This window comes from Streptomyces spiralis (genome assembly GCF_014654675.1).
Lineage (GTDB): Bacteria > Actinomycetota > Actinomycetes > Streptomycetales > Streptomycetaceae > Streptomyces > Streptomyces spiralis.
Window position 1 is genome coordinate 1 of sequence record NZ_BNBC01000014.1, and the last position, 113,536, is coordinate 113,536.

The 113,536-nt window shown below is 72.0% G+C and carries 107 protein-coding genes and 1 pseudogene (1 of these 108 cut by a window edge); 58 read left to right on the forward strand and 50 right to left on the reverse strand.

The window, feature by feature from the left end:
- The first annotated feature begins 229 nt into the window (after positions 1–229).
- The 5 genes from IE318_RS16285 to IE318_RS16305 all read left to right on the forward strand — a co-directional run bounded on the left by IE318_RS16285 (position 230) and on the right by IE318_RS16305 (position 4,323).
- Complete coding sequence (locus IE318_RS16285) at positions 230–565, forward strand: hypothetical protein (protein WP_189900973.1); 336 nt, start codon at positions 230–232, stop codon at positions 563–565.
- A 333-nt stretch (positions 566–898) separates the two neighbouring features.
- Positions 899–1,330, forward strand: coding sequence for a DUF6924 domain-containing protein (locus IE318_RS16290; protein ID WP_189900975.1), 432 nt, complete (start codon positions 899–901; stop codon positions 1,328–1,330).
- A gap of 563 nt (positions 1,331–1,893) precedes the next feature.
- Complete coding sequence (locus IE318_RS16295; protein WP_189900978.1) at positions 1,894–2,469, forward strand: DUF3291 domain-containing protein; 576 nt, start codon at positions 1,894–1,896, stop codon at positions 2,467–2,469.
- Positions 2,470–2,974: 505 nt separating this feature from the next.
- Positions 2,975–3,724, forward strand: a complete 750-nt coding sequence (locus IE318_RS16300) for a hypothetical protein (protein WP_229903545.1) — start codon at positions 2,975–2,977, stop codon at positions 3,722–3,724.
- Positions 3,725–4,149: 425 nt separating this feature from the next.
- Positions 4,150–4,323, forward strand: coding sequence for a hypothetical protein (locus IE318_RS16305; protein ID WP_189900982.1), 174 nt, complete (start codon positions 4,150–4,152; stop codon positions 4,321–4,323).
- A 584-nt stretch (positions 4,324–4,907) separates the two neighbouring features.
- Here IE318_RS16305 and IE318_RS16310 read toward each other — a convergent pair.
- From IE318_RS16310 to IE318_RS16330, 5 genes are all read right to left on the reverse strand, one after another.
- Positions 4,908–5,507: a YcxB family protein gene (locus tag IE318_RS16310; RefSeq protein WP_189900984.1), complete on the reverse strand. Its 600-nt coding sequence runs from the start codon at positions 5,505–5,507 to the stop codon at positions 4,908–4,910.
- Positions 5,508–6,216: 709 nt separating this feature from the next.
- A complete protein-coding gene (locus tag IE318_RS16315; RefSeq protein ID WP_189900986.1) occupies positions 6,217–7,476 on the reverse strand; it encodes a chitinase in 1,260 nt (419 codons plus the stop codon).
- Between the two features lie 85 nt (positions 7,477–7,561).
- A complete protein-coding gene (locus tag IE318_RS16320; protein ID WP_229903546.1) occupies positions 7,562–9,202 on the reverse strand; it encodes a carbohydrate binding domain-containing protein in 1,641 nt (546 codons plus the stop codon).
- A gap of 312 nt (positions 9,203–9,514) precedes the next feature.
- A complete protein-coding gene (locus IE318_RS16325; protein WP_229903547.1) occupies positions 9,515–10,360 on the reverse strand; it encodes a DUF1963 domain-containing protein in 846 nt (281 codons plus the stop codon).
- A 148-nt stretch (positions 10,361–10,508) separates the two neighbouring features.
- Entirely contained in the window at positions 10,509–11,612 is a 1,104-nt protein-coding gene (locus IE318_RS16330) for a LuxR C-terminal-related transcriptional regulator (RefSeq protein WP_189900988.1), read from the reverse strand.
- Positions 11,613–11,846: 234 nt separating this feature from the next.
- Between IE318_RS16330 and IE318_RS16335 the strand changes: the two genes are divergently transcribed.
- The 3 genes from IE318_RS16335 to IE318_RS16345 all read left to right on the forward strand — a co-directional run bounded on the left by IE318_RS16335 (position 11,847) and on the right by IE318_RS16345 (position 13,680).
- The gene (locus IE318_RS16335) at positions 11,847–12,467 is read left to right on the forward strand and encodes a DUF697 domain-containing protein (RefSeq protein WP_189900990.1); all 621 of its coding nucleotides are present in this window, start codon (positions 11,847–11,849) and stop codon (positions 12,465–12,467) included.
- Positions 12,468–12,534: 67 nt separating this feature from the next.
- Positions 12,535–12,951, forward strand: a complete 417-nt coding sequence (locus tag IE318_RS16340; RefSeq protein ID WP_189900992.1) for a hypothetical protein — start codon at positions 12,535–12,537, stop codon at positions 12,949–12,951.
- Between the two features lie 75 nt (positions 12,952–13,026).
- Positions 13,027–13,680 (forward strand): hypothetical protein, encoded by a 654-nt coding sequence (locus IE318_RS16345; RefSeq protein WP_189900995.1) that lies wholly within the window; start codon positions 13,027–13,029, stop codon positions 13,678–13,680.
- A gap of 61 nt (positions 13,681–13,741) precedes the next feature.
- Here the strand turns inward: IE318_RS16345 and IE318_RS16350 are convergent, their stop codons facing one another.
- The 4 genes from IE318_RS16350 to IE318_RS16365 all read right to left on the reverse strand — a co-directional run bounded on the left by IE318_RS16350 (position 13,742) and on the right by IE318_RS16365 (position 16,828).
- Positions 13,742–14,362 carry a LysE family translocator gene (locus IE318_RS16350; protein ID WP_189900997.1) on the reverse strand — a complete coding sequence of 207 codons (621 nt, stop codon included), beginning with the start codon at positions 14,360–14,362 and terminating at the stop codon, positions 13,742–13,744.
- 84 nt (positions 14,363–14,446) lie between these two features.
- Positions 14,447–15,097 (reverse strand): CatB-related O-acetyltransferase, encoded by a 651-nt coding sequence (locus IE318_RS16355; protein WP_189900999.1) that lies wholly within the window; start codon positions 15,095–15,097, stop codon positions 14,447–14,449.
- A 121-nt stretch (positions 15,098–15,218) separates the two neighbouring features.
- The gene (locus IE318_RS16360; RefSeq protein WP_189901001.1) at positions 15,219–15,833 is read right to left on the reverse strand and encodes a 3'-5' exonuclease; all 615 of its coding nucleotides are present in this window, start codon (positions 15,831–15,833) and stop codon (positions 15,219–15,221) included.
- A 197-nt stretch (positions 15,834–16,030) separates the two neighbouring features.
- Positions 16,031–16,828: an AraC family transcriptional regulator gene (locus IE318_RS16365; RefSeq protein ID WP_189901003.1), complete on the reverse strand. Its 798-nt coding sequence runs from the start codon at positions 16,826–16,828 to the stop codon at positions 16,031–16,033.
- Between the two features lie 96 nt (positions 16,829–16,924).
- Here IE318_RS16365 and IE318_RS16370 point away from each other — a divergent pair, with 96 nt between their 5' ends.
- The 3 genes from IE318_RS16370 (at position 16,925) to IE318_RS16380 (ending at position 19,378) form a co-directional block, all read left to right on the forward strand.
- Positions 16,925–17,779, forward strand: a complete 855-nt coding sequence (locus IE318_RS16370; RefSeq protein ID WP_373311192.1) for an NAD(P)H-binding protein — start codon at positions 16,925–16,927, stop codon at positions 17,777–17,779.
- Positions 17,780–17,867: 88 nt separating this feature from the next.
- Complete coding sequence (locus tag IE318_RS16375) at positions 17,868–18,188, forward strand: GatB/YqeY domain-containing protein (protein WP_189901259.1); 321 nt, start codon at positions 17,868–17,870, stop codon at positions 18,186–18,188.
- A 386-nt stretch (positions 18,189–18,574) separates the two neighbouring features.
- A complete protein-coding gene (locus tag IE318_RS16380) occupies positions 18,575–19,378 on the forward strand; it encodes a transglycosylase SLT domain-containing protein (RefSeq protein WP_189901008.1) in 804 nt (267 codons plus the stop codon).
- On the opposite strand, the gene IE318_RS16385 is transcribed toward IE318_RS16380, so the two are convergent.
- The 6 genes from IE318_RS16385 to IE318_RS16410 form a co-directional block, all read right to left on the reverse strand.
- A complete protein-coding gene (locus IE318_RS16385) occupies positions 19,372–19,896 on the reverse strand; it encodes a hypothetical protein (protein ID WP_189901010.1) in 525 nt (174 codons plus the stop codon). The two genes, IE318_RS16380 and IE318_RS16385, sit on opposite strands and share 7 nt — an antisense overlap.
- A gap of 309 nt (positions 19,897–20,205) precedes the next feature.
- Positions 20,206–21,969, reverse strand: coding sequence for an RICIN domain-containing protein (locus tag IE318_RS16390; protein ID WP_189901012.1), 1,764 nt, complete (start codon positions 21,967–21,969; stop codon positions 20,206–20,208).
- A gap of 43 nt (positions 21,970–22,012) precedes the next feature.
- Positions 22,013–22,774, reverse strand: coding sequence for a carbohydrate ABC transporter permease (locus IE318_RS16395; protein ID WP_189901261.1), 762 nt, complete (start codon positions 22,772–22,774; stop codon positions 22,013–22,015).
- A 56-nt stretch (positions 22,775–22,830) separates the two neighbouring features.
- Complete coding sequence (locus IE318_RS16400) at positions 22,831–23,799, reverse strand: carbohydrate ABC transporter permease (protein WP_189901014.1); 969 nt, start codon at positions 23,797–23,799, stop codon at positions 22,831–22,833.
- 9 nt (positions 23,800–23,808) lie between these two features.
- A complete protein-coding gene (locus tag IE318_RS16405; RefSeq protein WP_189901017.1) occupies positions 23,809–25,053 on the reverse strand; it encodes a sugar ABC transporter substrate-binding protein in 1,245 nt (414 codons plus the stop codon).
- 32 nt (positions 25,054–25,085) lie between these two features.
- The gene (locus IE318_RS16410) at positions 25,086–27,062 is read right to left on the reverse strand and encodes a glycoside hydrolase family 127 protein (protein WP_189901019.1); all 1,977 of its coding nucleotides are present in this window, start codon (positions 27,060–27,062) and stop codon (positions 25,086–25,088) included.
- Between the two features lie 220 nt (positions 27,063–27,282).
- Between IE318_RS16410 and IE318_RS16415 the strand changes: the two genes are divergently transcribed.
- Positions 27,283–28,323 carry a LacI family DNA-binding transcriptional regulator gene (locus tag IE318_RS16415; RefSeq protein ID WP_229903548.1) on the forward strand — a complete coding sequence of 347 codons (1,041 nt, stop codon included), beginning with the start codon at positions 27,283–27,285 and terminating at the stop codon, positions 28,321–28,323.
- A 124-nt stretch (positions 28,324–28,447) separates the two neighbouring features.
- On the opposite strand, the gene IE318_RS16420 is transcribed toward IE318_RS16415, so the two are convergent.
- Both IE318_RS16420 and IE318_RS16425 read right to left on the reverse strand, forming a co-directional pair.
- The gene (locus tag IE318_RS16420) at positions 28,448–30,124 is read right to left on the reverse strand and encodes an acyl-CoA dehydrogenase family protein (protein WP_189901023.1); all 1,677 of its coding nucleotides are present in this window, start codon (positions 30,122–30,124) and stop codon (positions 28,448–28,450) included.
- Positions 30,125–30,198: 74 nt separating this feature from the next.
- Positions 30,199–30,831, reverse strand: coding sequence for a TetR/AcrR family transcriptional regulator (locus tag IE318_RS16425; protein ID WP_189901025.1), 633 nt, complete (start codon positions 30,829–30,831; stop codon positions 30,199–30,201).
- A gap of 163 nt (positions 30,832–30,994) precedes the next feature.
- Between IE318_RS16425 and IE318_RS16430 the strand changes: the two are divergent.
- Positions 30,995–31,314: pseudogene (locus IE318_RS16430) on the forward strand (cation:proton antiporter domain-containing protein); the annotation flags it as partial.
- 230 nt (positions 31,315–31,544) lie between these two features.
- Positions 31,545–32,186, forward strand: a complete 642-nt coding sequence (locus tag IE318_RS16435; RefSeq protein WP_189901028.1) for a methyltransferase family protein — start codon at positions 31,545–31,547, stop codon at positions 32,184–32,186.
- A gap of 61 nt (positions 32,187–32,247) precedes the next feature.
- On the opposite strand, the gene IE318_RS16440 is transcribed toward IE318_RS16435, so the two are convergent.
- Complete coding sequence (locus IE318_RS16440; RefSeq protein WP_189901030.1) at positions 32,248–32,871, reverse strand: TetR/AcrR family transcriptional regulator; 624 nt, start codon at positions 32,869–32,871, stop codon at positions 32,248–32,250.
- A 141-nt stretch (positions 32,872–33,012) separates the two neighbouring features.
- On the opposite strand from IE318_RS16440, the gene IE318_RS16445 reads away from it, so the two are divergent.
- The gene (locus tag IE318_RS16445) at positions 33,013–33,645 is read left to right on the forward strand and encodes a class I SAM-dependent methyltransferase (RefSeq protein ID WP_189901032.1); all 633 of its coding nucleotides are present in this window, start codon (positions 33,013–33,015) and stop codon (positions 33,643–33,645) included.
- 162 nt (positions 33,646–33,807) lie between these two features.
- On the forward strand, positions 33,808–34,566 hold the full coding sequence (locus IE318_RS16450) for an FAD binding domain-containing protein (protein ID WP_189901035.1): 759 nt from the start codon (positions 33,808–33,810) through the stop codon (positions 34,564–34,566).
- A 4-nt stretch (positions 34,567–34,570) separates the two neighbouring features.
- Here the strand turns inward: IE318_RS16450 and IE318_RS16455 are convergent, their stop codons facing one another.
- From IE318_RS16455 to IE318_RS16475, 5 genes are all read right to left on the reverse strand, one after another.
- Entirely contained in the window at positions 34,571–35,086 is a 516-nt protein-coding gene (locus tag IE318_RS16455; RefSeq protein WP_189901037.1) for a hypothetical protein, read from the reverse strand.
- Positions 35,083–36,558 (reverse strand): sensor histidine kinase, encoded by a 1,476-nt coding sequence (locus tag IE318_RS16460; protein ID WP_189901039.1) that lies wholly within the window; start codon positions 36,556–36,558, stop codon positions 35,083–35,085. The genes IE318_RS16455 and IE318_RS16460 overlap by 4 nt, the downstream gene beginning before the upstream one ends.
- Positions 36,559–36,564: 6 nt before the next feature.
- A complete protein-coding gene (locus tag IE318_RS16465; protein WP_189901041.1) occupies positions 36,565–37,245 on the reverse strand; it encodes a response regulator in 681 nt (226 codons plus the stop codon).
- A 158-nt stretch (positions 37,246–37,403) separates the two neighbouring features.
- Positions 37,404–39,062 carry a murein biosynthesis integral membrane protein MurJ gene (gene murJ, locus IE318_RS16470; protein WP_189901044.1) on the reverse strand — a complete coding sequence of 553 codons (1,659 nt, stop codon included), beginning with the start codon at positions 39,060–39,062 and terminating at the stop codon, positions 37,404–37,406.
- Positions 39,059–40,243 carry a lipid II:glycine glycyltransferase FemX gene (locus tag IE318_RS16475; protein WP_373311193.1) on the reverse strand — a complete coding sequence of 395 codons (1,185 nt, stop codon included), beginning with the start codon at positions 40,241–40,243 and terminating at the stop codon, positions 39,059–39,061. The genes murJ and IE318_RS16475 overlap by 4 nt, the downstream gene beginning before the upstream one ends.
- Before the next feature lie 268 nt (positions 40,244–40,511).
- On the opposite strand from IE318_RS16475, the gene IE318_RS16480 reads away from it, so the two are divergent.
- Positions 40,512–41,750 (forward strand): L,D-transpeptidase, encoded by a 1,239-nt coding sequence (locus tag IE318_RS16480; RefSeq protein WP_373311203.1) that lies wholly within the window; start codon positions 40,512–40,514, stop codon positions 41,748–41,750.
- Positions 41,751–41,801: 51 nt separating this feature from the next.
- Here the strand turns inward: IE318_RS16480 and IE318_RS16485 are convergent, their stop codons facing one another.
- Positions 41,802–43,523 carry an MFS transporter gene (locus IE318_RS16485; RefSeq protein WP_189901046.1) on the reverse strand — a complete coding sequence of 574 codons (1,722 nt, stop codon included), beginning with the start codon at positions 43,521–43,523 and terminating at the stop codon, positions 41,802–41,804.
- A 96-nt stretch (positions 43,524–43,619) separates the two neighbouring features.
- Complete coding sequence (locus tag IE318_RS16490; protein ID WP_229903549.1) at positions 43,620–44,084, reverse strand: MarR family winged helix-turn-helix transcriptional regulator; 465 nt, start codon at positions 44,082–44,084, stop codon at positions 43,620–43,622.
- A gap of 173 nt (positions 44,085–44,257) precedes the next feature.
- On the opposite strand from IE318_RS16490, the gene IE318_RS46320 reads away from it, so the two are divergent.
- The 10 genes from IE318_RS46320 to IE318_RS16535 all read left to right on the forward strand — a co-directional run bounded on the left by IE318_RS46320 (position 44,258) and on the right by IE318_RS16535 (position 57,960).
- Entirely contained in the window at positions 44,258–44,797 is a 540-nt protein-coding gene (locus IE318_RS46320) for a PAS domain-containing protein (protein ID WP_308438576.1), read from the forward strand.
- 11 nt (positions 44,798–44,808) lie between these two features.
- Positions 44,809–46,620, forward strand: a complete 1,812-nt coding sequence (locus IE318_RS16495; RefSeq protein WP_308438577.1) for an ATP-binding SpoIIE family protein phosphatase — start codon at positions 44,809–44,811, stop codon at positions 46,618–46,620.
- A gap of 97 nt (positions 46,621–46,717) precedes the next feature.
- Positions 46,718–47,410, forward strand: a complete 693-nt coding sequence (locus IE318_RS16500) for a TetR/AcrR family transcriptional regulator (protein ID WP_189901050.1) — start codon at positions 46,718–46,720, stop codon at positions 47,408–47,410.
- 172 nt (positions 47,411–47,582) lie between these two features.
- On the forward strand, positions 47,583–48,641 hold the full coding sequence (locus IE318_RS16505; RefSeq protein ID WP_189901052.1) for a cytochrome c oxidase assembly protein: 1,059 nt from the start codon (positions 47,583–47,585) through the stop codon (positions 48,639–48,641).
- 367 nt (positions 48,642–49,008) lie between these two features.
- Positions 49,009–52,107, forward strand: coding sequence for an FAD-binding and (Fe-S)-binding domain-containing protein (locus IE318_RS16510; RefSeq protein ID WP_189901054.1), 3,099 nt, complete (start codon positions 49,009–49,011; stop codon positions 52,105–52,107).
- Between the two features lie 49 nt (positions 52,108–52,156).
- The gene (locus tag IE318_RS16515) at positions 52,157–53,983 is read left to right on the forward strand and encodes a thiamine pyrophosphate-requiring protein (protein ID WP_189901056.1); all 1,827 of its coding nucleotides are present in this window, start codon (positions 52,157–52,159) and stop codon (positions 53,981–53,983) included.
- A gap of 121 nt (positions 53,984–54,104) precedes the next feature.
- Complete coding sequence (locus tag IE318_RS16520; RefSeq protein ID WP_189901058.1) at positions 54,105–55,871, forward strand: glycoside hydrolase family 15 protein; 1,767 nt, start codon at positions 54,105–54,107, stop codon at positions 55,869–55,871.
- Positions 55,872–55,882: 11 nt separating this feature from the next.
- A complete protein-coding gene (locus IE318_RS16525; protein WP_189901060.1) occupies positions 55,883–56,905 on the forward strand; it encodes an SDR family oxidoreductase in 1,023 nt (340 codons plus the stop codon).
- 10 nt (positions 56,906–56,915) lie between these two features.
- A complete protein-coding gene (locus IE318_RS16530; protein WP_037868421.1) occupies positions 56,916–57,176 on the forward strand; it encodes a hypothetical protein in 261 nt (86 codons plus the stop codon).
- Positions 57,177–57,345: 169 nt separating this feature from the next.
- Positions 57,346–57,960 (forward strand): MarR family winged helix-turn-helix transcriptional regulator, encoded by a 615-nt coding sequence (locus IE318_RS16535; RefSeq protein WP_189901062.1) that lies wholly within the window; start codon positions 57,346–57,348, stop codon positions 57,958–57,960.
- Here IE318_RS16535 and IE318_RS16540 read toward each other — a convergent pair.
- A complete protein-coding gene (locus tag IE318_RS16540) occupies positions 57,957–58,835 on the reverse strand; it encodes an SDR family NAD(P)-dependent oxidoreductase (protein ID WP_189901065.1) in 879 nt (292 codons plus the stop codon). The genes IE318_RS16535 and IE318_RS16540 overlap by 4 nt on opposite strands.
- 70 nt (positions 58,836–58,905) lie before the next feature.
- On the opposite strand from IE318_RS16540, the gene IE318_RS16545 reads away from it, so the two are divergent.
- On the forward strand, positions 58,906–59,583 hold the full coding sequence (locus IE318_RS16545; RefSeq protein WP_189901067.1) for a TetR/AcrR family transcriptional regulator: 678 nt from the start codon (positions 58,906–58,908) through the stop codon (positions 59,581–59,583).
- 84 nt (positions 59,584–59,667) lie between these two features.
- Here IE318_RS16545 and IE318_RS16550 read toward each other — a convergent pair whose 3' ends face one another.
- The gene (locus tag IE318_RS16550) at positions 59,668–60,588 is read right to left on the reverse strand and encodes an aminoglycoside phosphotransferase family protein (protein ID WP_189901069.1); all 921 of its coding nucleotides are present in this window, start codon (positions 60,586–60,588) and stop codon (positions 59,668–59,670) included.
- Positions 60,589–60,788: 200 nt separating this feature from the next.
- On the opposite strand from IE318_RS16550, the gene IE318_RS16555 reads away from it, so the two are divergent.
- Positions 60,789–61,172, forward strand: a complete 384-nt coding sequence (locus tag IE318_RS16555; RefSeq protein ID WP_189901072.1) for a cupin domain-containing protein — start codon at positions 60,789–60,791, stop codon at positions 61,170–61,172.
- 79 nt (positions 61,173–61,251) lie between these two features.
- Here IE318_RS16555 and IE318_RS16560 read toward each other — a convergent pair whose 3' ends face one another.
- The gene (locus IE318_RS16560; protein ID WP_189901074.1) at positions 61,252–62,622 is read right to left on the reverse strand and encodes a vWA domain-containing protein; all 1,371 of its coding nucleotides are present in this window, start codon (positions 62,620–62,622) and stop codon (positions 61,252–61,254) included.
- Complete coding sequence (locus IE318_RS16565) at positions 62,619–63,476, reverse strand: AAA family ATPase (protein ID WP_030172299.1); 858 nt, start codon at positions 63,474–63,476, stop codon at positions 62,619–62,621. The genes IE318_RS16560 and IE318_RS16565 overlap by 4 nt, the downstream gene beginning before the upstream one ends.
- 219 nt (positions 63,477–63,695) lie before the next feature.
- Here IE318_RS16565 and IE318_RS16570 point away from each other — a divergent pair, with 219 nt between their 5' ends.
- Genes IE318_RS16570 through IE318_RS16580 form a run of 3 tightly spaced genes read left to right on the forward strand, consistent with a single transcriptional unit; the run spans position 63,696 to position 65,982 of the window.
- Positions 63,696–64,376, forward strand: coding sequence for an ABC transporter permease (locus tag IE318_RS16570; RefSeq protein WP_030172302.1), 681 nt, complete (start codon positions 63,696–63,698; stop codon positions 64,374–64,376).
- Entirely contained in the window at positions 64,373–65,044 is a 672-nt protein-coding gene (locus IE318_RS16575) for an ABC transporter permease (RefSeq protein WP_030172305.1), read from the forward strand. The genes IE318_RS16570 and IE318_RS16575 overlap by 4 nt, the downstream gene beginning before the upstream one ends.
- Positions 65,041–65,982 carry an ABC transporter substrate-binding protein gene (locus IE318_RS16580; protein WP_189901076.1) on the forward strand — a complete coding sequence of 314 codons (942 nt, stop codon included), beginning with the start codon at positions 65,041–65,043 and terminating at the stop codon, positions 65,980–65,982. Before IE318_RS16575 ends, IE318_RS16580 begins: the two co-directional genes overlap by 4 nt.
- Positions 65,983–66,006: 24 nt before the next feature.
- Here IE318_RS16580 and IE318_RS16585 read toward each other — a convergent pair whose 3' ends face one another.
- From IE318_RS16585 to rhaI, 7 genes are all read right to left on the reverse strand, one after another.
- The gene (locus tag IE318_RS16585) at positions 66,007–67,161 is read right to left on the reverse strand and encodes an ATP-binding cassette domain-containing protein (protein WP_189901078.1); all 1,155 of its coding nucleotides are present in this window, start codon (positions 67,159–67,161) and stop codon (positions 66,007–66,009) included.
- A 22-nt stretch (positions 67,162–67,183) separates the two neighbouring features.
- The gene (locus tag IE318_RS16590) at positions 67,184–67,831 is read right to left on the reverse strand and encodes a LutC/YkgG family protein (RefSeq protein ID WP_189901080.1); all 648 of its coding nucleotides are present in this window, start codon (positions 67,829–67,831) and stop codon (positions 67,184–67,186) included.
- The gene (locus IE318_RS16595) at positions 67,828–69,324 is read right to left on the reverse strand and encodes a LutB/LldF family L-lactate oxidation iron-sulfur protein (protein WP_189901082.1); all 1,497 of its coding nucleotides are present in this window, start codon (positions 69,322–69,324) and stop codon (positions 67,828–67,830) included. Before IE318_RS16595 ends, IE318_RS16590 begins: the two co-directional genes overlap by 4 nt.
- The gene (locus IE318_RS16600) at positions 69,321–70,076 is read right to left on the reverse strand and encodes a (Fe-S)-binding protein (protein ID WP_189901085.1); all 756 of its coding nucleotides are present in this window, start codon (positions 70,074–70,076) and stop codon (positions 69,321–69,323) included. Before IE318_RS16600 ends, IE318_RS16595 begins: the two co-directional genes overlap by 4 nt.
- Positions 70,077–70,245: 169 nt before the next feature.
- The gene (locus IE318_RS16605; RefSeq protein ID WP_189901269.1) at positions 70,246–71,688 is read right to left on the reverse strand and encodes a rhamnulokinase; all 1,443 of its coding nucleotides are present in this window, start codon (positions 71,686–71,688) and stop codon (positions 70,246–70,248) included.
- Between the two features lie 8 nt (positions 71,689–71,696).
- Positions 71,697–73,736 carry a bifunctional aldolase/short-chain dehydrogenase gene (locus IE318_RS16610; protein ID WP_189901087.1) on the reverse strand — a complete coding sequence of 680 codons (2,040 nt, stop codon included), beginning with the start codon at positions 73,734–73,736 and terminating at the stop codon, positions 71,697–71,699.
- Between the two features lie 109 nt (positions 73,737–73,845).
- Positions 73,846–75,006, reverse strand: a complete 1,161-nt coding sequence (gene rhaI / locus IE318_RS16615) for an L-rhamnose isomerase (protein ID WP_189901089.1) — start codon at positions 75,004–75,006, stop codon at positions 73,846–73,848.
- 281 nt (positions 75,007–75,287) lie between these two features.
- Between rhaI and IE318_RS16620 the strand changes: the two genes are divergently transcribed.
- The 11 genes from IE318_RS16620 to IE318_RS16670 all read left to right on the forward strand — a co-directional run bounded on the left by IE318_RS16620 (position 75,288) and on the right by IE318_RS16670 (position 87,072).
- The gene (locus tag IE318_RS16620) at positions 75,288–76,802 is read left to right on the forward strand and encodes a sugar ABC transporter ATP-binding protein (protein WP_030172333.1); all 1,515 of its coding nucleotides are present in this window, start codon (positions 75,288–75,290) and stop codon (positions 76,800–76,802) included.
- Complete coding sequence (locus IE318_RS16625; RefSeq protein WP_030172334.1) at positions 76,799–77,839, forward strand: ABC transporter permease; 1,041 nt, start codon at positions 76,799–76,801, stop codon at positions 77,837–77,839. Before IE318_RS16620 ends, IE318_RS16625 begins: the two co-directional genes overlap by 4 nt.
- Positions 77,832–78,842 carry an ABC transporter permease gene (locus tag IE318_RS16630; RefSeq protein WP_189901091.1) on the forward strand — a complete coding sequence of 337 codons (1,011 nt, stop codon included), beginning with the start codon at positions 77,832–77,834 and terminating at the stop codon, positions 78,840–78,842. The genes IE318_RS16625 and IE318_RS16630 overlap by 8 nt, the downstream gene beginning before the upstream one ends.
- Positions 78,843–78,900: 58 nt before the next feature.
- On the forward strand, positions 78,901–79,986 hold the full coding sequence (gene rhaS, locus IE318_RS16635) for a rhamnose ABC transporter substrate-binding protein (RefSeq protein ID WP_189901093.1): 1,086 nt from the start codon (positions 78,901–78,903) through the stop codon (positions 79,984–79,986).
- Between the two features lie 45 nt (positions 79,987–80,031).
- A complete protein-coding gene (locus IE318_RS16640; RefSeq protein ID WP_189901096.1) occupies positions 80,032–80,352 on the forward strand; it encodes an L-rhamnose mutarotase in 321 nt (106 codons plus the stop codon).
- 13 nt (positions 80,353–80,365) lie between these two features.
- Complete coding sequence (locus IE318_RS16645) at positions 80,366–81,751, forward strand: BNR repeat-containing protein (protein WP_189901098.1); 1,386 nt, start codon at positions 80,366–80,368, stop codon at positions 81,749–81,751.
- A 79-nt stretch (positions 81,752–81,830) separates the two neighbouring features.
- The gene (locus IE318_RS16650) at positions 81,831–82,859 is read left to right on the forward strand and encodes a LacI family DNA-binding transcriptional regulator (protein ID WP_189901100.1); all 1,029 of its coding nucleotides are present in this window, start codon (positions 81,831–81,833) and stop codon (positions 82,857–82,859) included.
- Between the two features lie 122 nt (positions 82,860–82,981).
- Positions 82,982–84,292 (forward strand): alpha/beta fold hydrolase, encoded by a 1,311-nt coding sequence (locus IE318_RS16655; protein ID WP_189901102.1) that lies wholly within the window; start codon positions 82,982–82,984, stop codon positions 84,290–84,292.
- 72 nt (positions 84,293–84,364) lie between these two features.
- Positions 84,365–85,108, forward strand: a complete 744-nt coding sequence (locus tag IE318_RS16660; protein WP_189901104.1) for a PIG-L deacetylase family protein — start codon at positions 84,365–84,367, stop codon at positions 85,106–85,108.
- A gap of 71 nt (positions 85,109–85,179) precedes the next feature.
- Positions 85,180–86,076, forward strand: a complete 897-nt coding sequence (locus IE318_RS16665) for a sigma-70 family RNA polymerase sigma factor (RefSeq protein WP_373311195.1) — start codon at positions 85,180–85,182, stop codon at positions 86,074–86,076.
- Between the two features lie 129 nt (positions 86,077–86,205).
- A complete protein-coding gene (locus IE318_RS16670) occupies positions 86,206–87,072 on the forward strand; it encodes a pentapeptide repeat-containing protein (protein WP_189901106.1) in 867 nt (288 codons plus the stop codon).
- Here the strand turns inward: IE318_RS16670 and IE318_RS16675 are convergent.
- Positions 87,034–88,644: a cytochrome P450 gene (locus tag IE318_RS16675; protein WP_189901271.1), complete on the reverse strand. Its 1,611-nt coding sequence runs from the start codon at positions 88,642–88,644 to the stop codon at positions 87,034–87,036. The two genes, IE318_RS16670 and IE318_RS16675, sit on opposite strands and share 39 nt — an antisense overlap.
- A gap of 173 nt (positions 88,645–88,817) precedes the next feature.
- Between IE318_RS16675 and IE318_RS16680 the strand changes: the two genes are divergently transcribed.
- Positions 88,818–89,429, forward strand: a complete 612-nt coding sequence (locus IE318_RS16680) for a TetR/AcrR family transcriptional regulator (RefSeq protein WP_189901108.1) — start codon at positions 88,818–88,820, stop codon at positions 89,427–89,429.
- A 170-nt stretch (positions 89,430–89,599) separates the two neighbouring features.
- Positions 89,600–90,325, forward strand: a complete 726-nt coding sequence (locus IE318_RS16685; protein WP_189901110.1) for a DUF2470 domain-containing protein — start codon at positions 89,600–89,602, stop codon at positions 90,323–90,325.
- On the opposite strand, the gene IE318_RS16690 is transcribed toward IE318_RS16685, so the two are convergent.
- From IE318_RS16690 to IE318_RS16705, 4 genes are all read right to left on the reverse strand, one after another.
- Positions 90,293–91,537, reverse strand: coding sequence for a lactonase family protein (locus IE318_RS16690; RefSeq protein ID WP_189901274.1), 1,245 nt, complete (start codon positions 91,535–91,537; stop codon positions 90,293–90,295). The two genes, IE318_RS16685 and IE318_RS16690, sit on opposite strands and share 33 nt — an antisense overlap.
- 126 nt (positions 91,538–91,663) lie before the next feature.
- Positions 91,664–92,671, reverse strand: a complete 1,008-nt coding sequence (locus tag IE318_RS16695) for a hypothetical protein (RefSeq protein ID WP_189901112.1) — start codon at positions 92,669–92,671, stop codon at positions 91,664–91,666.
- 25 nt (positions 92,672–92,696) lie between these two features.
- Entirely contained in the window at positions 92,697–93,950 is a 1,254-nt protein-coding gene (locus IE318_RS16700; protein ID WP_189901114.1) for an FUSC family protein, read from the reverse strand.
- Positions 93,951–94,049: 99 nt separating this feature from the next.
- A complete protein-coding gene (locus IE318_RS16705) occupies positions 94,050–94,544 on the reverse strand; it encodes an FBP domain-containing protein (protein ID WP_189901116.1) in 495 nt (164 codons plus the stop codon).
- Between the two features lie 99 nt (positions 94,545–94,643).
- On the opposite strand from IE318_RS16705, the gene IE318_RS16710 reads away from it, so the two are divergent.
- The gene (locus IE318_RS16710) at positions 94,644–95,534 is read left to right on the forward strand and encodes a DUF3626 domain-containing protein (protein ID WP_189901119.1); all 891 of its coding nucleotides are present in this window, start codon (positions 94,644–94,646) and stop codon (positions 95,532–95,534) included.
- A 119-nt stretch (positions 95,535–95,653) separates the two neighbouring features.
- A complete protein-coding gene (locus IE318_RS16715) occupies positions 95,654–96,940 on the forward strand; it encodes an ROK family transcriptional regulator (RefSeq protein WP_189901121.1) in 1,287 nt (428 codons plus the stop codon).
- 66 nt (positions 96,941–97,006) lie between these two features.
- Here IE318_RS16715 and IE318_RS16720 read toward each other — a convergent pair whose 3' ends face one another.
- The 3 genes from IE318_RS16720 to IE318_RS16730 all read right to left on the reverse strand — a co-directional run bounded on the left by IE318_RS16720 (position 97,007) and on the right by IE318_RS16730 (position 99,190).
- Positions 97,007–97,816, reverse strand: coding sequence for an SAM-dependent methyltransferase (locus IE318_RS16720; protein WP_189901123.1), 810 nt, complete (start codon positions 97,814–97,816; stop codon positions 97,007–97,009).
- Between the two features lie 249 nt (positions 97,817–98,065).
- On the reverse strand, positions 98,066–98,320 hold the full coding sequence (locus tag IE318_RS16725) for a DUF397 domain-containing protein (RefSeq protein WP_030172391.1): 255 nt from the start codon (positions 98,318–98,320) through the stop codon (positions 98,066–98,068).
- Between the two features lie 3 nt (positions 98,321–98,323).
- A complete protein-coding gene (locus IE318_RS16730) occupies positions 98,324–99,190 on the reverse strand; it encodes a Sco1979 family transcriptional regulator (protein WP_229903551.1) in 867 nt (288 codons plus the stop codon).
- 256 nt (positions 99,191–99,446) lie between these two features.
- Here IE318_RS16730 and IE318_RS16735 point away from each other — a divergent pair, with 256 nt between their 5' ends.
- The 3 genes from IE318_RS16735 (at position 99,447) to IE318_RS16745 (ending at position 101,590) form a co-directional block, all read left to right on the forward strand.
- Positions 99,447–100,019: an ATP-binding protein gene (locus tag IE318_RS16735; RefSeq protein ID WP_189901125.1), complete on the forward strand. Its 573-nt coding sequence runs from the start codon at positions 99,447–99,449 to the stop codon at positions 100,017–100,019.
- Between the two features lie 374 nt (positions 100,020–100,393).
- Positions 100,394–101,263, forward strand: a complete 870-nt coding sequence (locus tag IE318_RS44915; RefSeq protein WP_229903552.1) for a DUF6624 domain-containing protein — start codon at positions 100,394–100,396, stop codon at positions 101,261–101,263.
- 81 nt (positions 101,264–101,344) lie between these two features.
- The gene (locus tag IE318_RS16745) at positions 101,345–101,590 is read left to right on the forward strand and encodes a hypothetical protein (RefSeq protein WP_030172399.1); all 246 of its coding nucleotides are present in this window, start codon (positions 101,345–101,347) and stop codon (positions 101,588–101,590) included.
- A 93-nt stretch (positions 101,591–101,683) separates the two neighbouring features.
- Here IE318_RS16745 and IE318_RS16750 read toward each other — a convergent pair whose 3' ends face one another.
- From IE318_RS16750 to IE318_RS16765, 4 genes are all read right to left on the reverse strand, one after another.
- Positions 101,684–102,712, reverse strand: a complete 1,029-nt coding sequence (locus IE318_RS16750; RefSeq protein WP_189901127.1) for an SDR family oxidoreductase — start codon at positions 102,710–102,712, stop codon at positions 101,684–101,686.
- A 175-nt stretch (positions 102,713–102,887) separates the two neighbouring features.
- A complete protein-coding gene (locus IE318_RS16755) occupies positions 102,888–103,865 on the reverse strand; it encodes an SDR family NAD(P)-dependent oxidoreductase (protein WP_189901129.1) in 978 nt (325 codons plus the stop codon).
- 429 nt (positions 103,866–104,294) lie between these two features.
- Positions 104,295–104,960 carry an HAD family hydrolase gene (locus IE318_RS16760; RefSeq protein ID WP_189901280.1) on the reverse strand — a complete coding sequence of 222 codons (666 nt, stop codon included), beginning with the start codon at positions 104,958–104,960 and terminating at the stop codon, positions 104,295–104,297.
- A gap of 53 nt (positions 104,961–105,013) precedes the next feature.
- Positions 105,014–106,051, reverse strand: coding sequence for a PHP domain-containing protein (locus tag IE318_RS16765; RefSeq protein ID WP_189901282.1), 1,038 nt, complete (start codon positions 106,049–106,051; stop codon positions 105,014–105,016).
- Between the two features lie 107 nt (positions 106,052–106,158).
- Between IE318_RS16765 and IE318_RS16770 the strand changes: the two genes are divergently transcribed.
- Entirely contained in the window at positions 106,159–106,977 is an 819-nt protein-coding gene (locus IE318_RS16770) for an SDR family oxidoreductase (RefSeq protein ID WP_189901131.1), read from the forward strand.
- Between the two features lie 158 nt (positions 106,978–107,135).
- A complete protein-coding gene (locus tag IE318_RS16775) occupies positions 107,136–107,372 on the forward strand; it encodes a hypothetical protein (protein WP_189901133.1) in 237 nt (78 codons plus the stop codon).
- A gap of 75 nt (positions 107,373–107,447) precedes the next feature.
- Here the strand turns inward: IE318_RS16775 and IE318_RS16780 are convergent, their stop codons facing one another.
- Positions 107,448–108,698, reverse strand: a complete 1,251-nt coding sequence (locus IE318_RS16780) for a lectin (RefSeq protein WP_189901135.1) — start codon at positions 108,696–108,698, stop codon at positions 107,448–107,450.
- 130 nt (positions 108,699–108,828) lie between these two features.
- The gene (locus tag IE318_RS16785) at positions 108,829–109,527 is read right to left on the reverse strand and encodes a VanZ family protein (protein WP_189901137.1); all 699 of its coding nucleotides are present in this window, start codon (positions 109,525–109,527) and stop codon (positions 108,829–108,831) included.
- Positions 109,528–109,788: 261 nt separating this feature from the next.
- On the opposite strand from IE318_RS16785, the gene IE318_RS16790 reads away from it, so the two are divergent.
- The 6 genes in view from IE318_RS16790 to IE318_RS16815 are tightly spaced (at most 58 nt apart) and all read left to right on the forward strand, a layout consistent with a single transcriptional unit that may run on beyond the window.
- Positions 109,789–109,974 carry a hypothetical protein gene (locus IE318_RS16790; protein ID WP_030172426.1) on the forward strand — a complete coding sequence of 62 codons (186 nt, stop codon included), beginning with the start codon at positions 109,789–109,791 and terminating at the stop codon, positions 109,972–109,974.
- Entirely contained in the window at positions 109,971–110,423 is a 453-nt protein-coding gene (locus IE318_RS16795; protein WP_189901139.1) for an MrpF/PhaF family protein, read from the forward strand. Before IE318_RS16790 ends, IE318_RS16795 begins: the two co-directional genes overlap by 4 nt.
- Positions 110,416–110,679, forward strand: a complete 264-nt coding sequence (locus IE318_RS16800) for a Na(+)/H(+) antiporter subunit B (RefSeq protein WP_030172432.1) — start codon at positions 110,416–110,418, stop codon at positions 110,677–110,679. The genes IE318_RS16795 and IE318_RS16800 overlap by 8 nt, the downstream gene beginning before the upstream one ends.
- Positions 110,676–111,416 carry an MnhB domain-containing protein gene (locus tag IE318_RS16805; protein ID WP_189901141.1) on the forward strand — a complete coding sequence of 247 codons (741 nt, stop codon included), beginning with the start codon at positions 110,676–110,678 and terminating at the stop codon, positions 111,414–111,416. Before IE318_RS16800 ends, IE318_RS16805 begins: the two co-directional genes overlap by 4 nt.
- Before the next feature lie 58 nt (positions 111,417–111,474).
- Positions 111,475–111,825, forward strand: coding sequence for a sodium:proton antiporter (locus tag IE318_RS16810; protein ID WP_037868441.1), 351 nt, complete (start codon positions 111,475–111,477; stop codon positions 111,823–111,825).
- Positions 111,825–113,536: the 5' portion of a complex I subunit 5 family protein gene (locus IE318_RS16815; RefSeq protein WP_189901143.1), read on the forward strand. Its footprint extends 70 nt past the window's final position; the window shows 1,712 of its 1,782 coding nt (coding positions 1–1,712); its start codon is at positions 111,825–111,827; the stop codon falls past the right edge of the window. Before IE318_RS16810 ends, IE318_RS16815 begins: the two co-directional genes overlap by 1 nt.

The window sequence follows — 113,536 nt, forward strand, 5'->3', positions numbered from 1 at the left end:
CTCATCCCCACGACCACATCAACGAGCGGACAAGCCGACAGTCACATGATCAACAGCCTTTTGTTAGAGCCAGTTAGTGCCAGCCCACTTGGGCGTAAAGCAGCCGATGCTAGGGTCCTGTCGATCGAGTTACGGGGGATAGCAGGTGTTCACAGTTTTCACGGCTGCAGTGTTCATCCTGCTGGCGCCGCACGCGCCTTGGTACATCAACCTTCCTATCCTCCTCGTCGTGGCCGTCTCCTTCCTCGCGGACACCGCATCGAAGAAGAGGCACGTCCGGTACCTGGCCTTCGGCTACCTCCTCCTCATCGACGTCGCCGCGCCCTACGAGACGAGCCGGAAGGACGGCTGGAACTGGGTCGCATGGGTCGACCTGGTCCTCCTGCTGGCGGCGACCCTCGTGGCGGCGCTCTTCGTCCTGTCCGGTCAAGAGAACGCCGGCAGCACCCGCCCGGCACCCTTGCCGGCGGTACGCAACCGGCCGGTTCCGGCACCGCGCCGACGCCCGGCGCGAGTCGCTGCCCTGCGTCGGCAGGCGGAGCGGGCCGCGTCCCGCCGCCGCTGACCGGGGAGGTCGAACAGGCGGATCTTTTGCTCAGGGAGGACTGGGATCATCCGTGGATACTCCGGGTTCCTCGTTTTCTCCGGCGCCTCTTGACCGAGGCGCCGGCGGTGGTAACGACACCGGCGTCGGACCAGACGACGTGGCTGGAGAAACACGGTGTCGTGACGGACGAGATCACTCCCTGATCTGCTCCGTCTCTGATCTGTGCCCGTGCAGTCGATCAACGCTGCGACCTGCGACTTAGCTGGCGGTGTTTGTCAGCGTTGGTCGTCGTCGAGCGCCCTCGTACGGCCCACGGGCGGCCCGGCTCCAACGGCTCTTGCAGGTGACAGGATGGCCGGCATGCCCCTGCCTGCACCAAAGGATCTGACCTCGACGGTCCTGCGAACCGACTTCAGCGATGACGCGGCCTGGTCCGCAGTACAAGCAGCGATCGACGCGGCAGACGGCTATCCACACGCCACGTACGTCAGTGATTCCCGCTTCACCGACGTGAGCATCCAGGCGCTGATCGACGAGGAGGCCGCCACCGAGGAAGACGACAGGCTCACCTACGTGTTCCTCGCGGATGCGACCACGATGACCGACCCTTCGTCTCCGCTCCTGGCCGTCGACCTCTACGACGAACCTGGACGGACATTCCGGGTCCCGGCCCGGTGGTACCCCGAGATTTCCGCCAATCTGAGCATCGCCAACATGGACTTTGCCGACTTCGCCGATGCAGCTGACGGTACAGGGACGTTCCGCGGTTGGGGCGACGACTGAACCGGTCCGTTCCCTCATGGGGTGCCCTCTGCCTGTGAGGACGGCGCCTCGGGGATCGTCTGTGCCTCACCCGACGACAGTCAGCCACGCTGGCGGCTGAGCCGACCGATCAGGCGCGCGTGGGCCTTGCTGCGCGTGCTGCCCGGCCGCTTCAGCGGGAAGCTCGCGACCGTAGTTCCGCGAGCACGGGGGTTAGCCGCGAGAGTTGCGCCGCTGGCGTCGCCCCGGCGCACCGGCTCGAGCGGGGCCGTCGATGCTGTTTCTCGGCATTTGATGGGCCGATGCGGACTTCCACGGAGCACGGAGGCAGGCAGTGCTATCGCCGCAGTTCCCGCAAGGACCTGTGCAAGAGGCCACTTGGACAGGGAAATTGCAACTTCGACATGGCTCGCAGGGGCAGCTACCTTCATCTGGTCTTCGGTGGTCGCCACGGTCGCACAGGGGTTCCTTGAGGCCGGGCCGGCCGCGACGGGATGAGTCGGTCATGCCCCACGAACCATCGCCCCCATGCGCAAGCAACCGAACCGGGTCCACGCCAGGCAGCCCCAACCAGGGAGAGACGCATGCCCCATCTTGCTCTGTACACATTCGGCGTCCTGAAGTCACCTCTCGCCGATCCCGCACCTCTCACGCGCGAGTTCTACGACATTGGTGAAGCCGTCTACCGGAAGATGAGTCAGCACCCCGGGTACCTCGCTCGTGCTGAAGCGGTAGACGGTGACCGGGGCATGCTCTTCGAGGCGGACTGGGGTGCATGGGGAGAGTTCGCCGTACCGCCTTGGTACGGCAAGGGCCGTACAGTGGAAACGACCGCCCTGGCCGCGACTCTCTCACTCTGGACCGACCTGGGCTCGGCCTTCGACGCCGTCTACACCGGTCTGCACCGTGAGGCGCTGAACAGGCGTTACGACTGGTTCGAGAGGACAGGGCACCCAAATCACGTGTTCTGGTGGGTCTCCGACGGCGTGATACCCACCTGGCGGGACGGGGTTTCCAGGCTGGAGCACCTCCACGACCACGGCACCGCGCCGCACGCCTTCACCTTTCACGACTCGTTCGCCCCGGACGGAACTCCGACCAGGATCAAAGGCATCCATCGGGCCGAAGAGCGACCAGGTTCGCTGAACAAGGAAGCCTGAACGACTGGATTCGCTGTCAAACGCCTCGATTGACTGACGGCGAACAGCAATGGAAGGGCCTGGCTTTGTTCACGAAAACCCGGTTGTCGTGAACAAAGCCAAACGCTCCGACTCCCCGTCACGGACATGTGGCCTATGAGTCGTCGCGTTCAGAGCCGGTTCACGAGCTTCTGCAAGCGCGACCGGCAACGAGCGCTGCCTCTGTCACCTGTGGTGCCACTACACTCCGCCTGGCACCACAGGACGTACACCAACTGGCCGAAAGCGAACGGGGAGTGGCATGGCTACGGGGGGATGGGGGCCGGGAAACGGCCCGGGCCAGCCGGGCGGCAACGGACCGGGAGGCCAGGGCGGCTGGGGCGCTCCCTACGGACCACCGCAGGGAGGCCCGTACGGTCCGCCACCACCGAATCCGGGCCCGTACCCGTACCCGAACCAACCTGCGTACCCCTACGTCCCCCAGCCCACGAGGCCCGCCGCCCGGCGCCGCCGCGGCTGCCTGTCGTTGGGCTCTCCCTTCGGGCTCGTCGGCGCGATCCTGCGCTCCGCGCACCGCGTTGCCACCAGGCTCTTCGCGCAGGAGGGCGACGGCCGGATCGAGGACCGCACCGTGGACCGCGTCCAGTTGGCCCGTACGGTGCTCGGTGCCGCCGCCACCATCGCCCTGATCCTCGCCTACAACGTGGAACCGAACCGCTGGGAGGACGCGGCGTACGGCGGTGCCGCCCAACTCATCGTCGCCCCGTTCGTGCTGATCATCGCCGCGCCCCTGGTCATCATCGGATTCATCTACTACGCGCCCCCGCACCTGCGGCCGCATCTGCGCTCCCGGCTGCGCGCTCCGCTCAAGGCGGTCGGCTGGTACGTGCTGACGTTGGTCGTGATCGGCGGGATCCTCGTCCCGACGGCCCTGACCGTCAACGCCGACGACGGGAAGAGCTGGTGGGAGTACGTACTGGCCGTCGCCTCGCTGATCGTGATCGTGTGGGGCCTTCCCTTCTTCTTCATGGCGTCGCTGTACTCGGCCCGCAGTGCCTTCAACAGCGCCCAGGTCCACCCGATGCTGCCGCCCGTGCTCACCATGACCCTGGTGTGGGTGTTCGCGGCCTTCAGCCTGATCGGCGACGGCATGCCGGCGGGCCCGCCCGTCGTCCAGTTCTGCTCCGCGCTGGGCGGGCCGCTGTCGCTGACCGCCGTCTCGCTGTGGGAACTGCGGCGGATGAGGACACGTTTCGGCGTCACCCTGCGCGCCTGATCCGCCTTCGCCGGGCCCCGCTCCCAGGAAAAGCGCGGACCTTCGGTGAGGGGTCCGCCTCCGCTCGTTCGATGTCGGCAATCCTCGGCTCCCGCATCCGCAGTTGGGCCGGCGTCACCTCGGCTCTTCCTACGACTGTCGTTAGTAGGCGTCAGTGGTCGCCACTGAGCGACGTCGGACGGCCATCCGGCTGTGAGCTACCACTGTCACCGTTCCGAGCCCCTCACTCCGAGCAGACCGTCCATGGCGATACGTGCCGCCGCCACGACGGCATCGAGGCGATCACCCAGGTGGGAGCGGACCTGAAACCCCTCTCCGTCGGTTCCGTGGGGACATCGATCGCCCCTTACCAACGCGTCCGACAAGGGTGGCTTCATCCCTGCCTCAAGGGGCACACGACCAGTGAGACCTACGGAGGTACGGAGATGAGCGCCGGAGAACGGGCCAAGGCAAAGGCCGAACAGATCGTCGGAAAGACCGTGCGGACGGCGGCCCACGCGGTGCACAAGGAAACCCTCGCGGCGAAAGGCGCCGCTCTCGAAGCACGAGGCAAGATGCGGGGCGCGAAGGAACAGACCAAGGGCTCCTTCAAGCGCTGAGCGCGCTGCCGCAGGCTTGAACCTGTACCAGGAACGGCTGAAGGCCCAGGGAGAGGGAAACAACCTCTTGCCCGGGCCTTCGGCGTTCTGAGCGGGCGTCAGGAATCGAACCCCGCGTAGCCGGTGCGGAAGAGTGCGTATGCGGATGACCGCTGAGCTGGCGAGACGCTGACCTGGACATTCCTGGGGGGCTTGCCAACGTTCCCCGTTATTCCCCGCCGTTCGCCATCTGACCGGACACGCAGGGGACACGACGTCGTTCGTCCGACTTTTCCCGTTCGGTACCCTCGCGCCCGGCACGGGTGTGGCACGCCTGTCCCGTTCACGGAATCCTGTGGAGTCTGGCCGGTGCCGTCCGTAGTCTGAGCGCATGGGCCATGCAAAGACCTCGTAGGGTTGGGCGATCACGTGCGTGACCAGTGGATTCCCTACTATCGGTAGGGCGGGTCGAACTCACCCCTGTGGACCACGGTTCCCCCGTGAGTCCCTGTCCGTTCTGGCACGAGAGTGGCACGGTTCGGTACCGCGACTTGGGCCGCTCGATAGGAACTAGGGGTAGCGGCCCCTGAGTTCTGTCCTGCTGGTCAGTCGGTCGACAGGGACTGCCGGCGGTCGGCTGGGGTCTCCATGGTTGCTGTGTTTCGCTGGTGTCCCGCACCCTCAAGGCAGTTGCTGAGAACGCGGCGGCACACTGGAATGAGTGACGGGTCCGACAGCCCACGCTTGGGCAGAGCGACAGAGGGTTTGCCTGAGTGGTCCATCAGTACGAACTGGCGGTCGTACTCCACCAACTCACTGAACGTCGACCAGGCGTAAGTATGCGTAACGCCTTCTGTGCTCACGGTCAGAGCTTCCTCGGTGATCACCTCCTCGTGAAGCCGCCGCAAGGTAGAAGAACGGTTCCAGACCCTGCGTGCGCTGCGGCGGAGGCCCCAACGCGAGGAGAGCGCGATTACCCGGTAGCTGTAGCCCACGAACATCACCGCGCAGACCAACGTGATGAGCGAGGTGTCAGGCGGATAGCCGGAGCTTGTCCAGGGCGCGCCGAAGATCACCGTCAGCGCCAGGCTCACCCCTGAATTGACCAACGCTCTGTTGCGTGAGCGGCGCCATGTGGGGGAGTTGGCAGCCAATTCCGCGATGTCGTCGCTCTCCGGCACGTAGCTCAGCGTCAGCGCTTGCATGCCCTCGCCTCAGTGATCCCGATGGTGTGAATTACGGATCATAGTGACGTCAGGTGAACACAGCTTTTGCCAAAGCAAGGAACTCAGGCCAGATGTATCCCTGGTATCCCTCGAACGCTGACGGGTCGCACTCCTTCAGTCGGCGGCCGGCTCTTCCAACTCTGCCAGGACAGCGTCTTCCTCGTGGTCGTCCGCGTTGAGGAGCAGATCGCAGGTATCGACACGCAACCCTTAGTGGTGGAGGCACTGACTCCAGAGGACGACAGAGGAGCTGGCGAACCACGGCTCGCCGTCCGGCTGAATGTGGTGGACGGCTCCCGTATCCGGCTGCATGGCCCAAGCGGACGTCAGGACTGCGTTCGGCCGGTCCGAGATCTGGTCCTCAGCCATGAGGTAGAGCAGCCGCCCATCAGCGGTTGGCAGTTTTGGCTCCGTGCCCCGCTGAAGGCACACCCGCGTGAGAGCCGTTGTACTGGCGCTGCACGCCGACAGTGGGGGGTGCCCTTCTTAGTCGCTCACCGACTTCCAGGCCACGAACACCCGAGACCGTCCGCCAGGCCCGGCCGGGGCCGTGCCGCGCGCAGGGCGCGGAGCGAGCCGCCCAGGGCACGGCCCGCTTCTGCCTCGTCGGCCGGCGTCGTGCGCGGACGAGGCCGGCCCGGCCCCGGAAGCGGGGCCAGGCCGGCTCGGCGTGCAGAGCGCGCGGGGTTCAGCAGGAGCCGAGGTCCTGCCAGACGCCCCACTCTCCGGTGGTTCCGGGCTCCTCGCCCTGCGTCCACCACTTGGCCTTCCAGTTGTGGCCGTTCCACGAGACCGTGTTGCCGCCGGTGTAGACCTGCGAGGAGTTCCACGCGGCGATGGTGCAGGTCGAGCCGCCACTGGTCCCGCCGCTCGTCGTGCCACCCGTTGTGGTCCCGCCGCTCGTCGTGCCGCCGGACGTCGTTCCCCCTGTCGTCGTACCGCCCGACGTCGTACCACCCGACGTTCCCGAGCCCCCCGCGTACGCCATGAACGCGTCGGTGAACGCCAGGCTGCTCTGGCTGATCTCGCTGCATGTCGACAGCGAGTTGGCGCTTCCGCTGCACGGCTGGTCGCGGTTGATCGACCAGAACGCCAGCCGTCCGACGCCGTGTTGTTCGGCGAAGTTCTCCACGGTCGCCGCGTCCGCCAGCGTGAACGTCGAGCCGTCGTCGTTCTTGCCGATCATCGGGGTGATCCCGAGGTTCGCGTACGTGTAGCTCGAGTCGACCGACTGCATCTGGGCCAGCGTCGCCTGCGCGGCGGCGATCGAGCCCTGGCCCATCTCGGTCCCGGTGCCCGAGTAGTAGTCCATGGTCATGATGTTGACCACGTCGATCTTGATGCCCGCGTTCTTCGCGGCCTTGAGGATGTTGACGCCGTCGTTGGTCAGCCCGCTCGCCAGGACCGGCAGGGTCATGGAGAACTGCAGGCTCGGGTTGGACGCCTTGAGGTCCTTCATCGCCTGCATCTGGCGTGCTGCGGCGGCGGTGTCCGCCACCGCGGCGCCCTCGACGTCGAAGTCCAGCTGCGTGACGCCGTAGTCGTTGATCAGGGCCTGGTACCCGGCGTCGATCGAGCTCTGGGTCGTACACGTCCAGGCCAGCGGCAGGCCGCTCGCGCCGCCCGAGGAGATGATCACGGACGCGCCCTCGGACTTCGCCTTGGCGATCAGCGGGTCGGTGTAGGAGTCGTTGCCGATCGGGAGGGTGTCGCCCCAGATCTGGTTGCAGCCTGAGCCGAGTACGAAGGCCGCCGTGTACGCCTTGAGGTTGTGGCCCGTGATGGCCTTGTCGAGCATGCCTTCCTGGCTGTTCGACATGTCGACGTAGGGGGCGACGGAGTAGACGCCGGCCGACGCGGCCTCGCCGTCGGGGGCCAGGGCGAGGACCGCACCGGCGGTCACGAGGGCGAGCGCGGAGGCCGAAGCCGCCATTTTGGCAAAGTGCATGGGAGTCCCTCGGGCATGGAGTGGTGGGGTGGGGGAGTGCAGGCGATGTGGGAGAGGAAGGGGGAGGGAGGAAGTGGGGGCAGCGTCAACGGCCTTGGAGGGACCTGACGTTGTCGCCGAACGTCCAGCCCTTCGAGCCGTCCCAGTTCAGCGACCACGTCATGAGGCCCTTGAGCCCGCCGCTGAAGGCGTTCCACGACTGGCTCACCAGGCTCGGCGCCATGTAGCCACCGCCCGCGCCGGGTTGGGCCGGCAGGCCCGGGACCTGCTTGTCGTACGGCACCTTGATCGTGGTGCCCTGGACGACCAGTCCGTTGTTCAGGCACGTGGTCTGCGCGGTGAAGCCCGCGACCGTGCCGGCCTCGTACGAATCGCCGGAGCAGCCGTACATGCTGCCGTTGTAGTACTGCATGTTGAGCCACCACAGGCGGCCGTTGTCCACGTACTTCTTCACGATCGGCAGGTACGCGCCCCAGATCGAGCCGTAGGTGACGCTGCCGCCGGTGACGTACGCGGTCTCGGGCGCCATCGTCAGGCCGAATCCGGCCGGCATCTGCGACAGCACGCCGTCGATGATGCGCTCGAGGTTGGCCTGGGAGGCGGAGAGGGTGTTGATGTTGCCGCTTCCGGACAGGCCGGTCTCGATGTCGATGTCGATCCCGTCGAAGTTGTACTGCTTGAGGATCGGCACGATCGTCGCCACGAACCGGTCCGCGACCGCCTGCGAGCTGAGGTCGATGCCGGCCGCCGCGCCGCCGATCGACATCAGGATCGTGGCACCCGCGGCCTTGGCCTGGCACATCTCGGCGGGCGTCGGCACCTTGACCCCCGTGTCCATGCCGTCCTGCCACTGGACGGTGCCGTCGGAGAGGATCACCGGGAAGGCGGCGTTGATGACGTTGTAGCCGTGCGCGGCGATACGGCTGTCGGTGATGGGGATCCAACCCATGCCTGGGTGGACGCCGTTGGCGGCGCCGTCCCAGTTCTCCCAGTAGCCCTGCAGGACCTTGCCCGACGGCCTGGGCTTCGTCGGGCAGGTGCTGCCCGGCGGGGTCGTAGTGGGCGGCGGAGTCGTGGTGGGGGGAGGAGTCGTGGTGGGCGGTGTCGTCGGCGGAGTTGTGGACGGGGTGGTGGGGGGTGTGGTCGGGGTTCCGCCGGGTCCGGTGAGCACCACGTCGTCGGCGTAGTAGGCGGGTTGGCCGTACCAGCCGTGCAGGTAGATCGTCACCGAGGTGGTGTTGGCGCCGGTGGTGAAGTTGACGCTGAGCCGGCCGTACGAGGAGTTGCCCGGCGTCCACGTCGACGGGTCGCTGCCCGCGCCGGTCCCGGTGGCGCCGAGGTAGACGTAGGAACCCTGGACGTAAGCGCTCAGCGTGTACTGGGAGTTGGGCTGCACGCTGATGGTCTGGGAGCAGTGCGCGTCGTCCTGGCCGGACGGCGTGGCCTTGAGGGCGCCGGAACCCGAGTGCACCGGGCTCGTCACGGCCGCCGCGCCGGACCCGGCCGAGCACGTCCAGCTCGAAAGGCCGCTCTCGAAACCGGAGTTGGCCACCAGATTGGTGGTGGCGGCGCCTGCCGAGCCGGAGTTCACCAGGGTGAGGCCGGTGCCGATCACGGCGACCGCGCCGGCGCCCGCGAGGACGCGCTGCGCGACGGTTGAGCGTGGGGCGGTGCAAGGGTGACCGGTGCCGGCCGGCCCTAGAGGACGCAACCTCCGACGGAACATGCTGTGCTCCCTTCTCGCCACGTGCCATGGGCATGGGCAAGCTGTGGAGGGGCGTGACGCCCGGCTCTGGGTGAAGTGGAGACATGCGGCCGTGTGACCGTCGGGATCGTAGGGTCGGCGGCAGGGCGCGTCAATAGGTCTGGACCAAAGGCGCGGTGAGCCGTGTCCTGCGGTGCCCCGCGATGCCATGACCTGACCGGTTTCCGTACTCTCCCTGGGAGTACGGGACCTGCCGCCGTTGCCCGACGCGATCGCGGCAGGCGCCATCGTTTTCCGGCGGGCCGCTGAGCCCTGTGCCTGCGGCGGCGGTGGTCACCAGATGTCCGGAGTCGGGATCGCCCGGCTGAAGTCGCCCGCCCGCAGCGCATCCGTCGGGATGGACCAGTGCATCCAGCCGCCGTCGCCGCCGATCCACCACTCGTCCTGTCCGGAGAGCTGGAGCAGATGGTGGTAGACGTTCGGGTCCTCACCGCCGGGCATCCATGGCCCGCTTCCGGTGGGGTACACCGGCCGGCCGAAGGCGATGTCCTCGGAGTCGAGCGCGCCCGGCCGTTGCCCCCACTCGGGGAACAGGTCCGCTATGTACATACCGGGCATGGCCCTGGCCTTGTCGTCAGCCTCGGGGCCCAGGTCGAGGTGGTCCCAGGCCGGGTCCCAGGTGTCGGGAAAGGCGAACCCGGCCGACGCCGCCCACTGCACCGGCGCGAAGACGCTCGAGCCGGAGGGCGGGTCCGTCTCGACGGCGTGAGCGGAGCGGGCCGCGATCACCCTGACCACCTGCGGATCGTTGCCGATGAACTTGCCCATCAGTGCGTCGGCGACTGGGTCGCGCTGCTCGGATTCGAAGTCGAGGCAGAAGAAGTTGAGCAGGCCCGTCCCGGGCGGGAGGAGACCACCGAGCCAGGGGGCCAGGGCGTCGGTGTCGAGGACGGCGAGCAGGCTCAGCGGGAAGCCCTCGCAGGTCGGCCAGGGCGTGCCCGGTTCGAGCATGGCCCGGCCGCCGAACCGGCTGTGGCCCGCGGCCTCGCCGGGTCCGGCTGCGGTGAGCGCGAAGCCGGGGCGGGCAAGGCCGACGAGGCGGGTGGCGAGTTCCACGCCGACACGCTCGGCGCAGAAGTCACGCAAGGCGCTGAGCGTGGTCTCCGGATTCATGTCCATCCAGGCATCCAAGCACCCGCCTGTGACAGGGCCACCTCCGCCGAAGTCGGCATAGGTCGCGAAGTCGACGGCTCCACCACTGGCCGGCGCCATCGAACTCCCGGCGTTAGCGTTAGGGACTCCTTGAATCGATGTCGGCACGCGAGACTCAACGTCGCGCTCGCGTGGTCATGAGCCGTCCGTCGGTCGAGAGCGGTGGGTTCGTGATGACGGGCAGGTGGTGTCGGGTGAACAGCTCCGTGCAGAGTTCGACACGATTGCCGACACCGGTCTTCGCGAACACCTTGCGCATGTGGTCATTGACCGTCTGCTCCCGAATGTGCAGGGAGTTCGCGATCTCGGCGTATGTGCGGCCCAGGACGACCAGTTGGGCGATCTGGCGTTCCCGGGGTGTCAGCCCGTAGCCGTTGAGGACGAGAGCGGTCAGGGACGCGGGCCGGCTCGGCGTCAGGGATGCGATGATCGCCTCTTCGCCTGCCGGAGCATCAGGCCAGGCGCTGATGGTGAGCCAACGTCCGGTGCTGAGGTGGACGCGGGCGGACACCGGCTGCCCGGAAAGGCTGTGCCGCGCGCGGCTGAGTACCGCTGTCAGGGTGTGGTTGGTCGACGCACCGGGAACGCGGTGCCGTTCGGAGATCTGCGAGAGCCAGTAGTCCGCGATCCGGCTGACGTAGGTGATCCGTCCCTCCGGACTGGCTATGACCAGGCCGGGGGCGTCCGGGACCTCGGTGTCGTCGATGCCTTTCAGGAGCAGGGCTCTGCGCAGGTCGGTGGCGACCGGGGAACTGATCGCCTGGGCACGCTCCACGTCTTTCGCGGTGAAAGGTGTCGAGCGCTTCGCTCGGCACAGGACCAGAAGGCCCCACGTGTGGCCGTCCGCTTTGAGGGCGACGCGCAGTTCGTCGGCCAGCCCCGCAGGCGAGAGAACGTCCTGGAAGTAGACGCTCTGCGCCAGGTCGCCGCGTGTCGAGGCGCTGAGCAGGCTACTGGATGTCGGGCGTCTCGCGAGGACGCGGATGTTGTCCACGCCGATCTGCTCGCCGTGCTCGATCTCGAACAGGCGAGGCATCACCTCGGCGGGGAAGCCGTGCTCGTGCAGGCCGCCGGTGTCCAGGAGGGTCGCCGGATCGAGCATCACGGCGCACCACACGTCAGCCGGCACCTGACGCAGCAGGGAGTGGGCGGCGGTGTTCAGGACGTCCAGCGGCTCCGCTTCCGCTGCGGCGGCCGGTACGTGCTCGTCGGTGGGCAATGCGACTGAACTTCCCCGTGTGGATCCGGAGTTGCGTACGCGGCGCGGGAGCATGCCCGGAAGTGTACGGCCGTATCCCAGATGCATGGGATGTCGCGATGATGTGTTGTGGCCGTATCGTGAACAAGCTGGTCGGTCCGCTTCTGAACCTCGACGACGTCCGCCGGCAGCCCGACGCGGCCGGGGCGAACCACGCACCACACGCGCCGCTGAGGTCTTCGGCCGTGAGCGCTCTTGGAGAACACCAGTCAGGGGGTGGTTGCTGTGCTCGAGCAATTCCACGACGCGAAGAAGAGCGCGAAGTCCGCGGTCAAGAGCGCCACGAGAGCAGCCGGCGTCGTCGGCGGTGCGGCGGGCGCACTGCCCGTTCCGATGGTGGATGTCGCAGTGATCGCTCCGATCCAGATCCACATGATCCGGTCGATCGCCGATGCCTACGGCCTCCCCGAGTGCGAGCGCGCGGCCGTAGGGCCGATCTCCCTCCTGCTGGGAGCCGGTACGGCGAAGCTCAGCCGAGCCGCTGCGGAGCGAGCCACGCACATGGTTCTGCGTCAGTTCGCGAAGGTCTTGGCCGAACGGGCCGTCCGGTTCGTGCCCGTGGTCGGCGCGGCCGTCGGCGCGACCATGTCCGCGACCGTGGCAGTTGCCGCGACCAAGGCCCTCGGCGAAGCGTGGATCAAGGTCTGCGAGTACGCCTTGAGCAATGAGCTCAAGAAGCTCGACGCCTTTCTCGAGTCGGACATGGGGAAGCTCCTGATCGATGTTCTGAACAAACTGGGATACAAGGCGCTTCTCGACACCCTGATCACGGACGCGAGGCTCCGGCAGAAGATCGCCGATCTGAGCGGCAACTGAAACGGCCTCCATCAAGCACGTCACTCACGCGGGGAGTTCACAGATGCCCTGGTCGATCGTTCCCAGCATGGCAGCCGGCCGCATGGCGGGAGCGGCGGGCCGTCGTCTCGGCAGGCACATCTCCACTGCCCTGAAGCTGTCGCAGGAGGGGGAGAACTTCACCGTCAGGCTCTGCGGTGCCGTCCTCGGCGGTGCGGCGTCCGCGATCGTGTCCGCCATCCTGGTCGACCCGGTCGGCCTGGCCGGAGCCGCCGCGGCGAATCCCGACACGTTCGGCGCCGACGCGGCGCCCACCGCGCATCCGACGTCTCCCTCGAACGGCGACACCCCCCATGGCGGCACCACCCCCCACTTCGGGTACGAGGGCCGCTATCCGCAAGGCGTCGACCACAACGGCAACAACGTCATCCAAAGCAGCACTGGTGGCCCGGTCCTCAAAGACACCGGACAGCCGGTGGACCCCGGAGACGTCACCTGGAGCTGACTCGACAGCAGTACTGCCCGTTCATGCGCAGACGGACACGGACACGGGTGACAAGAGCGCGAGGGGAGCAGCACCATGCAACTGCCGGAGAAGCTGATCTTCAAGGCCATCGCAGCCGCTCTCGGGGACGCGGACGAGGTCCTCCAGGACACGAAGCGGTGGAAGTCCGTGGGCCGATGGAAGTGGTGGCAGAGCAGCCAGGCCGTCGGGTTGGCCGCGGCCGGCACCCTCATCCCGGGAACATGGCTGGTGGCGGCACCCGCCTCCCTGGTCTTCACCTACCGCAAGATGGCTCACATCGCGTGGGCGATCGGTCAGGACATGAACGCCGAGGTCGAGCCGGTCAACGACATCCTGCTGATCACCGGTCTGTGGACCGGCGCGATTTCGACGGACACCCTGGCAGCGGCCGGTGCCGCATGCAAGGAACTCGACCTGGAAGCCCTGAAAGCGAGTGGCACCGTCGAGGAGTTGGCGGTCACACGCTCGCTGCTCGAGCAGGCCGTCCCGGGCTTCTTCAGCATGCTGGGGGTGAAGCTGGGCGTGTACGTCGCCGGCGAGGTCGGCGCGGGCTTCGCGCCGGTCGTCGGGGCCACGATCATCGGGGGCGTCACAGCCGCGACCGTGGACGCCTTCGCCGATCACGCCAGACAGTTCTACACCCACAAGCGCGCCGCCGGCCGAGCACAGCGCGTCCGCGGCGCCGTCCCGGCCGACAAAACAACCTGACGGAAAGGTCCGGGTCCACGACGAAGCCATGTTCCGGACCCGGGAACGACCTCGGCCCGCGTCAGCCCTCGAGTGCCATCCGAAGGCCGAGGAGGAGCAGCACACCGCCGGAGACCTGCTCGAGGCGCCTGCGCACCCCGGCTCGGGAGAAGACCTTCTTCAACCGGCCGACGAACCACACGTACAGCCCGTAGTAGCCGACCTCGAAGATCGCCCAGATCGCCGCCAGGGCGATCATGGTGGGCAGGTGAGGGGCGCTCGCGGGCACGAACTGCGGGAGGAAGGACATCGCGAAAACCGCGGCCTTGGGGTTGGCCAGGTTCAGCAGCAGGCCCGAACGGTACGAGGTCCATCCCGAGCGCACTGCCGTTGCCTCCTGGTCGTCCTCCTCCCCATGCCCTCGGCGGGCGTCCAGCAGCGCCTTGACGCCGAACACGACCAGCGTCACGGCGCCGGCGATCCGCATGACGTCGTACGCCAACCGGGAGGCCATGAGCAGCGCGGTGAGCCCCAGTGCGGCGACGACGCCCCAGATGAACACGCCGGTCTCGTTGCCCAGCACAGTGAGAAAACCGGCGCGCCTGCTCCGCAGGGACTGCCGGATGATCAGCATGGTGCTCGGGCCCGGCGAGGCCGCGATCAGCGTGCAGGCGCCGAGGAAGGCGAGAAGGGTGCTCAGCATGCGCCCCATCGTGGGTGCCGCCCACCCATCGTGTCCATAGCATTTGCCGCCTGTGGCCTCACACGGGAGCTCCTGCCTCGCGCCTCACGCGTGCGGGGCGTCGGGGGCGGCGGCCTCCAGATCGGCGATGGTGCCCGACATGATCGTCCGCACGTGCTCGGTGATGTGCTCCGCGGGCCAGTCCCACCAGGCCACGGCCAGGAGCCGGGCGATCTCCTGGGCGTTGTAGCGGGTGCGGATGAGGCGGGCCGGGTTGCCGCCGACGATGCCGTAGTCGGGTACGTCGCCGGTGACCACGGCGCCGGTGCCGACGATCGCGCCGTGCCCGATCCGTACGCCCGGCATGACGGTCGTGCCGTGGCCGAACCACACGTCGTTGCCGACGACGGTGTCCCCTCGGTCGGGCAGCCCGGTGAGCAGGTCGAAGTGTTCCGACCAGGAGCCGCCCATGGTGGGGAAGGGGAAGGTCGAGGGGCCGTCCATACGGTGGTTTGCGCCGTTCATGATGAACCGCACGCCGGTGCCCAGCGCACAGAACTTGCCGATGATCAGCTTCTCCGGACCGTAGTGGTAGAGCACGTTGCGGGTCTCGAACGCGGTCGCGTCGTCCGGGTCGTCGTAGTAGGAGTACTCACCGACCTCGATCAGCGGGGACTTCACCAGCGGCTTGAGCAGCACCACCCGCGGCTGCTCGGGCATCGGATGGAGGACTGTCGGGTCGGCGGGGACAGGCATGGCGGGTGATTCCTCAGCGATTGCGGATCGGTGAACCGGTCCATGATCCCCCACTGAGCCGTCTGCGACACCGCTTCGGCCATGGCCCGCCGGTTCCGGGCGGCGGAGCTCCACCATGGCCTCAGTCGGGTGCGGGTGCCGCTCCGCCGGGACCCGGCCACGCCAGGAGGTTCGCCAGCAGTTCCGCCTGCTCGATGGCGTCGTCCAGGGCGTGGTGGGTGTGCCGGCGCCGGGACAGCAGATGCCGCGGCATCGTGCCCTTGGCCACCGCCCGCAACGGCAGCCCGGCTTTGGTGGCGTACAGCGTCTTCATGTCCAGGCAGCCGGAGTGCCCGAAGGGGCTCTCGCCGGTGAAACGGATCAGGTACCAGTAGAGGAACGTCCAGTCGTACGACGCCGGATAGCCGCACATCACCGGTTGGGCGCCGACGCTCACCGCACGCACCCACGCGCTGAACTCGGCGAGCGCGACCGCCGGTTCGGTGCCCTCGGCGGCCAGCCGGTCCCGGTCCAGGCCGCTCACCGCCAGCGCCTCCGGGACGAAGTCCGCGGAGATCGGCCGTAGTTCGCGGTAGAAGGTGTGCTCCTCCGGGTCCGCCGGTGTGAAGCCGTCGGCGTCCTGGGTGCCGGCCACCGCCGCGCCGAGGCTCAGCATCGAGTACGGCCCCGGGATCGGCCCGTCGGCCTCGATGTCGACGGAGATGCAACGGCTGGGCTTGACGCGTCGTGCGGGCATGGGACCGGAGCATGGCAGCCACCGGCGGTGTCACGCATCCGAATTCGGGTGCCGACCCGGAGACCAAGGCCGCCGAGCCGAATTGCAAGGCGCCGAGCCGAACTCAGGCGCCGACCCGAGTTCAGGGCGCCAGCCGTATCGAGGGCGCCAGCCGTATTGAGGGCGCCGGGCCGGATTCTGGTGGCACCTGGCCGAAATCAGGTGCGCGGCCCCGCCTGGCAGGGGCTGAGTGCCGGCAGTAGGCCCGCGAAGTACGAGCGGGGCGGGACCCCCATCAGGGACCGGAAGTCGGACGTCATGTGCGACTGGTCGAAGTAGCCGGTCGAGGCGGCGAGTTCGGACCAGCGGGCGTCCGCCGCGCGGGTGACGACCGTGCGGACGCGGTCGATACGGGCGTAGTGCTTGGGAGAGACCCCGACGCCCTCGGCGAACAGGTTCCGCAGCTGCCGCTCGCTGACGGCCAGTTCCCGGGCGACGTTCCTGACCTGCACCGGTACCCGGTCCAGCCGTACCGACAACGCGTCCACGCCCGCCCGCAGCAGCGCTGTCCGGGACGGGTCCACCGCGTCGGCCAACAGGCCGGGCAGCACCTCGGCCAGGTGCGGCAGCGCCTCCCGCGGATCCAGCCACCGCATCTCGGCCGCCAGCCGCCGCGCCGCCTCGCCCGGCAGCCCGTCCAGCGCCACCACCCGGCCGACCAGCGCGGCGGCCGGAACGCCCAGCAGGGGCCGGGCCGTACCCGGCGCGAGGCACAGCTCCACACAGGAGACGCGGGTCTTGCCCTCGTGGTACGAGGCCCGCACCCGCGGCCCGACGGCCAGTACGTCTCGCTGCCCGTCCGCCGTGACCCGCAGCACCACCTTGGTCACCGCTTCGGGCAGCCGGACGAACGTCTCCTCGGGCGGCCTGGTGAAGGACAGGGCCCGCACTCCGGTGACCCAGGGGCGCAGCACCTCGGGCGCGGTCGGCAGTTGCTCGGCGATGGTGTACGGCACCCTTCCACGGTAGGCGCCCCGCACCGCCTTTCCGGCGGGCCGGCCGTGCCGGAATTTCCAAGAGCCGGGCGCGGCGGGCGGGCCACCGTGGACGTCATGATTCTGGTGACGGGTGCCACGGGCACCATCGGGAGTGACGTCGTACGACAGCTGGCCGCGCGCGGTGAGAAGGTTCGGGCCCTCACCCGCGACCCGGCGAAGGCGCGCGTGCCCGCCGGGGTGGAGGTGGTGCGCGGGGACTACCACGACCCGGCCTCCCTGGAAGCAGCGCTGACGGGGGTGACGGCCGCCTTTCTGCTCCGGCCGCCGGGCCCCGACGAGGGCCAGGACGCGGCGCTGGTCGCGGCGGCCGGGGCCACGGGTGTGGGCCGGCTGGTGAAGCTGTCCGCGATCGGCACCGGCGAGGGCGCTTCCGGTCCCTCCTCGCTCTGGCACCTGGAGGGCGAGCGGGCCGTGCGGGAGAGCGGGGCCGAATGGACGGTGCTGAGGCCGTCGTCGTTCGCGTCCAACACGCTGAGCTGGGTCCCGGCGCTCCGGGCCGGCGAGCCGGTGCCCAACATGACCGGGGACGGGGCCTCGGGTGTGATCGACCCCCGTGACGTGGCCGCCGTCGCCGTCCGGGCCCTGGTCGGGAGCGGGCACGCGGGGCGGACGTACACCCTGACGGGGCCGGAGGCGATCAGCATGCCGGACCAGGCCGCCGTGCTCGCCGCGGTTCTGGGCCGCCCCGTGCCCATCCGGGACCTGTCGGCGGACGAGACCCGCGCATTCCTCCGCACCGCCTGGGGCATGGAGGAGGACCGGGCGGACGGCGTGCTGGCCGGTGTGGCGTTCGTCCGCGACGGCGGCAACGCGGTGGTCACCGACGACGTGCCGGAGGTGCTGGGCCGTCCGGCGCGCACCTTCCGTGCCTGGGTGGAGGACAACAGGGGCGTCTTCGGGGGCAGTTGAGGGATATTCCGTTGTGGGACGCGGGGCACCACCGTAGGGTCCCCGCATGTCCCTGCGCGTTCGTATGCGTCAAGCCCTCCCGGAAGCGATGCGCGCCCGCGACAAGGCCGCGGTGAGCGCCCTGCGGGCAACGCTCGCCGCACTGGACAACGCGGAGGCGGTGCCGGTGGGCGAGGCCGAGACGCGCGGACCGGCCCTCGAACAGTCACCGGTCGGAGTCGGTGCCACCGAGGCGGTGCGGCGTGAGCTGAGCGAGCACGGTGTGGTGGAGATCGTGCGGGCCGAGGCCGACGAACGACTGGAGGCCGCAGCACGGTTGACGGCACCCGCGCACGCCGACCGGGTCGCGCGGCTCCGCGCGGAAGCGGCTGTGCTGCTGGGCTTCCTCGACGGCCACGGTGCCCCGTAGAGAATTCAGTGCCCGACATGCGGGAGTGGAATATAAGTCCGTATTTCACCAAGTGACCGACTTGCCCGAAATGCAGGCAAAGATGCAGCAAGGGTAAATTTGTCGTCCGACGCCGGTCGGAAATCCGCTCCGCCCGGCGTGATGCAATTCACTTACGAAGCGGCCTAGTGACGGAATAACGCCTTAACTGGCGCAATTTGCGGCGCAAATCCCCGGTCGGCACACTCTCGCAACTATCCCGCTTAGTAAAGAGAGTGATTGTCGACTTATTGATCTGCGGCTAACAATGTCCCCGCCGCAGCACACCGCAAACGAAATGCGGTGTGAATTGTCGAGGGGGATCGGCAACTGCGGGCCATGCAATCCATGGACCCAAGGACCGCACCATGCCCAGACATGCCGCCCACCGCCCGCGCCGAGCACGCCGCTTCTCCGCCGGCAGCGCCGTCGTCGCCGGATCCTTCGCCCTCGCGTGCACGGCCACCCTCGGCTCGGCCCAGGCCGCCCAGGCCGCCGAGGCCACTCCGGCCGTCGCGTCCACCGGCACGACCACCTATGTCGTCCAGCCCGGCGACCACCTGGCCGCGATCGCCCGATCCCTCGACGTGCCGGGCGGCTGGGAGGCCATCGCAGCGGCCAACCACCTCGCCAGCCCCTACGTCATTTACCCGGGCCAGGTTCTGACCCTGCCCGACGGATCTTCCACGGCCACGAAAACCGGGTCCGCCACGGCCACGAAAACCGGGTCCGCCACGGCCGCGAAGTCCGGATCTTCCACGTCTGCGAAGACCGCGTCCGCCACGGCCGCGAAGACCGGATCTTCCACGGTCGCAAAGACCGCGACCGCCTCCACCAGCAAGGCGACCTACCCCGACAACCTGGACGGCTGGATCAGGCACTCGCTGGCCGTCATGGCGACCAACGGGATCCCGGGCACGTACAACGGCATCTACCGCAACGTCATGCGCGAGTCCTCCGGGAACCCGAAGGCCATCAACCTCTGGGACTCCAACGCCGCGAAGGGCACCCCGTCGAAGGGCCTCCTCCAGGTCATCGACCCGACCTTCACCGCGTACCACGTGCCGGGCACCTCGTGGGACATCTACGATCCGGTCGCCAACATCACGGCCGCGTGCAACTACGCCTACCACCGCTACGGTTCGATCGACAACGTCAACGGCCCTTACTGACGTGACGGGAAACCGGGGGGCACGGGCACGTCAGGGCCCCGCTCCGTACGGTCGCGCAGGTCGGTCAGCAGCCGCCGCATCAGCTTCCCGTGCACCCCGGACCCGATCACCAGCTGCCGGTAGACGAAGCCGAGCGGCCCCGGGAACGCCGCGTACGTAGCGGCGCGCAGCACCGTTCCCGAGCCGCCCGGCGCGGGCTCCAGCCCCAGCTCCAGCGTGTACCGGGAATAGAAGTGGCGACCGGCCAGGACCGCCCGGCACCCGGGCACGGACTCCACCACCCGCATGCCCGGCAGCGTCGATCCCGTCTCCAGCGCCGGCCCCGACGCGGCGGCGGGCTTCGCCCCCACGAGCCGTGCGTACGCCTCGCGCAGCCCACCCCCCTGCCGCCCGGCCAACCCGGTCAGCGTCCGCCACACCTCGGCGGCGTCCGCCGCCACCACCACGTGGTGCTCGTCCACGAAGGGCAGCCCGTACGAGGGGTCCCTCGGCCGGCCGCCGTCCCCGGCGTCCCGCATGCTCACAGTGTCACCCCGCGGAGTCTCGGTGGAACGGCGCACGAACCCCTCGACGGTAACTGCCCCCGTTTTCACGGACAACAGACGGGCGATAGACGGGCGACAGACGGGCGCCAGGAGGCAGGCGCCCACGGCCTTGGTCGACTCCTAGGGGGTGTCTGGTCGATCATGCCGGGCTCGCGGTGGCCGGCGCCGTACTTCGCCGCGTTGTCGTCGGTCGCCGATGCTCCGCATCGACTCCCTCCTCCGCCTTGCGATGCACGGCACCAGTCACCGCTCCCTGATCCGCCCTGATCGACGAGACACCCCCTAGCGGGGCGTCAGCTTCCACAGGTGGTCGGCGGTTCCGTTGTCCGTCCACTGCAACACCTGCGCGCCCGGCGATGTGCTCATCCGGTCGACGCCCAGCAGCAGTCCGCTGTTGTAATTGGCGATCTTGTAGTAGCCGTCGCGGGCGGGGACGAGCTGCCAGAGGTGGTCGGCGGTGCCGTTGTCGCCCCAGACCAGCGCCGTGCCGCCGTCGCTGGTGCTCATGTCGGTGATGCCCAGCAGGAGGCCGCTCCTGCCGTTGACGATCTTGTAGAGGCCCTGTCCGGCCGCCACCAGGGTCCAGTTCTGGCCGGTTGCCGTGGTGGAGGCCGCCTGGACCACCGAAGTGCCCTGGGCGGTGCCCGCGTTCGCGGTGTCGAGCGCGAGGCCGCTGTTCCTGTTGGTGATCTGGTAACGCCCGGCCAACGTCGTGGAGGTGCCAGTGGGCGTGATCACCACGTGGTAGCCGTCGGTGGCGTTCATCGTCACCGGCACGGTGATCGAACCCCCGGAGACGGTGTGGTCGGTGTCGGAGATCGTGATCGGGCCGGGCGAGGCGGTGGTACGGCCGGTGTGCGGGGAGTACTCCACCTTCACATGCACCGTGCCGCCGAAGGCCGGCAGCGCCGACAGGCCGTCGACCCGCACGGCGCAGGAGCCGGTGCAGCCGCCCGCGACGACCTCGATACGGTTCCCCGCGCCGGTGCGGGAGGCCAGGCCGTCGATGCCGGTCTGCGCGGGCGGCGTGGTGACCAGCATGCTCCCGGACATCTCGCCGTACCACTTGTACGTCCAGTACGCGCCGTTGGGCGCGCCACCGGTGCCGGTCAGGGTGTCGCCGAGGGTTCCGTACTGGTTCCAGAAGGCCAGCTCGGCGTCGTGGACCCCCGCGCGCTCGAACTTGGCGGCGTACCCGATGAGGGCCCCGGAGTCGCCCATCTCGGACGGCGTGCCGTACTCCTCGATGGCGATCGGGCGCGGGCTGATGCCGAGGCTGCTCTCCAGGGCGCGGTAGGCCGCGACGTGGGCGGCGATGTCCTTGCTGCCCTGGAGCTCGTGCCAGGCGATGACGTCGGGGACGGTGCCGCCGGCCTTCGCGTCGGTGAGGAAGGTGCTCATCCAGGACTGGTTCCAGGCCGAGTGGCTCGGTCCCTGGATGGGGGTGGTGGCGTCCTTGGCCCGCACCTCTTTGTACGTGCGCGCCCATCCCGTGGTGAACGCCCCGGCGTCGGCGGTGTCCCAGGTCCAGTCGGGCTCGTTCCACAGCTCGTAGGCGACGATGTTGCCGGCGCCGGAGGACCGCACGGCGGCGACCTGCTTGTCGACCGCCGACAGCCAGTCGCCCCAGCTGACCCATTTGTAGGGAAAGTTGGGGTACCAGTCCGGCATCCTTACGACCACCTTCGCGCCGGCCCGGGCCGCCTTCGGCGCGACGACCAGGGCGTCACCCGCCGGTTTCGGCTCGCCGTTGGGGAGCTGGGAGCCGCCCGGGGCCATCTGGACGAAGGTGTTCGGCTTGAGGGCGGTGACGAGGCCGTCGGCGGGCGTGCTGTCGTCGGCGAGGCCGTAGAGGCTGCCGGTGGCGACATGTGTGACCGGGCGGAGAACCTGCCCGGCGTTGACGACCAGGGTGGTCGCCGAGGTGGGGACCGCCTCGGCCGGGGACCCGGCGGACAGGGCGGTCGTGACGGCGAGGGCGCACACGGCCGCGGTGACGGTCAGGCGGCGCGTACGGGCGGGAACGGGGGGTCTTGTGCGGCTCATGGGAGGGGGACTCCTCACGGAGGACGGGGGGAATCGGGTGAGTTCAGTCCTTCACGGCGCCCGCGGTCACCCCTGCGGCGACGTAGCGCTGGGCGAGGACCAGAAGGGCCGCCGCGGGAACGGACGCGACGACGGCGGTGGCCATGATCGCGTTCCACTCCTGGTTGTTGTTGCCGATGTACTTGTAGATGCCGAGGGTGATCGGCCTCAGACCGCCGCCGCCGTCGAGGGTGTTGGCGAAGACGAAGTCGGACCAGGCCCACAGGAAGCCGAAGAGCGAGACGGTGACGAGTGCGTTGCGGCTGACCGGCAGCACGACCGACCAGAAGGTGCGCAGGGTGCTCGCGCCGTCGATGCGGGCGGCGGCGATCAGCTCGCCGGGGATGCCCGACATGAACGCGGTGAAGATCATCACGCCGAAGGGAACGGCGATGGTGGAGTCGGCGACGATCAGGCCCCACCAGGAGTTGAGCAGACCGAGGTCGAGGAAGATGCCGTAGAAGCCCATCGCCATGACGATGCCGGGGATCATCTGGGCGATCAGCAGGGCGAGGCCGAGGGCCCCGCCGCCGCGCGGGCGCAGTCTCGCCAGGGCGTAGCCCGCGGGAGCGGCGATGAGCAGGGTGAGGGCGACGGTGCCGAGGCCGATGAGCAGGCTGGTGCCGAGATACGGCAACTGGTCGTGCAGGACCGCCCGGTAGCCCTCGAAGGTCGGGTGCAGGGGGAGCAGGTCGGGCGGGTTCTTGCGCATGTGCTGCTGCGGGGTGAGGGACACGTTGACCATCCAGTACACCGGGAACAGCATCAGCGCGGTGAGCACCAGCCCGAGGATCGTGTGCCGGCGGGAACCGTTCAGTGATGTCACGCTTCCTGCCTCCTCTGGACGCGGATGTACAGCAGGCCGAAGACGAGGGCGATGAGGATGAGGAGATTGCCGACCGCGGCGCCGGGACCGAACTTGGGCAGCAGCGTGCCGAAGCCCAGCTGGTACGACCAGGTCGCCAGGGTGGAGGAGGAGTCGCCGGGGCCGCCCTTGGTCATGATCCAGATCAGGTCGAACACCTTCAGGGTGTAGACGAGCCCGAGGAGCACGGTGATCGCCGACACCGGCCGCAGCAGCGGGAAGGTGATCCGCCGGAACACCTGCCAGGCGCTCGCCCCGTCCAGGGCCGCCGCCTCGTACACCTCGGCGGGGACGTTCTGCAGTCCGCTGTAGAGGATGACCAGGTTGAACGGGATGCCGATCCAGATGTTGGCGATGATCACGGAGGGCAGCGCCCAGTCGGGCGAGGTCAGCCAGCCGACCGGGTCGACACCGAAGAAGCTCAGGAAGTAGTTCACCACCCCGGACTCGCTGTTGAACATCCACGACCAGGTCGAGGCCGACACGATCAGCGGCAGCAGCCAGGGGATCAGAAAGAGCGCCCGCAGCACCGTGGAGAGCCGGAAGTGCCGGTTGAAGAAGACGGCCAGCGCCAGACCGATGGCGTACTGGAAGGCGATGGACACAAAGGTGAAGACCATGGTGTGCCGCAGCGCCGGGGCGAACGTCGGATCGTCCAGGACCTTCCGGAAGTTGTCCCAGCCGGAGAAGGGCGCGTCCCCGGCCACGAAGGAGCGGACGGTGTAGTCGCGCAGGCTCAGGTCGAGGTTGCGGTACAAGGGGTAGAGGTAGAAGGCGGCGAGGTAGGCGATCAGCGGCGCGACGAAGGCGAACGCGGTCAGCCGGCTCCGGCGCCGCAGCCTGCGCTGCGCCGGCAACAGGCCGGACGCGCCCACCTCCGCCGGCGCGGCCTTGTGCGGCGGCCGGTCCACGCGGGTGACGGTCATGGCTCGGCCTCAGTTCTTCTGCGCGCTCGCCTGCGCCGCGTCCAGGGCGGCCTTCGGGCTCTTGCCGCCGGACAGGGCCGCCTGGACGGCGGTCCACAGCGGCTGGGAGATGGTGGGGTACTTGGTGCCCAGGCCGCCGCTGGTGCGGCCGCGCGCCGCGGCCACCGCGTCCACCCACGGCTTGAGCCTCGGGTTCTTCGCGACCTGCTGGGACTGGACCGCCGCCGTCGGGGCGACGTACATCAGCGTGGTGTCCGTCGACAGCAGGTTGGCGTCGCTGGTGAGACACTCGACGATCTTCTTGCTGACGTCGTAGCGCGCGGTGTCCTTCTGCACCGGGACGGTGGCGAACTCGCCGCCGGTCGGCACGGGCGCCGAACCGCCGCTGCGCGCCGGGAGGCTGAGGACGCCGTAGTCGAATCCGGCCTTGTCCGCGTTGCCGAGCTGCCAGGTGCCGTTCTCGCCGAACGCGTAGGAGCCGGTGGCGAACTCCTGCCAGCTGGTGGTCTGGGTGTTCTGCAGGACGTCCTTGGGCGCGTACCCCTCGTCCACCCACTGCTTCCACAGGGACAGGGCCGCCACGCCCTGCGCCGAGTTCAACCGGGTGAGGTCGCCGCCCGCGCCCCAGAACCAGGGCAGGAACTGGAAGCTGCCCTCCTCGGTGTTGATCGCGGAGAAGGTGATGCCCTTCTTGCCCGAGGCCTTCACCTTCTTCAGCGCGGCGGTGAGCGAGTCCCAGTCCTTGACCGAGGCGGGGTCGACGCCCGCGGCGGACAGGACCTTCTTGTTGTAGTAGAGGGCGAGCGTGTTGGCGCCGATGGGCACGCCGTACGCGGAGCCGTCGATGGTGCCCGCGCCGATGATGTTCTTCTGGATCGGCTTCGTGTCCAGGCCGAGGTCGCTGGTCTTCGTGAGGATCCCCGCCTCCACCAGAGTGGAGACGACCGGGTTGTCGACGAGCATCACGTCCGGCGCGTTGCCCTGCTGGGCGGCCAGCAGGGCCTTGTTGCCCAGGTCGGTGGTGTCGTACGCGGTGCGCTTGACCTTCACCCCGGCCTTCGTCCCGCACCCGGCGACGAGCCTGCCCCACGGGGAGGAGGCGTCCAGCTGCGGATACGGATCCCAGAAGATGTACGTCCCTGAGGACGCCCCGGCGGAGCCGGACGAGCCGGAGCCGCCCCCGCAGGCGGTGAGCGAGGCGAGCGTGCCGGCTGCGGTGAGTGCGGCGAGGAGGACGCGGCGGGTGGATATCACGGGATGACCTCGATGCTGGTAGGGCGGGACGTTCAGGAGGTGGGCAGCCAGACGCGCATGCTGCCGTCTTCGCGGTTGGCCCAGGCGTAATAGGGGACGGCCGTCAGCTCGACGGGCTCCTCCTGGGTCTGCTCCGGTGTGTGCGGCGCCTGCCGCGTGTGCTGACTGTGCTGCGTGTGCTGCGTGTGCTGCGTGTGCTGCGTGTATGGCGTGTACGGCCACCAGCCCGGCCGCGGGGCGGCGCGCCGGCGTCCGGCGGCCACCACCGTGGTGACGCCGCCGAGCAGGTCCGGGCGGTGCTTCACGGCGAGGGGGCGGGTGGTGTCGACGACGATGTCGTCCAGGCCGCCCCCGGGGTGGTCGGCCTGCTCCAGGCAGTACACGAGCGGGCCGCGTTCGATCGCCACGCAGCCGCGTACGGCGTCGACCCGGGGGTCGGCGACGGTGAGACGGGGCTCCAGCGTCAGCTCCAGCACCACCCGGTCACCGGCGGCCCAGCTCCGCCGCAGCCGCAGCCAGCCGTCGGTCACGGGGCCGTCGTAGGCCTCCTCGCCGCACCGGACACGGACGTCCTGGCACCACCGCGGCACACGGAGGGACAGCGTCCAGGGCCGGTCGGCCGGGCTCTCCTCGACGGTGAAGGCGAGCGTGCCGTGCCAGGGGTAGTCGGTCGCGCAGCGGACGGTGACGCCGTCGCCGGAGTAGCGGCCGGTGACGTACTGGTGGATCTGGAGGCCGTCGTCGTCCGTGGTGGCGAGGTAGTGCGGCAGGGAGGCCAGGAGCCGCATGACGTTGGGCGGGCAGCAGGCGCAGCGGAACCACCGGGTGCGCCGGGCGGACTGGTCGCCGCCGGGGTCGGTGTGGCCGTCGCGGACCTGGAGCGGGTTGACGTACAGCCAGCGCTCGCCGTCCAGCGACACTCCGGCCAGGAAGCCGTTGTACAGGGTGCGTTCGATCAGGTCGCTGTAGCAGGCCTCGCCGGTGAGCAGAACCATGCGCCAGCTCCACTGGACGGAGGCGATGGCGGCGCAGGTCTCGCAGTAGGCGCGCTCGTTGGGCAGTTCGTAGGGGTCGCCGAAGTCCTCCTGGTCGTGGTGGGCGCCGAGGCCGCCGGTGAGATGGGTCTTGGTGGCGGTCATGGCGTGCCACAACCGCTCGGCGGTGGCGCGCAGTTCGCCGTCACCGGCTTCGGTGGCGAGATCGGTGACGGCGGCCAGCAGGTACAGCTGCCGCACCGCGTGACCCTCGACGTTCGTCGCCTCGCGCACGGGGACGCGGTCCTGGCAGTAGGCCTCGCCGCCGAGCAGGCCGTGGCCGTAGCGGTCGACGAAGTAGGCGGCGAGGTCCAGGTAGCGGCGCTCGCCGGTCTCCCGGTAGAGCTCGACCAGGGCGGTCTCGACCTCCGGGTGGCCGTCGATGCCGTCGATGGGCCTGCCGCTGCCGGGCGGTCCGAAGACGGAGTCGATGTGGTCGGCGAACCGGCGTGCCACGTCCAGGAGTTCGGGCCGTCCCGTGCTCCGGTGGTGGGCGACGGCGGCCTGGATGAGGTGACCGGCGCAGTACAGCTCGTGGCCCCAGCGCAGGTCCTTGTACCGCTCGCCGCCCTTGACCAGCTGGAACCAGGTGTTCAGATAGCCGTCGGGCTGCTGGGCGGCGGCGACGAGCCCGGTGATGTGGTCCACGTGGGCCGCGAGGTCACCCTCCGCCTCGTCGGCGAGCTGCCAGGACGCGGCCTCCAGCCACTTGTAGACGTCGGTGTCCACGAACGGGTACGAGCCGCGGAACTCCCCCTCGGCCGTGCCGGCCGCGAGCCGCAGGTTGTGCAGATTGCCCGCGGACTCCAGCAGGCCAGGGCCCTGCGGGAGTGAGGTCTGGGCGTTGACTTCGCGCCGGTCGTGCCAGAAGCCCGCGTCGATGCCGGCGACGGCGGGACGCAGAGCGGCCCGGGCGTGAGGACCGAGCCGGACCGGACCGGAGCAGGTGGGCGGGGTGGAGCTGGTGCGGTGCATGGTTCTCCGAGGGGAGGTGGGAGGAAGAGCTGACGCGAGCCGTCGAGCAGAATGTGAGCAACCGTTTTCCTGAGCCGACAGTAGAGGTGCAGAGCGCCGGGGCGGTCAAGGGTCTGAGCAAGATTTCTTGGACCGTGCGAGGGCTGGAACTCTCTCCCGTGGCCTGACAGGATGGCCGTATCGACGTCTCTGAGGAATGGCTCCAGGAAAAGGTTTGCTCGTGACCTCTGCCGCAGGTGTTCCAGGCTCTCCCCCCGCCGGCCGGGCCAAGCTCGCCGATGTCGCCGCGCTCGCGGGCGTCAGCGTGGGCACGGCCTCGAAGGCGCTCAGCGGTGCCGGCCGGATGCGCCCGGAAACCCGGCAGCGGGTGCTGGACGCGGTGGAGGCCCTGGGGTTCCGGCCCAACCAGCACGCCCAGAGCCTGCACACCGGCCGCAGCTGGACCGTCGGCCTGATGACCACGGACGGGATCGGCCGGTTCAGCACGCCGGTCCTGCTCGGTGCCGAGGACGCGCTCGGGGCCGGGAAGATCTCGGTGCTGCTGTGCGACACGCGCGGCGACGCCATCCGGGAGCAGCACCACCTGCGCAACCTGATGGACCGCCGGGTCGACGGCATCATCGTCACCGGCCGCCGTACGGACCCGCGTCCGCCGCTGACCGGCATCACGGGTCTGGAGTCGGTCCCCGTGGTCTACGCCCTCTCGCCCTCGACCGACGCCGCGGACACATCGGTCGTCACGGACGACCGGGGCGGCGCCCAGCTCGCCGTGGAGCACCTGCTGTCCACCGGGCGCACCCGCGTCGCGCACGTCACCGGCCCGGAACACCACGCGGCGGCCCGCGACCGCGCCCGCCACGCGGTGGGTCACCTGTGCGCCGCCGGACTGTCGCCGTCCACCGGCCGGGTCCACTTCGGCGAGTGGAGCGAGGCATGGGGCCGGCGCGCCGCCGACGCGGTCCTGCGCACCGCGCCCGACACCGACGCCTTCTTCTGCGGCAACGACCAGATCGCCCGGGGGGTCACCGACGCGCTGCGGGAACGCGGCGTGAGCGTGCCCGAGGACATCGCCGTCATCGGCTACGACAACTGGGACACGATGGCCCTGGCCAGCCGGCCGCCGCTCACCACGATCGACATGAACCTCGCGGAGATCGGCCGGGTGGCGGCCCTGCAACTGCTGCGGGCCATCGACGACGCCGACGCGACCCCCGGAGTGCACACCGTGCCCTGCCGGCTGGTGGTCCGGGAGTCGACGTGAGGGACGGAGTGCGTACGGGACCTGTGAGGTGCGGCATACTCACGAACGACGCGTGAGAGGCGGTGCCCTCGGGAACGGCGAGGGGCCCGCTCCGGAAGGAAGCGGGCCCGCTCGGCCGGGGCGGTCAGTGGGGCAGACGTGCGAGCAGTCCCGCGAAGTCCGTCCCGGACGGCAGCGTCCCGAAGGCGAGCCCCCGGTCCCCGGCGAGACGGGAGGCGCAGAACGCGTCGGCGACGGCGGCGGGTGCATGGCGCACGAGGAGCGAGCCCTGCAGGACGAGGGCCGCGCGTTCGATGACCCGGCGGGCGCGCAGAGCCGCGTCCTCGGTGGGTGCGAGTTCGTCACGCAGTTCGCGCCAGGCCGCATCCAGACGGCGGTCGGCTCCGGCGGCGGCCTCGACCTCGGTGCGGAAGGCGTCCAGGGACTCCGGCTCACGGGTGAGCGCGCGCAGCATGTCCAGCGCGTTGACGTTGCCCGAGCCCTCCCAGATGCCGTTGAGCGGGGCCTCGCGGTAGAGGCGGGGCATGCCGGAGGCTTCGTCGTATCCGTTGCCGCCCAGGCACTCCAGTGCTTCGGCGACGGCGGCGGGCTGCCGTTTGCACACCCAGTACTTGGCGACGGCGGTGGCCAGGCGGAGGAAGGCGCGTTCCTGCGCGTCGCCGCGCTGGGCCCGGTCGGCGGCGCCGGCCAGCCGCAGCGCGAGGCCGGTGGCGGCCTCGGACTCCAGTGCGAGATCGCCGATGACGTTGCGCATCAGGGGCTGGTCGATCAGCTTGGCGCCGAAGACGGCGCGGTGGCGCACGTGGTGGGCGGCCTGGGCGAGGGCCGCGCGGGTTCCTGCGGCGGAGCCGAGCACACAGTCCAGGCGGGTCATGGTGACCATCTCGATGATGGTGCGTACGCCCTTGCCCTCGGGTCCGACGAGCCAGGCCACCGTGTCGTCGAACTCGGGTTCGCTGCTGGCGTTGGAGCGGTTGCCGAGCTTGTCCTTCAGCCGCTGGATGCGGAAGGTGTTGCGGCTGCCGTCGGGCAGCACCCGCGGGACGAGGAAGCAGGACAGCCCGCCCGGCGCCTGGGCCAGCACCAGGAACAGGTCGTTCATGGGCGCGCTGGTGAACCACTTGTGTCCGCGCAACCGCCAGGTTCCGTCGGGCTGTTCGACGGCGGTGGTGGTGTTGGCGCGCACGTCGGTGCCGCCCTGCTTCTCCGTCATGCCCATTCCGGCGAGCAGGCCGCGCTTGTCGGCGGGCGTGCGCAGGCCGGGGTCGTAGACGCGGCTGGTGAGCAGGGGCTCGTACGTAGCGGCGAGCTCGGGGGAGTGGCGCAGGGCCGGGACGACGGCGTAGGTCATGGAGATCGGGCACAGGTGTCCCGGCTCCAGCATCGTCGTCAGCATGAAGCTCGCGGCACGGGCCACGTGGGCACCAGGGCGCTCGTCGGCCCAGGCCGCACCGGCGAGGCCGGCGCCGACCGAGGAGTTCATCAGGTGGTGGTAGGCGGGGTGGAACTCGACCTCGTCGACGCGGTGGCCGTAGCGGTCGTGGGTGTGCAGCACGGGTTCGTGGCGGTTGGCCTGGTCGGCCCACAGCTGCGCCTCCTCGCTGCCCGCGAAGCGGCCGAGGCGGTGCAACTCGTCCAGATGCCACTCGGCGCCCTCCCGGCGCACCGCCTCGATGAGCACCGCGTCGTCGGCGAGGTCGTGGCCGGTCAGCGGCGGGGGCTGGTTGGTGACGTCGTGCGTCACGGCGGTGGGGTTGCTGCGGGGCACGGTTGTCTCGGCGGTCTCGGCGGTCGTGGTCATCGTGGGTCCTCCGGGATGCACGGTCAGGGCGTCATGTCGGGGGCATGGCCGGGTCATGTCGAGGCATGACGGGGTCACGTCGGGGTCGTGGGGCCGGGCTCCGCGGGCGGGGCGCCGGCGCAGCGCAGGGCGGTGGCGGTGAGGTCGGTGAGGAGTGCCTCGGTGCTGTGGTCGTCGGAGGCGCCGAGAGGATCGACGAGGATCTCGCCGATCGCCCCGGTGAGCGCGGCCGCGGTGATGCCGGCGTTCTGCGCGGGCAGCAGGCCCTGCGCCATGCCCTCGTCGACCACCTCGGCGAACAGCGCCCGGTAGCGGCGGCGGAAGTCCAGGCGCTCGGCGCCGACGGCCGGTTCGGCGGGGGCGGCGAGCAGCGCGTAGGCCAGTCCACGGTTCTCCAGCGCGCGGCGGGCGAAGACCCGCACGCCGCGGCTGAGGCGTTCCACGGGGCTGCCGGGGCCGCGCAGCACCTCGCCGAGCACATCGACCTCGTGTCCGGCGGCCCGCCGGAACACCTCCACGGCGAGTGCGGCCTTGGAGGGGAAGTGCTGGTAGACCGAGCCGGCCGCGATGCCGGCCGCGTCGGCGACGGCGGTCACGGACGCCTGTGACCAGCCCACTTCCGCGACCACCTGGGTGGCACACACGACGAGGTGTTCGCGGGCGGCCTGAAGGCGGCGGATTTCCGCCGGGGTCTTGCGGTACGCCATGGAAGAAGTGAACCATCATTCAGACTTTCCTGCCACGGCCGGTCGCGCCGGCTCGGCTCGTCAGGAGAACGTGACGCACCTCAGTGCCCTGCTGGACAGTGCCGTTCGCTCGGCCGGTGACAAGGAGGCCGTCGTCTACCGCGATCGCCGGTGGACCCACTGGCGCGCCCTCGTCCTGGTACCGGTGTTCCTGTTGCTGTTCCTGCTGGTGAGGGGCGGCCCGGTGTACCTCCTCGCGCCGCGCGACCTCGGGGCCCGCGACCGTGCGGCACTCACTCTGTTCGCCTCGACCTGCCTGCCGCTGGTCGTGGCGATCACGGCCATCGGGTCGACCGGAAGGTCCTCGGCAGGGACCAGGCCGCCGCACTGGTCGGCGCCGCGATGATCTCCGTACTGGTCCTGCCGCTGCCGGCGATGCGGCTGCGCGCGGGTGGCGGGCGGAAGCCGGTGTCACGGTCCTCGGCGGAGTCGGAGGCCTGGTGACGGGCGGTCTGGTGACGGGAGGCACGGTGACGGGGCGGGGGCTCTCTGGCCGCCAGTCCGCCCCGACGTCGGCGCCGGCCCTGGACGACGAACTGGCCCGTGCCGGACGGTGACGTGCCCGTGACGCCGTCCGCTGCCGGCTCTCCATCCGTGGGTGGAGAGCAGCGGCGGCCACTCCATCGACCCGTGGGTGGTGGTGATCCACTGCGTGTGCGGAGCAGTCTTGAGGCATGGGTTCTCTGCACTCGGCACTTGTCGTGGTCATCGGCGTCTGCGTCGTCGTCTTCGGCGCGGCCTGGATCCTGGGCGCCGTCTACTTCGGCGTGAAGAGCCAGGCCGGTCCGCGCGGTTGGCTGCGCGGGCTGCGGGGCTCCATGCCGCGCCGGCTGCTGCTGATCGCGGGCGCCCTTGCCTTCTACGCCCTGGTGGGGTGGTCCCGGCACTTCTGGCGCCATCTGCGGTACTGGCAGCCCGAGCTGGCGCTTCTGGGTGGCCTGCTCGCCGTCGCCTCCACCGCCTGGCTGCTGTGGGCCCGCTGGGTGCTGGGCACGATGTGGGCCAGCGTCCCGTTGGTGAAGGAGCGGCATGAGCTACGGACGGACGGGCCGTACCGGCTGGTCCGCCATCCCATCTACACCGGGCTGCTCGGCCTGATCGCCGATGCCATGCTGGCCTGCGGCTTCGGCATCTGGACGGCCTTCCTGGTGGTCGCCGTCCCCTGGCTGCTCTGGCGGGTCCGGGTCGAGGACGGCCTGATGGCCCGGCAGTTCGGCGCCTCCTACGACGCCTACCGCGCCGGCGTCCCGGCACTGATCCCCCGAAGACGTCCCATCCGGTTCGGCGCGCGCCAAGTCGGCAGCGAGCACCGATAGGCCGGTCCGCGCGCGGGACGCCGGTCCGTGCGCGGGAGGGCTGCCGCGGGATCTGCCGTGCTCAGGGCAGCAGTGACCGGAGCGCCAGGTCGGTCACCTCCGCCTCGACTCTGTCCCGCTCGGGAACGACGGCTGCGCGGAAGGACCGGCTCGCCAGCAGGGAGACCAGCCACCAGGCCGCGGTGTGCGGGTCGACGTCGTCCCGGACGTCCCCGGCGGCCTGACCGCGGCGCAGCAGCAGCGCGAGCCCTTCGACGAGCTGCTGGTGCACCTCGCGGAGGGCGGTCCCGAGTTCCGGGTCGTGGGCCAGCCCGCCGGCGTCCGCGAAGAGGAAGCCGTGCGAGCCGGGCTGGTGGAAGCGGTCCATGTGGGCCGGATCGAGGAAGGCAGCCAGCACGTCGGGCACCGGGCGCCCGGCGTCGGCGGACTGGTTCAGCAGTGCGGACACCGTCTGTGTGACGTGGTCGAGGACCGCGCGGTACAGGGCGGACTTGGAGCCGAAGTTCTGGAAGACGACCGGTTCCGAGACCCCCACCCGTCGGGCGATCTCGGAGACCTTGCCTCGCTGGTAGCCGGTCTCGGAGAAGACCTCCGTGGCGGCGGCGAGGATCGTTGCTCGGCGTTCGGCCGCGGGCAGGCGCTTGCGCGTACGGGGAAGGGAGGTGCGGGGACGGGAGTCGGTCACGCCTGACATCGTATGCGGCCCCTTGCCAGCTTTCTTAGTCGGGACTAAGTTGGAATCTGCTTAGTCGTCACTAAGTTATGGAGGAGGGCCATGCCCCTCGGACATCTCATGCAGGGCAAGCCACGCTCGGACACACCGGGCGTGACGATCGCAACCCCGCGCGCGTACGAGCTCTTCGGCGGTCTCTGCTTCGCCGGCCGCCGCCGCGCGGCCTTCGCCCGCCTCGCCGGGATCAGCGGGGCCGAGACCGGCGACCGCGTCCTGGACGTGGGCTGCGGAACCGGTTACCTGACCCGTCACATGGCCGCCCGGGTCGGCCCGGACGGCGCGGTGACCGGCGTCGATCCGTCGCCGCCGGTCCTGGCCTACGCCCGGCGCAGGAGGCAGCGGCCGGGCAGCGCCCCCTGCACCTACCGGGAAGGGATCGCCGAGTCCCTCGACCTGCCGGACGCCTCGTTCGACACGGTCGTCACCAGCCTGATGCTTCACCACCTCCCGGAAGACCTCCGGCCGGCGGCCCTGCGGGAGATGCACCGCGTGCTGCGGCCCGGCGGGAGGCTGCTGGTCGTCGAATTCCGGCCGCCGAAGAGCCGGCTCGGTCGCCACCTGGTGCACGGCGCGACGAGCCCCGCCATGTCCCACAACCGGGTCGACCTCCTCGACGGACTGATCGCGGACGCCGGCTTCGACATCCGCGGAAGCGGCGACGTCCGGCCGTGGCTGTGCTACGTGCAGGCGGTACGCCCGGGAGCGGCTGATCCGGGCCGGCGGTGACGGCAGGTGGGGTGCGCGGCGGGGCGGTGCACGGCCTGCTCGTGTGAGCCCTGTACGCGCCCCCGCCGGGGCGGCGAAGATGCGCCGTGTCGGCGGGCACGAGGACCAGTCGGTGCCCGTCCGCCCACCGTCCAACTCCCCGAGGAAGGCAGGTCGGTCGAGGTGCTGTTGCGGTTGCCCACGTCCGTGACCGAAGCGCAGGAATGCCTGGCCGAGGGCGCCCTCCCGATCGGCGGGGCGACACTCGTGTGGGCCACCTGGCAGCGCGACGGCTTCCCCGAGCGGGCCATGTCACTGCGCGAGCTGCCGGAGGCCAACGTCATCGGGCCGGAGGCGCTGGGCGCCGCGGTGGTGCTGAACCGGATCGACGACCGAATACCGGAGGTGCTGCGCCGGGCGGCCGGCTCGGTGGGGACCGGGGCCGTGCGCCGCACCGCGACGGTCGGCGGCAACATCGTCGGCAGCTCGCTGCGCTGTCTGCTGCCCGCGGCCCTGGTCCTCGACGCCCGTGCGACCGTGCTGGAGTCCGACGGGCTCCACGAGACCGATCTGGCCGAGGTGCTGTCCAAACGTCCGCTCCTGCTCAGCCTGCACTGGCGCCGGCCGATCGCCAGTGCCTACCGCAAACTGCCGGGTGAGGCGGGCGGACCGCCCCCGCTCGTCGTCGCCGCCGCGCTGCACGACGACGGCAGCGGACAGCACCGACTCAGTGTCGCCGTCCGCGACGGCTACGACGTGATCAGCGACGGCACCCCGTGCGACACAGGGACAGGCACAGGGACAGGCACAGGCACAGGCACCGACGCCGAGCAGGTGCTTGGCGCTCTGCGTGGCACGGCCCTCGGCGAACTTCCGGACGCCTCGTGGGAGGTCGTCGGTCGGCTGGTTGGCGACCTCCTGAGCCGCCCCGGGAGCCACTGAGGACTCAGCAGCGGGCGGGCGGCAGCGCGCCGTCCTCTCCCTGGAGGGTCACTTCCGCGGTGCCGTCGCCGTCCTGCGCGAACGCGGCCGTACACACCAGCTGACGCACCGCCGGCTTGCCGAGCGGCCGCACCGCGAGCGGGAGGACGATCTGCACCTTGCCGGGGCTGGTCGACACCCCCACCGGGCCGTTCAACTTCGGCAGCTCCGTGCGGAGCCCGGCCGCGCGCTCGTCCGCCAGCGGACCGGCGAACAGCGCCGTGATGTCCGTCGGGGCGTCCACCGGTTCGGTATGGCCAGGAAGACCGTAGTCCTCCTGGAACCGGACCACCGGCGTCAAGCGCTCTTCGGTCGAGAGGAAGAAGAGGAGGTACTGCCCCTTGGGGTCGGCGGCCATGACAGTGGCGGGCCCACCGACCTCGATGACACCGGTCTTCTGCACTCCGCAGCCGGTGAGCAGGGTGGCCGCCGTCGCGCAGGCCGCGACGGCCCGGCCCACGGCAGTGCACGGATACTTCACTCCGTCGCCTCCTCGCCCGTCAGGGGTATGGTCACGGTGAACACGGCGCCGCCCGCCGGGCCGTTCGCGGCCCGGACCGTGCCGCCGTGCAGCCGCACGTTCTCCAAGGTGATGGCGAGGCCGAGACCGCTGCCCGCCGAGCGGGTACGGGCTGCGTCCGCCTTGTAGAAGCGCTCGAAGATGTGCGGCAGCGCATCCGCGGGGATCCCCGGGCCGCTGTCTTCGACCTCCGTGACGACCCGGACCGCACCATGGTCCCCGGTCGGCCCGTTCCCGCATGTCTCGGTGCGCAGCCGCACCGTGACGGGCGCGCTGCCATGCCGGAGCGCGTTGCCGACGAGGTTGGCGACGACGACGTCGAAGCGCCTGGGGTCTAGCCGTGCCCGGATGCCTTCGGGCAGGTCGGTGACGACCTGAGCGGGATCGGTCCAGTGACGGCTCGTCAGGGTCTTGCGGATGGCCTGGGCGACGTCCACCTCGTCGGCGTTCAGCTCGGCGGCCCGGGCGTCGAAGCGCGAGATCTCCATCAGGTCCTCGACGAGGACGGCCAGCTTGCCTGTCTCGGCGCTGATCAGCCGTACGGCCGCTGCGGTGTCGGGGGCGAGACGCGCGGCGTCCTCGTCCAGGACCTCGGTGACGGCGAGCATCCCGGCGAGCGGGGTGCGCAGTTCGTGGGAGACGTCGGAGGCGAAGCGCCGGGCGCGCGCCTCGGCCGCGCGCAGTTCGCCGACGGTCCGCTCCAGCTCGACCGCCGACTCGTTGAAGGTGCGGGCCAGGTCCGCGAGTTCGTCGCTGCCCTTGACCGGGATCCTGGTGTCGAGCCGGCCGCTGCCCATGTTCCGTGCGGCCTTGCGCAGGTCGCGGACCGGGCGCAGCACGCTGCGGGCGGCCAGCAGCGCCGGGACGAGTGCCGCCGCGAGCCCCGGGAACGCCCCGTCGCGGGCCGCGGTGACCATGGCCCGGACCTGGATCTCCTCCTCGTTCAGCGGCATCACGGCGTACACCACCAGCCCGGTGGGCCGCGCCGTCTTCCCGGCCCGGAAGACGGTCGGCATGGCGACGGTCAGATACGGGGTGCCGCCCTTGTCGACCCGCTGGAAGGCGCCGTGGGGGTTGGCGAGCGCGGCCTCGCGCAGTGCGGGGGTGATCACGGTGGAGACGGGGCTCGTGCCGGAGGAGACCCGGACCGATCCGTACTCGGCGAACACCACCCAGGTCCGGGGCTTGCCCTGCCGGGCGATCGCAAGCAACTGCTCCCGGAGGCTCTGGGTTTCGACGGGCAGGGACGTGCCCAGCCTCTGGACCCGGTCGCGGAGGGAGGAGACGGCGGTGTCCTGGGCCTGCTTAAGGATCGCCGTGCGCGCCGCACGGTAGGCCAGGGTCGCGGTGGTCGCGGCGCTGATGGCGGCCACCAGCAGAAACGCGAGCACCAGTCGGGTACGCAGCCCGATACGGGCTTTCCGGCGGCTCATCTCGCGTCACAGGGGTCCGAAGCGGTAGCCGAAGCCCCGCACCGTCTGGATGTACCGAGGGCTGCCGGGCTGGTCCTCGATCTTGTTGCGCAGCCGCCGCACGCACGCGTCGACCAGGCGCGCGTCGCCGTGGTAGCTGTGCTCCCAGACCTGTTCGAGCAACTGCTGGCGGCTGAAGACCTGCTCGGGCGCGGCCGAGAGGTACAGCAGCAGCTTGAGCTCGCTGGGCGCCAGCGCCATGCGTTCCCCGGCCTTGGCGACGTTCAGCCCGGCACGGTCGATCGCGAGGTCGCCCTGGAACTCCACGGCGGCGCGTCCGGCCGGCTCCTCGATGCGGCGCAGCACGGCCCGGATGCGGGCCTCGATGACCTCCGTGCGGGCGGGCTTGACGATGTAGTCGTCGGCGCCGGCCTCCAGGCCGATCACGACGTCGAAGTCGTCGCCGCGTGCGGTGAGCATGATGATCGGCAGCTGACCGGCCTCGCGCACCTGCCGGCAGACCTGCACCCCGTTCATGCCGGGGAGCATGAGGTCGAGGAGCAGCAGGTCCGGCCGGAACTCCCCGATGGCCGCGAGCCCGGCCTCCCCGGTGGGGGTGGTGCGCACCTCGTGCCCGCGGCGGCGCAGGCCGAGACCGATCCCCTCCCGGACGGAGGGATCGTCTTCGATCAGCAGGACACGAGGCATGGGCAGATTATTCCATTCGGTCGACTGACGAATTCCCTCGGTCAGAAGGCGAAGGAATGCGGCGGAATAGGGCAAAAAATCGCAGAAAAGGGCAGGGGAAGACGGACGGAAGGAGGCGCACACAGAAGGTGGCGTGAGGCGGTCGCCAGGACGTGGCGTCACCTTCGGCGGCGCAGTCTGCGCAGCACCGCCCCGAGACCCGCCTCCAGCTCGGCCAGCCGCAGGGGGCGGGCCAGCAGTGCGAAGACCGTCAGGATCACCGCGGTGCCGGCGGCCACCGCCGCGAGCGGGCCGAAGGCGGCCGCCCGTCCGGCCACGAGGTGACCGAGCAGGACGGCCGGGACCGCGGCCACCGACAGCCGCACCTGTGCGGTCACGGCGCGCGAGCGCCACAGCGAGCGCCGCGCCTCCGCCGGTGCCGCGAGCCTTCGGTCGAGTACGTACCCGGTGACCGCCCACCCCGCGAACAGCGCCACCGAGTACGCCCCCGCCATGCCGGTGACCGCCCAGCGCGCCGGCAGCACCATGCAGGCGACCGTGGACAGCCCCGCGTTGAGTCCCGCGATGACCAGGTTCAGCAGGAAGGGCGTACGGGTGTCGGAGAGGGCGTAGAAGGCGCGCGCGAGGACGTACTGCCCGGAGAAGGCGACGAGTCCCGGCGCGAACGCCGTCAAGGCGCCGGCCATGACCGCGATGTCGTCCGCGCCGGTCCTGCCGTACTGGAAGGCGACCGCCATGACCGGCCCGGCGACCGCGGCGAGCACGCACGCGGCGGGCACGACGGCGGCGGCGCTGTGGCGCAGGGCGGAGGAGACGTCCCGCCGCAGGGCCGCCGTGTCGCCACCCGCCGCCGACCGGCTCATCCGCGGCATCAGCGCGGTGACCAGGGAGACGGTCACGATGCCGTGCGGCACGGCCCACAGCAGGTACGCGTTGCCGTACGCGCTGAATCCCGCCCCGCCGTCGATCCCCTCGGCCGCGGCGCGCTCTCCCGCGGTGGTCGCCAGACGGGTCACCACCCAGTAGGCGACCTGGTTGGTGAACACCAGCAGCATCAGCCAGCCGGCCGAGCGCAGCGGCCGGGACAGGCCGCTGCCCCGCCAGTCGAACCTCGGCCGCCAGCGCAGGCGCGCCGCGCGCAGGGACGGCAGCAGCGCCAGCGTCTGGGCGACGATGCCGGCCGTGGTGCCCCAGCCGAGCAGCTCCGTCTCACCGGAGGTGAGCGTCCCGCCGGTGCCGGCCGTCACCAGGTAGAGGCCGAAGGCGGCGATGACGACGACGTTGTTGAGCACCGGCGCCCACATCATGGCGCCGAACCGGCTCCGGGCGTTCAGCACCTGCCCCAGCAGGGTGAACAGGCCGAGGAAGAAGATCTGCGGCAGGCAGCAGCGGGCGAAGACGACCGTCGTCGCGGCCTGCGCCCCGCCGTAGTCGGTGTACGCCGCCACGATCGCGGGCGCGGCCCACACCGCCGCGGCCGTGAGGAGCAGCAGCACGGCCGTGCAGAGCGTGAGCAGACGGTCGGTGTACGCGGCCCCGCCGTCCTCGTGCTCGCCCGCGGCCTTGACGAGTTCGGGGACGAACACGGCGTTGAGCGCGCCGCCGAGGAGCAGCGTGTAGACGATGGTGGGAACGGTGTTGCCGACCGCGTAGCCGTCGGCGGCCGGACCCACGCCCAGCGCGGCGGCGACCACCGCGGAGCGTACGAAGCCGGTGGCGCGGGAGACGAGGGATCCCGAGGCCATGAGCGCACCGCTGCGCAGCGTCGAGTCGGGGCGGCGGTGCGTGCGCCGCCCGGGCGCCGTGACGGTGCTCATCGGCGGGCCAGGTACATCTGGAAGGCGCGGTACAGCGTGTGGTTGGCGGTGCCGTCGAGCGGCGTCTCCCACTCGCCCAGCGTCTCCACGACCTGGCCACCGGTGCCGAGCTTCCAGCGCAGCAGCCCGAACGGGCGGTCGCCGGGGTCGAGCGAGGCGGGCACGCCCCGCATGTCGTAGACCTCCGCACCCCGGGCGTGGGCGTCGAGCATCATGCGCCACTGCAGGGCGTTGGAGGGCCGTACCTCCCGCCGGTGGTCGGCGGAGGCCCCGGTCTGGTACCAGACGCGGCGCCCCACCGTGATCATGGTGTGCGCGGCCAGGATCTCGCCCTGGTGGCGGGCCAGGTAGAGCCGCATACGGCCCGGCTCCTCGGCGTTGAGTGCCGCGTACTGGCGCTCGTAGTACGCCAGGGAGCGGCCGAGACGGAATCCGTCGCGTGCCTCCGTGACACACAACAGCCGGTAGAAGTCGGGCAGTTCGGCGGCGCCGCCCTCCGTCACCTCCACGCCCGACCGCTGTGCCCGGCGTATGTTGCGCCGCCACTCCTGGTTGAGCCCGGACCACAGGTCGTCGGTGTCGCGGCCGGCCAGCGGCACCTGGAAGACGTAGCGGGGCTGCGCGTCGCCGTCGCCCTCGTCGCCGCCGCAGCGCCGCCAGCCGCGGGCCCGCAGCCGTTCGGCCACGGCGGCGCCCAGCGGATCGACCTCGCTGGCGAGCACGTCGGTCACCCGCCGCCCGGGTCCGGTCGCCGTCTTGAGCGTGGCCGCGTCCCACCGGCGGTAGGCGGGCGAGGGCCCGATGCGCACGGCGAACGCGCCCGCACCGCGCAGATGGCGCAGCAGCGGCCCGAGCCAGCCGTCGAGGTCCGGGTCGCTCCAGTCGGCGACCGGGCCCTCGGGCAGATACGCGAAGTACTTGCGGGTGCCGGGGAACTGACGCAGCAGCACCAGCGCCACACCGCTCAGCTCCCCGGCCCCGGGTCCGGTCCGCGGCCCCCAGCCGAGCAGCCGGGCGTGCCAGCCGCCCTTGACCTCGGCCCAGGACGGGCACTGGAGAAAGCCGGGGTTCAGGGCGGAGCCGGTGCGCGAGGCGAGGAAGGCCCGGTACGCCTCGGCGGAGACGGGCTCCAGCCGCATGTCCTTCCGGTCACAGCCTGCCGTCGTGAGCAGCGCGGACACTGCGCCTCCTCGAATGCCGTCGTGGTGGTGGGGATACGGGAACCGGCCTGTGCGGCACGGGGTGTCCCGAAGATTCACAGGCGTCCGTGACCGCGCCGCGCGCCGAATGTGACCGGACGATGACCGTTCCTCTGCAACGGCCGTCACACAGCCGAGGCAGCCCCATCCAGCGGGTTTTCGCCGCCTAGAGTCACCGGCGTCCCGCCGTGGACTTCCTCTTCCTTCACCCCTCTTCCACTCCCTTTCACGGAGGCATTCGTTGAGCGAGATACGTGTCCGAGGCATACGTCCCGGCTCCGCGCGGATACGCAGCACCACCGGCGCGGCGGCCGTGGCGCTGCTGAACACCGCGCTGCTGACCGCGGCGCTCTCCGCCTGCTCCGGCGGGCACCCGTCCACGGCCGGGGCGGTCGCGAAAGAGGGCGGCGGACACGCCGACGGCCGCCCGGTCACGGTCACCGTGACACCCCACGGCACGCGGGCGAAGCCCGGTGAGCCGGTCACCGTCACCGCGCAGGACGGCACCCTCACCTCGGTCACCGTCACCGACGCACGGGGCGGCCACCTCGCCGGCGGCCTGTCGCGCGACGGCCGGACCTGGACCTCCGACCGCAACGCCGCGCCCGGCACCGCCTACACGGTGAAGGCGCAGACGCGCACGGAGGAGGGGACGACGGGCGACGCGGACGCGTCGTTCACGACGGAAGCGGCCGGCCTCGTCAACAAGGTCGACTGGCGGCCGGGCGACGCCACCACGGTGGGAGTGGCCCAGCCGATCTCCCTGGTCTTCGACCGCCCCGTCCACGACAAGGCGGCGGTGGAGCGGCAGCTCAAGGTCACCACCTCGAACCACACCGAGGGCTCGTGGGGCTGGATGAAGGACTGGTCGGGCAAGGACCGGGTGGACTGGCGGCCCAGGGAATACTGGCGGCCCGGCACCCGGGTGACCCTGGACGCCCAGCTCAACGGCACCGACTCCGGCACGGACGGCGGCTGGTTCGTCCGCGACTACCACCTGCGCTTCACCATCGGCTCACAGCAGATCTTCAAGGTCGACCTCGACCGCAAGCGGCTCACCGTGCAACGCGACGGCCGGGCGGTACGGACCGTCCCGGTCTCCGGCGGCACCCCCGGCCCCGAGACGGGCTCCTGGCGCGGCACGGAGGTGGTGATGGCGAAGGAGGGCACGATCCGGATGAACTCAGAGACCGTGGGCCTGGGCAAGGCCTACGACCAGGACGTCGACTACGCGATGCGCCTGACCTGGTCCGGTACGTACGCCCACGCCGCACCTTGGAACGCCGCCTACTTCGGCCGGGCCAACAGGAGCCACGGCTGCATCGGCATGAGCGACGCCGACGCCCGGTGGCTCTACGAAAACGCCCACATCGGCGACCCGTTCGAGGTCACCGGGGCGGAGACCAAGGGCACCGTGGCCGTGAACAACGGCCTGGGCGACTGGAACGTCGGCTGGGACGACTGGCGCGCCCGCAGCGCCCTGCGCTGAGGCCCGGCGCCGGACGGGCGCGCGTCGTCGAGACGGCCGAAGGCGGATGGTTCAGGCGGCGCTGCCGCGCAGCTCCGCCAGGGCGGCCGGGGTCAGCTGCCGGGGCAGGTGGTCGGCGTCGACGAGGACGACGGTGCAGTGGGCGGAGTGGGTCAGGGCGGTGGTGAGGCTGCCGTCGGCGAACTGGGCGAGAGGGCCGCGCGGTGAGCGTCCGACCGCGATGGCGCGGGCACCCAGCTGATCGGCGTGCCGGGCAAGGGCCCGGCCGGCGGCGGCATGGTCGCCGACGCTGGTGAGGATCTGGCCGGTCGCTGCGACGCCGTGGGCGGCGAGCCGGTCCAGATGGGCGGTGACGGCGGCCAGGGCCTGGTCGGCGGTCTCGGTGTCGGCGGCCTGCTCCTCGACCACGGCCGTCTGCTGGACGTGGACGACCTCCAGCGGGCTGCCGGTCTCACGGGCCAGGCGGGCTGCCGCGTCGACGATGGCAGCGGCCTTGTGGTGGGCGCCGACGGCGACGACGACCGGAGGCACGCCACCGGCGACCGGTGTGCCGATCGCGGTGAACGACGGCGTCACCGGCTCGCTCTCCTCGGGCTGCGCCTCGGCCTGGCGCAGCAGCCGGTGGCCGCTGGCGAGGACCGGGATGGCGAGGAGGAAGGTGGCCGCACCCAGGTAGAAGGGGACGCTGAGGTCGGTGGCGTCGGCGAGCTTGCCGGCGACGTAGGGGGCCAGGCCGCCGCCGATGAAGCGCAGGAAGCCGTAGGCGGAGGAGGCCACCGGGCGCTCGACGGGGGAGACGAGCATGACGGCCTGGGTGGTGAGCGTGTTGTTGATGCCGATGAAGGCGCCGCTGACGATGACCGCGACGATGACGGTCGTGGGGGTGGCGACACCGGCGGCGATGACCGCCATCACGATGCCGAGGCCGAGGAGGTTGGCGTACAGGACCGGGGCGGTGCCGTACCGGGCCTGCAGCCGAGGGGCGAAGAAGACGCTGAAGGCGGCCACCAGCAGGCCCCAGCCGGTGAAGACGAGCCCGAGTTCATGGGCGCTCAGCTTCATGGGGTAGGGGGCGTAGCCGAGCATGGTGAAGAAGCCCCAGTTGTAGAGCAGGGCCATGATGCCCATGGTCAGCAGGCCGCGGTGGCGCAGCGCCTTGAGCGGGGCGATGGGGGAGGTGGGGCGCTTCGGCTTGGGCAGGGAGGGCACGAAGGCGAGGGTCGCGACCAGGGCGACGGCCATGAGCACGGCGACACCGAAGAACGGGCCGCGCCAGCTGATGGCGCCCAGTTCGCCGCCGAGCAGCGGGCCGACGGCGATCCCCAGGCCGAGGGCGGTCTCGTAGAGGATGATCGCGCCGCCGAAGCCGCCGCTGGCGGAGGCGACGATCACGGCCAGGGAGGTGGCGATGAACAGGGCGTTGCCCAGGCCCCAGCCGGCGCGGAAGCCGACGATGCCGTTGATGGAGTCGGTGGAGCCCGCCAGGGCGGCGAAGACGACGATGACGGCCAGGCCTATGACAAGGGTGCGCTTGGCGCCGAACCGGCTGGAGAACCAGCCGACGAACAGCATCGCGACCGCGGTGACGATCAGGTAGCTGCTGAACAGCAGGGAGACCTGGCTGGGAGAGGCGTGCAGGCTCTCCGCGAGGGCGGGCAGGATCGGGTCGACCAGACCGATGCCCATGAACGAGATCACGCAGGCGAACGCCACGGCCCAGACGGCCTTCGGTTGCCTGAACGGGCCGGCGGTCTTTCCGTGCGGTGCACTCATTGCCGCTTCTACTCCAGTCATGTGACGACGAGGACAGTGGTGTGGGGGGGGGGCAGTGGGTGAGGGGCCGGTGGGTGAGCGGGTGCGCGGGTGCGCTCAGGAACGCGACCGGTGGTCCTGGACCGCGCGGGCCAGCGCGGGGAGCGCGGTCATCACCGCCTGCTGCTCGGGTTCGGACAGCTCCTCGACGAGCTGTTGCAGGGCATGGGCGCGCTCGGCCCGCCGCTGCCGGAACACCTCCAGGCCGGTGTCGGTGGCCTCCACCAGCACCCCCCGGCCGTCGGTGCGGTCGGCGGTGCGCCGTACCAGCCCGGCACGCTCCAAGCGGGTGACGAGCTGGGTCATGTTGGGCTGTGAGACGTTCTCCGCCCGGGCCAGCTCGGTCAGCCGCTGCGGCCCTTCGCGGCCCAGCCGGCCCAGCGCGGACGAGGCCGCGGTGCTCAGCCCGCCGGCCGTCGCGCTGTGGCGCACGTACCGGACCAGCTGCTCCACGGCGATCATCAGGTCCTCGGCGGACGCGTCCGGAGGAACAGGACCGGGATCCATAACCCGCTTATGCATAAGCTCATTATGCATAAGCGTGTACGATGCAGCAAACACTTTCCCCGGCTTCCGGTCCCCACCGCGAGGAGGCGCGCGGACGGGCTGGACGGCCGTGCATGACACTCCGTCAGCGAGTGGCGCGGGCCTGTCGTGGACAGCGCGCAGGGCCGTTGTCGACGTACCGTAAGCAGGTGTTCTCCTTCGCCGGCATCGCGACGGCCGTGCTCGACGGGCACGGCACCGTGCTGCGCTGGTCCCAGGAGGCGTGCGACCTGCTGGGGTGGACCGCGGAAGACGCCTGCGGACGGCCGTTTCGGGCCCTGTTCGCCGAGGCGCGCCCGGGCGCGGACGACGAGGGCCTTCCGGCGCGGGGCCGGGCGCGGCTGCGGCATCGCGCCGGCGGTCCGGTCGACGTCACGTTCCGGGTGCTCGACCTCCACCCTGCGGGCCCGTCCGTGGTGCTCCTGGCGCCCACCCGGTCGACGGACGACTGGGGTCAGGGCGCGAGCACCCTGCGCGCCCTGCTCGCCCAGGAGCACCTCGGGATGGCCCTGCACGACCGGGACCTGACCCTCGTTCGGAGCAACCTCACCCCCGGCCTGCTGGGCGGCGCCACCCTTCCTCCGGGCGGCCGGCTGCGGGACGTGCTCTCGCCGGAGGACGCGGAAACCGGCGAGGCCGTGCTGCGCCGCGTCCTGCGGACGGGCTCGCCCTTGACCGGGGGGCCCTGAGCCTGCGATCGGTGCACGGCGGCCCGGCGCAGCGGGTGTCGCTCTGGGCCTTTCGTCTGGAGGACGCCGCGGGCGTCCCGGAAGGCGTCCTCGTGCTGTACGTGGACACCCTCATGCAGCAACGCGCCCGCCGCGAACTCGATCTGCTGCAACGGGCGGCCGCCCGGATCGGCGGCTCCCTCGACCCCAGACGTGCCGCGCAGGACCTGGCGGACGTCCTCGTTCCCGCCCTCGGGGACCTGTCGGCCGTCTCGCTCGCCGAGGCCGTGCTGCACGGCGACGAGCCCCCGAGGATCCACGGCGGAGGAGACCTGCACCTGCGGCGGGCCGCCGTGGCCTCCGCCGCCGGCCCCTATCCCGACGTCCTGCTCCAGCCGGGCCAGGCGCTTCCCTCGCTGCTGGCGACGGCCGAACTGCGGGAGCTCCAGCACGGCCGGGCCGCCGTCTTCGACCCGGCGACCGTGGCCACGCTGTTCGACGACCCCGCGCAGCTCAGGCACTTCGTGCCGGACGGCGGGCACTCGGCCCTGTGGGCTCCGCTGTTCGCGCGCGGCCTGGTCCTCGGCACCGTCGCGGTGTGGCGCACCGAGCAGCCGGACGCGTTCGACGAGCAGGACGTGGACATGCTCACCGAGATCGCCTCCCGCTCCGCGCTGAACGTCGACAACGCCCGCCGCTACCTGCGCGAGCGCCGGTCCGTGCTCGCCCTGCAGCAGCGCCTGCTTCCCCGGCCCACGACCGACAGCCCGGCGGTGGAGACGGCCGGCCTGTACCGGCCGGCCGGTGGCGGATCCGGCATCAGCGGCGACTGGTACGACGTGATCCCCCTGCCCTCCTTCCGGGTCGCCCTCGCCGTCGGCGACGTCTCCGGCCACGGCCTGTACGCCACCGCCACCATGGGCCGGCTGCGCACCGCGGTCCGCACGCTCGCCGACCTCGAACTCGATCCCACCGAACTCCTCACCCACCTCGACGACGGCGTGCGGCAACTGGCCGGTGAGTCGGACGCGCAGAGCCACGTCGACTCCACCTGTCTGTACGCCGTCTACGACCCGATCAGCTGCCTGTGCCAACTGGCGAGCGCCGGTCACCCGTCCCCGGTGGTGGTCCGGCCCGACGGCACCGTCAAGGTGGTCGACGTCTCGCCGGGGCCGCCGCTGGGCGTGGGCGGCATGCCGTTCGAGACGGCCACCGTCGACCTGGAGCCCGGCAGCGTGCTCGCCCTGTACAGCAAGGGCCTGATCGAGCGGGACGCCGCCGACGTCGAGAGCGGACTGCGGTGGCTGACCGAGAGCCTCGCGGCCTCGTACGGGTCCGACCGGTCCCTGGCCGACGTGGGCCGCGCGTTGCTGGCCGGCCTCGGAGACGGCCGGCAGTGCGACGACATCGCCCTGCTGCTGGCCCGTACCCGTGCGCTGCCGGAGGAGTCCACGGCGAGCTGGGAGTTCACCGCGACCCCGGCCGTCGTGTCCGCGGCCCGTGAGGCCGTCGCCCGGCAGCTCACCGACTGGGGGCTGGACGAGCTGGTCTTCACCACCGAGCTGATCGTCAGCGAACTGGTCACCAACGCGGTCCGTCACGCGGGGGGCCCGATCGGCCTGTGGCTCATCCGCGGCGACGTACTGGTCTGCGAGGTCACCGACCCCAGCAGCACCCAGCCCCGGCTGCGCCGGGCCCGCTGGACCGACGAGGGGGGACGCGGGCTGTTCCTCGTCGCCCAGCTCAGCCTCCGCTGGGGCAGCCGCTACGGTCGCGCCGGCAAGACCATCTGGTCCGAGCAGGCCCTGGCGCCGCCCGCGGTCGACTTCGAGGCGCTCATGTGACCGGCATGTCCGGTACTGAATATCCGGGCCACGGTATTCAGTACCATACGCGGGGCGAGTGATCGCCAAGGGCCGGGACAGGGAAGGATGACCGCCCATGAGCAAGCCACCCGCGCGGATCCGACTCGCCGACGCCGCCTTCGCCCTCTTCGACGAGCGCGGATACGAGCAGACCACCGTCGACGACATCGCCGACCGGGCCGGCGTGGGACGTACGACGTTCTTCCGGCACTACCGGTCCAAGGAAGCGGTCATCTTCCCCGACCACGACCGGCTCCTCGAACTGATCCGGGACCGGCTCGCGACCTCCAGTCACAGCACCGCCCTGGTCGCCGTGTCGGACGCGGTCCGCCTGGTGCTGCTCCACTACGTCGACGAGGGCGAACTCGCACGCCGGCGATACGCCCTGACCAGCAAGGTCTCCGCCCTGCGCGACCGCGAGATCGCCAGCGTGGCCCGCTACCAGCGGCTGTTCCGCGAGTTCATCGCGGACTGGATGGGCGACCCCACGGAGTCGGCGTCCCTGCGGGCCGAGATCATGGCGGCGGCCGTGGTCGCCGCCCACAACCATGTGCTGCGCCGGTGGCTGCGGGGCGAGTCCCCGGACCCGGTGAGGGAGGTGGACGAGGCGATGAGCGAGGTGCTCGCCCTCTTCCCGGCACCCTCCGGACACGAGGACGGCGGTGCCGGCGGCACCACGGTCGTCGCCTTCCGGACCGGACAGGACCTCGACGCGCTGCTGCCGTCGCTGCGACGGCTCGTGGAGGGCGGGACCGGCGCCGGGCACTGAGAACCCGACCAGGCGCGCCGGAGGAACGAGCCGGCTGCTCGCTGATCGGCGGAACCGCACCCCCGGGCGCGGCGCCTCGGCGGCCACCCCCGACGCGGGCCGTGCGCCCGCGGGGGATACCGTCCCGCTGAGGAACTGTGCCGACTCGTCCCCTCTGGGGCGAAGGAGAACGATGCGCATGATCGCCGACGCGGTGACCGATCTGTCCGTTGCGGCCGTCCGGGGCGTGCAGACGGCCGGGGGCCCGGCGGAGCCGACCGTAGGCCGTGTGCTGTCCTCGTGGCAGCCGGACGTGCCGGCGCTGGTCCTGGTGATCGTGCTGGGCGGGCTGTACGGCTGGGGTGTGCTGCGGGTGCGCCGGCAGGGCGGCACCTGGCCGGCCGCCCGTGTCGCGGCCTTCGTGCTGCTCGGTCTCGGTGCGCTGGTGGTGGCCACGATGTCGGCGCTGGCCGTGTACGACCACGTCCTGTTCTGGCCGGCCGCGGTGCAGAACATCCTGCTCGATCTCCTCGCGCCGCTCGGTCTGGCCCTGGGCGATCCCCTGCGGCTGGCCGTCGAGGCGCTGCCCGACGCCCGGGCGGCACGCGTCCGGCGCGCGGTCACCGGCCGGGTGGTGCGCGTACTCACCTTTCCGCTGGTCAGTACCGCTCTGGTGCTCACCACCGAGCTGGTCGTCTACTTCACGCCGTACTTCGCCACCGCACTGCGCGTCGGCTGGCTGCACGAGCTGATGTACCTGCACCTGCTCGCGGCCGGCTGCCTCTTCGTCGTCCCCGTGCTCACCCACGAGCAGGCGCTGCCCTCCTGGTGCACGCATCCGGTGCGGGCCGCGCTGGTGTTCCTGGACGGGATCGTCGACGCGGTGCCGGGTGTCGTCGTGATGACCCATGGCACCCTCATCGCGGGCGCGTGGTACCTGCACCACGCGCCCGCCTGGTCGCCCGACGTCCGTCACGACCAGCAGATCGGCGGCGGCGCCATGCTGAGCATCGCCGAACTGGTCGCGCTGCCCTTCCTGCTGTCGATCCTGGCCCAGTGGGCCCGCGCCGAGCGGGTCCAGAACGCCGCCCTCGACCGCCGTCTCGACAGGGAACTCCTCCGTGCCGCCCCGCCGGCCGACGACCAGGCCGAGGACCGCGGTTCCGCTGCCACGGCCACTCCCGAGCGCGTACGCCCCTGGTGGGAGACCGAGCAGAACGACGTCGCCGCCAGGATCCGCCGCCAGCACTGAGACGCCCGACCTGAGACGCCCGACCTGATCCGCCCGACCTGATCCGCCCGCACTGATCCGCCCCGCCCGACAGGGCGGCGCTCACTCGATCGGGTGAGCCCTCGCGGACGAACAGGAGAACCGGACCCGGCCGGAGAGGCGAGCAGTCCGACCGCCCGGCGCAGCCGCGTTCCGCCGCGTTCAGCCCTCGCAGGGCCACCGCCTCTTCCCTCTCGTCCGGCCACGACCGACCCCTTGCCCGGCCGCGCCCCATCGGCCCGGCCCACACGAACGCCCTACGACGCGCGCGGCGAAAACCGCCCTTGCACACTGCAAGGGCGGGTACCCGGACAGGGTCCCGCACGCTCCAGGAAGGCGGTCGCCCCTGATGAGTCGCACATCTCCCCTCGACGCCCCGTCGGCGGACACGGTGGACGTGGCCGGGCTGGAGGCCGCGCTGCGCGCGGCGGCGGTGGACGCCGAGGTCCGGTTCGACGCCGGGAGCAGAGGCGCGTACGTCACGGACGGCTCCAACTACCGTCAGGTGCCCCTCGGCGTGGTCGTGCCGCGCAGCGTGGAGGCGGGCGCAGAGGTGGTCGAGGTGTGCGCCCGGTTCGGGGCCCCGGTGCTGTCGCGCGGCGGCGGCACCAGCCTGGCCGGCCAGTCCACCAACACCGCCGTGGTGATCGACTGGACCAAGTACTGCCACGGCCTGATCTCCGTCGACCCCGACACCCGCACCTGCGTCGTGGAGCCCGGCATCGTCCTCGACGAGCTCAACAACCGGCTCTCCGACCACCGCCTGCAGTTCGGGCCGAAGCCCTCCACCCACCGGCAGTGCACGCTGGGCGGAATGATCGGCAACAACTCCTGCGGCGCCTCCGCACAGGCCTACGGCAAGACGGTCGACAACGTCCGCCGGCTCGAGGTCCTCACCTACGACGGGCTGCGCATGTGGGTCGGGCCGACCTCCGAGGCCGAGCGGGCCACGATCGCCGCCGAGGGCGGGCGCAGGGCCGAGATCTACGCCGGTCTCGACCGCATCGCCACCGAGTACCTGGCCGACATCCGGCGCGGCTACCCGAAGATCCCGCGCCGGGTCTCCGGTTACAACCTCGACTCGCTGCTCCCGGAGAACGGCTTCGACGTCGCCCGCGCCCTGGTCGGCAGCGAGGGCACCCTGGTGACCGTCCTGCGGGCCGAACTCGATCTGGTGCCGGTGCCGCCGTACCAGTCGCTGCTGGTACTCGGCTACGACGACATCTGCCGGGCCGCCGACGACGTCTCCCGGCTGCTGGATCACTGCTCGCCCAGCCAACTGGAGGCGCTGGACGGGCGGATGGCGCAACTGATGCGCGAGGAGGGCGCCCACCTGGACTCCCTCGACGTCCTGCCCGAGGGCGACAGCTGGCTGCTCGTGCAGTACAGCGGCGACAGCCAGGAGGACGTCGACGAGCAGGCCCGCGCACTGCTGCGCGCCATCGGCCGCGGCGAGAACGACCCCACCGTGGCCTTCTCCGACAACCCCGCCCGCGAGGACAAGATGCTCAAGGCCCGCGAGGCCGGCCTCGGGGTGACCGCGCGGCCACCGGACGACCGGGAGACCTGGGAGGGCTGGGAGGACTCCGCCGTCCCGCCCGAACGGCTCGGCGACTATCTGCGCGACCTGAAGAAGCTGTTCGGGGAGTTCGGCTACGACGAGCCCTCGCTGTACGGGCACTTCGGGCAGGGCTGCGTCCACACCCGTATCCCCTTCGGACTGAAGACCGCCGAGGGCGTCGCCGACTTCCGGCGCTTCGTCGAGCGCGCAGCCGACCTGGTGTCCTCCTACGGCGGCTCCCTGTCCGGCGAGCACGGCGACGGCCAGTCCCGGGGCGAGCTGCTGACCCGGATGTTCGGCGAGCGGCTGGTGACCGCGTTCGGCGAGCTGAAGAGGCTGTTCGACCCGGACAACCGGATGAACCCCGGCAAGGTCGTCGACCCGAACCCGGTCGACGGGCAGCTGCGCCTGGGCGCCTCCTGGCGGCCGGCCACACCCGAGACGCACTTCGGCTACCCGGAGGACGAGCACTCCTTTACCCGCGCGGTGATGCGCTGCGTCGGCATCGGCAACTGCCGCGGCCACGAGGGCGGCGTGATGTGCCCCTCCTACCGGGCCACGCTGGAGGAGGAGCACTCCACCCGGGGCCGGGCCCGGCTGCTGTTCGAGATGCTCGGCGGCCACGCGGACTCCACGATCACCGACGGCTGGCGCTCCAGCGCGGTGAAGGACGCCCTCGACCTCTGCCTGGCCTGCAAGGGCTGCAAGTCGGACTGCCCGGTGAACGTCGACATGGCCACGTACAAGGCCGAGTTCCTCTCCCACCACTACGCGGGCCGGCTGCGCCCGGCCGCCCACTACTCCCTGGGCTGGCTGCCGGTGTGGGCCCGGCTCTCCCGGCTCTCCCCGTCCCTGGTCAACACGCTGCTCCAGGCGCCGGTGCTGGCCCGGGCGGGCAAGGCGCTGGCGGGCGTGACCGGTCAGCGGCCGGCACCGGTGTTCGCCCGGCAGTCGTTCCTCCAGTGGTGGCGGGAGCGCGGGACGCCGGAGCCCGACCCGGCCGGGCCGCGGACCGTGGTGCTGTGGCCGGACACCTTCAGCACCTACTTCCACCCGTCGATCGCGATCTCGGCCGTCCGGGTGCTCGAGGACGCGGGCTTCGACGTCGCCGTACCCACCGAGCCGGTGTGCTGCGGCCTGACGTGGATCTCCACCGGGCAGCTGACCACCGCCGAGAAGGTCCTGCGGCGCACGCTCGACGTGCTGCGCCCCTACCTGGACGCGGGCACCCCGGTCATCGGCCTGGAACCGTCCTGCACCGCCGTGTTCCGCGCCGACGCGCCCGAGTTGATGCCCGCCGACCAGGACGTCAAGCGCCTGGCCGGGCAGATGCGCACGTTCGCCGAGCAGCTGGTGCACCACGCGCCCGACGGCTGGCGGCCGCCGCGGCTCGCCCGGCAGGCGACCGTGCAGACGCACTGCCACCAGCACGCGATCATGAAGTTCGACGCCGACCGGGAACTGATGCGCCGCGCCCATCTCGACGCCGACGTCCTGGACGAGGGCTGCTGCGGTTTGGCCGGCAACTTCGGCTTCGAACGCGGCCACCACGAGGTCTCCATGGCCGTCGCGGAACAGGGCGTGCTGCCCGCCGTCCGCGGCGCGGCCCCCGACAGCCTGGTCCTCGCCGACGGATTCAGCTGCCGCACCCAGATCGAACAGGGCCGCACCGGCCGCCGGGCCCTGCACCTGGCCGAGGTGCTTGCGCTCGGCCTCGACGGGAACCTGCCCAGTGAGCAGCCCGAGCGCCTGGCCGTCCGGCCCGCCACGCCCTCCGGCGCGGCCCGGTGGGCGGTCACCGTGGGCGCGGCAGGCGCCGCCGCGCTCACGGCGGCGGCCACGACCGCCACGGGACGACGAGCCCTGCGGCGCCTGCTCCCGCCGTGACGGCGGCCTGCCGAAAGCAACCCCCGAACCCCCCGAAAGGTTTTCGAACATGTCGATGAAGGTCTCCGACCACGTCCTCGAGCGCCTGCGCGACTGGGGTGTGGAGTACGTCTTCGCCTACCCCGGCGACGGCATCAACGGGCTGCTCGCGGCCTGGGGCCGGGCCGACGACAACCCGCGCTTCATCCAGTCCCGGCACGAGGAGATGTCCGCCTTCGAGGCCGTCGGCTACGCCAAGTTCTCCGGCAAGGTCGGGGTGTGCGCGGCCACCTCCGGACCCGGCGCCATCCACCTCCTGAACGGCCTGTACGACGCCAAGCTCGACCACGTCCCGGTCGTCGCGATCGTCGGGCAGACCAACCGCAGTGCCATGGGCGGCTCTTACCAGCAGGAGGTCGACCTGCTCAACCTGTACAAGGACGTCGCGTCCGACTTCTGCGAGATGGTCACCGTCCCCGAGCAGCTGCCCAACGTGCTGGACCGGGCGATGCGCACCGCCATGGCCCGCCGCTCGGTGACGGCCGTCATCCTCCCCGCCGACGTGCAGGAACTGGACTACTCGCCGCCAGAGCACGCGTTCAAGATGGTCCCCTCCAGCCTGGGCATGCCGCAGTACGCGCCGGTGCCCTCCGACGACGACCTCGCGCGCGCCGCCGAGGTGCTCAACGCCGGCGAGAAGGTCGCCATCCTCATCGGGCAGGGTGCCCGCGGGGCCCGGCAGGAGGTCATGGCGGTCGCCGACCGGCTCGGCGCCGGCGTCGCCAAGGCACTGCTCGGCAAGGACGCCCTCGACGACGACCTGCCCTACGTCACCGGCGCCATCGGCCTGCTCGGCACCCGGCCGTCGTACGAGCTGATGGAGAACTGCGACACCCTCCTCGTCATCGGCTCGTCCTTCCCCTACACCCAGTTCCTGCCCGAGTTCGGGAAGGCGCGGGCCGTGCAGATCGACATCGACCCGCACATGGTCGGCCTGCGCTACCCGTTCGAGGTCAACCTCGTCGGCGACGCCCGCGAGACGCTGACCCGACTGCTGCCGCTGCTCAAGGCGCACAAGAACAAGAGCTGGCGCAAGAAGATAGAGAAGGACACCGCCCGCTGGTGGCAGGTCATGGAGCGGCGCGCCGCCGTCGACGCCGAACCGATCAACCCCGAGTACGTCGCCCACTCCCTCGACGCCCTGCTGCCCGACGACGTCATCCTCGCCGCCGACTCCGGCTCCGCCGCCAACTGGTACGCCCGTCATCTGAGGATGCGCGGCGCCATGCGCGGATCGCTGTCCGGCACGCTCGCCACCATGGGGCCCGGAGTGCCGTACGTCATCGGCGCCAAGTTCGCGCACGGCGACCGCCCGGCGATCGCCCTGGTCGGCGACGGCGCCATGCAGATGAACGGCATGGCCGAACTGATCACGATCGCCAAGTACTGGAAGGAGTGGGAGGACCCGCGCCTGATCGTGGCCGTGCTGAACAACCAGGACCTCAACCAGGTCACCTGGGAGATGCGCGCCATGTCCGGCGCCCCGCAGTTCCTGCCCTCCCAGTCGATCCCCGACGTCGCCTACGCCGACTTCGCCCGTTCCGTCGGCCTGAACGGCCTGCGGATCGAGGAGCCGGGCGAGGTGAAGGGCGCCTGGGAGGCCGCGCTGAGCAGCGACAGGCCGTGCGTGCTCGACTTCGTCACCGACCCCGCCGTACCGCCCATCCCGCCGCACGCCACCCTCGACCAGATCGAGGCCGCCGCGGCGTCCGTCCTCAAGGGCGACAGCGACCGCGCCGCCATGGTCCGCCAGGGCTTCAAGGCCAAGATGCAGGAGCTCCTGCCCGTGGGCCGGCACCACCGCACGGAGCGGCCGCACGCCAGGCACACGCCATGAGCGGTGGCACGGTCGTGGAGGGGGTGGGCACCGCGGTGTCCGCCCCCTCCACGGTCGGCGGCGACGCACCGCAGAACGAGCCACCGCAGACCGAGCCACCGCGGACAGAGGCATCGCAGACATGAGCACCACCACCTTCCCGCCGCACGCCCTGCACGACTACGCGCTGCTGGCCGACGGGGACCGCGGCGCACTGATCGGACCGGACGGCGCCGTCACCTGGATGTGCGCTCCCACCTGGCACGACGACGCCGTCTTCGCCTCCCTCATCGGCGGCCGCGGCGTCTACGCCGTCACCCCGCGCGGCCGCTACGTCCCCGGCGGCTACTACGAGGAGGGAACCCTGATCTGGCGCAGCCGATGGATCACCACCGACGGCGTCATCGAGTGCCGCGAGGCCCTCGCCTTCCCCGGTGAGGAGGACCACCTGGTCCTGCTGCGGCACCTGATGGCCGTCGACGGAACCGCCCATGTGCGGCTCGTCCTCGACCCGCACGCCGACTACGGGCGGGCACCGACGACCTCCCCGCACCGCGACGACGACGGCGTCTGGCACCTCAACTCCGGCCGCCACCGCCTGCGCTGGCAGGGCGCACCGACGGCGACCGTCCGCGCCGAGGGACTGACCGCCGACCTCGTGCTGCGGCCCGGCGAGAGCCACGACCTGGTCCTCGACTGCTCCGACGCCCCGCTGTCGCGCACACCGCCCCGGGCCGAGCAGTGCTGGGCCGCCACCGAGCAGGCCTGGCGCCGCGGCATGCCCGCTCTGGGACGGACCATCGCCCCCGGCGACGCCCGTCGCGCCTACGTGCTGCTGCGCGGCCTGACCTCGCACGGCGGCGGCATGGTCGCCGCGGCCACCACCAGCCTGCCCGAACGCGCCGAGGCGGGCCGCAACTACGACTACCGGTACGTGTGGATCCGCGACCAGAGCTACGCCGGACAGGCCGCGGCCGCCGTGGACGCCACGGAACTCCTCGACGCCGCCGTCCGTTTCGTGGGCGAGCGGCTGCTGGCGGACGGCCCGCGGCTCGCCCCCGCCTACACCGTCCACGGCACGCCCGTCCCCGATCAGCGGGAACTGGACCTGCCCGGCTACCCCGGCGGATTCAGCCGGATCGGCAACAAGGTCTCCGGACAGTTCCAGCTGGACTGCTTCGGCGAGGCACTGCTGCTGTTCGCCACGGCCGCGCGCGCCGGCCGGCTGGACGGCGAGGGCTGGAAGGCTGCCGAACTCGCGGTCCGGGCCGTAGCCGAGCGCCGGCGGGAACCGGACTCGGGCATCTGGGAGCTCCACCCGGAAGCATGGACCCACAGCAGGCTCATCTGCGTGGCCGGACTGCGCGCCCTGGCCGGTGTGGCACCGGACCACCCGCTCGCCGGCACCTGCGCCGAACTCGCCGACACCCTGCTGGCCGAGACCACCGCCACCAGCGTGCACGCCGACGGCCACTGGCAGCGGGCCCCGGACGACCCGAAGGTCGACGCCGCGCTGCTGCTGCCCGCCGTGCGCGGCGCGGTGCCCGCCGACGACCGGCGCACCCGCGCCACCCTCGCCGCCTGCCGCGAACAGCTGACCGAGGACCACTTCGTCTACCGCTTCCGGCACGACGACCGGCCGCTGGAACAGGCCGAGGGCGCGTTCCTGCTGTGCGGGTTCGTCATGGCGCTGGCCCAGCACCAGCAGGGACAGGACATCGACGCCCACCGCTGGTTCGAACGCAACCGCGGCGCCTGCGGCTCGTCCGGGCTGTACGCGGAGGAGTTCGACATCGCCCAGCGCCAGTTGCGCGGCAACCTCCCGCAGGCCTTCGTGCACGCCCTGTTCCTGGAGACCGCCGCCCGCCTCGCCCAGGACCCCCAGCCGTCGGCGCGTACCGCCGAGTGAGGAGCCGACCCATGCCCCAGACCGTCGTCATCACCGGAGCGAGCGCCGGCATCGGCCGCGCCACCGCGCGCGAGTTCGGCAAACGCGGCGCCGACGTCGTCCTGATCGCCCGCGGCCGGGCAGGCCTGGACGCCGCCGCCAAGGAGGTCGAGTCGCTCGGCGGGCGGCCCCTCGTGCAGGTCGCCGACACCTGCGACGCCCGGCAGGTCGAAGCGGCCGCCGACGCCGCCGAGCAGGCGTTCGGCCCCATCGACGTCTGGATCAACTGCGCGTTCACCAGCGTCTTCGCGCCCTTCGACGAGATCACCGCCGAAGAGTTCCGGCGGGTCACCGAGGTGACCTACCTCGGCTTCGTCAACGGCACCCGCAGCGCTCTGCTCCGCATGCTGCCGCGCGACCGCGGCACCATCGTGCAGGTCGGCTCGGCGCTGGGGGAGCGGGCCATCCCGCTTCAGTCGGCCTACTGCGGCGCCAAACACGCCATCAACGGCTTCACCTCCTCCCTGCGCACCGAACTGCTGCACCGCGGCAGCAACGTACGGGTGACGATCGCCCAGATGCCGGCCGTCAACACCCCGCAGTTCTCATGGGTGCGCTCCCGGCTGCCCCGCCATCCGCAGCCCGTTCCGCCGATCTACCAGCCCGAGGTCGCCGCCCGGGGCGTCGTGCACGCCGCCGACCATCCGGGCCGCAAGCAGTACTACATCGGCGCCAGCACCCTGGCGACCGTCTGGGCCAACCGTCTGGCCCCGGCCCTGCTCGACCGCTACCTGGCCCGCACCGGCTTCGACTCCCAGCAGACCGACCTGCGGCCCCCGAGCGGCGAGAGCAACCTGTTCGAACCCGTGGACCGGCCCGGCGGCGGCGACCACGGGGCCCACGGCATCTTCGACGACTCGGCGCACAGCCACTCCTTCGAGGCCGTCCTGGCCCGCCACCCCGCCGCCGTCGCCTCCGTGCTCGCCCTCGGCGCGGGCGTCGCCGCCACCGCGAAGGCCGCACTGAGCAGGCGCGTCCACGCCAACGCCGCATGAGGAGACTTCCATGACCGCAGCCGACCGCCCGCGCCGCCTCCTCGACGAGGCGACCGACATCGTGGCCATCGTGGGCGGGGTGACCCACGACCGGGCCCGCGCCGTACTGCGCGCGATGTCCGCGCACACGCACATCAAGGAACCGCACGTCGCCGAACTCGTCGTCGAGTGGGCGGTGTCGGGGCGGCTCCCGGCCGACCTGCGCCGGGAGCTCAGACTCCAGCTCGACACCGGCCGGGGCGCTCCGGCCGCCGAACCCGTCGCCCCTTGAGGAGGGGGTGGACGGCGACCGCCGCGGCCCCGGCGGTACGGTCCCCGGCGAGCGGAGGCCCGGCCGCGGGGCCCGCCGGACACACCCTGCCGAGCGCCGTCGTCCTCTGCGATGATTCTCCGCGCCTGATCGTCCGCCCCGCCGGGTGGAGCGGCGGAAGGGGGACACCATGGCACCGCACGACACCGGCCGAGGCCACGCCCGCCCCGGCCGGCCCGGGCAGCACCCCCTCGACCGCGAGGCCGAGGAGCTCGGCGTGGCCGTGATGGCCGCCTCCCGGCTGTTCGTGGCGATCTCCGCCCGCGCGCTCGCCTCCACCGACGACTCGCTCACCCTGCCCCAACTGCGGGCGCTGGTCGTGCTGGACACCTGCGGACCGGTCAAGCTCGTCGTCCTGGCCGCCACGCTCGGCGTCAACCCCTCCACCGCGCTGCGCATGGTGGGACGGCTGGAAGCGCTCGACCTGGTCGACCGCAGGACCAACCCGGCCAACCGGCGCGAGGTCGTGCTCAGCCTGACCGCCGACGGCCGCGATCTCGTCACGCGGGTGCTCGCCCATCGGCGCGCGGAGATCCGCAAGCTCGTGCAGCGGCTGCCCGCCGAGGAACGCGCGGTGCTCGTCCCCGCCCTGCACGCCCTGACCACGGCGGCGGCCGACGAGATGGCCGTGGACGTCTACGACGACGCCCGCCTGGACCAGGGCATCGTGGACGACCCCCTCGACCCCGCCTCCCCACCGGACGCCTGGAAGGCCCATGGAGATCCTGGTGAGGGAGCCTCCTAGTAGCCGGCGGTGTCCTCGGGCGGGAGCTCTGCGGGGTAGGGCTCACCGAAGTCGGCCGAGCGGCTGACCTTCTCCCAGGCGGTCGCCTCGGCGAGTTGGCGGCGGGAGTGGTCCAGGGCCATGGTCGCCGCGTTCACACCCAGCAGGAGATGGGTCGGGACCCGGCCGCGTCGGACGGTTCGCACGATGATCTCGGCGGCGCGCCGCGGGTCGCCGGCCGCTCCGTCCCCGCTCTGTCGCACCCGCCGGTTCATGGCCCCGACTGTCTCGTCGTAGGCGGCGGGGACCGGGTGGACCGTCATGGAGGAACCGGCCCAGTCGGTGGCGAAGCCGCTCGGTTCGACGACCATGACCTGCACGCCGAACGGTGCGGTCTCCGCCGCGAGGACGCGGCTGAAGCCGTCGACCGCGAACTTGGCCGCCTGGTAGGAGGCGATGCCCGGAGATCCGCCGACGCGGCCGCCGATCGAGGAGATCTGCACGACCGTGCCGGCCCCTTGGCGGCGCAGGGTGGGGAGCGCGGCCCGGGTGACGTTGTAGACGCCCCAGAAGTTCGTTTCGAACTGGGTGCGGAAGTCGTCCTCCTCCGAGGTCTCGATGGGTGACACGTTGGCGTATCCCGCGTTGTTCACGAGCACGTCGATGCGTCCGAAGCGGGCGAGCGCCGCCTCGACGGCCTCGCGCGCCGCTTCCGGGCGGGTGACGTCCAGTGCGAGGGGATGAATGCGGTCGCCGTACTTCTCGACTGCCTCGGCGAGGGCCTCGGGGCGGCGGGCGGTGGCCACGACGCGATCACCCGCCTCGAGGGCGGCGGTGACCAGGGCACGGCCGAGACCGCGCGACGAACCGGTGATGAACCAGACCTGTTGACTCATGCCTATAGTGCAACACCGTTCTCTTATTTACGCAACACCGTTTCGTTAAAGCTTTCCTATGATGTGCCGCATGACTACGCCTGCCTTCCAGCGTGCGCGCAGTGCCGAGGCCAAGCAGGCTCGAGAAGAGGCGATCCTGGACGCGGCCCGTGCGCTCGGCGACAGTCGCGGGATCCGGGACGTCACCCTCACCGACATCGCCGCGGCCGTGGGGATGCACAAGTCGGCCCTGCTCCGCTACTTCGAGACGAGGGAGCAGATCTTCCTCAAGCTCACCGCGGAAGGCTGGCGGGAGTGGTCGGCCGACGTGCGCGCCGCTCTCGAAGGGAGGGCGCACGCCACCGCCGGGGACGTCGCCGAGATCATGGCCTCCACACTGGCGGCGCGACCGATGTTCTGCGATCTGCTGGCACAGGCGCCCATGAACCTCGAGCGCAATGTGTCGGTCGACTCGGTGCGCGCGTTCAAACTCGTGACGCTCGAGGAGATCGAGCTGATCGGCGTGGAGCTGCGACGACTGCTGGGGCTGACCGAGTTGCAGACGGTCGATCTGGTCGCCACGGCGACGAGCCTGGCCGGGGCGCTGTGGCAGATGGCCACCCCCGGCCCGCGCCTGCGCGAGCTCTACCGGACCGACCCCCGGCTCGGCCACGCCGTCGTCGAGGTCGAACCCCGCCTGTGCCGCGTCCTCGCCGCCTTCCTCACCGGACTCGACACGGGGTCCCCCGCGACGGCTCGGCCGGCCTAGGGCCTACGGCCATGTGCTCCCGGTCCCGCTCGCACAGACCCTGATCGCCGGGCGAGAAGGCAGCAGCCCGCCCGCCGCGGGTGTTCAGCCGGTGGGGGAGGGGCGGTGCGGACCGACGGCGTGGGCGTGGAGGAGTTCGTCGAGGACGTGGCGGGCGACCGTGGCCATGTGCGGGTTCCGGTCGCGGTAGTGGCGCAGTTCGATCAGGGCGATCGACAAGGCCCATCCGCGCCCCCGCGTCCAGGTCGCCTCGTCGGTGTCCAGTGCCGCCCGGAAGACCTCCCGGGCCCCCGCCGGCAGCACGTACCAGGCCGCGATCAGGTCCACGGCGGGATCGCCCAGGCCCATGCAGCCGAAGTCGATCACGGCGCTCAGCCGGCCACGCGCCACGAGCACGTTCCCGGGCTGCAGATCGGCGTGGATCCACACCGGCGGCCCGGCCGGCGCGGGAGCCCGCAGTGCCTCGTCCCAGACGGCGGCGGCAGCACGGGCGTCGACGGCGTCGCGCAGCGCGGCGATGGCCTCCCGGGTCTCGGCGTCCCGCGCGGCCAGGGGCTCGCAGCGGTAGGAGGCCGGTCCGCCCGCCGGATCGATCCGGTGCAGGGCCGTGACGAAGCCCGCCAGGTCCTCCGCCAGCCGGACGGGTTCGCCGACGCTCCCGACGGCCGGGTTCTCTCCGTCGAGCCAGCGGTAGACGGACCAGGGCCACGGCCATCCCTCGGCCGGCGTCCCCCTGCCCAGCGGCTCGGGCACGGCCACCGGCAGCAGCGGGGCGAGCCGGGGCAGCCATGTGTGCTCCTTCGCCACGTCCTCGGCGGCTCCGGCGGTGCGGGGGAGCCGTACCGCCATGTCCTCGCCGAGCCGGTACATGACATTGGCGGTGCCGGCGGAGGCGACCGGGGTGACGGGAAGCCCCGCCCACTGCGGGAACCGGCCGGCGATCAGCCGGCGCACGAGCAGCGCGTCGAGGGCCCGTTCGCCCGGGCGGAGGGTGGCGGCACACATGAGCGGCAAGCAAACGGGACCCCGCCCGGGGGAGTCAACTCGTTTTCGGGCGCGGGCGCCCCGACCCCGAATGGCCGTTGCCGGACCCCGGGGAGACGATGAAGGCGAGGGGCTCGGCCCCGCCGGTACCGTGCCTTCGAGCCCGGAGAGGGAGACCGGCCCCGGCCGCAGACAGCACGGCCGGAAGGGAGAACACCGTCATGTTGGAAGTGAAGACGGTCGACAAGCCGGACGAGCGGCGCGACTTCCCCCGGGGCCACCTCGAAGCCGTCCACCTGAGCGGTCTGGACTTCGCCGTGGGCACCTTCGAACCGGGCTGGCGCTGGTCCGAGTCGGTCGGCCCGATCGCCGGCACGAAGTCCTGCATGATCCACCACAACGGCTACGTCGTGCGGGGGCGGATGCACCTGGTCATGGACGACGGCGGCGAGGCCGAGGTGGGGCCCGGCGACGTCTTCGTCTGCGCACCCGGACACGACGCCTGGGTGGTGGGCGACGAACAGGTCGTCGTGTACGACTTCGCGGGAGCCATGGCCCAGCAGTACGCGAAGCCCGGCGAGGGCGGGCCGGGGTCCGAGGCGTGATCGAGGAGTGGTGCCGCTGCCCGGCGGGACGGCGGTCCGTCCCGCCGGGCACTGCCGCTCCCGCGGCCCGGGCGTGCCCTCACACGGGCAGCAACCGGGAGACGATCTCCTCGAGTTGGCGGGCGTTGCGGCACTCGTGCATCTCGACCACACCGGCGTAGGCGGGCGCGGCGGAGTCGCCCGTGCCCCACTGGGCGCGCGGCTCGGGGTTCAGCCAGTACAGGCGGCGGGCCCGGCCGGCGATCTCCCGCAGGGCCGGCAGGTTGGGGTCGCTCATGTTGGTGCGGGCGTCACCGAGCACGAACACGGTCGTGCGCGGGCCGACCGCATCGCCGTAGCGTTCGGCGAACTCGCCCAGCGCCACGCCGTAGTCGCTGCTGCCGTGCCAGCCGGTCAGCCGTGCCTCCGCCTGGATACGGGAGCCCAGTCCCTCCGGGTCGGCCGTGCCGTGCCGCAGCAGCCCGGTCACCTCGTCGATCCGGTTGACGAAGGCGAACACGCGCACCTTGCTGAACTGGTCGTGCAACGCCTGCACCAGCAGCATGGTGAAGTCGGAGAAACCCGAGACCGAGCCCGACACGTCGCACAGCAGCACCAGTTCGGGCCGGACGGGCCGGCGCCGGCGCAGCACCGGCTTCATCGGCACGCCGCCCGTCGACAGCGAGCCGCGCAGGGTGCGGCGCAGGTCGATCGTGCCCCGGGCGGCCCGGCGGCGGCGCGCGGCCAGCCGGGTGGCCAGCTTCCTGGCCAGCGGCTGCACGGTCCGGCGCAGCTCGGCCAGCCGGTCCCGGCCCGCGTACAGGAAGTCGACCCGGTCCGCGCTCGGCGCCACCGCCCGCCGCGCGATCTCCTCCCGCCCGCGCCGCTCCGCCACCCTGCGCCGCGCCTCGGTGGCGACCTGCCGGCGGAACACCTCGATACGGCGCCGGATCTCGTCGTCCAGCAGACGGTCGGTGAAGGAGGCCGCCCCGCTCCCGGCGCGGACACTCGCCCGCACCCGGGCCAGCAGCGTCTGCGGGCGCAGCCGCTCCAGCGTCTGGTACGCCGACCAGCCGTCCGAGCCGGGGGAGCTGCCGTATCCGCCGAGACCGTCGACCGCCTCGGCCGCCAGCTGCCCCAGCAGTGCCGTGTCGCCCGCGGCGAGCGCGTCCGCGAGCCGGTCGCGCAGTTCCTCGCGTCCGGCGGGCTCCCCGTCCGGGGCGCCGACACCGCGGGGGAAGTACAGGTCGAAGACGGGGTCGAACACCGTCCGCTGGCCGCTGCCGTGCAGCAGCGTGGCGGCCAGCCCCTCCCGCAGCAGCTCGCGGTCGGCCAGCCCCAGCGCCTCGACCGCCCGGGCCGCGTCCACCGTCTCGCCGGTGCCGATCCGCAGGCCGTGCGCGCGCAGCGCGGCGACGAACCCCGTCAGCCGCTCCGCCACCGAGGCGCCGGCCGGCGCGGCGGCGTTCACACGGCGTCCAGGTCGAGCTTGGCGGCCGCCTTGAGCACGTCCTCCTGGTGCTTGAGCAGCACACCGAGGGTGTCGCGGACCACGCTCTCGTCGAGGGTGTCCGCGCCGAGCGCGAGCAGCGTGCGCGCCCAGTCGACGGTCTCGGCGACCGACGGCACCTTGCGCAGGTCCATCGCCCGCAGCGCGCCGACGACCCGGACGACGGATGCGGCCAGCGCCTCCTGGAGCCCCGGCACCTGCAGCCGTACGATGCGGCGCTCCAGCTCCTCCTCCGGAAACCCGATGTGCAGGAAGAGGCACCGGCGGCGCAGCGCCTCCGACAGCTCGCGGGTGGCGTTGGAGGTGAGAACGACGAAGGGGCGGCGGGTCGCGGTGATCGTGCCCAGCTCGGGGACCGTCACCTGGAAGTCGCTCAGCACCTCCAGCAGCAGGCCCTCCACCTCCACGTCCGCCTTGTCGGTCTCGTCGATCAGCAGCACCGTCGGCTCGTCGCCGCGGATCGCCGTCAGCAGGGGCCGGGACAGCAGGAACTCCTCGCCGAAGATGTCCGTACGGGTCTCGTCCCACGTCTCGTCCCGGCCGGCGCTGATGCGCAGGAGCTGCTTGGCGTGGTTCCACTCGTACAGCGCGCGGGACTCGTCCACGCCCTCGTAGCACTGCAGCCGGACCAGCCGGGCCCCCGCCACCTGGGCCACGGCCTTGGCCAGCTCCGTCTTGCCGACTCCGGCGGGCCCCTCGACCAGCAGCGGCTTGCCGAGGCGGTCGGCGAGGAAGACGGACGTGGCGACCGCCGGCGAGGCCAGGTATCCGGTCTCGGCGAGGCGGGCGGAGACATCGTCGACGGACGTGAACAACAGGGCCTCCAGCGGGGGCGCGCGAATCGGTTGCGAAGCTGTCTTCCTCGATCTGAGCACTTCTATCTAAGCGCTTGTTCACTCCCTCTGTCACGGGACTTCCTCTGTCATGGGACTTCCACTGTCACGGGACGTCGTCTGTCCCGGGACGACGCGCGCACCGCCCCGGACGGGCCACCTCAGCGAGCCGCCCCCGTGCGCCGCCGGTGGAATGGACGCGTGACAGCGCCCCCGCACGACTGCCTCGCCCGCAACGAGTGGATCTGCGGCGCGTATCTGAGCACGCGCCGCCACATCCTGTGGGACGCGGTGCTCCAGCACCTGCGGCTGACCGGCCTGTCGGTGCTCATCGGACTCGCCGTCGCCGTCCCCCTGGCCCTGGCCGCCCGCCGCTGGGGCTGGGCGGCCGGCCCCGTCCTCGCCGTCACGACCGTCCTCTACACCATCCCGTCCCTGGCGATGTTCTCCCTGCTCCTGCCGGTGTACGGGCTCTCGGCGACCCTCGTCGTCGCCGGACTCGTGCTGTACTCGCTGACCCTGCTGGTGCGCAACATCCTCGCGGGCCTGCGCGCCGTCCCCGAGGAAACCCGGCAGGCGGCACGCGGGATGGGCTACGGTCCCGTGCGGCTGCTGCTCACCGTCGAACTCCCGCTGGCCCTGCCCGCCGCGATGGCCGGGCTGCGCATCGCCACGGTGTCGGCGGTCTCCCTCGTGACGGTCGGCGCCATCGTCGGATTCGGCGGGCTCGGCAACCTCATCTACGCGGGCATGAACACCTACTTCAAGGCCCAGGTGCTCACCGCCTCCGTGCTGTGCGTGGTGATCGCGGTCGCCGCCGACCTGCTTCTGCTGGGCGTACAGCGCCTGCTGACCCCATGGACCCGGGCGGGCCGCACATGACGACCCTCACCGACTCCTGGCGCTGGCTCACCGATCCCGCCCACTGGAGCGGCGACGACGGCATCGCCCACCGCCTTGTCCAGCACCTGGTGCTCACGGTCGTCTGCCTGGCCGTCAGCTGTCTGATCGCCCTGCCGGTCGCCCTGGTCCTCGGCCACCTCGGCAAGGGCGGCGCACTCGCGGTCAACCTCGCCAACGTCGGCCGGGCCGTCCCCACCTTCGCCGTGCTGGTCCTGCTGCTTCTCACCCCGGTCGGAAGGTGGGGCGAAGGCCCGACCGTCGTGGCCCTCGTCCTGTTCGCGGTGCCTCCGCTGCTCACCAACGCCTATGTCGGCATCCGCGAGGTCGACCGGAGCGTCGTCCGGGCGGCCCGGGGCATGGGGATGACCGGCCGGCAGACGTTGTTTCACGTGGAACTGCCCCTTTCGCTCCCCCTGGTGCTGAACGGGGTGCGGATCGCCGCCGTCCAGCTCGTCGCCACCGCCACCCTCGCCGCCCTCGCGGGCGGCGGCGGCCTCGGCCGGATCATCACGGCGGGCTTCAACCTCGCCAGTACGCCCCAGGTGGTCGCGGGGGCGCTGCTCGTCGCCGTGTTCGCGCTCGTGGTCGAGGGAGTCTTCGAGATCACCGAGCGGCTGGCACCGGCGTGGGCCCGGGGCGGCCGATGAGCGGGCGCCGGGCCCTGACGGCCGTCGTGCTGCTCGCACTCACCGCCTGCACCACCGGCCCGTCCCTGGAGAACCGCGGCCAGGTCACCGCATCACCCGGCGACAACCGGCACCTGACCATCGGCTCCGCCGGCTTCACCGAGAGCGATCTGCTCGCCCAGATGTACGCCCTGCTGCTGAACCAGGCCGGATACAAGACGGCGATGCTGACCGTCGCCAACCGCGAACTGTACGAACCCGCCCTGGAGTCCGGTCAGATCGACATCGTCCCCGAGTACGCGGCCACCTTCGCCGACTGGCTGAACGCCAAGGCCCACGGCACCGACGCACCCCCGGCCGGCTCACCCGACCTCGGCACCACCATGCGAGCCCTGCGCAAGCTCGCCGCACCGCGCGGCCTGACCGTCCTGGACCCCGGCCGCGCCGTCGACCAGAACGCCTTCGCGGTGAGCCGGTCGTACGCCCGGCGGCACGGTCTGAAGACCCTCAGCGACCTCGGCGCCTCCGGTCTGAAGGTACGGCTCGCGGCCGGCGACGAGTGCGTGCGCCGCCCGTACTGCGCCCCGGGCCTGAGAAAGACCTACGGCGTCGACGTCACCGGCATCGACCCCAAGGGCGTCGGCACCACCCAGGCCAAACAGGCCGTGCGGAGCGGACGCGACCAGATGGTGCTGACCACCACGACCGACGCCACCCTCGACGCCTTCGGCCTCGTCCTCCTCGCCGACGACAAACGCCTGCAGAACGCCGACTACGTGGTCCCGGTCGTCAACCGAGCCCGCGCGGGCGGCACACGGGTGACCGCGGTGCTCGGCAGGCTCAACGACGTCCTCACCACCGCCGACCTGGCGTCTTTGAACCGGCAGGTCGACAGCTGGCGCCGACTGCCCTCGGACGTGGCCCGGACCTATCTGAAGGACAAGGGCCTGCTGAAATGACCGCCGCGACCGGGACGGCCGCCGTCAGGCGCCGGCCACCGAGTCGAACCTCACCTGGTCCCGCGGCACCCCGCGCGCATCGGCGTCCACCGAGCGGCGCAGCGCCTCGTGCAGCTTCGCCGGAGTGAGCACGCCGAGGAAACGGGCCCCGTCCAGCACGGCGACCCAGCCGGCGTCGTGCTGGAGCATCACCCCGAACGCCTGCCTGAGCGACGCGCCCACCGGCACCCACGCCCTCATACGGTGCGCCAGACCGCCGACGGAGCCGCCCGCGGCCAGCGCGTCCAGGCCCACCCAGCCGTGCAGATCACCGGAGGCGTCGAGGACCACCGCCCAGCGGGCGCCCTCGGCGCGCAGCCGCCCGGCCACGCGCTCGGCCGGCTCGTCCAGCCGGGCGACCGGCGGCTGCTCCAGATCGTCCGGCTCGATCGCGGTCACCGACAGCCGTTTCAGACCCCGGTCGGCGCCCACGAACCCCGCGACATACGGGTTCGCCGGGCTGCCCAGCACCGCCCCGGGCGTGTCGAACTGCTCGATCCGCCCCTGCCCGTACACGGCGATGCGGTCACCGAGGCGTACCGCCTCCTCGATGTCGTGCGTGACCAGCAGCACCGTCTTGCGCACCGCGGCCTGCATCCGCAGGAACTCGTCCTGCAACTGCTCGCGCACCACCGGGTCGACGGCCCCGAACGGCTCGTCCATCAGCAGCACCGGAGGATCCGCGGCCAGCGCCCGCGCCACCCCGACCCGTTGCCGCTGTCCACCCGACAGCTGCTCCGGATAGCGCGGCCCGTACGTCCTCGGGTCCAGACCCACCAGCTCCAGCAGCTCGGCGGCGCGCGCCCGCGCCCTCGCCTTCTTCCAGCCGAGCAGCGCGGGCACCGTCGCGGTGTTGTCGAGGACCGTGCGGTGCGGGAAGAGGCCGACCTGCTGGATGACATAGCCGATCCGGCGGCGCAGCCGCACCGGATCGACCCCGGCGACGTCCTCGCCGCCCACCAGGATCCGGCCCGACGTCGGTTCGATCAGCCGGTTGACCATCAGCATCGTGGTGGTCTTGCCGCAGCCGGACGGGCCCACGAGGGTGACGAGTTCCCCCTCGGACACCTCGAAGCTGAGCCCGTCCACGGCCGTGGTCCCGTCCGGATACCGCTTGGTGACCTGCTCGAACCGGATCATTCCCTCACGCTAACCGCGCCGGTCACGCCCCGCTCACCAGCACCACCTCCAGGGTGCGCGGACCGTGCACCCCCTCCACCCGGTCCAGTTCGATGTCGCTGGTCGCCGAGGGGCCGGAGACCAGGGTCAGCGGGCGGGTCGGGACGAGGCGTTCCAGGGCCTGCGGCACCGAGGAGACCACCTGGTCCGGGACACGGACGACGCAGATGTGGTGGTCGGGGATCAGGGTGATCCGGCGGCGGCCCTGGTCGGGGGAGCCGTCCAGGACGATCGTGCCGGTCTCGGCGACGGCGACCGCGCAGCCGGTGACCACGCTGTCCACCCGGTCCAGTTCGTGCGGCGTGCTGTCCGGACGGTCCGGGACCCGCGTCACCTCCGTCTCCGTCAGCCAGCTCTCGTCCAGACCGGGCGGGACGAGGACGGTGCCGGAGCCCCGCTCGCCGAGCAGATGGGCGATCAGCCCGGGCAGCCCCTCCGCGTCGCTGCGGTGCACGACCGCACGGTAGTCCACCAGGTTCTCGGCCAGCAGATCCACGGTCTCCTCGACCCGCCGGTCGCCGTGGTGCCGCAGATAGTCCCGGGAAACGGCCTGCTCGTACGGAGTGTCGTCCGGTGGCACGTCCGCCAGCGCGCGTCGCACCCGGCCCAGGATCCGGTCCCTGCTGCTCACTTCGTCCCCTCCTTGCCGCCGCCCGTTCGCTGCCACCAGTCGCGGAACGGTTCCGCGGGCACCGGGGGCAGGTCCCGGGTGCCGCTCCAGGCCTTGCCGGGGCCCGGCAGCGTACGAGGATGCAGGCGGCGGGTGCGCGAGGCGAGACGCTGGCCGGTGCGCAGGACGCCGGGGTGGGTGAACGCCCAGCGGGCCGCGCGCATCGCCGCCCGCTCGGCGGCGTGTCCCTTCGCCGGCCGCAGCACCACCTTGTTGCCGCCGCGCGTCACCTGGTCGCCCTGGGCGACCCGTTCGCGCAGGTGCACCAGCACCTCGGGGATGTCGATGGCGACCGGGCACACCTCGTAGCAGGCGCCGCACAGCGAGGACGCGTACGGCAGGGAGGCGTCGATCTCGCTGCCGGTGCCGCGCAGCTGGGGGCTGAGGATCGCGCCGATCGGCCCGGGGTAGACCGAGCCGTACGCGTGCCCGCCCGCCCGCTCGTAGACCGGGCACACGTTGAGACACGCCGAGCAGCGGATGCAGCGCAGCGCCTGGCGGCCGACCTCGTCGGCGAGCGTGTCGGTACGGCCGTTGTCCAGCAGCACCAGATGGAAGGTGCTCGGCCCGTCCTGGTCGGTGGTGCCGGTCCACATGGACGTGTACGGGTTCATCCGCTCCGCCGTCGAGGAGCGGGGCAGCGTCTGGAGGAAGACCTCCAGGTCCCGCCAGGTCGGCACGACCTTCTCGATGCCGACGACCGAGATCAGCGTCTCGGGCAGGGTCAGGCACATCCGCCCGTTGCCCTCGGACTCCACGACCACCAGCGTGCCGGTCTCGGCCACGACGAAGTTGGCGCCGGAGATGCCGACCTTGGCACGCAGGAACTTCTCCCGCAGGTGCAGCCGGGCCGCCTCGGCGAGTTCGGCGGGCGTGTCGCTCAGGCCCTCGGGGGCCGGACGGCCCCACTCGCCCATCTCGGAGCGGAAGATGTCCCGGATCTCGCTGCGGTTGCGGTGGATCGCGGGCACGAGGATGTGCGAGGGCCGGTCCTTGCCCAACTGCACGATCAGCTCGGCGAGATCGGTCTCGTAGGCGCGGATGCCCTCCGCCTCCAGCGCCTCGTTGAGGCCGATCTCCTGCGTGGCCATCGACTTGACCTTGACGACCTCGCTCTCCCCGGTCGCCTTGACCAGGTCGGCGACGATCCGGTTGGCCTCCTGGGCGTCGACCGCCCAGTGCACGGTGCCGCCGGCCGCCGTGACCGCCTCCTCGACCTGCACCAGATAGCGGTCCAGGTGGCGCAGCGTGTGGTCCTTGATCCGCCGGCCGGCCTCGCGCAGCGCCGCCCAGTCGGACACCTCGGCCACCGCCCTGGCCCGCTTGGCGCGGATGGTGTGCGTGGCGTGGCGCAGATTGCCGCGCAGGGTCTCGTCGCGCACGGCCTCGTGCGCGGCCTCCGGAAAGGCCGGGTACGACGGGAAACCGGGCATTCCCACGAACGTGGCACTCATAGGGCGGGCTCCTCCTCCGTGCTCGCCAGGATCTCCGCGATGTGCACCGGCCGCATGCCGGTGCGCAGCCGGGCCATGGTCCCGCCGAGATGCATCAGACAGGAGTTGTCGGCCGCGCACAGCACCTCGGCGCCGGTCGACTCGGCGTGGCGCACCTTGTCGGTGCCCATCGCCGCCGAGACGTCGGGGTTCTTCACCGAGAAGGTGCCCCCGAAGCCGCAGCACTCCTCCGCTCCGGGCAGCTCCACCAGCTCCAGCCCCTGCACCGCCCGCAGCAGCCGCAGCGGACGGTCCCCGAGGCCCAGCACGCGCAGCCCGTGGCAGGTCGGGTGGTACGTCACCGTGTGCGGGTAGTACGCCCCGACGTCCGTCACCCCCAGCACGTCGACCAGGAACTCCGTCAGCTCGTACGTCCGAGGCACGACCGGCGCCAGCGTCCGGGCCAGGGCGTCGCCCCGGCCCTCGGCCCGCGCCCGCTCGCCCATCCGCGGATACAGCTCCCGCACCATCGCCCCGCACGATCCGGACGGTGTCACGATCGCCTCGTAGCCCCGGAAGACCTCGGCGAACCGCCGGGCCAGCGGCTCGGCCTCGTGGCGGTACCCGGTGTTGTAGTGCGCCTGCCCGCAACACGTCTGGGCCATCGGGAAGTCCACGTCCACGCCCAGTCTGGTCAGCAGTTTCACCACGGCGCGCCCGGTGTCCGGATAGAGCGTGTCGTTGACGCAGGTCAGGAACAGAGCGACACGCATCGCGGCTCCTTGTTGTCGATCATTGGGTGGTTGAAGCCTAGTCAGGCGGAAGGTACGGGGGCAGGTCGCGGACCGTGGCGTGGCGGCGTGCCTCGCATGGGGCGTGGCGGCGCGCCACGGATCGGGCGTGGCGGAGCACCGCGGATCGGGCGTGGCGGAGCACCGCGGCTCATGGCGCCGCCCCGGCGAGCCGGGCCTCGGCCGCACGCCAGGCCGCCGCGTCGCCGCTCGGTTCGTACCGCGTCAGCGGCTGCGTCCGCGCGATCAGGCGCCGCATGCCGGCCCGGTCGCCGACGAGGCCGTGCGCCCGGGCCTGCACCAGGACGTTGCCGAGGGCCGCCGCCTCGGTGGGTCCGGCCACCACCGGCAGCCCGCAGGCGTCGGCGGTCAGCCGGCACAGCAGGGCGTTGCGGGTCCCTCCGCCCACGATGTGCACGACGTCGACGGGATGGTCCGCGAGCCGCTGGGCCTCGCCGATCGCCCGGCGGTGCGCGAGGGCGAGGGAGTCGAGGATGCAGCGCGTGAACTCGCCGCGGGTCTCGGGCACCGGTTGCCCGGAGGCCCGGCAGGCCTCCGCGATCCGCTCCGGCATCCGGCCCGGGGCCAGGAAGGCGGCGTCCTGCGCGTCGACGACCGACCGCAGCGCGGGCACCTCGGCCGCCTCCCGCAGCAGCTCGCCCAGGTCCGGGTCGCCCCAGGCCCGCACGCACTCCTGGAGCAGCCACAGCCCCATGATGTTGCGCAGGTACCGGACCGTGCCGTCCAGCCCCAGCTCGTTGGTGAAGTTGGCGGCGCGGCTCTCCTCGGTGAGCACGGGCTCGTCCAGCTCCAGACCCGCCAGCGACCAGGTGCCCGTACAGATGTACGCGAACCGCTCGCCCACGGCCGGCACCGCGGCCACCGCGGACGCCGTGTCGTGCGAGCCGACGGCCGTCACCGGCACCGGCCCGCGCAGCCCCGTCTCCTCCAGCACCTCCGCCCGCAGCACGCCCGCCGGGTCGCCGGGCCGGCGCAGCGGCGCGAACAGCTTCAGGTCGATGCCGAGGCGGGCCGCGACGTCGTACGACCAGTCGCGGGTGCGCGGGTCGACGAGCTGGGTGGTGGAGGCGTTGGTCAGCTCCGTGCCCTGCTCACCGGTCAGCCAGTACGTCAGCAGGTCGGGGATCAGCAACAGGCGCCGGGCGGCGGCGAGCTGGGCGGTGGAGCGGGCCGCCGTCAGCTGGTACAGCGTGTTGAACGGGGCGTACTGGATGCCGGTGGCCGCGTACAGCTCCTCGGGGGGCACGCTCGCCCACACCTTCTCGGCGACGCCCTCGGTGCGGGCGTCCCGGTAGTGCACCGGGTTGCCCAGCAGGGCGCCGTCGGCGTCGAGCAGGCCGTAGTCCACGGCCCAGCTGTCGATGCCGACGGAGTCCACCCTGCCCGCGGCGCGCAGCCCGTCCAGCACCCCGGCGTACAGCCCGAGCACGTCCCAGCGCAGTCCCTCGGGCACCCGCACGGGACGGTTGGGGAAGCGGTGCGCCTCGCTCAGCTCCAGCGAGTCTCGGCCGACGCGGCCGACCATGACACGCCCGCTGGACGCGCCGAGGTCGACCGCGGCGTACGACTTCACGGCCCCGCTCACCGCAGGAAGGCGGCCGCGACGCCGGCATCGACGGGGATGTGCAGACCGGTCGTGTGGGTCAGCTCCCCACCGGTCAGGGCGAAGACGGCGTTGGCGACATGCTCGGGCAGCACCTCGCGCTTGAGGATGGTCCGCTGGGCGTAGAACTCGCCGAGCTTCTCCTCCTCGACCCCGTACACGGCGGCCCGCTTGGCACCCCACCCACCGGCGAAAATCCCGGAGCCCCGCACCACACCGTCGGGGTTGATCCCGTTGACGCGGATGCCGTGCTCACCCAGCTCGGCGGCGAGCAGCCGCACCTGATGGGCCTGGTCGGCCTTGGTGGCGGAGTAGGCGATGTTGTTCGGCCCGGCGAAGACGGCGTTCTTGGAGGCGATGTAGACGATGTCACCGCCCAGCCCCTGCGCGATCATCACCCGGGCGGCCTCCCGCGAGACGAGGAAGGAGCCGCGGGCCATGATGTCGTGCTGCAGGTCCCAGTCCTTGGCGGTGGTCTCCAGCAGCGGCTTGGAGATGGAGATGCCGGCGTTGTTGACGACCAGGTCGACCCCGCCGAAGGCGAGCACGGCCTCCCGGAACGAGGCGGCGATCTGCTCCTCGTCCGTCACGTCCACGGTGACGGCGACCGCCTTGTCCGGCCCGCCCAGCTCTTCGGCGACGGCGGCGGCGTTCGGGGCGTTCAGATCCGCCACGACGACGCACGCGCCCTCGGCGACCAGCCGCTGGGCGATCGCCTTGCCGATCCCGCTGCCCGCGCCGGTCACCAGCGCCACCCGGGTCGCCAGCGGCTTCGGCTTCGGCATCCGCCGGAGCTTGGCCTCCTCCAGCGCCCAGTACTCGATACGGAACTTCTCGGACTCCTCGATCGGCGCGTACGTCGAGACGGCCTCGGCCCCGCGCATCACGTTGACGGCGTTGACGTAGAACTCGCCGGCCACCCGCGCGGTCTGCTTGTCCTTGCCGAAAGAGAACATGCCCACGCCCGGGACGAGCACGATCGCCGGGTCGGCGCCGCGCATCGCGGGGGAGTCCGGCGTCGCGTGCCGGTCGTAGTACGCGGCGTACTCCGCGCGGTACTCGGCGTGCAGCTCCTTCAGCCGGGCGATCGCCTCGTCCAGCGGAGCGGCCGGCGGCAGGTCGAGCACCAGGGGCCGCACCTTGGTGCGCAGGAAGTGGTCCGGGCAGGAGGTGCCCAGCGCGGCCAGCCGCGGATGCTCGGCCCGGGCCAGGAAGTCCAGGACCACCTCGGAGTCGTCGAAGTGCCCGACCTGCGGCCTGTCCTGCGAGGCCACGGCCCGGACGTACGGCGCCAGGGCCGCGGCCCGCTCCCGCCGCTCGGTCTCGCCCAGCGCCTCGTACCCCTCGATCACCGGCCCGAAGGGCTCCGCCTTCCCGCGCTCGGCGAGGAACTTCTCGGCGGTCCGGATGATATGCAGCGAGTTGCGCTCGCACTCCTCGGAGGTGGCACCCCACGCGGTGATCCCGTGCCCGCCGAGAACGCATCCGATGGCCTGCGGGTTGGCCTCCTTGATCGCGGCTATGTCCAGCCCCAGCTGGAACCCGGGCCGCCGCCAGGGCACCCACACCACCGAGTCGCCGAAACACTCGGCGGTCAGCTTCTCGCCGTCGGCGGCACAGGCGAGCGCGATACCGGAGTCGGGGTGCAGATGGTCCACGTGCGGGGCGTCGACCAGGCCGTGCATGGCCGTGTCGATGGAGGGCGCGGCCCCGCCCTTGCCGTGCAGGCAGTAGTCGAACGCGGCGACCATCTCGTCCTCGCGCTCGACACCCGGGTACACCTCGACGAGGGCCCGCAGCCGGTCCAGCCGCAACACGGCCAGCCCGCTCTCGGTGAGCGTCCCGAGATCGCCCCCGGACCCCTTGACCCACATCAGCTCGACATCACCGCCGGTGACGGGGTCGGTGTCGGTGCCCTTGGCGGAGGCGTTGCCGCCGGCGTAGTTGGTGTTACGGGGATCGGCGCCGAGCCGATGGGACCGGGAGAGCAGGGCGGCGGCTTCAGGATGGGTGGACATGTTTTCGGCTCCTTCGGAGAGAGAGGGGACTGCAGTAAGGGGCGCGGGGCTGTTTCGATCAGCGGCTCCGCCGCGGGGCGCGGTGCCAGGGCCCGCGAGCCCTGGCGTCTTAGGCCCCCCACCCCGCTTGCTGTCCACCCACTCGCTCAGCGACGATCTTGTCGGCCCACCCGGACCGCCGGTACGCCACCAGGGGCTCGGGGTCCAGCCCCATCTCCTCCCGCACCTCGCGCAGCAGCGGACGCACGTCCGTGTTGTACGCGTCCATCAGCACGGCATTGGCCTCCAGCACGTCACCCGAGGCCTGGGCGGCGGCGAGTGCCTCGCGGTCGACGAGCAGCGCCTTCGCCGTGGCCTCCTGCACGTTCATCACCGACCGGATGATCGCCGGGATCTTCGACTCGATGTTGTGGCACTGGTCGAGCATGAACGCGACCTCGGGCGTGAACCCGCCGCCGCGCACGACCTCGTACATGATCCGGAACAGCTGGAAGGGGTCGGCGGCGCCCACCATCAGGTCGTCGTCGGCGTAGAAGCGCGAGTTGAAGTCGAACCCGCCGAGCTTCCCCTCCCGCAGCAGCGTCGCCACGATGAACTCGATGTTGGTGCCCGGCGCGTGGTGCCCGGTGTCCACCACGACCTGCGCCTTCGGTCCGAGCTTCAGGCAGTGCGCGTACGCCGTGCCCCAGTCCGGGACGTCCGTGGCGTAGAAGGCCGGCTCGAAGAACTTGTACTCCAGCAGCATCCGCTGGTCGTCGCCGAGCCGCTCGTACACCTCCGCGAGCCCCTCGGCGAGCCGGTCCTGGCGGGTGCGGATGTCGTCCTGCCCGGGGTAGTTCGTCCCGTCGGCGAACCACAGCTTCAGGTCCCGCGACCCGGTGGCGTCCATGATGTCGACGCACTCCAGCAGGTGGTCGACCGCCTTGCGGCGTATCGCGGCGTCCGGGTGGCAGATGCTGCCCAGCTTGTAGTCGTCGTCCTGGAAGGTGTTGGAGTTGATCGCGCCCAGCCGCACGCCGCGTTCCTCGGCGTGCTTGGCGAGCGCGGCGTAGTCGTCGACCCGGTCCCAGGGGATGTGCAGGGCGACGGTCGGGGCGACGCCGGTGAACTCGTGCACCTTGGCCGCGTCGTCCAGCTTCTCGCGTGCCGTGCGCGGCACGCCGGCCTGTGCGAACACCTTGAAACGGGTCCCCGAGTTCCCGTACGCCCACGACGGCGTCTCGACGGCCTGGGTCTTGAGCGCGGCCTTCACCGCGGCGAGCTCGGTCACTGCAGGGCTCCTGTGGCGTGGGGTGGAAAGCGTGTGAACGGCTTCTGAACGGCTTCGCTGTGAAACGATTCAGAACCGGAAGGTATGGGCCCCGCGTGGGGGTGTCAACCCCCCAGGCCTGGACTCTTCTCCGTGACCCCTCTGTGACCTTTGAGCCTCCAAATTTTTTCGATCCGTACCCATTGACGCGACATCGGCTCCATGCCTAACGTCCCGGCAACCCAGTTGAAACCTTTCACGACCCGGTACGGCTGCCGGCCGGCGTCGTCGAGGAGCCCCCAATGACCCACCCGTCCGACACGGGTCCGGCCCCGGTGCTGGCGCTCAGGGACATCTCGAAGTCCTTCGGTGCGGTGCGTGCCCTCAGGAACGTGTCCCTGGAACTGTTTCCGGGGGAGGTGCACGCCCTCGCCGGGGAGAACGGCGCGGGCAAGTCGACCCTCATCAAGACCCTCGCCGGAGTGCACCGGCCGGACGCCGGCCAGGTGCTGCTCGACGGCGAGCCCGTCGTCTTCCACGGTCCCGGCGACGCCCGCGACGCCGGCATCGCCGTGATCTACCAGGAGCCCACGCTCTTCCCGGACCTGTCGATCGCCGAGAACATCTTCATGGGACGCCAGCCCCGGCGGGCCATCGGCCGGATCGACCACAAGGCCACCCACGAGGCCACCGCCGGCCTGATGCGCCGGCTCGGCGTCGAACTCGACCCCGACCGCCCCGCGCGCGGCCTGTCCATCGCGGACCAGCAGATCGTCGAGATCGCCAAGGCGCTCTCCTTCGACGCCCGCGTCCTGATCATGGACGAGCCCACCGCCGCCCTCACCGGCAGCGAGGTGGCCCGTCTGTTCGGGGTCGTCCGCACCCTGCGCGAGCAGGGCGCCGCGGTGCTGTTCATCTCGCACCGTCTGGAGGAGATCTTCGAGATCTGCCAGCGGGTGACCACCCTGCGGGACGGCGCCTGGATCGCCAGCGAGCCGCTGGACGGCATGACCGAGGACGACCTGGTGCGCCGCATGGTCGGCCGCGACCTCGACGAGCTCTACCCCAAGCAGGACGTGACACCGGGCGAGGTCGCTCTCAGCGTGCGCCGGCTCACCCGCGAGGGCGTCTTCACCGACGTCTCCTTCGAGGTGCGGTGCGGCGAGATCGTCGGTCTGGCCGGACTGGTCGGCGCCGGGCGCACGGAGGTCGCCCGGGCCGTCTTCGGCGTCGACCGCTGGGACGCCGGCGAGGTGGAGGTCGGCGGGCGCAAGCTGACCAACGGCGCCCCGTCCACGGCCATGGCCGCCGGGCTCGCCCTCGTCCCCGAGGACCGGCGCGCCCAGGGCCTGGTGATGGACATGTCCATCGAACGCAACATCGGCCTCACCGGACTCCGTACGACGAGGAGGGCCGGCCTGGTGGACCGCGGCGCCGAACGCAGCCGCTCCCTCGACTGGGCGGTCAAGCTCCAGGTGAAGTACGCCCGGATCGCGGACGCCGTCTCCACCCTCTCCGGCGGCAACCAGCAGAAGGTCGTCCTGGCCAAGTGGCTCGCCACCGGCCCCAAGGTGCTCATCGTCGACGAGCCCACCCGCGGCATCGACGTCGGCACCAAGGCCGAGGTGCACCGGCTGCTGTCCCAGCTCGCCGCCGACGGCGTAGCCGTCCTGATGATCTCCTCCGACCTGCCCGAGATCCTCGGCATGGCCGACCGCGTGCTCGTGATGCACGAGGGCCGGCTGACCGCCGAGATCCCCCGCACCGACGCCACCGAGGAAACCGTGATGGCCGCAGCCACGGGGAGGGCCGCGTGACCGTGACCGCCCCCAACCCCGCCTCCGCCACCGAGGTGCCCAAGTCCAGCGGCACCCGCCTGGTCGACCGTGTCTTCAAGATGCGCGAACTCGCCATCCTGGTCGTCTTCCTGGTGATGATCGCCGTCACCCAGGCCGGCAACAGCGAGTTCCTCTCCCAGCAGGGCATCAAGGACCTGCTGCTGAACGCGACCATCCTGGTGCTGGTCGCCACCGGCCAGTCGCTGGTCGTCATCACCCGCAACGTCGACCTGTCGGTCGGCTCCACGCTCGGCATCAGCGCCTTCGCCGCCGGCACCTATCTGCACGGCGGCGGCAACTCACTGGTGGCCATCGTGCTGGCGGTGCTCCTGGGCGTCGGCTTCGGCCTGCTCAACGGCCTGCTGGTCAGCCTCGGCCAGGTGCCCGCGCTCGTCGTCACCCTCGGCACGCTCTACATCATCCGGGGCATCGACTCCATCTGGGTGGGCTCGCGCCAGATCACCGCGGCCGACCTGCCCGGCGGCTTCGTCGACTTCGGCTCCGGCGGCATCTCGGCGGTGCCGTACCTGGCGCTGATCGCCCTCGTGGTGCTCGTCGCCACGGCGTACTACCTGAAGAACTTCTCCGGCGGCCGCGAGCTGTACGCACTCGGCTCCAACCCGGAGGCCGCCCGGCTCGCCGGCATCCCGGTGCGCAAGCGGATCCTCGCCGCCTACACCTTCTGCGGCGGCCTCGCCGGCCTCGCCGGGGCGATGTACCTGGCCCGGTTCGGCAACGTCGACTCCGGCACCGGCAACGGCTACGAACTCACCGTCGTCAGCGCGGTCGTGGTCGGCGGCGTGGTCTTCACCGGCGGCTCCGGCAGCGTCTACGGAGCGGCCCTCGGCGCCCTGCTGCTGACCTCCATCAACAGCGTGCTGCCCGCTCTCGGCGTCAGCTCCGTGTGGGTGCTCGCGATCAACGGCATCCTGCTCCTGCTCGCCATCGCGGTCGACCGGATCGTCGCGCTGCGCGTGGCCTCGGCCCTGAAGAAGAGGAACGCCCGCCATGCCTGAGTCCCTCTCCCGTGCCGTCCGCTGGGACACCGTCGTCGGCGCCCTGCTCGTCGTGGTCCTGCTGTTCTCCTTGGGCTTCGTCGACGGCTTCGGCAACTCCCTGAACCTGTCGTTCCTGATCGGCAACACCCTGCCGATCGCGCTGATCGCCCTGCCGATGACGCTGCTGGTCGTGGCCGGTGAGATCGACCTGTCGGTCGCCTCCACCGCCGGTCTGTCCGGCGCGGTGATGGGCGCGCTGTGGAACCAGGGCATGACCATCGAGACGATCATCCCGCTGTGCCTGGTGCTCGGCGCGGTGTGCGGCCTGGTCAACGGCCTGCTGGTGACTCGGCTCGGACTGCCGTCCCTGGCCGTGACCATCGGCACCCTCGCCGCCTACCGGGGCATCGCGCAGATCGTGCTCGGCTCGGACGCGGTGACCGACTTCCCCACCCAGTACCTCGACTTCGCGGCCGGACGCCTCGGCGACACCTTCCTGCCGCAGGCCTTCCTGCCCTTCCTGGTGCTGCTCGCGATCGCCGTGGTCACGCTGCACGCCACCCCGTTCGGACGGTCGCTGTTCGCGATCGGTGCCGCCGAGGAGGCGGCCCGGTTCGCCGGCATCCGGGTCAAGCGGCACAAGCTGATCCTGTTCGTCGCCACCGGCCTGATGTCCGCGCTCACCGGCGTCTTCTGGGCGCTGCACTACGCCAGCGCCCGCTACGACAACGCCACCGGGCTGGAGCTCTCCGTCGTGGCGGCCGTCCTGCTCGGCGGCATCGACTTCGACGGCGGCAAGGGCACCCTCGGCGGCGCCGTCGCCGGAGTGTTCCTGCTCGGCGCGCTCCAGAACGTGATGAGCCTGGTCAACGTCTCCGCCCAGTCGCAGATCGTCGTCACCGGCGTCCTGCTGGTCATCTCCGTGCTCGGCCCCCGCGTCGCACGCCAGATCGAGGTGGCCCGGGCCGGGCGCCGGGCGGCCTCGGCGCCCGTGTCCAAGGCGCCCGCACCGACCTCGTAACCCGCTCGTTCTCCTCGTCCTCGTCACCGAAGCCCGTACTCCCTCGTAAGGAACCCTCATGCGCAGAGCATCGATCCGCCGTACCTGTGCGGCCCTGGCCGCCGTCACCTCCCTCGCCCTGGCCGTCACCGCCTGCGGCGGCACCACCAAGAACGACGTGAAGAACGACGGTGGCGCGGCGGCCTCCTCGGCCGGCAAGGCGGACCCGAACGCCGCGACGAAGAAGGGCCTGACCGTCGGCTTCCTGCCCAAGCAGGTCAACAACCCCTACTTCACCTCCGCCGACAACGGCGGCAAGAAGGCCCTGGAGGCCCTCGGCGAGAAGTACAAGGAGGTCGGCCCCTCCAGCGCCACCGACACCTCCGGCCAGGTCTCCTACGTCAACACGCTCACCCAGCAGCAGGTGAACGCGATGGCCGTGTCCGCGCAGGACCCCGGCGCCCTGTGCACCGCGCTCAAGCAGGCCATGAAGAACGGCATCAAGGTCGTCACCTACGACTCCGACACCAAGCCCGACTGCCGCAACGCCTTCGTCTCGCAGGCCTCCGCCGAGGACCTCGGCCGCACCGAGGTCCAGCTGCTGGCGAAGCAGATCGGCTACAAGGGCGAGATAGCGATCCTGTCCGCCGCGCAGACCGCCACGAACCAGAACACCTGGATCGACTTCATGAAGCAGGAGCTGAAGGACCCCAAGTACAAGGACATCAAGCTGGTCAAGGTCGCCTACGGAAACGACGACGCCCAGGCGTCCTTCCAGCAGACCCAGGGCCTGCTCCAGCAGTACCCGAACCTGAAGGGGATCATCTCCCCGACCACCGTCGGCATCAAGGCCGCCGCCCAGTACCTGTCCGGCTCCAAGTACAAGGGCAAGGTCAAGCTGAGCGGCCTCGGCACCCCCAACGACATGCGCAAGTACGTCAAGAACGGCACCGTCGACGCCTTCGAGCTGTGGGACCCGGCCAAGCTCGGCGAACTGGCCGCCCACACCGCCGTCGCCCTGTCCTCCGGACAGATCACCGGCAAGGAGGGCGAGACCTTCAAGGCCGGTGACATGGGGACGTACACCATCGGCAAGGACGGCGTGATCAACCTCGGCAAGCCGACGGTCTTCGACGCCAAGAACATCGACCAGTTCAACTTCTGAGCCCTCGTCCCCGAGTCTCTCCTTCCCCGCCGGGAGTGGTACTTCATGCAGCGAGTCTGTTTCCTCCTCAAGGTCCGCGAGGACCAGATCGCCGAGTACCGCGAACGTCACGCCGCCGTGTGGCCCGAGATGCGCGAGGCGCTCTCGGCCACCGGCTGGCACAACTACTCGCTCTTCCTGCGCGACGACGGCCTCCTCGTCGGCTACCTGGAGACGGAGGACTTCGAGGCCGCCAAGGCGGGCATGGAGGCCACCGACGTCAACGCCCGCTGGCAGGCCGAGATGGCGCCGTTCTTCGAGTCGCTGGACGGCGCCCGGCCCGACGAGGCGATGAAGCCCCTCACCGAGGTCTTCCACCTCGCCTGACCCGGAGCCTGCCATGAGACCGTCGCCCATGAGACCGTCGCGCATGAGACCGTCGCCCACCCCCAAGGGCCCGTCGCTGACCCCCCGGGGCCGCAGCCGGCTGGACGAGCGGGCCGTCCACTTCGTCTCCTACGACGGCCTGGTCAACACCAACTCCTTCCAGAAGAGCGGCCTGCTGACCTACCAGGGCCACCAGTACGCCGCCTGGTACACCGCCGGCCGGCACGCCGTGGTCGCCCGCCGCGCCCTGGGCGACTCCACCTGGTCCACCGTCACCCTGCCCCACCGGCTCGAGGCGGACGACTCCCACAACGTCATCTGCATGGGCGTCTCCCGGGCCGACGGCCGGCTCCACCTGAACATGGACTCGCACAGCGACGGCTTCCACTACGTCAAGTCGGCCGCCGGACTCCTCGACGACCCCGCCGGCACGCCCTGGACCCCCGAGGCCCTCGGCGCCGTACGCACGACGCTCGACGGGCTCGCGCTCACCTCCCGCTTCACCTACCCGCAGTTCGTCCCCACCCCCGAGGGCGGGCTCCAGCTGAGCTACCGCACCGGCGTGAGCGGCGACGGCCGATGCGCCCTCGCCGAGTACGACGGTTCGGCCTGGACCTGCCTCGGGGAGTGGACCAGCTCCACCGGCACCTACACCGGCGAGCACGGGACCTCGACCGCCCGCAACATGTACCTGCACGGCATCGACTACGACGCGGACGGCCGGCTGCACGCCTTCTTCACCTGGCGCGAGCGGAACGGGGCGGTGACCGGTGGCGGCGGCCTGGCCAACCACGACACCGGCTACGTGTACTCCACCGACCGCGGCCGTACCTGGCGCAACGACGCGGGCCAGGTCGTCGGTGCCACCGGCGGCCCCGACAGGGTCGCCGTGACCGGCCCCGGACTCGTCGTGGACCCGCTCGGCCCCGGCCACTGCCTGATGAACCAGGAGAGCCAGTGGACCGACTCGGCCGGGCTGCCGCACGCGGTCATCAGCCATGTCCCGGTCCGTCTCGGCCCGCGCACCGGCGACCACGTCACCGAGCGCACCGCGCACGGCCGCGCCTTCCACCTGCGCAAGGACGCCGCCGGCACCTGGCTCAAGACCGAGATACCCGTTCCGCTGGGTTCCAGCGGGCGCACCAAACTCGTCCTGGACCGCCACGACAACGCCTACGCCGTCCTGCCGTACGGCCGGATCGCCGCCGCCTCGAAGGCATCCGGCCACACCGACTGGACCCTGCTGTACGACGGCGGCGGCCTGAACGCCTTCGGGGAGGTCGTGGTCGACGAGATGCGCGTCGGGACGGACAACGTCCTGTCGTTCCTCTTCCAGGAGAAATCGAGCGGCACCACCCCCTCACCGCTCCACGTCATCGACTTCGAACTGCCCGCCTGATCCGCTCTGGTGTGCGGCGCGGTGACGGTAATGTGAACCCCCGCCCGCCGCCCCTCGTCTTCCCGGAGGTCTCCAGCCGATGACCCAGTCGGTGGGTATCAAGGACGTCGCCCGCGCCGCAGGTGTCTCCGTGGGCACGGTCTCGAACGTCATCAACCGGCCCGAGACCGTCGCCACCGAGACACGCGCCCGGGTGCTCTCCGCGATCGACCGCCTCGGCTACGTCCGCAGCGAGTCCGCGCGGCAGCTGCGGGCCGGCCGCAGCCGGATCATGGGGCTGCTCGTCCTGGACATGGGCAACCCCTTCTTCGTCGACGTCGCCCGCGGCGCCGAACGGGCCGCCCGCGAGGCGGGGCTCGGCGTGATGGTCTGCAACAGCGCGCAGAGCGTCGGCGAGGAGGCCGAGTACCTCTCGCTCTTCGCCGAGCAGCGGGTGCGCGGCGTCCTGCTCACCCCGACCGACGCCACCGGCCGCAACATCGCGGCCTTCCGCCGGCACAACATCCCCTTCGTACTGGTCGACCGGGTGGCCGAGGGAGCCAGCGAGTGCTCGGTCTCCGTGGACGACGTGGCGGGCGGCGCCCTGGCCGTACGGCACCTGGTCGACGCGGGGCACCGCTCCATCGCGTACGTCAGCGGTCCGCCCGGCCTGAACCAGGTCCGCGACCGCCGCACCGGCGCCCTGAACGCCCTGCGCGAGGCGGGTCTCGGCCCCGACGTGCTGCGCGAACTGCCCACCGAACGCCTGGACGTGGCCGCCGGCCGGGACGCCGGGGCCCGTCTCCTCGGTCTCGCCGACCGGCCCACGGCCGTGTTCTGCGCCAACGACCTGCTCGCCCTGGGCGTCCTCCAGGCCATGTACGCGGCCGGGGTCGGCGTCCCCGACGACCTTGCCATCGTCGGCTACGACGACATCGAGTTCGCCGCCGCCGCGGCCGTCCCGCTCACCTCGGTGCGCCAGCCCGCCGTCACCATGGGAGCCCTCGCGGCGGAGCTGCTGCTGGAGGAGACCGAGACGCGCGAGGGAGCGGCGACGGCGCACGAGCACCGGCGGGTGGTGCTCCAGCCCGAACTGGTGGTGCGTAGCTCCACGTTGCCCGGCCGCTGACCGCCCGTTCAGTGCGCGCTGACCTGAGATTCAGCAAAATTCATGATCCCCCGGCTCGGACGGCGCACAGACTTGTGCTGAACTGGGACGCGGCCGTAAACCCTGCGTAACCGGGAGATCCGTTGACCGTCAGCTACCGCCAGCCCGGCGTCGTCCTCACCGACCACTCCTTCACCGTGCCGCTCGACCACGACGACCCGGCGGGGGAGACGATCGAGCTCTACGCCCGTGAGGTCGTCGGGAGCGACAAGGCGGGCGAGGGACGGCAGGACCTGCCGTGGCTGGTCTACCTCCAGGGCGGCCCGGGGTTCGGGGCGAATCGTTTCGTCGGCAAGCAGGCCTGGCTCGGCCGCGCCCTGGAGGACCACCGGGTCCTGCTCCTGGACCAGCGCGGCACCGGCCGCTCCACGCCCGCCAACCGCCAGACCCTGCCGCTGCGCGGCGGGGCGGCCGAACAGGCCGGCTACCTCGCGCACTTCCGCGCCGACTCGATCGTCCGCGACTGCGAGGCGATCCGCCCCGGGCTGACCGGCGGCGCCCCTTGGACGGTCCTCGGCCAGAGCTTCGGCGGCTTCTGCACGGTCAGCTACCTCTCCCTGCACCCCGAGGGCCTGGCCGGTGCCCTGATCACCGGCGGCCTGCCCGCCCTGGACGCCCACGCCGACGACGTCTACCGCGCCGCCTACCCGCGCATCGAGCGCAAGGTCGCCGCCCACTACGCCCGCTACCCGCAGGACGTCGAACGCGTCCGCCGTATCGCCGACCACCTCCTCACCCACGACGTCGTGCTCCCGAACGGCTACCGCCTCACCGCCGAGGCCTTCCAGTCCCTCGGCATCCTGCTCGGCACCGGCGACGGCAGCCACCGCCTCCACTTCCTCCTGGAGCACGCCTTCGTCCGCACCCCGCAGGGCCCGGCCCTGTCCGACGCCTTCCAGGAGGAGGTCCAGGGCCTGCTGTCGTACGCCGGGCACCCGCTGTACGCCCTCGTCCACGAGGCGATCTACGGCCAGGACGCCCGCCCCACCGCATGGTCGGCCGAGCGGGTCCGCGGGGAGTTCCCGCAGTTCGACGCGGCCAAGGCACTGGCCGGCGACGGTCCGGTGCTCTTCACCGGCGAGTCCGTGCACCCGTGGACCTTCGACTGCGATCCGGCGCTGCGCCCGCTGCGCGAGACCGCCGACCTGCTCGCCGCCCGCACCGACTGGCGGCCCCTGTACGACCCCGCCCGGCTCGCCGCCAACAAGGTCCCGGTCGCCGCGGCCGTCTACCACGACGACATGTACGTCGACACCGACCACGCCCTGGACACCGCCCGCGCGATCCGCGGACTGCGCACCTGGGTCACCGACGAGTTCGAGCACGACGGGGTGCGGGCCGGCGGGCCGCGCGTCCTGGACCGGCTGCTCGCCCTGGTGCGCGACGAGGCCTGAGGCCGGGGGACGGCCGCCGGGTGCGCCGGCCGGGACGATGCGCTGTCAGTGACGGCGGCTAGGCTGCCCAGCATGACCGAGCCGAAGCCCCGTCAGCTCGAGCCGATGCCCGACGGCTGGCACCGTGCCCTGGCCGTCGTCGCGCACCCGGACGACCTCGAGTACGGCTGCTCGGCGGCGATCGCCCAGTGGACCGACGGCGGCCGCGAGGTCGCCTACGTCCTCGCCACCCGCGGCGAGGCTGGCATCGACACCCTCGCGCCGGACATGTGCGGCGCCCTGCGGGAGCGGGAGCAGCGGGCGAGCGCGGCCGTCGTGGGCGTGACGACGGTGGAGTTCCTCGGCCACCGGGACGGCGTGATCGAGTACGGCACGGCGCTGCGCCGCGACATCGCCGCCGCCATCCGGCGCCACCGTCCCGAACTGGTCATCACCCTCAACCACCGCGACACCTGGGGCGGCGTGGCCTGGAACACCCCGGACCACGTCGCCGTCGGCCGCGCCACCCTGGACGCGGCGGGCGACGCGGGCAACCGCTGGATCTTCCCCGAACTCGCCGAGCAGGGCCTCGAGCCCTGGAACGGGGTGCGCTGGGTCGCCGTCGCCGGTTCCGCCACGCCCACCCATGCCGTGGCCGCCGGGCCGGGCCTGGACCGGGCGGTCCGCTCGCTCCTCGAACACCGCAGCTACATCGAGGCGTTGACCGACGAGGACCCGGAACAGTACGCGCGCGGCTTCATGACCACGAGCACCGAGGCGGCGGGCGAACGCTTCGGCGGGAAACCGGCCGTGGCGTTCGAATTGTTCGGCCGCTGACCGGCCCGGTGCCTACGATGATCCACACGGACCGGGACAGCGGATGCGGACGGGGGACGGGGATGACCGGCATGGGTGACCAGGAGGTCCTGGCGCGGCGCTTCGAGGAGCACCGCGGTCAGCTGCGGGCGGTGGCCTACCGCATGCTCGGCTCGCTGTCGGAGGCCGAGGACGCCGTGCAGGAGGCCTGGCTGAGGCTGACCCGCGCGGACGCGGGCGCCATCGACAACCTGGCCGCCTGGCTGACCACCGTGATCGGCCGGATCTGCCTCGATCTGCTGCGCACCCGCACCTCGCGCCGTGAGGAACCCATGGACGAGACCTTCGTCCCCGACCCCGTGCTGCGGCCCCTGACCCGGACCGACCCGGAGCAGGAGGCGCTCGAGGCCGACTCGGTGGGGCTCGCCATGCTGGTCGTGCTGGAGACGCTGGAGCCGGACGAGCGGCTGGCGTTCGTGCTGCACGACCTGTTCGCGGTGCCGTTCGACGACATCGCCCCGATCGTGGAGCGCACCTCGGCCGCGACCCGGCAGCTCGCCAGCCGTGCCCGGCGCCGGGTCCAGGGCGCCACCCCGTCCACCGAGGCCGACCTCGGACGGCAGAGGCAGGTCCTCGACGCCTTCCTGGCCGCCTCGCGCGGCGGCGACTTCGAGGCACTGGTCGCCGTGCTCCACCCCGACGTGGTGCTGCGGGTCGACTCCGGCGCCCTGGTCCGGGGCGGCGCCGTCTCCAAGGTGGTCCACGGGGCCAGGACGGTGGCCGCGCAGGCGCTCACCTTCTCCCAGTACGCGGGGTCGGCACGGCTCGTCCTGGTCAACGGCACGGTCGGAGTGGCCAACGCCCCCGAGGGCCGGCCGCTGTCGGTCATGGGCGTCACCATCGCCGACGGCCGGATCACCCACATGTACATCCTGGCCGACACCGAGCGGCTGGAACGGCTGGACCTGCCCGCCGTCCTGGCGGACTGACGGCCGCGGGCCGGTCCGGGCAGGTCGCCGGTGCGACGACCCCGGGCGCTTCACGGCGGGCCACCGCCGCCTTCCCGCGCCGGCCGGGGCGGTTCGGGGCCGGCCCCGCAGGTCAGTAGGGTGGGCGACATGCCAGACCAGACAGCCGGCCCGACCGGCCGACCCGACGCGCCCCACCGGCCCGACCTGCGCGGCGACTGCGCGCGCTGCTTCGGGCTGTGCTGCGTCGCCCTGCCCTTCGCCGCCTCGGCGGACTTCGCGATCGACAAGCCGGCCGGCAAGCCCTGCCCGAACCTCCAGGGCGACCACCGGTGCGGAATCCACGCGCGGCTCAGGCAGAAGGGCTTCACCGGCTGCACGGTCTACGACTGCTTCGGCGCCGGCCAGAAGGTCTCCCAGGTCACCTTCGCCGGCCGGGACTGGCGTGATGGCTCCCGCGAGGACGCCCGGCGGATGTTCGAGGTGTTCCCGGTCGTGCGTCAGCTGCACGAACTGCTGTGGTACCTGACCGAGGCGCTCGGTCTGCCCGCCGCCCGCCCCGTCCACGCCGACCTGCGCCTGGCCCTGGAGAAGACCGAGCGGCTCACCCTGCTGCCGCCCGAGGAACTCACCGAGCTGGACGTCGGCGCCCACCGGCAGGACGTCAACGTGCTCCTCCTGCGCACCAGCGAGCTGGCCCGGTCCGCGGTGCGTGGCAAGAAGGGCAAGGGCAAGGACCGGCGGGGCGCCGACCTGATCGGCGCCCGGCTGCGGGGCGCCGATCTGCGCGGGGCCAGCCTGCGCGGCGCCTATCTGATCGCCGCCGACCTCACCGGCGCCGATCTGCGCGGTGCTGATCTGATCGGCGCCGACCTGCGGGACGCCGACCTCACGGACGCCGATCTGACCGGTGCGTTCTTCCTGACCCAGCCGCAGCTCGACGCGGCCCGGGGCAGCGAGGGCACCCGGCTGCCGGCGTCAGTCACCCGTCCGGTGCACTGGGCAGCGCGCGGCTGAGGGCCCCTCCTCGTCCGGGACCGGAACTCGATCGTCCGGGACCGGGATTCGTGCCACCCCGGCCGGGCCCGGTTCCGGGGCCGGCGGCGCGGCGGGGGCCGTCCGCCGCTCGAGGCGCAGCCGCAGGCCCTCCGGCATGAGGGTCAGCCGCTCGGTCACCTTCAACCGGTAGTCCGGATCGGCATGCAGGTCGTAGCGGCGCAGCAGCAGGCCGAGGACCAGGGTCGCCTCGTGCAGGGCGAACTGCCGGCCGATACAGGCCCGGGCCCCGGTGCCGAACGGCTTGAAGACATGCGGCGGCCGGGCCCGTACGGCCCGGGCCTCGAACCGGTCCGGGTCGAACCGCTCGGCGTCCGCGCCCCACACCTCGGGGTCGCGGTGCAGCATCGTCGTCAGCACCAGCGTCCAGGCGCCCCGGCGCATCGGATGCTCCCCGGCCAGCACCGTGTCCCGCAGGGCCTCGCGGGCGAAGGCGGGCGCGGTCGGCCAGAGCCGCAGCGACTCGTCCAGCACCCGGCGCAGGTACCGCAGCTTGGCGACCTGCTCGTAGCCGGGTGTCGGCGTGTCCCCCCACACACGGTCCACCTCGGCCCGGGCGCGGGCCGCGACGTCCGGGTGCCGGGCGAGGTAGTGGAGCGCGAAGGACAGTGCTCCCGAGGTGGTCTCGTGGCCCGCGACCAGGAAGGTGATCACCTGGCGGCGCACGTTCTCGGGGGACAGCCGCTCCCCGGTGTCCGGGTGGGCCGTCTCGAGCATCCGGTCGAGCAGGTCCCCGCTCCCGGGCCCGTCTCCGCCCGCCGTGCGCCGGTCGCGGACGAGGTCGTCGACCGTGCGGTTGAGGTAGGCGATGTCGGCGGCGTTGCGGCGGGTGGCCCCCCGCAGCAGGTAGGGGGCCAGCGGGGCCGGGACGGTGTTGAGCCGCTGCGCGTAGGAGAGGGTGCCGACCATCGCGGTGACGAACGGGTGCGGGCGGGAGCGCTCGAAGGAGGCGAAGTCGTGCCCGAAGCCGGTGCGCGCGATGGTCTCCAGGGTCAGCTTGGTCATGTCGCCGGGTACGTCCACGGTGCGGCCGGCGGCGAGCGCGCGGTCCCAGTGGTCGGTGAGCCGGGCGGCCACGTCCAGCATCATCACGTGGTAGCCGGCCATCGCCTCCCGGCTGAAGCCCGGGGCCAGGACGTCGTGCGCCAGCTGCCAGTTGGGCTCGTGGTTGTACGCCGTGAACAGGCCGTCCCCGGCGACCGGCCGCAGGTTGGCCACCCCGAGACCCACGTGCTTGGCGAAGCGCGTCTCGTCCGCCAGGTCGGCGACCAGCCGCGAGCCCCAGACGAACACGAACTCCTTGCCGAACACCCTGCGCCGGAAGATCGGGCCGAGCATGCGGGCGTAGCGCATCGAATCCTGCACGGGCGTGCGCCGGTCGGCGCCGAGCACATCGCCGAGGAGCGGGAGCCGGTGCGGCGGATGCGGGATGCGGTGCAGCTCCGGCCAGCCCAGCTCCGCACCGCGGAATCCTTTCGGCAGTCCGGCGGGTTCGGGAGGTCCGGCGGGTTCGGGAGGTCCGGTGGTTCCCATGGCTCCGGCGGGCTCCACGGGCTCCACGGGCTCCGCGGGCCCGGTGGGCCCGCTTCCGGTCGTCGTCTGCGCCATGCCGCTCGTCTCCCCGTTCGCCTCGGTGTTGTACGTGGATTCAATAGCGGTTTTCAGTCTGGTCCCGTTGTTGAACCGGCGTCAAGTAGAGTGCGGGCATGGCCGCGAACCAGGGGGAGCAGCGCGCGCGCCGCCGGCTCAGCACGGAGGAACGGCGTGAGCAGCTGCTGTCGGTCGGGGCGCGGCTGTTCTCCGAGAGCCCCTACGACGACGTGTGGATCGAGCAGGTCGCCGAGATCGCGGGTGTCTCGCGGGGGCTGCTCTACCACTACTTCCCGAACAAACGGGACTTCTTCGCGGCGGTCGTGGAGCGGGAGAGCGAGCGGATGCTGCGGATGACCGCGGCCGTGCCCGGGGTGCCGGTGCGCGAGCAGCTCGCGGCGGGGCTCGACAACTACCTGGAGTACGTCCGGACCCACGCCCACGGCTACCGCGCCTTCCACCGCGCGGACGCGGCGGGCGACCAGGCCGTGCGCCGCGTCTACCAGCGGGCGCTGGCCGCGCAGGAGCAGCAGATCCTGGCCGCGCTCGCCGCGGATCCCGAGTTCGGCCCGCTCGCCGCCCGGCGCCCCGACCTCGAACTCGCGGTGCGCGGCTGGCTGGCCTTCACCACCGCCGTCTGTCTGGAGTGGCTGCGCGGTTCGGACCTGACGCGCGAACAGGTGCGAGACCTGTGCGCACGGGCGCTGCTGGGCGTGCTCGCGCCCTGAGCGGAGCGCCGGGCGTTCGTGCCCGACCGGGGGCCGCCGCGCACGCCCTGTCCGCCGCCGTCCGTGCCTCCGTACGCCCCTGAGGTGCATCTGTCCACGCCGGACGCCTGGTTGGCGTGCGCCTCGATCTTCTGTAGGTTAGGCAAGGCTTACCTAATGAGGAGGTTGGGATGGGTGACAGCCACACCTGGGCGGCGGTGCCCGGCGCGGCACAGCGGGCGCGGTCGGTGCTCGCCGCCGCGTGGTCCTGCGCGGTGACCGCCGAGGGCGGCCGGGAGGATTTCGTCGGCGCGCACACCGTGGACGACGACGGCCGGGTGCGCCTGCGTCCGTCCGAGGACAGCGCTCTGAGCGCGAGCGCCTTCTGCGCGCCACGCGGTGAGCTGCCCGCCGTGGTGCAGTTCGCCGACGTAGCGCCCGTCCCCGTACGCCGGCGGATCCGCGCCCGGCTGTGGCTCGCCGGACGGTTCGCCGGCGAGGACGAGCACCTGGTGTTCCGCCCGACGCGCGTGGTGCTGCGGGAGCCGTCCGGCGCCGTCGCGGTCGACCCCGAGGAGTTCGCCGCCGCGGCGCCCGACCCGCTGGCCCTGGCGGAGGCCCGACTGCTCACCCACCTCGCCGACGCCCACCCCGACGCGGTGGAACGGCTCAGCCGGCTCGTCGGGCCCGACAGCCTGCACGGCGCGGTGCGCGTACGGCCGCTCGCCGTGGACCGGCACGCGCTGACCCTGCGCATCGAGCGCGCCCGCACCGACGGCGACGTACGCCTGCCCTTCCACGCGCCCGCCGACGACATCGCCCAGCTCACCGAGCGCATGCACGTCCTGCTCGCCCAGGCGGGCGCGGCCTCCTGCCCGCGCTCCCTACAGCGGCAGCGCGCAGACGGCGACCGGTGAGGCGAACGGCTCACCCGCGAGCCGCAGCGCGCCGCTCACCCGGTCCACGTGGAAGACGCTGACCGTGCTCGACTTCTGGTTCGCCGCGAACAGCAGCCGGCCGTCCGGCGAGAAGGCGATCTGGCGCGGGAAGTCACCGGCCACCGGCACGGTGTCCAGCAGCCTGAGCCGGGACCCGCCCGCCTCGACCGCATAGCGCGCCAGGCTGTTGTCACCCCGGTTGGCGAGGTAGGCGAACCGCCCGTCGGCGGTGACCAGGATCTGCGCCGGATAGTTCGTGCCCGGGCCGGAGCCCGTGGACTGCGGCCGGCCGACGGTCAGCCGCCCGGTCGGCGGATCGTAGGCGCAGACGGTGACCGTGTCGTCGACCTCGTCGGCCAGGTAGGCGTACCGGCCGCCGGGGTGGAAGGTCAGATGACGCGGCCCCGCGCCGGGCCGGGTGTGCGCCTGGGAGGTCTCGGTGAGCCTGCCGGTGCGGGTGTCCAGGCGGTAGGTGTAGACGGTGTCGGTGCCCAGGTCGACGGCGAGCACATGGCGGCCGTCCGGGGCCGTGACGAACTGGTGCGCGTGCGGGCCCTGCTGTCCGGGACCGGGCGGCGGGCTGGAGTGGGTCACCAGGTCGGTGCGCTCGCCGAGCGCCCCCGAGCCGTCGATCGGGTGCACGGCCACGCTGCCGGACTGGTAGTTGGCGCTCAGCAGCCAGCGCCCGCCGGGATGCACGGACAGATGGCAGGGGCCCGCCCCACCGGTGGAGCGGGTGCCGAGCGCCTTGCGGTCGGCGAGCCGTACGGCGGTCACGCCCCCGTCCTGACGCTCGTCGACCGCGTACAGCGTCCGGCCGTTCGGGTGCACCGCGAGGTAGGAGGGGTCGGGGACCCCGGTGAGGGTGCCCCGGCCGGTCACGGCGCCCGTGACCGGGTCGTACACCGCCAGCCCGATGCCCGCGCCGCCGCCCTCCACGGACGTGTAGGTGCCCAGGTACAGCGGGCGCGGCCCGGAACCCTTGCCCGCCGGCGTCCCGGAGCGCGCCGCCGCCTCGGGCGCGGCCGTCTCGCTCGGCACCTGCCCGGACCCGGACCCAAGTCCGGAGCGGGGCTCGGGATCCGGACGTGCCGGAGCCGGAACGGCCGCCATCGCGGCGACACCTGTCACGGCCCCGACGAACCGGCGCCGGCTCCAGCCTCCGCGCGCCGCCCGCGCCCCACCGTCCATGCCCGCACCCCAGGTCTCGACTGCCTCGGTCGTCACAGGCCACCTTGGCCTGGACCGCCGCGGAAGTGCAAGACCGGCAACCGCGGTTGCGCAGGGCGCAATGCTGCGCCCTGCGGGTGCCGGGGTTTACCAGCTGCCGTCGTCCACGGGCTTGCCCGGGGCGTCCTTGAGCGGGGTGATCTGGTGCGGCGACGGCTCCTGCCAGGGCTCGTGGTCGTCACCGAGCCAGTCCCCGACCGGCTGCACCGATCCCAGGCTGTCGGTGGGGGCGAGGTCCTCGGCGTCCTGGTCGTAGTAGTCGAACCAGGGCAGGCCCGCGCGTGTGTACGCGGCGCGGTCCACCGGTGACGGCGGGGGATTCTCGCCCGTGATGCGTCGCCACTCCGGGGGCGTCACCAGGTGCACGAACACCCGTCCGGCGGGCTCGTCGGCCCAGTCGCCGGGCGGCCGTTCGTCCTGGTACACCTCCTGGCACATCGAGCCGCCGACGCCGAGCCCCATCGCGGCGCCGTACGCCCGGGGCGCACTCCCCGGCGCGGGCGGGGCGGAGGCCGGGGCAGCCGGCATCCGCCGCCGTACGATCCCCGCCCGCGCCTGCTGCTCCTGCCATCTGGCCAGCGCGGCCTCGCTCAGCGGGAACGACTGCAACTGCACACCGCCCCACTCCTCCTCGCCCGTGACCTGACCCTCCACGGTCGCCCCGAGGCCCAGCGGCACGGCGACGAACTGGCGGACCGTGCCCTTGCCGGAGTTGATGCCGTCCAGCCAGGGCTGGCGCGGCAGCACCACGTAGTTCTGCGGATCGCGCGAGAGCCGGTCGCTCCACGGCCGGCCCGAGACGGCGCACACCTTGCCCACCCCGACCTGCAGGGCGGCCGGCCGGGACGTAGCGGCGAAGCTCAGCCACATCGCCTCGCGCAGATACACCGGGAGCATCACCCCGCCTCGCGCCCGCCACTGCTCCGGCACCGTGTCCGGATAGTCCGACACCCGCCGCAGCGGGAACTCCCCGAGCCCCGGCGGCAGCCGATGCGTGCCGGCCTCCGGCAGCCTCAGGGTGCGCATGAACCGCACCGCCACACCGCCCGGCAGGCACAGGGCGTTCCCGTCGATCCGTACCTTCCCGTCGGCCACGCGTCCGTCCCCCTCCGTCGTCCTGTCACAGAGAACGCCCCACGGCGTCCTCGCGGTTCCGCCCCAGCCTGACCGGCGCCCCCAGCCGGTCCGCGAACCGGGTCAGCCGGGACCTGCGTGCGCGCTGCGCGCGGGTGTGCAGGTCCAGCTCCTCCAGCAGCCGCTTCGAACGGTGCTCGATGTCCATCTCGTCGAGGATGCGGTTGACCTCGGTCAGCACCGCGCCGTGCAGCTGCCACTGACTCGCGTCCCGCTGCACCTCCTCCAGCAGCAGCTGCGCCAGCTTGTCGCGGGTGGCCGCCGCCTGCCGCAGCTCGGTGGCGAGCCGGGACTCGGCCGACTCGGCGCTCACGCTCACATCGGTGGTCACCAGCACCGCGTAGCTGACCACGGCGTCGGAGATCTCGGACAGCAGCTGCTGCACCAGCGGACCGGTCTGACGTGAGAACAGCGGTTCGGGCTCGCGCGCCTTGGTCAGGTCGGTGAAGGTGCGTGCCAGCACCCGCAGCACGACCGTGCAGATCTCCAGCGTGTCCAGCCCGGTGCGCAGCACCACCCGGTGCAGCAGGCCCTCGCGCACCCGCGGGTTGAGCCGCAGGCTGTCCTCGGCCTGCCGCAGGGCGGCGTCCACGTCGGCGATGTCGTGGTCCAGGCGGCGCGCCTCGTGCAGCCGGGCGGCCGTACGCTCCACCGGCGGGCGGCCGGCCACCTCCTCGCCCATGTGGAGCATCAGCTGCCGCATCCGACGCGCCAGCCCGTCGATCGACATGCCCGCGTGTTCGGTCCACACCGGGGGAGCGAGCAGCAGATTGCAGGCCATGCCGACCACCGCGCCGATCAGCGTCTCCACGATCCGCGCCCAGCCGGTGCTGCCGACGGTGGTGACCCCGAGGACCAGCATGGCGCTGATCGCCACCTCGGCCACGAACTCGTCCACCCGTACCAGGTGTCCGACGGCGAGCCCGGCCAGGATCACCAGTGCCAGGCTCCACCAGGTCAGCCCCACCAGCAGGGAGAAGGCGATGGCGACGAGCACCCCCGCCACCACCGAGTTCACCCGGCGGATGCTGGTGGTCAGCGTGGCGAACAGGGTGACCTGGACGACGAGCAGAGCCGTCAGGGGAGCGGTCAGCGGCGCCGGCTCCGGGCTCAGCTGCTTGGCGATGACATACGCGATCGTCGCCGCGACCGTCGACCGCAGCGCCTGTACGACGACGGGGTCCCGGTGCCGGCGCACCAGTCGCACAAGGGGTGCCGTCCACTCACGTACATCTCGCATCCCTTGCGCTGTTCCCCGTTCACCGACGCATCGAACGTCCCGCGTTCGCAGGTGCATCGGCCGTGCCGCGCCGGTGAGGCGCGCGGCCGGTCCAGGTGGTCAGGCGTACAGCTTGTCCATGAAGGCGGCCAGATTGCCGGTCGCACGGGCGATCTGCTCCTCGAGCGTCAGGCTCTCCTCGAAGCGGGCCCCGGAGTCGGGGACCTTCTTGCCCCGCACGTACAGGGAGCAGGCCAGGTCGGTGCACATGTACACACCGACCGAGTTGCCCTCGCGGCCCGCCGCGCCGGCCTTGCGGGCGGTCATCAGGGACACCCCGCCGCCGCGGTGCGTGGTCAGGCACAGCGAACACATGCTGCGGTGCAGGAAGCCGCGGTGGGAGGACGGGAAGCGCAGGGCGATGCCCACCAGGTCCCCGGCCCGCTCGGTCACCAGGTAGCTGCGGTCGGGCGCGCCCGGATCCCGCCAGCCCAGGAAGTCGAGGTCGTCCCAGGGACGCTCGTCGAGGTCGCGCGGCACGGCCAGGCGCTTGGCCTCGCCCTTGGAGCAGTTGACGAAGGAGTTGCGGATGTCCTGTTCGGTGAGTGGTCTCATGGGAGGCTCCTGGGCGTCGGGGCACGGCGCGTCGGCGCGCCTGCGCCTAAAGGTGTTAGTTTCAAGCCTAAGATAAACAGCTTCGGGGAGGGGTATCCAATGGATTTCGAGGGCGTGCGTTCCTTGCGGGCGCGGGCCGCGCTGCGGCATGTCACCGGGCTGTCGACGGGCCCCGCCGTCGATCCGGGCCTGCGCATAACCCTGAACCTTCACCCGGACCGGCTCTGCGGCGGCCTGCCCGTTCTCCGGGCGCTCGCCCGGGACGGGGTGTACCACTCGCAGTTCGTGACCGGCACCAGCAACGGCGGTCTCACCGCGCACCCCGGCGGCGACCGCTGGCGCTGGGAGAGCCGGATCTTCGGCGGCGCCTACGACGACGCGCCGGCGACCGAGCGGCCCGTCTACGGCGCGCTTGACTTCCGCCGACAGGTGGTCGGCGCGGCACCGCGGTTCGGTTCCTCGCACTTCCGGCTCACCGCGGCGGCGCTCACCCGCGCCACCTTCTGCTACCCGGACAGCGCCGCCGAACCCGCCGACTTCGGCACCGCCGCCGCGATGGCCCTGGTCACGGCGGCCGAGGCCGACGAGCGGGACGCCCTCGACGACTACATCGAGGCCCAGGTCCACGGCGGCGTCGACCTCGCCCGGGACGTCGAGGCGCTGGTCCTGGACGCGAGCTACCGGGGCACGCCCGTCGAGGCCGACGCCCGCAGCCTGCCGTGTCCGCTCGAATGGCACCCCGGCTACCGGATCGCCGTGGCCGAACTGCGCCGCCACGCCGACTATCGCGGCCAGGAGTACACGGACCTCGGCACCCGGATCGCCGAGGACGGCCGGCTGGACCCGAGGATCATCGGCGAAGCCGCCCGCACCGGCCGGTACGCGGCGCAGGACCTGAAGATGGTCTGGCACACTCTCGCCCGGCACGGGGCGCCCGAGGGTGCGGGCACGGCGTGCGTCCCGCGAACGAGCGCGGGTCACGCGCCCTGATCGCGCCCACGTCTTAATTTATTACGTGGACTAAGGGTGCGAAGAAGTCGCGCCACCACGGCTCGCAGCGGTATGTTGCAGGTCGGGATGGTCGGGGTGGATTCGGACAAGGGAGCCACATGGCGGGGCGGAACGGGCGCACGGTGCGCGATCTCAGGCGGGGCAACCGTACGGCCGTCCTGCAGCGGCTGTACTTCGACGGCCCCCTCAGCCGCTTCGAACTCGGCCCGGCGACCGGTCTGAGCTCCGGCTCGATCAGCAACGTCGTCGCCGATCTGATCGCCGACGGCCTGGTCGAGGAGGCCGGCAGCGTCGACTCCGACGGCGGGCGCCCGCGCACCCTGCTGCGCGTGGCCCCGGACAGTGGTCACATGATCGGTGTGGACGTCGGCGAGACCAGGGTGCGCATCGAGCTGTTCGACCTCACCCTCACCGAGCTGGCGCGCGCCGAGCGGCCGCTCGCGGCGCAGCGCTACGACGTAGAGGTGATCACCGGGCACATCCGGGACGGGATCGCCGAGGTCCTGGCCGCCGCCGGGCCGGCCCCCGAGCGGCTCCTCGGCGTCGGCATCGGCGTTCCCGGCATCGTCGAGCACACCGAGGACCGGGGCGCCGTCGTGCACGGGCAGACCATCGGCTGGGACGCGGTACCCCTGGAGGCGCTGCTCCGCAGTGGCTCGCAACTACCGGAGACCGTCCCGTACTTCATCGACAACGGCGCCAAGACGCTGGGCCAGGCCGAGATGTGGTTCGGTGCGGGGCGCGGCGCGGGCAACGCGGTCGTGGTGCTCTTCGGCTCCGGCGTCGGCGCCTGCCTGGTCACGCCCGAGGTCGAACGCGGCCGGGCCGTCGAGTGGGGGCACCTGACCGTCCGCGTCCGGGGCCGCCGGTGCCGGTGCGGAGCGCTCGGCTGCCTGGAGGCGTACGCCGGCGCGGAGTCGCTGCTGGCCCGCTGGCGCGAGGAAGGGGGACAGCCGCCGCGCGGCACCGACGAGGAGACCGCGCTGACCGCCATGCTGGCCGCCGCCTACCCGCCCGAGGGCACCGCCGCCGACCCCGTGGCGCTCGCCGTGCTCGAGGAGACCGCCGAGTACCTGGGAGCCGGTCTGTCCGACCTGATCAACCTGTTCCAGCCCGAACGCATCCTCATCGGCGGCTGGGCGGGTCTCCAGCTGGGGGCGCGCTTCCTGCCCGCCGTACGCCGCCACGCCACGGCGTACGCCCTGCGCCACCCGGCCGAGAAGGTGACCGTCGAACTGGGGCGTCTGGGTCCCGACGCGGTCACGGTCGGAGCGGCCATCCTGCCGCTCGCCGACTTCTTCGCCCGGGGCGGCCGCCGCGCCGAACCGGAGCCGGCGGACCGGCTCCCGGCCTGGCGGGCGGCGCTGGACGAGCGCAGGTCCTGACGACGCAGGGCACAAGGGGGCCAGGGCGTGCGTGACGCGTCGGGCCGCGAGGACGTACGGGACAGGTCAGAGCTTTCGGGCCACGCCGCCGTGGATGTCCGTGGGCTGGGGGTCCGTGCCGGGCTCGGGGCGCCACAGCGGGCAGGAGACGATGCCGGGCTCGACCAGCTGGAGCCCCTCGTAGTAGGCGGTGAGCTGCTCCGGGCTGCGCAGGACGTACGGGACGGCGCCGGTGTCGTCGTAGCCCTGCTGGGCCTCCTTGAGCGCCTGGTCGGTGTCGGTGCTGTCGTAGTGGACGAAACAGCTCCCGGAGGGCAGGGCGGCCTGGAGGCGGCGGACGATCGACTTCGCCTCCTCGTAGTCCTGGATGTGGCCGAGGATGCCCATGAGCATCAGGGCGACCGGCCGGTCGAAGTCCAGGATCTTCGCGGCCCGCTCGATGATCCTCTCCGGGTCGTGCAGGTCCGCGTCGATGTACTCGGTGACACCCTCCCGGGTGCTGGTGAGCAGGGCCTGGGCATGCCGCAGCACCAGCGGGTCGTTGTCGACGTAGACGATGCGCGACTCGGGGGCGATGCGCTGGGCGACCTGGTGGGTGTTGTCGTAGGTCGGCAGCCCGGTGCCGATGTCGAGGAACTGGCGCATGCCGAGTTCGCCGGTCACGTACGTCACCGCGCGGATCAGGTACTGGCGGGAGGCGCGGGCCATCGTCTCGATGGTGGGCGCGTGCTCGCGGTAGGCGTCGCCCGCGATCCGGTCCACCTCGTAGTTGTCCTTGCCGCCCATCCAGTAGTTCCAGATACGGGCCGAGTGCGGCACCGTCGTGTCGATCTTGGACAGGGCGTCCTGGTCGGGGGTGAGCCGCTCGTCTGCCATGGAGTTCTCCTGCTGTACGTCACACGCGGTCTGCGGTCCGTCCAAGCTACCGTCAACATCCGTACGGATGGCTCGAGTTGCCGAGTCGCTCCATCACGGTGAGCGATGGGCGACGGGTGGGAGCGGGACCACCCGCACGGCGGGAGGTGTCGTGCGGGTGGTCCCGCGTGGTCGGGCCGGCCGGCGGCCCGGCCCGGTTCGGCCGGGGCCCGGCCGCTGTCCGGCCCTGGTCCGGTCGCGGCCCCCGGGTCAGTCGACCAGGAAGTCCGCCAGGCCCGCCTTGGCGCCCTGGAGGAAGGTGATCATCTCTTCCCGGGTGTAGATGAGCGCGGGGCCCTCGGGGTCGGTGGACTGGCGCACGGCCACCCTGCCGTCGGGCAGGCGCTTGGCCTCTACGCAGGAGCCGCCGTTGGTGCCGCTCCAGGGCTTGTGCCAGCCCTCGCGGCCCAGTTCGCCGGCGGGCATGCCGTTGCGGACGGGGACGCCGGATGCCTTGGATGCCATGGATCACAACTCCTTACGCAGTTCGGCCAGGATCTCCCTGGTGCGGTTGACCGGTTCCGCCTGTACGGACATCCGGTCCAGTACTTCGAGGTAGGCGACGACGTCCTCCGGACGGTCGTAGTAGACCGAGCCCGCGAGGTTCTCCGTGTAGACGATGTCGGGCAGTTCGGAGAATCCGAAGCGGAAGTGGTGGAAGGGGCCGTAGGCGCCCGGGTGGGCCCCCACGGAGAAACGCATGATCTGGATCCGCACCTTCTGCATGTCCAAGGCGTCGACGAGCCGCTCCAGTTGGGCCCGCATGACCTCGGCACCGCCGACCGGACGGCGCAGCACCGTCTCGTCCAGGATGGCCCACAGCACCGGTGCGTCCGGCTTGGCGAGCAGGTCCTGGCGCCTGACGCGCAGGTCCACGCGGCGGGCGAGCCCCTCCTTCGACTCGTTGGGGAAACCCACGCGCAGCAGCGCGGTTGCGTACTCGGGCGTCTGCAACAGGCCGGGGACGTAGTGGGGTTCGTAGAGGCGGATGACGCTCGCCTCGCTCTCCAGGCTCACATAGGCCTTGAACCACTCGGGCAGTACGTCGCGGAACTTGTACCACCATCCGGGCTTGTTGGCCTCCCTGGCCATCGCGACGAAGTCGTCGATCTCCGTGGCCGGGACCCCGTAGGCGCGCAGCAGCTCCCTGACGTACGGGATACGCAGCCCGACCTCGGCCTTCTCGATGCGGCGGACCGTCAACGGGGTGACCTCGATGGCCCGTGCCGCGTCCTCGAAGGACACTCCGGCCTGCTCCCGCAGCTGGCGCAGACGCTTGCCGAGAACCATCCGCAGGACCGTGGGCGCGCTGCCCCCAGAGCGGTTCTCGCTCACTCCTGACCTCCTGGAACGGCCCGTCACAGCGTGCAGTGTGCCATGCCGTCCGCGCCAGATACAGGGTGATGCGCGTCTGTCTGAAATTATCAGAACGCAGGTTGCGAGCTGAGTGTGTGCCACATCATAGTGATCGGGGGAGCTGCCGCACCGGCCGCCGTCAGGACGGCCAACTGGACGCGAGGGCACCGGAGCTGATGATCCGGCAGATCCGATGCCCGCCCCCCACCGCACGGGACTGCGAGGCGAGACCAGGATGACCACCGTGACCGACGGACAGCCGAACGCCGAGGACGGCCCGGTCGGCTGTGGCACACCGACCGCACTGGTCCGGCCCCCCGGGGCCACCGGCGTCGCCGGGGCACCCGAGTCCGGGGGACCCGCCGTGGACGACCCCGTCCCACCGGGCGGGCCCGCTCATCCCGGCCGTCTGCGCTCCACGGTGCCCGCCGACCCTTCCTGGGCGCCGGCGGTGCGACGCCTGGTGACGGAGCACCTCGCGGGGCTCCGACTCCCGGCCGACCAGTGCGACAGCGCGGTGCTGGCGACGGACGAGCTGTTCGCCAACGCGGTCAGGCACGCGAGCACCGGCCCGGGCGACACGGTCACGCTCACCGTCGAGTGGAACGCCCGTGGCCTGCGGGTGACGGTGGCCGACCGCTCCCCGGTGCTGCCCCGGCTCCGGACGGTGGACCCCGCGGCCGAGTCGGGGCGCGGGCTGTCCATCGTGGCCGCGCTCGCCGACGACTGGGGGATGGCACCGCCGGAGCCTGACCGTCCGGGCAAGCGTGTGTGGTTCACCCTGCGGCGGCGAGGTGGGACGCCATGACGCACGACGACGCGGTGCCCGGCACGCCGGCCGCGAGCCGACCAGCGTCCGGTGCCCCGGTGCCGGGCCGTCCACCGGCCGGTGCCCCGGTGCCGGGCCGTCCACCGGCCGGTGACCCGGTGCCGGGCCGTCCACCGGCCGGTGACCCGGTGCCGGTCCGACGGCCGGCCGGTGGCCCGCTCTCGGGTGGCCCCGTGTCCGGTGATCGCACCTACGGCGGTCCGGTGTCCGGTGATCGGGCCTACGGCGGCTCGGTGCGCGCGGATTCCGCGACACGCGGCGTGGGGGTGCCGCGTCAGGGCGGGGGCGTGGCAGCAGGTGCGGTTCCCGCGGTGCCGCGGCAGAGCGCGGGCACGGACGGGGGAGCGGGGGTCGTGGGAGAGGCCGTGACCCCGGCGGCGTACCCGGCCCGTGCCGCGGTGGACACGGTCTCGGCGGCCGCCCGGACCGTACGCCCGTGCCTCCCGCCGTCCGACGCGCCTGCCTCCGCGGCCGCCGTGATGGCGGCACGCCCGGCCGCTTTCGTGGGGACGCCTGTCACGGCCATCGTGGCGGAGGCGGCGCGGCGGCGGACCGCCCGGACGGCGCAGGCCGGACATCCGCGGCGGGCTGCGGCGCCGTACCCCGAGGAAGGAACGGCGGAACAACCGGCAACCGGGATCGCACCCGCGCCCGCCCCGGACGGATCCCCTGAGGCGCACGCCGACAACCCGCCGCCCCCGGTGGACGCCGTGCGGGACATGCCCGCGGAGCGTGCCTCGGCGCTGGCGGCCGAGCTGGTCCGCAGGGCCGGCGAGGACCGGGAGCTGACCCGGAAGGCGGGCAGCACCCCCACTCCGGAGCGTCGGCGCCGGGTCGTCGAGTGCCACCGCGACAACGCCGAGGCCCTCGCGGTGATCGTGCGGAGGCATGGCTGGCCGGCCGTGGACCTCGTGGGACCGGCCGCGTCGACCGCCGCCTTGATGATTCTCCTGCACGCCCCCGACCTGCGCTTCCGGCTGCGGTGCCGGGATCTGATCGCACAGGCGGCGGCCGACGGCCGCTGTCCCGTCGTCCACCTCGCCTACATCGCCGACCACTGCGCCGTGGAACTGGGCGAGCCGCAGTACTACGGGACGCGGATCAACCCCGTGACGCTGCGCCCGTACCCGGTCCGGCGGCCGGAGACCCTCGACCAGCGCCGGCAGGACGTAGGCCTCGGCCCACTGGAGGAGCAGATGAGGGCCCTGCGATTGCGGGGTTGACGCGGTCGGGAGGTTTCGCAGGTCACGGGAGAGGTACCCGCGCCTCGCCCTTCGAGAGGACGGACCCGAGAGGAGTACGCCGTGACCGAGCACCGCCGAGAGGCCCCCGGCGAGACCGGCCGGCCGGTGCCCCGTGACATGCCGGACCAGCAGGCCCGGCCGGGCGAGGACCCCTGGGAGGCGGCCCACTCCAGCGCCCGCCGTCCCGAGTCCGGCACCGACGAGGACGTCCCCGACACCGACGAGGCGGGCACCGGCCGCAAGGGCAGCCCGAACGCGGCGACCGTGCACCCCGAACACCCCGCACCGGACGAGCCACCCGGCTGAGCCGCCCCGCGTACCCGCGCCGGCCTCGGCCGACCGGGCCCGGCGACCTTGCCCGCCGGTTGCCCCTCGGGGCCCGTCGGGAGCCCCTCGGGCTCAGCCGACCTTGCGGCCCTCCATGGGGGCGGTGTCCAGTCCCTCGCCGCGCCGCAGCCCTTGCAGAAACTCCTGGATGACCTCGGTCGCCGTGCGCTCCGGGCGCCAGCCCAGTTCGGTGTGCGCCCGGGTGCAGTCCATCAGGGGAAGGCGGAGCACCGCGTCGAAGAGCTGGGGCGAGGCGGGCAGCAGGTGCAGGCCCCAGGCGGCGGCGATCGCGGAGCGGGCGGCGGCCCTCGGCAGGCGTACGGGCCGGGTGCCCAGCAGCTCGCCCAGCACCTCGGCGTCCAGCGGCGGGTCGGCGGCCAGGTTGAAAGCTCCCCGCACCTCGTGCCGCAGCGCCAGCCGGTAGGCCTCGGCGCCGTCGTCCGTGTGCAGGGCCTGTACACGCAGCCCCGGGATGTCCGGCAGGAACGGCAGCAGCTCCGGCCGCGCCAGCGGCCCCGGCAGGAACCGGCCGCCGAAGATGCGGCGCTGCTCGCTCGCCGACTCCGCCTTGAAGAGGAACGCCGGGCGCATGCGCACCACCCTGATGTCCGGGTGGTCCCGCTCGAAGGTGTCCAGGGCCCGCTCCAGATACGCCTTCTCCCGGGTGTACGCGGCGTCCGGCCAGCCGTGGGTCGGCCACGACTCGTCCACGGCGTGGTCCTTCGGCCCCGGGGAGTACGCGCCGACCGAGGACGCGTGCACCAGCACCGGCACATGCGCGGCGGCCACCGCGTCGAACACCCGGATGCTGCCGAGCACATTGGTGCGCCAGGTCGTCGCCGGATCGTGGGTCGGCTGGAACGCCCAGGCCAGGTGGATGACGGCGTCGGCGCCCTCGAACTGCCCGGCGAGCCCGGCCTGCTCGGACGCCACGTCGACCGCCACCCACTCCGTCTTCGGCGGCGACCACCGCGGGATCCGGCGGGCGAGGCCGCGCACCGAGGCGACCTCCGGATCCTCGGAGAGGAGGCGGACGACGCTGGTACCGACGTTGCCGGTGGCGCCCGTGACCACGACCCTGCTGCCCGACGCGCTGCTCACCTGCGGCTCCTCTCGGCGGGGCGGACGGTGCGGACCTCCGAGTACCCCGGTCCGCGCGGATCCACCCGGCCCTGTCAACACGCCCGGTGGAACACGCCCGATCGACGCGACCGGTCGACCCGGTCCGATCAACCCGGCGGAACGAGGCACCTGTTGGCACCGGACGCCGTCGGTGTCAGCTCCGGCCCCCGGACGCGAAGGCGTTCACGCCGGTCAGCTCCGCGGAGAGGTCCCACATGCGGGCCGCCTGGTCGGGGTCGACGGCCCAGTCCTTGACTCCGCCGCGCTCGTCGCCCTCCTGGGCCGGTTCGGCGATGTCGCAGTCCTCCAGGTAGACGCCGCCCAGGCCGTCCAGTTGCGGGGAGGTCGCGGCCCAGACCTGGGTGGCGGCGCCCTGCTGCGGGGTCTTGAAGCCCTCGGGGTTCAGCACGGTGCCGTTCTCGTCGATCCAGCCGCGCTCGATCATCTCCTCCTTCGGGATGTGGCGCTGGAGCGGGGTGATGATGCCGCCCGGATGGAGGGCGAAGGCCCGGACGCCACGGTCGCGGGCGAGGGCGTCGAGGTGGACGGCGAACAGGACGTTCGCGGTCTTGGCCTGGCCGTAGGCCTGCCACTTGTCGTAGCCCCGCTGCCAGTGGAGGTCGTCCCAGCGGATGCCGGAGAAGTGGTGGGCGCGCGAGGAGACCGAGACCACGCGGGCGCCGCCCGGCTCGATCGCCGGCCACAGCCGGTTGACGAGGGCGAAGTGGCCGAGGTGGTTCGTCGCGAACTGGGCCTCCCAACCGGGCCCCACCCGGGTCTCCGGGCAGGCCATGATCCCGGCGTTGTCGATCATGATGTCGATGGTGCGGCCGGAGGCCAGGAACCGCTCGGCGAAGGCGCGGACGCTGTCGAGGTCGCCGAGGTCGAGCTCGTCCACCTCGGCACCTTCGACGCCCTCCAGCGCCTCCCGCGCGGCGGCGGGCCGCCGGGCGGGGACGACCACGTGGGCGCCCGCACGGGTCAGCGCGCGCGTGGTCTCCAGGCCGAGGCCCGAGTAGCCGCCGGTGACCACCGCGAGCTTTCCGTTGAGGTCGATGCCCTGCAGGACGTCGTCGGCGGTGCTCGTCGCGCCGAAACCCGAACCGATCTTGTGCTGTTGCGAAGTGCTCATGCGGGGAACGCTACGAATTGGAGTGCTCTCGAAGTCAACCGCGGCGTGCCCGAAGTCAACCGCGGCGTGCCCGGAGCCGACCGCCGGGGGCCCGGAGCCCACCGCAGGGGTCCCCGGGAGCCGTCGGAGCCGTCCGCCGAGGAACCCGGACAGAGGAAAGCCCCGACCGGACGGGGGAATCACGGTCGGGGCGCTCAGGGTGTGGGCACGCATGGCGGTCGCCTCTCGGCGAGACGCTCCACAGGGCTTCAGCCGAACGATCGTCCCTGTGGGCAATAGGTGAGGCCCGGGGACACTGTCCCATCCGCACCCACGCTCGGTACAACGGGGACCGACGGTCCGGTGTTCCGGCATCTGCCAGGTTATGTGGTGATCTGTATCACTCCACTGCGGTGCGTGAAGCGCGGTGCGATGCGGCGCGCGGCACGGTCAGCCGGTGTGGCCGAGGGGCCCGGCCGGGAGGGACGACAGAAGGTGGGCGGGGTCGTCGTAGACGGCCTGCGCCCCGGCCCGCTCCAGGTCATCGCGCGGGATGCCGCCGCACAGGACGCCCACGCAGCGCACCCCGGCCCGGCTGCCGGCCCGCATGTCCCAGACGGTGTCGCCGACGAACACCGCCCGTTCGGCGGGCACCCCGACCAGTTCGAGGGCGTGTTCGACCGGTTCGGGTGCGGGCTTGCCCTCTTCCACGTCGTCGGCGCTCGCCGTGGCGGCGATGGCGTCGTCCGCGTCGATCGCGCGGCGCAGCGCGCTCAGCTCCGGACCGCTGGCCGAGGTGGCCAGCACCACGGTCCAGCCGTCCTGGTGCAGGCGCCGCAGCAGCCGCCCCGCGTCGGCGAGGGCGGGCAGCCGGTCGAAGTACTGGGCGTACAGCGCGGTGTGCGCGGCGCTGAGCCGGGCGTCCTGGTCCTCGTCGCGGTCGTCGCCGAGCAGGTGCGCGATCAGGTCGGTGGAGCCGAGCCCCACGGACCGGTGGATGGCGTGCATGGGCACCCGGTGACCCGCCTGCCGGAAGGCCTCCCACCAAGTCGTGACGTGAAGATGGTTGGTGTCGACGAGCGTTCCGTCGACGTCGAACACGGCGGCACGATCCACCATCGGCGCATCCCCTCGCTCACGTCGGTTGCCGGGTAGGCCCGAGTACCACGTCAGGCGCTCGCCACTCCGGACGGCGTCCGGCGCTCCCGCGCCCAGGCGAGCAGCTCCTCCCGCGACCAGGTGGTCACCACGCGCTCGGGCGGCACCCCGCACTCCTCGGCCCGCGCGCAGCCGTGGATCTGCCAGTCCAGCTGGCCGGGCGCGTGCGCGTCGGTGTCGACGGAGAACAGCACGCCCGCCTCGACGGCGCGGCGCAGCAGCCGCCGCGGCGGGTCCAGCCGCTCCGGGCGGCTGTTGATCTCCAGGGCCGTGCCGGTCTCGGCGCAGGCCGCGAACACCTCGTCCGCGTCGAACTCCGACTCCGGCCGTCCCCGCCCGGTCACCAGCCGTCCGGTGCAGTGTCCGAGCACGTCGGAGTGCGGGTTGCGGACGGCGGCGACCATGCGGCGGGTCATCGAGCGGGCGTCCATCCGCAGCTTGGAGTGCACCGAGACGACGACCACGTCCAACTGCTCCAGCAGCTCCGGATCCTGGTCGAGCGAGCCGTCCTCGAGGATGTCGCACTCGATGCCGGTCAGCAGCCGGAACGGGGCCCAGGTCTCGTTCAGCCCGGCCAGCACCTGCAACTGCTCGCGCAGCCGCTCCGCGGACAGTCCGCGGGCCACCGTCAGCCGCGGTGAGTGGTCGGTGAGCACCGCCCACTCGTGCCCGAGGCCCGCCGCGGCCCGGCCCATCTCGTCGATGGGGCTGCCGCCGTCCGACCAGTCGGAGTGCAGATGGCAGTCCCCGCGCAGCCGTGCCAGCAGTTCCCGGCCCCCGTCCGCGAGCGGCTCCTGCGCCTCGTCCTCCAGTTTCCGCAGATATCCGGGCACGGTCCCGGCCAGCGCCTCCCGCACCACCTGCGCGGTCTTCGGGCCGACGCCCCTGAGCGACTCCAGCGTCCCCGCCGAGGAGCGCTGGGCGACCTCCTCGGCGGGCATCCGCGACAGCGTCCGGGACGCCGTACGGAAGGCGCGCACGCGGTACGTCGGCGCCTGCGACCGCTCCAGCAGGAAGGCGATCCGGTCCAGTGCCTCGACGGGGTCCATCACCACCTCCGTCACCAGGGTTCCCCACGTTTGCCCGTGACGCCCCTCGGGTACCGCGATGCCTCGTCCGGGAGGCTGCGCAGGGACGCAGTCGGGAGGAGTGCGCCATGTCCGCTTCCACGTCCACGCCGGCCGTCGCCAAGGTGGCCGTGATCACCGGATCGGATTCCGGCATCGGCCGTGCCACCGCCGTCCGGCTGGCCGAGGCGGGGATGGACATCGGCATCACCTGGCACAGCGACGACAGGGGCGCCGAGGAGACCGCCCAGGAGGTCCGGGGCAAGGGGCGCCGGGCCGCCGTCACCCGGATGGACCTCACCCGGCTGCCCGCCGCCGCGGACGCCCTCGACGAGCTGGCCGCGCAGCTCGGCGGCCGGATCGACGTCCTGGTCAACAACGCCGGTACCGGCACGGCCACGCCGTTCCTGGACCTCCGCCTGGACGATGTGCGCCGTGTGCTGGACGTGGACCTGGTCGGGCCGCTGGTGTGCGGGCAGAAGGCGGCCCGGCGGATGATCGCGCAGGGCGACGGCGGCCGGATCGTCAACGTGACCTCGGTGCACGAGCACCAGCCGCGGGTGGGAGCCGCTCCGTACTGCGCGGCCAAGGGGGGCCTCGGCCTGCTCACCCAGGTGATGGCGCTGGAACTCGCCGAGCACGGGATCACGGTGAACGCGGTCGCGCCCGGGGAGATCGCCACGCCGATGACGGGCCAGGAGGACACCGACGTGCGCACCGAGCGCCGCCCCGGCGTGCCGCTGGGCCGCCCGGGCGACGCCCGCGAGGTCGCCGCCGTGATCGCGTTCCTCGCCGGCCCCGACGCCTCCTACGTCACCGGGGCGTCCTGGTGCGTGGACGGCGGCATGCTGCGGATGGGCCCTATGGCCGGCTCCCACCTGACCGGCGACGACTGGCGGCGCCCCTGAGCGGGGCGCCGTGCGATCGTGCGCGTGTGCGTACGGCCGTGCGCCTGTGACCGTGCGCGTGCGACCAGGTGCGAGCAGCCGCGGCGGGCCCGGTTTCACCCGCGCCCGCCAGTGGTGCGAGGGCTCGTCGCGGGCGGTCCCGTCCTAGGCTTGATGACATGACCGAAAGCGCGAGCCCCCGTGTCTCCCAGCCGCGAATCATGGTGCTCGGGGTGCAGCCGGGCCATCCGCCTTTCCGCATCGTGGAGATCGACGGTGAGGTGGTCGGCGAGGCGAAGACCGTCACCGATGTCCTCCAGGCCGCCGCGGCGTTCGGCATCCGGGTCCACGACCTGGACGACCCGGACGTGGTCCGCTGGGTGGGCGGCGACAAGTTCAAATGGACCCTGCACTAGGCCCGCCGTTCCCCGGCCCCGCGGAAGCCTCCCGGCCCCGCAGGACCGTTCGCGGCCCCGCAGGGCCCCTCGGCTTCACCCCACCGACCACTTCTGGTTGGCGCCGCCCGTGCACGTCCAGATCTGCAGGCGGGTGCCGTTGGCGGAGTTGTTGTCGGTGACGTCCAGGCACTTGTTCGCCTGGGGGTTGACGATGTCGTGTGCCGAGGACAGGACCCACTTCTGGTTCGGCCCGCCGGTGCAGTCCCAGAGCTGGACCTTGGAGCCGTCCGCGGTGCCGTTGTCCGTGACGTCGAGGCACTTGCCGAGCGCGCGCAGGCTCCCGTCGGAGGCGAACGTCCACTGCTGGGCGGCGGTGCCGTTGCAGTCGTAGAGCTGGACCGGAGTGCCGTTGGCCGGGTTCGCGCCGGCCACGTCCACGCACTTGCCGGCCAGCCCGCGGATCGCGGCGCCGGTGGAGGTGGTGCTCGTGGTCACGGACACCGAGTCGACCACGAGCTGCTGCGGGAAGGCGGTGGAGCCGTCCGGGTCGCCCGGCCAGTAGCCGCCCACCGCCAGGTTGAGGATCAGGAAGAACGGCTTGTTGAACACCCACGTCTTCCCGCCCAGGTCGGCCGGGGTGCGACGCTGGTAGACGGTGCCGTCCACCGACCAGCTGATCGAGTCCGGCGCCCAGTCGACGGCGAAGGTGTGGAAGGCGTCCGCGAACGCCTGGCCGCCCGGCAGCGAGTACGGCGCGCCTATGCCGGCCGAGCCCGAGTAGCCGGGGCCGTGGATCGTCCCGTGGACCGTCGAGGGCTCGAAGCCGACGTTCTCCATCACGTCGATCTCGCCGGAGTTCGGCCAGCCCACCTGGCCGATGTCGGTGCCGAGCATCCAGAACGCGGGCCACATGCCCTGCCCCCGCGGGATCTTCATCCGCGCCTCGACGTGCCCGTACTGCGCGGCGAACTTCCCCGAGGTGTTCAGCCGGGCGGAGGTGTACTGGCAGGTGCCGTACCAGCACTGGTAGTTGGCCGGGTTCTCGCGCCGGGCGGTGATGACCAGGTGGCCCTGGCCGTCCAGGGCTGCGTTCTTGTTGCCCGACGTGTAGTACTGCCGCTCGTGGTTGTTGACGTTGTCGCCGGTCTCCGTCTGCCACTTGGCGGGGTCGACGGCCGCGCCCGCGGGCCCGTCGAAGGTGTCGGAGAACGTCGTCACCGTTGCGGCGGCGGCGGAGGAGGCGGCCGGTGTGTCCGCCCGCGCGGGGCCGATCGCGGCGGAACCGACGAGCACGGCGGACAGCGCGCCGAGGAGACATCTGCGGAGCAGGCGTGGACGGGCCACGGCTCTCCCTTCCGTACGGCGGCCCGGTGCGCGGGCGCGCCGACCGTTGTGGGGGGTTGGTGTCGCTCTTGATTTAAGGAGTGAAGTAAGGGCCAGTCAAGAGCTTGGTCCGGACCGCTCTGACAGGGACTCAGGCGCGCTCGCGCAGCCGGCGCGCGTGTACGGCCCGGCCCAGTCGCCGTCCCAGCAGCAGGTAACCGGCCAGTGCGCCGGTGGTGTTGAGGATGACGTCGTCGATGTCGAACGCCCGCCCGGTGATCAGTGCACCCTGGGCGAACTCCACCATCAGCATCACGGTCACGGTCAGCAGCAGCACGCGCAGCGGCCCGCGGGCCCCGGGCGCCACCACCGGCACCAGCACGCCGAAGGGCACGCCCAGCAGCAGGTTGCCGCCGATCTGCTTCACCGCCTCGCGCAGGCCCGGCTGGTCCAGAGTGGCCCGCAGCGATCGGCCCGGGTGCAGATTGGTGTGCACCAGGGACGTGGACGAGGGAGACGGCTGGAGCGTGAGCCGGGCCAGTACGACGGCGAACGCCACCATGAAGACGAAGGCGCACCCCATCGCCGGCAGGCGAACGGGCCAGGGGAGCGGCCGGCGTTCGGCCACGGCGCCGGGCCGCGGGGAACGCCGGGCCCAGGCCGTGGGGCGGATCCGGGCCCAGCGCGCACGCGGCCCCTTCGCCGTGCGCCCCGACCTGACCGCCTTGGCCTTACCGGGCCGCGGGGCGGCGCGCCCGGTCTTGGCCGTACGGGCCCGGGAAGCGGTGCGCCCCGCCTCGGCCTTACGGGATCGGAACAAGGTGCTCGGACGGAACGCCACCCGGGCCATGCGGTCCTCCAGACGTCAACTTCCCCGGTCGGCAAGGCGGTTACCCCCGATCAGCTGGAGGATGCCGCCTCCGCCACCGCATCGGGGGCGGTGCACCTGGCCGGTTTCCGTTGCTGCCGTCGGGGCATCCGGGCTGCAGACCCGGCGCGCCGCCGCGCCGCCCGCCGTCGGGGCGGTGCTTGGATGCCGGGAAGCGGCGTGCCGGACGCGAAGCGGCCGGCGCACATCAGCGACAGCGACTGAGCCTGCGGAGGTGGCGTTTTGAAGACGCGGACGACGCTGCTCGCCGTCGGCGAGGTGCTGGCCTGGTGGGCCGCGCTCGTGGTGCTGTGGCTGATGCTGATCAGCACCGTCTACACCCTGGAGTGGGTGGTCGGGGCGTGCGCCGCGGGCGTGGGCGCGCTGGCCGCGCGGGCCGGCCGGCGGGCGGCGGTGAGGCCGCGGTGAACGGCTGGATCCTGGCGGCGACGGTGGTGCTGGCCGTCGGCCTCGGAACGACGCTGTGGGGCGTGGCCACCGGCCCGCTGGGGCGCCGAGTCGTCGCCCAGAACCTGTCCACCGCCCTTGTCTGCCCCGGCCTGCTGCTGCTCTCCCAGGGCTACGACCGCACCTCCTACGTCGATCTCGCCCTGCTCCTGGCCCTGCTCGGCCCGGTCGGCACCCTTGTCTTCGCCCGGCTGCTGGCCGACGAACTCGCCGAGGAGCAGCCGCGGGCCTGGGGGCTGACCTGGGCGGCCGCCGGCCTCGGCGCGGTGGTCGTGGCCGTGCTGTGCGCGGTCACCGGGCCCGGCCGGTCGATGGTGAAGCTCCTGATCGTCGGGGCGCTGCTGGTCGGCGGGAACCTCCTCGCCTCCCGGGCGATGTCCGGCGGCTTCCCGGGGGTGAGCCGTGGCTGACGCGGTCGTCGTCGTGGCCCTGCTCGCCGTCGCTGGCTTGGCGACGGCGGCCGTCGCCAACCGCGACCCCGCCCGGCAGGCACTGGTCCTGGCCGTTCTCGGCACCGCCCTGGCCGTGCTCTTCACCGTGCTGCAGGCGCCCGACGTCGGGCTGTCGCAGCTCGCCGTGGGCTCGGCCCTGACCCCGCTGCTGATCATGCTCTCGGTGCGCAAGGTCCGGCGGCGCTCCGCCCACGGCAAGGACAGCAAGCAGTGAACCCGCGCGCCCGGCTGTGGCTGGTGGTCCTGGGCGGCGGCGGGCTCGCCGCCCTCCTGGTCGCGGCCTGCCTGCGGCTTCCCGCCTTCGGCGGCCCGTGGCACCCGTACGGCGACCGTGCCGTCCGTGCGGCCCTCGCCCGGCACATCGCCAACACCATCGCCTCCGTCAACTTCGACCAGCGCGCCTTCGACACGATGGGCGAGATGACGATCCTCTTCGCGGCCGTCCTCGGCTGCGTCGTCCTGCTGCGCCAGGCCCGCGACGAGCACCGCGACCCGCCGGAGCCCTGCGAGGTCGCCGCGCCCGTACGCCGCTACGCGCTGGTCGTACTGCCGATCGCGCTGGTCACCGGCCTGTATGTGATCGCCCACGGGCAGCTCAGCCCCGGCGGCGGCTTCCAGGGCGGTGTGGTCGCCGCGACCGCCCTGCACCTGATGTACCTGGGCGCCGACTACGCCGCGCTGGAACGCATCCGCCCGGTCGAGGCCTTCGAGATCGGCGACGCGCTGTCCGCGTCCGCCTACCTGGTCCTGGGCTTCGCCGGCGTGCTGGCGGGCGGCGCCTTCCTCGCCAACACCCTGCTGCCCTACGGCACGTTCAACACGCTGTCCTCGGGCGGCACCGTCCCGCTGCTGAACGCGGCCATCGGCATGGAGGTCGCCAGCGCGGTCGTCGTGCTGCTCGCCCGCTTCCTGGATCAGGCCGTCGAGATCGAGGAGGGCAGCGGGTCGTGAGGACCGAGGAGGGCAGTGGGGGGGAGGGGCAGTGGGGAGTGAGAGCGCCGTGACCGCCGTGACGCACGTCCTTCCGTACCTGGTCGCCGCCTATGTGTTCCTCGTCGGCTGCTACGGACTGGCCACCAGCCGGAACCTGATCCACGCCGTGGGCTGCCTGGCCGTGTGCCAGTCGGCGACGTACGTCCTGCTGCTCGCCGTCGGGTACCGCGACGGCGGCACCGCGCCCGTCTTCTCCGACATCCGGCCCGGCTCGCGGCCCGTGGTCGACCCGGTCGTCCAGGCCCTCACCCTCACTGACGTCGTCGTCGGCGCCACCGTGACCGCGCTGCTGCTCGCGCTGACCGTGCAGATCGCCAAACGGCACGGCACGGTCGACCCCGACGAGCTGAGGGAGCTGCGCGGCTGATGCACCGTCTGCTGCCGCTGCTGCCGGCCGTCCCGCTGCTGGGGGCCGGCCTGCTCGTGGCGGGCGGCCGCCACCTGCCGCGCCCGGTCGCCGAGGCCTTCGGCTGCCTGGCCGCGGCCACCACGGCCGCCCTCGCGATCGTCCTGCTGCCGCACTCGTCGCCGGCCCTGGTGGAGTGGGTCGGCGGCTGGTTCCCCAAGGGGGGCGAGAGCGTCGGCATCGTGCTGATCGGGGACGGGCCGTCACTCGGCATGGCGGCGCTCGTCTCCCTGCTCACGCTGGCCGCGCTGGCCTACTCCTGGCACTACTTCGACGAGCCGCCGCGCGGTCACGCCGGCACCTTCCCCGCGCTGATACTGCTCTTCCAGGGCGGCATGTGCGGCTTCGCCGTGGCCGGCGACCTGTTCAACGCGTTCGTGTTCTTCGAACTGATGAGCGCCGTCGCCTACGCGCTGACCGGATACCGCATCGACGAGGCCAAGGCCGTGCAGGGCGCGCTGAGCTTCGCCCTGGTCAACTCGCTGGGCGCCTACTTCATGCTGATGGGCATCGCCCTGCTGTACGCCCGCACCGGCGAGCTGGCCATGGCGAAGATCGCAGAAGGACTGAACGCGGCCGCCGGGCACCACGGGCCGGACGCCCTGACCCTCACCGCCTTCGTGCTGGTCCTGACCGGCCTGCTGGTCAAGTCCGCCGCCGTCCCCTTCCAGTTCTGGCTGCCCGACGCGCACGCCGTCGCGCCCACACCCGTGTGCATGCTGCTGTCCGGCGTGATGGTGGAACTCGGCGTGTACGGCGTCTGGCGGGTGTACGGCACCGTGTTCTCCGGACCGGGCGGCCTCCCCGCGGCCGACGTGACCCGGACCCTGGTGGTCCTGGGCGTACTGACCGGCGCCGTCGGCGCGGTGATGTGCTGGTACCAGCGGCACATCAAGCGGCTGCTCGCCTTCTCCACCATCGCCCACACCGGACTGTTCCTGATCGCCGTCGGCGTGCTGAAGGCCGAGGCCGACGACGGGGCCGCGCTCTACATCCTGGGACACGCGGGCGTGAAGGCCGCGCTGTTCGCCTGCGCCGGCATCCTGCTGGACCGCTACGGCACCGTCGACGAGTTCTCTCTGCACGGCCGGGCCCGGCACCTGCGGGGTGTCGGTGCCACGTTCGCCGTCGCAGGCCTGGCCCTGGCCGGACTGCCGCCCTTCGGGACGGGCCTCGGCAAGGCCGTCAGCGAGGAGGCCGTGGGCGCCCCGCTCACCGTGGTGTACGTCGCCGCCTCCGCCCTCACCGGAGCGGCGGTGCTGCGGGTGGCCGCGCGCGTCTTCCTGGGGTTCGGCCCCCGGCCCGAGGAGCGGGAGGGCGAGGAGCGCGAGGAGGACAAGACGTCCGGCGCCGACGAGGAGCCGGAGACCCGGCAGCGGCTGGTTCGCGTCCCCCGCACGATGGGGACGGTCCCGGCGGTGCTGCTCGCCGCCGCGCTCGCCGTGGGCGTGGTGCCCGGCTTCGCCGGCCTGGTGGGGCACGCTGTCGACGAGGCCGGGACCTGGGGTGTGTTCTCCTCGGTGCACTGGACCGCGACCGGGGTGCTGCTGGACCTGCTGTCGACCCTGCTCGCCGTGGGCCTGGCCCTGGTGGCGGTCACCCGCCCCGGACTGCTGAGCGCGCCCGAGTGGGCACTGCCCCTGCGCCGCCTCCAGTCGGGGCACGTCGGCGA

Bases quoted from the DNA above. Each gene is read 5' to 3' on its own strand.
- IE318_RS16290 (WP_189900975.1), top strand. From the start codon at position 899: ATGGCCGGCATGCCCCTGCCTGCACCAAAGGATCTGACCTCGACGGTC.
- IE318_RS16295 (WP_189900978.1), top strand. From the start codon at position 1,894: ATGCCCCATCTTGCTCTGTACACATTCGGCGTCCTGAAGTCACCTCTC.
- IE318_RS16305 (WP_189900982.1), top strand. From the start codon at position 4,150: ATGAGCGCCGGAGAACGGGCCAAGGCAAAGGCCGAACAGATCGTCGGA.
- IE318_RS16310 (WP_189900984.1), bottom strand. From the start codon at position 5,507: ATGCAAGCGCTGACGCTGAGCTACGTGCCGGAGAGCGACGACATCGCG.
- IE318_RS16315 (WP_189900986.1), bottom strand. From the start codon at position 7,476: ATGCACTTTGCCAAAATGGCGGCTTCGGCCTCCGCGCTCGCCCTCGTG.
- IE318_RS16320 (WP_229903546.1), bottom strand. From the start codon at position 9,202: ATGTTCCGTCGGAGGTTGCGTCCTCTAGGGCCGGCCGGCACCGGTCAC.
- IE318_RS16325 (WP_229903547.1), bottom strand. From the start codon at position 10,360: ATGGACATGAATCCGGAGACCACGCTCAGCGCCTTGCGTGACTTCTGC.
- IE318_RS16340 (WP_189900992.1), top strand. From the start codon at position 12,535: ATGGCAGCCGGCCGCATGGCGGGAGCGGCGGGCCGTCGTCTCGGCAGG.
- IE318_RS16345 (WP_189900995.1), top strand. From the start codon at position 13,027: ATGCAACTGCCGGAGAAGCTGATCTTCAAGGCCATCGCAGCCGCTCTC.
- IE318_RS16350 (WP_189900997.1), bottom strand. From the start codon at position 14,362: ATGCTGAGCACCCTTCTCGCCTTCCTCGGCGCCTGCACGCTGATCGCG.
- IE318_RS16355 (WP_189900999.1), bottom strand. From the start codon at position 15,097: ATGCCTGTCCCCGCCGACCCGACAGTCCTCCATCCGATGCCCGAGCAG.
- IE318_RS16360 (WP_189901001.1), bottom strand. From the start codon at position 15,833: ATGCCCGCACGACGCGTCAAGCCCAGCCGTTGCATCTCCGTCGACATC.
- IE318_RS16370 (WP_373311192.1), top strand. From the start codon at position 16,925: ATGATTCTGGTGACGGGTGCCACGGGCACCATCGGGAGTGACGTCGTA.
- IE318_RS16375 (WP_189901259.1), top strand. From the start codon at position 17,868: ATGCGCGCCCGCGACAAGGCCGCGGTGAGCGCCCTGCGGGCAACGCTC.
- IE318_RS16380 (WP_189901008.1), top strand. From the start codon at position 18,575: ATGCCCAGACATGCCGCCCACCGCCCGCGCCGAGCACGCCGCTTCTCC.
- IE318_RS16385 (WP_189901010.1), bottom strand. From the start codon at position 19,896: ATGCGGGACGCCGGGGACGGCGGCCGGCCGAGGGACCCCTCGTACGGG.
- IE318_RS16390 (WP_189901012.1), bottom strand. From the start codon at position 21,969: ATGAGCCGCACAAGACCCCCCGTTCCCGCCCGTACGCGCCGCCTGACC.
- IE318_RS16395 (WP_189901261.1), bottom strand. From the start codon at position 22,774: ATGCTGTTCCCGGTGTACTGGATGGTCAACGTGTCCCTCACCCCGCAG.
- IE318_RS16400 (WP_189901014.1), bottom strand. From the start codon at position 23,799: ATGACCGTCACCCGCGTGGACCGGCCGCCGCACAAGGCCGCGCCGGCG.
- IE318_RS16410 (WP_189901019.1), bottom strand. From the start codon at position 27,062: ATGCACCGCACCAGCTCCACCCCGCCCACCTGCTCCGGTCCGGTCCGG.
- IE318_RS16420 (WP_189901023.1), bottom strand. From the start codon at position 30,124: ATGACCACGACCGCCGAGACCGCCGAGACAACCGTGCCCCGCAGCAAC.
- IE318_RS16425 (WP_189901025.1), bottom strand. From the start codon at position 30,831: ATGGCGTACCGCAAGACCCCGGCGGAAATCCGCCGCCTTCAGGCCGCC.
- IE318_RS16435 (WP_189901028.1), top strand. From the start codon at position 31,545: ATGGGTTCTCTGCACTCGGCACTTGTCGTGGTCATCGGCGTCTGCGTC.
- IE318_RS16460 (WP_189901039.1), bottom strand. From the start codon at position 36,558: ATGAGCCGCCGGAAAGCCCGTATCGGGCTGCGTACCCGACTGGTGCTC.
- IE318_RS16465 (WP_189901041.1), bottom strand. From the start codon at position 37,245: ATGCCTCGTGTCCTGCTGATCGAAGACGATCCCTCCGTCCGGGAGGGG.
- murJ (WP_189901044.1), bottom strand. From the start codon at position 39,062: ATGAGCACCGTCACGGCGCCCGGGCGGCGCACGCACCGCCGCCCCGAC.
- IE318_RS16485 (WP_189901046.1), bottom strand. From the start codon at position 43,523: ATGAGTGCACCGCACGGAAAGACCGCCGGCCCGTTCAGGCAACCGAAG.
- IE318_RS16490 (WP_229903549.1), bottom strand. From the start codon at position 44,084: ATGCATAAGCGGGTTATGGATCCCGGTCCTGTTCCTCCGGACGCGTCC.
- IE318_RS16500 (WP_189901050.1), top strand. From the start codon at position 46,718: ATGAGCAAGCCACCCGCGCGGATCCGACTCGCCGACGCCGCCTTCGCC.
- IE318_RS16505 (WP_189901052.1), top strand. From the start codon at position 47,583: ATGCGCATGATCGCCGACGCGGTGACCGATCTGTCCGTTGCGGCCGTC.
- IE318_RS16510 (WP_189901054.1), top strand. From the start codon at position 49,009: ATGAGTCGCACATCTCCCCTCGACGCCCCGTCGGCGGACACGGTGGAC.
- IE318_RS16515 (WP_189901056.1), top strand. From the start codon at position 52,157: ATGTCGATGAAGGTCTCCGACCACGTCCTCGAGCGCCTGCGCGACTGG.
- IE318_RS16520 (WP_189901058.1), top strand. From the start codon at position 54,105: ATGAGCACCACCACCTTCCCGCCGCACGCCCTGCACGACTACGCGCTG.
- IE318_RS16525 (WP_189901060.1), top strand. From the start codon at position 55,883: ATGCCCCAGACCGTCGTCATCACCGGAGCGAGCGCCGGCATCGGCCGC.
- IE318_RS16530 (WP_037868421.1), top strand. From the start codon at position 56,916: ATGACCGCAGCCGACCGCCCGCGCCGCCTCCTCGACGAGGCGACCGAC.
- IE318_RS16535 (WP_189901062.1), top strand. From the start codon at position 57,346: ATGGCACCGCACGACACCGGCCGAGGCCACGCCCGCCCCGGCCGGCCC.
- IE318_RS16540 (WP_189901065.1), bottom strand. From the start codon at position 58,835: ATGAGTCAACAGGTCTGGTTCATCACCGGTTCGTCGCGCGGTCTCGGC.
- IE318_RS16545 (WP_189901067.1), top strand. From the start codon at position 58,906: ATGACTACGCCTGCCTTCCAGCGTGCGCGCAGTGCCGAGGCCAAGCAG.
- IE318_RS16550 (WP_189901069.1), bottom strand. From the start codon at position 60,588: ATGTGTGCCGCCACCCTCCGCCCGGGCGAACGGGCCCTCGACGCGCTG.
- IE318_RS16555 (WP_189901072.1), top strand. From the start codon at position 60,789: ATGTTGGAAGTGAAGACGGTCGACAAGCCGGACGAGCGGCGCGACTTC.
- IE318_RS16575 (WP_030172305.1), top strand. From the start codon at position 64,373: ATGACGACCCTCACCGACTCCTGGCGCTGGCTCACCGATCCCGCCCAC.
- IE318_RS16580 (WP_189901076.1), top strand. From the start codon at position 65,041: ATGAGCGGGCGCCGGGCCCTGACGGCCGTCGTGCTGCTCGCACTCACC.
- IE318_RS16585 (WP_189901078.1), bottom strand. From the start codon at position 67,161: ATGATCCGGTTCGAGCAGGTCACCAAGCGGTATCCGGACGGGACCACG.
- IE318_RS16595 (WP_189901082.1), bottom strand. From the start codon at position 69,324: ATGAGTGCCACGTTCGTGGGAATGCCCGGTTTCCCGTCGTACCCGGCC.
- IE318_RS16600 (WP_189901085.1), bottom strand. From the start codon at position 70,076: ATGCGTGTCGCTCTGTTCCTGACCTGCGTCAACGACACGCTCTATCCG.
- IE318_RS16610 (WP_189901087.1), bottom strand. From the start codon at position 73,736: ATGTCCACCCATCCTGAAGCCGCCGCCCTGCTCTCCCGGTCCCATCGG.
- IE318_RS16620 (WP_030172333.1), top strand. From the start codon at position 75,288: ATGACCCACCCGTCCGACACGGGTCCGGCCCCGGTGCTGGCGCTCAGG.
- IE318_RS16630 (WP_189901091.1), top strand. From the start codon at position 77,832: ATGCCTGAGTCCCTCTCCCGTGCCGTCCGCTGGGACACCGTCGTCGGC.
- rhaS (WP_189901093.1), top strand. From the start codon at position 78,901: ATGCGCAGAGCATCGATCCGCCGTACCTGTGCGGCCCTGGCCGCCGTC.
- IE318_RS16640 (WP_189901096.1), top strand. From the start codon at position 80,032: ATGCAGCGAGTCTGTTTCCTCCTCAAGGTCCGCGAGGACCAGATCGCC.
- IE318_RS16645 (WP_189901098.1), top strand. From the start codon at position 80,366: ATGAGACCGTCGCCCATGAGACCGTCGCGCATGAGACCGTCGCCCACC.
- IE318_RS16650 (WP_189901100.1), top strand. From the start codon at position 81,831: ATGACCCAGTCGGTGGGTATCAAGGACGTCGCCCGCGCCGCAGGTGTC.
- IE318_RS16660 (WP_189901104.1), top strand. From the start codon at position 84,365: ATGACCGAGCCGAAGCCCCGTCAGCTCGAGCCGATGCCCGACGGCTGG.
- IE318_RS16665 (WP_373311195.1), top strand. From the start codon at position 85,180: ATGGGTGACCAGGAGGTCCTGGCGCGGCGCTTCGAGGAGCACCGCGGT.
- IE318_RS16670 (WP_189901106.1), top strand. From the start codon at position 86,206: ATGCCAGACCAGACAGCCGGCCCGACCGGCCGACCCGACGCGCCCCAC.
- IE318_RS16675 (WP_189901271.1), bottom strand. From the start codon at position 88,644: ATGGGAACCACCGGACCTCCCGAACCCGCCGGACCTCCCGAACCCGCC.
- IE318_RS16680 (WP_189901108.1), top strand. From the start codon at position 88,818: ATGGCCGCGAACCAGGGGGAGCAGCGCGCGCGCCGCCGGCTCAGCACG.
- IE318_RS16685 (WP_189901110.1), top strand. From the start codon at position 89,600: ATGGGTGACAGCCACACCTGGGCGGCGGTGCCCGGCGCGGCACAGCGG.
- IE318_RS16690 (WP_189901274.1), bottom strand. From the start codon at position 91,537: ATGGACGGTGGGGCGCGGGCGGCGCGCGGAGGCTGGAGCCGGCGCCGG.
- IE318_RS16700 (WP_189901114.1), bottom strand. From the start codon at position 93,950: ATGCGAGATGTACGTGAGTGGACGGCACCCCTTGTGCGACTGGTGCGC.
- IE318_RS16705 (WP_189901116.1), bottom strand. From the start codon at position 94,544: ATGAGACCACTCACCGAACAGGACATCCGCAACTCCTTCGTCAACTGC.
- IE318_RS16710 (WP_189901119.1), top strand. From the start codon at position 94,644: ATGGATTTCGAGGGCGTGCGTTCCTTGCGGGCGCGGGCCGCGCTGCGG.
- IE318_RS16715 (WP_189901121.1), top strand. From the start codon at position 95,654: ATGGCGGGGCGGAACGGGCGCACGGTGCGCGATCTCAGGCGGGGCAAC.
- IE318_RS16720 (WP_189901123.1), bottom strand. From the start codon at position 97,816: ATGGCAGACGAGCGGCTCACCCCCGACCAGGACGCCCTGTCCAAGATC.
- IE318_RS16725 (WP_030172391.1), bottom strand. From the start codon at position 98,320: ATGGCATCCAAGGCATCCGGCGTCCCCGTCCGCAACGGCATGCCCGCC.
- IE318_RS16735 (WP_189901125.1), top strand. From the start codon at position 99,447: ATGACCACCGTGACCGACGGACAGCCGAACGCCGAGGACGGCCCGGTC.
- IE318_RS16755 (WP_189901129.1), bottom strand. From the start codon at position 103,865: ATGAGCACTTCGCAACAGCACAAGATCGGTTCGGGTTTCGGCGCGACG.
- IE318_RS16765 (WP_189901282.1), bottom strand. From the start codon at position 106,051: ATGGACCCCGTCGAGGCACTGGACCGGATCGCCTTCCTGCTGGAGCGG.
- IE318_RS16770 (WP_189901131.1), top strand. From the start codon at position 106,159: ATGTCCGCTTCCACGTCCACGCCGGCCGTCGCCAAGGTGGCCGTGATC.
- IE318_RS16775 (WP_189901133.1), top strand. From the start codon at position 107,136: ATGACCGAAAGCGCGAGCCCCCGTGTCTCCCAGCCGCGAATCATGGTG.
- IE318_RS16785 (WP_189901137.1), bottom strand. From the start codon at position 109,527: ATGGCCCGGGTGGCGTTCCGTCCGAGCACCTTGTTCCGATCCCGTAAG.